Origin of the sequence: Actinomadura litoris (assembly GCF_009733595.1) — a bacterium.
GTDB lineage: Bacteria > Actinomycetota > Actinomycetes > Streptosporangiales > Streptosporangiaceae > Spirillospora > Spirillospora litoris.
Map to the genome: position 1 here is coordinate 228,439 of NZ_WOFH01000005.1, position 90,933 is coordinate 319,371.

The 90,933-nt window shown below is 72.0% G+C and carries 84 protein-coding genes (1 of these 84 only partly in view); 56 read left to right on the forward strand and 28 right to left on the reverse strand.

Features of this window, described 5'->3' with window-relative positions; translation table 11 throughout:
* From GNZ18_RS15815 to acs, 5 genes are all read right to left on the reverse strand, one after another.
* On the reverse strand, positions 1 to 267 hold the 5' portion of the coding sequence (locus GNZ18_RS15815) for a DUF309 domain-containing protein (protein WP_156217228.1). Its footprint begins 243 nt before the window's first position; the window shows 267 of its 510 coding nt (coding positions 1–267); its start codon is at positions 265 to 267; its stop codon lies beyond the left edge, outside the window.
* A 29-nt stretch (positions 268 to 296) separates the two neighbouring features.
* A complete protein-coding gene (locus GNZ18_RS15820) occupies positions 297 to 1,220 on the reverse strand; it encodes an alpha/beta fold hydrolase (protein WP_156217229.1) in 924 nt (307 codons plus the stop codon).
* An 8-nt stretch (positions 1,221 to 1,228) separates the two neighbouring features.
* Positions 1,229 to 1,663 (reverse strand): phage holin family protein, encoded by a 435-nt coding sequence (locus GNZ18_RS15825; protein WP_156217230.1) that lies wholly within the window; start codon positions 1,661 to 1,663, stop codon positions 1,229 to 1,231.
* Positions 1,664 to 1,753: 90 nt separating this feature from the next.
* Positions 1,754 to 2,899, reverse strand: a complete 1,146-nt coding sequence (gene nhaA / locus GNZ18_RS15830) for a Na+/H+ antiporter NhaA (RefSeq protein ID WP_246249884.1) — start codon at positions 2,897 to 2,899, stop codon at positions 1,754 to 1,756.
* Between the two features lie 449 nt (positions 2,900 to 3,348).
* Positions 3,349 to 5,313, reverse strand: a complete 1,965-nt coding sequence (acs, locus tag GNZ18_RS15835) for an acetate--CoA ligase (RefSeq protein ID WP_156217232.1) — start codon at positions 5,311 to 5,313, stop codon at positions 3,349 to 3,351.
* A gap of 330 nt (positions 5,314 to 5,643) precedes the next feature.
* Here acs and GNZ18_RS15840 point away from each other — a divergent pair, with 330 nt between their 5' ends.
* The 11 genes from GNZ18_RS15840 to GNZ18_RS15890 all read left to right on the forward strand — a co-directional run bounded on the left by GNZ18_RS15840 (position 5,644) and on the right by GNZ18_RS15890 (position 16,791).
* A complete protein-coding gene (locus GNZ18_RS15840) occupies positions 5,644 to 6,414 on the forward strand; it encodes a Fic family protein (RefSeq protein WP_312874586.1) in 771 nt (256 codons plus the stop codon).
* 48 nt (positions 6,415 to 6,462) lie between these two features.
* A complete protein-coding gene (locus GNZ18_RS15845) occupies positions 6,463 to 7,080 on the forward strand; it encodes a pentapeptide repeat-containing protein (protein WP_156217233.1) in 618 nt (205 codons plus the stop codon).
* A gap of 908 nt (positions 7,081 to 7,988) precedes the next feature.
* Complete coding sequence (gene ssd, locus GNZ18_RS15850) at positions 7,989 to 9,068, forward strand: septum site-determining protein Ssd (protein WP_156217234.1); 1,080 nt, start codon at positions 7,989 to 7,991, stop codon at positions 9,066 to 9,068.
* Between the two features lie 639 nt (positions 9,069 to 9,707).
* The gene (locus tag GNZ18_RS15855; protein WP_156217235.1) at positions 9,708 to 10,868 is read left to right on the forward strand and encodes a TadA family conjugal transfer-associated ATPase; all 1,161 of its coding nucleotides are present in this window, start codon (positions 9,708 to 9,710) and stop codon (positions 10,866 to 10,868) included.
* Positions 10,865 to 11,611 carry a type II secretion system F family protein gene (locus GNZ18_RS15860; RefSeq protein WP_156217236.1) on the forward strand — a complete coding sequence of 249 codons (747 nt, stop codon included), beginning with the start codon at positions 10,865 to 10,867 and terminating at the stop codon, positions 11,609 to 11,611. Before GNZ18_RS15855 ends, GNZ18_RS15860 begins: the two co-directional genes overlap by 4 nt.
* A gap of 185 nt (positions 11,612 to 11,796) precedes the next feature.
* Positions 11,797 to 12,531: a type II secretion system F family protein gene (locus tag GNZ18_RS15865; RefSeq protein ID WP_246249885.1), complete on the forward strand. Its 735-nt coding sequence runs from the start codon at positions 11,797 to 11,799 to the stop codon at positions 12,529 to 12,531.
* Between the two features lie 102 nt (positions 12,532 to 12,633).
* Positions 12,634 to 12,828 (forward strand): DUF4244 domain-containing protein, encoded by a 195-nt coding sequence (locus tag GNZ18_RS15870; protein ID WP_216651316.1) that lies wholly within the window; start codon positions 12,634 to 12,636, stop codon positions 12,826 to 12,828.
* A gap of 26 nt (positions 12,829 to 12,854) precedes the next feature.
* Positions 12,855 to 13,202 carry a TadE family type IV pilus minor pilin gene (locus tag GNZ18_RS15875; protein WP_156217237.1) on the forward strand — a complete coding sequence of 116 codons (348 nt, stop codon included), beginning with the start codon at positions 12,855 to 12,857 and terminating at the stop codon, positions 13,200 to 13,202.
* Between the two features lie 1,052 nt (positions 13,203 to 14,254).
* A complete protein-coding gene (locus GNZ18_RS15880; protein WP_156217238.1) occupies positions 14,255 to 14,620 on the forward strand; it encodes an Rv3654c family TadE-like protein in 366 nt (121 codons plus the stop codon).
* A 174-nt stretch (positions 14,621 to 14,794) separates the two neighbouring features.
* A complete protein-coding gene (locus tag GNZ18_RS15885; RefSeq protein ID WP_156217239.1) occupies positions 14,795 to 16,147 on the forward strand; it encodes a hypothetical protein in 1,353 nt (450 codons plus the stop codon).
* Between the two features lie 188 nt (positions 16,148 to 16,335).
* Positions 16,336 to 16,791 (forward strand): DUF6338 family protein, encoded by a 456-nt coding sequence (locus GNZ18_RS15890; RefSeq protein ID WP_312874551.1) that lies wholly within the window; start codon positions 16,336 to 16,338, stop codon positions 16,789 to 16,791.
* On the opposite strand, the gene GNZ18_RS15895 is transcribed toward GNZ18_RS15890, so the two are convergent.
* Positions 16,784 to 19,093, reverse strand: a complete 2,310-nt coding sequence (locus GNZ18_RS15895; protein ID WP_156217241.1) for a DNA 3'-5' helicase SftH — start codon at positions 19,091 to 19,093, stop codon at positions 16,784 to 16,786. The two genes, GNZ18_RS15890 and GNZ18_RS15895, sit on opposite strands and share 8 nt — an antisense overlap.
* Before the next feature lie 248 nt (positions 19,094 to 19,341).
* Between GNZ18_RS15895 and GNZ18_RS15900 the strand changes: the two genes are divergently transcribed.
* The 5 genes from GNZ18_RS15900 (at position 19,342) to GNZ18_RS15920 (ending at position 26,317) form a co-directional block, all read left to right on the forward strand.
* Positions 19,342 to 19,695 (forward strand): STAS domain-containing protein, encoded by a 354-nt coding sequence (locus GNZ18_RS15900; protein ID WP_214615564.1) that lies wholly within the window; start codon positions 19,342 to 19,344, stop codon positions 19,693 to 19,695.
* A 16-nt stretch (positions 19,696 to 19,711) separates the two neighbouring features.
* The gene (locus GNZ18_RS15905) at positions 19,712 to 20,152 is read left to right on the forward strand and encodes an ATP-binding protein (RefSeq protein ID WP_156217243.1); all 441 of its coding nucleotides are present in this window, start codon (positions 19,712 to 19,714) and stop codon (positions 20,150 to 20,152) included.
* A 1,603-nt stretch (positions 20,153 to 21,755) separates the two neighbouring features.
* Positions 21,756 to 24,182, forward strand: a complete 2,427-nt coding sequence (locus GNZ18_RS15910; RefSeq protein WP_156217244.1) for a sodium-translocating pyrophosphatase — start codon at positions 21,756 to 21,758, stop codon at positions 24,180 to 24,182.
* Positions 24,183 to 24,636: 454 nt separating this feature from the next.
* Complete coding sequence (locus tag GNZ18_RS15915; protein ID WP_156217245.1) at positions 24,637 to 25,779, forward strand: hypothetical protein; 1,143 nt, start codon at positions 24,637 to 24,639, stop codon at positions 25,777 to 25,779.
* A gap of 70 nt (positions 25,780 to 25,849) precedes the next feature.
* A complete protein-coding gene (locus tag GNZ18_RS15920; RefSeq protein WP_156217246.1) occupies positions 25,850 to 26,317 on the forward strand; it encodes a SixA phosphatase family protein in 468 nt (155 codons plus the stop codon).
* Here GNZ18_RS15920 and GNZ18_RS43675 read toward each other — a convergent pair.
* Both GNZ18_RS43675 and serB read right to left on the reverse strand, forming a co-directional pair.
* Positions 26,314 to 28,545 (reverse strand): FUSC family protein, encoded by a 2,232-nt coding sequence (locus GNZ18_RS43675; protein ID WP_156217247.1) that lies wholly within the window; start codon positions 28,543 to 28,545, stop codon positions 26,314 to 26,316. The two genes, GNZ18_RS15920 and GNZ18_RS43675, sit on opposite strands and share 4 nt — an antisense overlap.
* A 56-nt stretch (positions 28,546 to 28,601) precedes the next feature.
* On the reverse strand, positions 28,602 to 29,798 hold the full coding sequence (gene serB / locus GNZ18_RS15930) for a phosphoserine phosphatase SerB (RefSeq protein WP_156217248.1): 1,197 nt from the start codon (positions 29,796 to 29,798) through the stop codon (positions 28,602 to 28,604).
* A gap of 441 nt (positions 29,799 to 30,239) precedes the next feature.
* Between serB and GNZ18_RS15935 the strand changes: the two genes are divergently transcribed.
* The gene (locus GNZ18_RS15935) at positions 30,240 to 31,562 is read left to right on the forward strand and encodes a cytochrome P450 (RefSeq protein WP_156217249.1); all 1,323 of its coding nucleotides are present in this window, start codon (positions 30,240 to 30,242) and stop codon (positions 31,560 to 31,562) included.
* A gap of 30 nt (positions 31,563 to 31,592) precedes the next feature.
* Positions 31,593 to 32,699, forward strand: a complete 1,107-nt coding sequence (locus tag GNZ18_RS15940; protein WP_156217250.1) for a terpene synthase family protein — start codon at positions 31,593 to 31,595, stop codon at positions 32,697 to 32,699.
* Between the two features lie 68 nt (positions 32,700 to 32,767).
* Here the strand turns inward: GNZ18_RS15940 and GNZ18_RS43170 are convergent, their stop codons facing one another.
* Genes GNZ18_RS43170 through GNZ18_RS15960 form a run of 4 tightly spaced genes read right to left on the reverse strand, consistent with a single transcriptional unit; the run spans position 32,768 to position 35,955 of the window.
* Positions 32,768 to 32,863: a hypothetical protein gene (locus GNZ18_RS43170; protein ID WP_312874552.1), complete on the reverse strand. Its 96-nt coding sequence runs from the start codon at positions 32,861 to 32,863 to the stop codon at positions 32,768 to 32,770.
* Positions 32,864 to 32,903: 40 nt separating this feature from the next.
* Complete coding sequence (locus tag GNZ18_RS15950) at positions 32,904 to 33,932, reverse strand: S-adenosylmethionine:tRNA ribosyltransferase-isomerase (RefSeq protein WP_156217251.1); 1,029 nt, start codon at positions 33,930 to 33,932, stop codon at positions 32,904 to 32,906.
* Positions 33,929 to 35,290, reverse strand: coding sequence for an MFS transporter (locus GNZ18_RS15955; protein ID WP_156217252.1), 1,362 nt, complete (start codon positions 35,288 to 35,290; stop codon positions 33,929 to 33,931). The genes GNZ18_RS15950 and GNZ18_RS15955 overlap by 4 nt, the downstream gene beginning before the upstream one ends.
* Complete coding sequence (locus tag GNZ18_RS15960; RefSeq protein ID WP_156217253.1) at positions 35,287 to 35,955, reverse strand: SDR family NAD(P)-dependent oxidoreductase; 669 nt, start codon at positions 35,953 to 35,955, stop codon at positions 35,287 to 35,289. Before GNZ18_RS15960 ends, GNZ18_RS15955 begins: the two co-directional genes overlap by 4 nt.
* A gap of 238 nt (positions 35,956 to 36,193) precedes the next feature.
* Here GNZ18_RS15960 and GNZ18_RS15965 point away from each other — a divergent pair, with 238 nt between their 5' ends.
* From GNZ18_RS15965 to GNZ18_RS43680, 5 genes are all read left to right on the forward strand, one after another.
* Positions 36,194 to 37,348: a GAF domain-containing sensor histidine kinase gene (locus GNZ18_RS15965; RefSeq protein ID WP_156217254.1), complete on the forward strand. Its 1,155-nt coding sequence runs from the start codon at positions 36,194 to 36,196 to the stop codon at positions 37,346 to 37,348.
* A 23-nt stretch (positions 37,349 to 37,371) separates the two neighbouring features.
* Complete coding sequence (locus GNZ18_RS15970; protein ID WP_214616575.1) at positions 37,372 to 38,022, forward strand: response regulator; 651 nt, start codon at positions 37,372 to 37,374, stop codon at positions 38,020 to 38,022.
* A 36-nt stretch (positions 38,023 to 38,058) separates the two neighbouring features.
* Positions 38,059 to 38,844, forward strand: coding sequence for a PP2C family protein-serine/threonine phosphatase (locus GNZ18_RS15975; protein WP_156217255.1), 786 nt, complete (start codon positions 38,059 to 38,061; stop codon positions 38,842 to 38,844).
* A 1,034-nt stretch (positions 38,845 to 39,878) separates the two neighbouring features.
* A complete protein-coding gene (locus GNZ18_RS15980; protein ID WP_242883914.1) occupies positions 39,879 to 40,319 on the forward strand; it encodes a DUF2752 domain-containing protein in 441 nt (146 codons plus the stop codon).
* 88 nt (positions 40,320 to 40,407) lie between these two features.
* On the forward strand, positions 40,408 to 41,118 hold the full coding sequence (locus GNZ18_RS43680; protein ID WP_214615555.1) for an RDD family protein: 711 nt from the start codon (positions 40,408 to 40,410) through the stop codon (positions 41,116 to 41,118).
* A 67-nt stretch (positions 41,119 to 41,185) separates the two neighbouring features.
* On the opposite strand, the gene GNZ18_RS15990 is transcribed toward GNZ18_RS43680, so the two are convergent.
* Positions 41,186 to 41,956 (reverse strand): Rv1486c family protein, encoded by a 771-nt coding sequence (locus tag GNZ18_RS15990; RefSeq protein ID WP_156217256.1) that lies wholly within the window; start codon positions 41,954 to 41,956, stop codon positions 41,186 to 41,188.
* A 186-nt stretch (positions 41,957 to 42,142) separates the two neighbouring features.
* On the opposite strand from GNZ18_RS15990, the gene GNZ18_RS15995 reads away from it, so the two are divergent.
* The 3 genes from GNZ18_RS15995 to GNZ18_RS16005 all read left to right on the forward strand — a co-directional run bounded on the left by GNZ18_RS15995 (position 42,143) and on the right by GNZ18_RS16005 (position 44,178).
* The gene (locus GNZ18_RS15995) at positions 42,143 to 42,931 is read left to right on the forward strand and encodes an ABC transporter ATP-binding protein (protein WP_156217257.1); all 789 of its coding nucleotides are present in this window, start codon (positions 42,143 to 42,145) and stop codon (positions 42,929 to 42,931) included.
* Between the two features lie 134 nt (positions 42,932 to 43,065).
* Positions 43,066 to 43,836 (forward strand): sulfite exporter TauE/SafE family protein, encoded by a 771-nt coding sequence (locus GNZ18_RS16000; protein ID WP_156217258.1) that lies wholly within the window; start codon positions 43,066 to 43,068, stop codon positions 43,834 to 43,836.
* Positions 43,837 to 43,935: 99 nt separating this feature from the next.
* Entirely contained in the window at positions 43,936 to 44,178 is a 243-nt protein-coding gene (locus GNZ18_RS16005; protein ID WP_156217259.1) for a DUF8836 family protein, read from the forward strand.
* Between the two features lie 6 nt (positions 44,179 to 44,184).
* Here the strand turns inward: GNZ18_RS16005 and GNZ18_RS16010 are convergent, their stop codons facing one another.
* Positions 44,185 to 45,102 (reverse strand): Rieske (2Fe-2S) protein, encoded by a 918-nt coding sequence (locus tag GNZ18_RS16010; protein ID WP_156217260.1) that lies wholly within the window; start codon positions 45,100 to 45,102, stop codon positions 44,185 to 44,187.
* A gap of 359 nt (positions 45,103 to 45,461) precedes the next feature.
* On the opposite strand from GNZ18_RS16010, the gene GNZ18_RS16015 reads away from it, so the two are divergent.
* Together GNZ18_RS16015 and GNZ18_RS16020 are read left to right on the forward strand one after the other, a co-directional pair.
* The gene (locus GNZ18_RS16015; RefSeq protein WP_156217261.1) at positions 45,462 to 45,902 is read left to right on the forward strand and encodes an NfeD family protein; all 441 of its coding nucleotides are present in this window, start codon (positions 45,462 to 45,464) and stop codon (positions 45,900 to 45,902) included.
* Complete coding sequence (locus tag GNZ18_RS16020; RefSeq protein ID WP_156217262.1) at positions 45,899 to 46,933, forward strand: SPFH domain-containing protein; 1,035 nt, start codon at positions 45,899 to 45,901, stop codon at positions 46,931 to 46,933. The genes GNZ18_RS16015 and GNZ18_RS16020 overlap by 4 nt, the downstream gene beginning before the upstream one ends.
* Positions 46,934 to 47,171: 238 nt before the next feature.
* On the opposite strand, the gene GNZ18_RS16025 is transcribed toward GNZ18_RS16020, so the two are convergent.
* Positions 47,172 to 48,626, reverse strand: coding sequence for a catalase (locus tag GNZ18_RS16025; RefSeq protein ID WP_156217263.1), 1,455 nt, complete (start codon positions 48,624 to 48,626; stop codon positions 47,172 to 47,174).
* 202 nt (positions 48,627 to 48,828) lie between these two features.
* On the opposite strand from GNZ18_RS16025, the gene GNZ18_RS16030 reads away from it, so the two are divergent.
* From GNZ18_RS16030 to GNZ18_RS16055, 6 genes are all read left to right on the forward strand, one after another.
* Positions 48,829 to 49,914, forward strand: coding sequence for a CapA family protein (locus tag GNZ18_RS16030; protein ID WP_156217264.1), 1,086 nt, complete (start codon positions 48,829 to 48,831; stop codon positions 49,912 to 49,914).
* A 219-nt stretch (positions 49,915 to 50,133) separates the two neighbouring features.
* A complete protein-coding gene (locus tag GNZ18_RS16035; RefSeq protein WP_156217265.1) occupies positions 50,134 to 51,234 on the forward strand; it encodes a CapA family protein in 1,101 nt (366 codons plus the stop codon).
* Positions 51,235 to 51,272: 38 nt separating this feature from the next.
* Positions 51,273 to 52,028, forward strand: coding sequence for a MerR family transcriptional regulator (locus GNZ18_RS16040; RefSeq protein ID WP_214615549.1), 756 nt, complete (start codon positions 51,273 to 51,275; stop codon positions 52,026 to 52,028).
* Positions 52,028 to 52,564, forward strand: a complete 537-nt coding sequence (locus GNZ18_RS16045) for a GyrI-like domain-containing protein (protein ID WP_156217266.1) — start codon at positions 52,028 to 52,030, stop codon at positions 52,562 to 52,564. Before GNZ18_RS16040 ends, GNZ18_RS16045 begins: the two co-directional genes overlap by 1 nt.
* Before the next feature lie 64 nt (positions 52,565 to 52,628).
* Positions 52,629 to 54,401: an SDR family oxidoreductase gene (locus GNZ18_RS16050; protein WP_312874554.1), complete on the forward strand. Its 1,773-nt coding sequence runs from the start codon at positions 52,629 to 52,631 to the stop codon at positions 54,399 to 54,401.
* 144 nt (positions 54,402 to 54,545) lie between these two features.
* Positions 54,546 to 55,055 (forward strand): hypothetical protein, encoded by a 510-nt coding sequence (locus GNZ18_RS16055; RefSeq protein WP_156217267.1) that lies wholly within the window; start codon positions 54,546 to 54,548, stop codon positions 55,053 to 55,055.
* Between the two features lie 8 nt (positions 55,056 to 55,063).
* On the opposite strand, the gene GNZ18_RS16060 is transcribed toward GNZ18_RS16055, so the two are convergent.
* Positions 55,064 to 55,297, reverse strand: a complete 234-nt coding sequence (locus GNZ18_RS16060) for a hypothetical protein (protein WP_156217268.1) — start codon at positions 55,295 to 55,297, stop codon at positions 55,064 to 55,066.
* A 68-nt stretch (positions 55,298 to 55,365) separates the two neighbouring features.
* Positions 55,366 to 55,797, reverse strand: coding sequence for a MerR family transcriptional regulator (locus GNZ18_RS16065; RefSeq protein WP_156217269.1), 432 nt, complete (start codon positions 55,795 to 55,797; stop codon positions 55,366 to 55,368).
* A gap of 67 nt (positions 55,798 to 55,864) precedes the next feature.
* Between GNZ18_RS16065 and GNZ18_RS16070 the strand changes: the two genes are divergently transcribed.
* Positions 55,865 to 57,319 (forward strand): FAD-dependent monooxygenase, encoded by a 1,455-nt coding sequence (locus tag GNZ18_RS16070; RefSeq protein ID WP_156217270.1) that lies wholly within the window; start codon positions 55,865 to 55,867, stop codon positions 57,317 to 57,319.
* Here GNZ18_RS16070 and GNZ18_RS16075 read toward each other — a convergent pair.
* Together GNZ18_RS16075 and GNZ18_RS16080 are read right to left on the reverse strand one after the other, a co-directional pair.
* Positions 57,307 to 57,921, reverse strand: coding sequence for a DUF4231 domain-containing protein (locus GNZ18_RS16075; RefSeq protein WP_156217271.1), 615 nt, complete (start codon positions 57,919 to 57,921; stop codon positions 57,307 to 57,309). The two genes, GNZ18_RS16070 and GNZ18_RS16075, sit on opposite strands and share 13 nt — an antisense overlap.
* A 114-nt stretch (positions 57,922 to 58,035) precedes the next feature.
* Positions 58,036 to 58,440, reverse strand: coding sequence for an ATP-binding protein (locus GNZ18_RS16080; protein WP_156217272.1), 405 nt, complete (start codon positions 58,438 to 58,440; stop codon positions 58,036 to 58,038).
* A 137-nt stretch (positions 58,441 to 58,577) separates the two neighbouring features.
* Between GNZ18_RS16080 and GNZ18_RS16085 the strand changes: the two genes are divergently transcribed.
* Together GNZ18_RS16085 and GNZ18_RS16090 are read left to right on the forward strand one after the other, a co-directional pair.
* Entirely contained in the window at positions 58,578 to 59,396 is an 819-nt protein-coding gene (locus GNZ18_RS16085; protein WP_156217273.1) for a DUF5753 domain-containing protein, read from the forward strand.
* Positions 59,393 to 59,587 carry a DUF397 domain-containing protein gene (locus tag GNZ18_RS16090; protein ID WP_156217274.1) on the forward strand — a complete coding sequence of 65 codons (195 nt, stop codon included), beginning with the start codon at positions 59,393 to 59,395 and terminating at the stop codon, positions 59,585 to 59,587. Before GNZ18_RS16085 ends, GNZ18_RS16090 begins: the two co-directional genes overlap by 4 nt.
* A 15-nt stretch (positions 59,588 to 59,602) precedes the next feature.
* Here the strand turns inward: GNZ18_RS16090 and GNZ18_RS16095 are convergent, their stop codons facing one another.
* Together GNZ18_RS16095 and GNZ18_RS16100 are read right to left on the reverse strand one after the other, a co-directional pair.
* Complete coding sequence (locus GNZ18_RS16095; RefSeq protein ID WP_156217275.1) at positions 59,603 to 59,935, reverse strand: YnfA family protein; 333 nt, start codon at positions 59,933 to 59,935, stop codon at positions 59,603 to 59,605.
* A gap of 91 nt (positions 59,936 to 60,026) precedes the next feature.
* Positions 60,027 to 60,407, reverse strand: coding sequence for a winged helix-turn-helix transcriptional regulator (locus tag GNZ18_RS16100; RefSeq protein ID WP_312874555.1), 381 nt, complete (start codon positions 60,405 to 60,407; stop codon positions 60,027 to 60,029).
* A gap of 98 nt (positions 60,408 to 60,505) precedes the next feature.
* Between GNZ18_RS16100 and GNZ18_RS16105 the strand changes: the two genes are divergently transcribed.
* Positions 60,506 to 60,856, forward strand: coding sequence for a YybH family protein (locus GNZ18_RS16105; protein WP_312874556.1), 351 nt, complete (start codon positions 60,506 to 60,508; stop codon positions 60,854 to 60,856).
* A gap of 3 nt (positions 60,857 to 60,859) precedes the next feature.
* Here the strand turns inward: GNZ18_RS16105 and GNZ18_RS16110 are convergent, their stop codons facing one another.
* A complete protein-coding gene (locus GNZ18_RS16110; protein ID WP_156217277.1) occupies positions 60,860 to 61,468 on the reverse strand; it encodes a TetR/AcrR family transcriptional regulator in 609 nt (202 codons plus the stop codon).
* 81 nt (positions 61,469 to 61,549) lie between these two features.
* Between GNZ18_RS16110 and GNZ18_RS16115 the strand changes: the two genes are divergently transcribed.
* A complete protein-coding gene (locus tag GNZ18_RS16115; RefSeq protein ID WP_156217278.1) occupies positions 61,550 to 62,305 on the forward strand; it encodes an SDR family oxidoreductase in 756 nt (251 codons plus the stop codon).
* A 284-nt stretch (positions 62,306 to 62,589) separates the two neighbouring features.
* Entirely contained in the window at positions 62,590 to 63,252 is a 663-nt protein-coding gene (locus GNZ18_RS16120; protein ID WP_156217279.1) for a DUF4360 domain-containing protein, read from the forward strand.
* A 38-nt stretch (positions 63,253 to 63,290) separates the two neighbouring features.
* On the opposite strand, the gene GNZ18_RS16125 is transcribed toward GNZ18_RS16120, so the two are convergent.
* Complete coding sequence (locus tag GNZ18_RS16125) at positions 63,291 to 63,950, reverse strand: FMN-dependent NADH-azoreductase (protein ID WP_156217280.1); 660 nt, start codon at positions 63,948 to 63,950, stop codon at positions 63,291 to 63,293.
* Positions 63,951 to 64,082: 132 nt separating this feature from the next.
* Between GNZ18_RS16125 and GNZ18_RS16130 the strand changes: the two genes are divergently transcribed.
* Positions 64,083 to 64,934: a sigma-70 family RNA polymerase sigma factor gene (locus GNZ18_RS16130; RefSeq protein ID WP_156217281.1), complete on the forward strand. Its 852-nt coding sequence runs from the start codon at positions 64,083 to 64,085 to the stop codon at positions 64,932 to 64,934.
* 12 nt (positions 64,935 to 64,946) lie between these two features.
* Here GNZ18_RS16130 and GNZ18_RS16135 read toward each other — a convergent pair whose 3' ends face one another.
* On the reverse strand, positions 64,947 to 65,231 hold the full coding sequence (locus GNZ18_RS16135; RefSeq protein ID WP_156217282.1) for a chorismate mutase: 285 nt from the start codon (positions 65,229 to 65,231) through the stop codon (positions 64,947 to 64,949).
* A 200-nt stretch (positions 65,232 to 65,431) separates the two neighbouring features.
* Here GNZ18_RS16135 and GNZ18_RS16140 point away from each other — a divergent pair, with 200 nt between their 5' ends.
* The 5 genes from GNZ18_RS16140 to GNZ18_RS43175 all read left to right on the forward strand — a co-directional run bounded on the left by GNZ18_RS16140 (position 65,432) and on the right by GNZ18_RS43175 (position 70,123).
* Positions 65,432 to 66,055 (forward strand): TetR/AcrR family transcriptional regulator, encoded by a 624-nt coding sequence (locus tag GNZ18_RS16140; protein WP_214615532.1) that lies wholly within the window; start codon positions 65,432 to 65,434, stop codon positions 66,053 to 66,055.
* A 121-nt stretch (positions 66,056 to 66,176) separates the two neighbouring features.
* A complete protein-coding gene (locus tag GNZ18_RS16145) occupies positions 66,177 to 66,785 on the forward strand; it encodes an LURP-one-related family protein (RefSeq protein ID WP_308165807.1) in 609 nt (202 codons plus the stop codon).
* 185 nt (positions 66,786 to 66,970) lie between these two features.
* Positions 66,971 to 68,077: a ferritin-like domain-containing protein gene (locus GNZ18_RS16150; protein WP_312874557.1), complete on the forward strand. Its 1,107-nt coding sequence runs from the start codon at positions 66,971 to 66,973 to the stop codon at positions 68,075 to 68,077.
* A gap of 299 nt (positions 68,078 to 68,376) precedes the next feature.
* Positions 68,377 to 69,033, forward strand: coding sequence for a hypothetical protein (locus GNZ18_RS16155; protein ID WP_156217284.1), 657 nt, complete (start codon positions 68,377 to 68,379; stop codon positions 69,031 to 69,033).
* 490 nt (positions 69,034 to 69,523) lie between these two features.
* Positions 69,524 to 70,123 (forward strand): septal ring lytic transglycosylase RlpA family protein, encoded by a 600-nt coding sequence (locus GNZ18_RS43175; RefSeq protein WP_214615529.1) that lies wholly within the window; start codon positions 69,524 to 69,526, stop codon positions 70,121 to 70,123.
* 3 nt (positions 70,124 to 70,126) lie between these two features.
* Here GNZ18_RS43175 and GNZ18_RS16165 read toward each other — a convergent pair whose 3' ends face one another.
* Positions 70,127 to 71,101 carry an alpha/beta hydrolase family protein gene (locus GNZ18_RS16165; RefSeq protein ID WP_214615528.1) on the reverse strand — a complete coding sequence of 325 codons (975 nt, stop codon included), beginning with the start codon at positions 71,099 to 71,101 and terminating at the stop codon, positions 70,127 to 70,129.
* Between the two features lie 313 nt (positions 71,102 to 71,414).
* Here GNZ18_RS16165 and GNZ18_RS43685 point away from each other — a divergent pair, with 313 nt between their 5' ends.
* Entirely contained in the window at positions 71,415 to 71,777 is a 363-nt protein-coding gene (locus GNZ18_RS43685) for a YkvA family protein (protein ID WP_242883341.1), read from the forward strand.
* A gap of 312 nt (positions 71,778 to 72,089) precedes the next feature.
* Here GNZ18_RS43685 and GNZ18_RS16175 read toward each other — a convergent pair whose 3' ends face one another.
* Positions 72,090 to 72,833, reverse strand: coding sequence for an IclR family transcriptional regulator (locus GNZ18_RS16175; protein WP_312874558.1), 744 nt, complete (start codon positions 72,831 to 72,833; stop codon positions 72,090 to 72,092).
* A gap of 162 nt (positions 72,834 to 72,995) precedes the next feature.
* Here GNZ18_RS16175 and GNZ18_RS16180 point away from each other — a divergent pair, with 162 nt between their 5' ends.
* The 4 genes from GNZ18_RS16180 (at position 72,996) to GNZ18_RS16195 (ending at position 78,734) form a co-directional block, all read left to right on the forward strand.
* On the forward strand, positions 72,996 to 74,171 hold the full coding sequence (locus GNZ18_RS16180) for a hypothetical protein (RefSeq protein WP_156217286.1): 1,176 nt from the start codon (positions 72,996 to 72,998) through the stop codon (positions 74,169 to 74,171).
* A gap of 135 nt (positions 74,172 to 74,306) precedes the next feature.
* Positions 74,307 to 74,552: a TFIIB-type zinc ribbon-containing protein gene (locus tag GNZ18_RS16185; RefSeq protein ID WP_156217287.1), complete on the forward strand. Its 246-nt coding sequence runs from the start codon at positions 74,307 to 74,309 to the stop codon at positions 74,550 to 74,552.
* A 161-nt stretch (positions 74,553 to 74,713) separates the two neighbouring features.
* Positions 74,714 to 76,492: a fatty acyl-AMP ligase gene (locus GNZ18_RS16190; protein WP_156217288.1), complete on the forward strand. Its 1,779-nt coding sequence runs from the start codon at positions 74,714 to 74,716 to the stop codon at positions 76,490 to 76,492.
* Complete coding sequence (locus GNZ18_RS16195) at positions 76,485 to 78,734, forward strand: MMPL family transporter (protein ID WP_156217289.1); 2,250 nt, start codon at positions 76,485 to 76,487, stop codon at positions 78,732 to 78,734. Before GNZ18_RS16190 ends, GNZ18_RS16195 begins: the two co-directional genes overlap by 8 nt.
* Positions 78,735 to 78,794: 60 nt before the next feature.
* Here GNZ18_RS16195 and GNZ18_RS16200 read toward each other — a convergent pair whose 3' ends face one another.
* The gene (locus tag GNZ18_RS16200; protein WP_312874559.1) at positions 78,795 to 80,180 is read right to left on the reverse strand and encodes an MFS transporter; all 1,386 of its coding nucleotides are present in this window, start codon (positions 80,178 to 80,180) and stop codon (positions 78,795 to 78,797) included.
* A 292-nt stretch (positions 80,181 to 80,472) separates the two neighbouring features.
* Between GNZ18_RS16200 and GNZ18_RS16205 the strand changes: the two genes are divergently transcribed.
* From GNZ18_RS16205 to GNZ18_RS40835, 4 genes are all read left to right on the forward strand, one after another.
* Complete coding sequence (locus tag GNZ18_RS16205; protein WP_156217290.1) at positions 80,473 to 86,514, forward strand: type I polyketide synthase; 6,042 nt, start codon at positions 80,473 to 80,475, stop codon at positions 86,512 to 86,514.
* Between the two features lie 24 nt (positions 86,515 to 86,538).
* The gene (ccrA, locus tag GNZ18_RS16210; RefSeq protein ID WP_156217291.1) at positions 86,539 to 87,870 is read left to right on the forward strand and encodes a crotonyl-CoA carboxylase/reductase; all 1,332 of its coding nucleotides are present in this window, start codon (positions 86,539 to 86,541) and stop codon (positions 87,868 to 87,870) included.
* A 43-nt stretch (positions 87,871 to 87,913) separates the two neighbouring features.
* A complete protein-coding gene (locus tag GNZ18_RS16215) occupies positions 87,914 to 88,771 on the forward strand; it encodes a hypothetical protein (protein WP_156217292.1) in 858 nt (285 codons plus the stop codon).
* A gap of 75 nt (positions 88,772 to 88,846) precedes the next feature.
* The gene (locus GNZ18_RS40835; protein WP_173390783.1) at positions 88,847 to 89,146 is read left to right on the forward strand and encodes a hypothetical protein; all 300 of its coding nucleotides are present in this window, start codon (positions 88,847 to 88,849) and stop codon (positions 89,144 to 89,146) included.
* 11 nt (positions 89,147 to 89,157) lie between these two features.
* Here GNZ18_RS40835 and GNZ18_RS16225 read toward each other — a convergent pair whose 3' ends face one another.
* Positions 89,158 to 90,012 carry a hypothetical protein gene (locus GNZ18_RS16225; RefSeq protein ID WP_156217293.1) on the reverse strand — a complete coding sequence of 285 codons (855 nt, stop codon included), beginning with the start codon at positions 90,010 to 90,012 and terminating at the stop codon, positions 89,158 to 89,160.
* Positions 90,013 to 90,425: 413 nt separating this feature from the next.
* On the opposite strand from GNZ18_RS16225, the gene GNZ18_RS16230 reads away from it, so the two are divergent.
* The gene (locus tag GNZ18_RS16230; RefSeq protein ID WP_156217294.1) at positions 90,426 to 90,890 is read left to right on the forward strand and encodes a hypothetical protein; all 465 of its coding nucleotides are present in this window, start codon (positions 90,426 to 90,428) and stop codon (positions 90,888 to 90,890) included.
* Positions 90,891 to 90,933 lie beyond the last annotated feature (43 nt).

Consider the following 90,933-nt stretch of genomic DNA (forward strand, 5'->3'; position numbering starts at 1 on the left):
CGCGGCCTTCCAGACGGCTTCGAGGACCTCGTGCGCGTGGAACGGACGGTCGTCGTCCAGGAGGCGTTGTGCTTGCACGAGCGCCTCCGCGGGCTCCAGGTGGAGGTCGTCGGGCATCGTGGGGATCCCGCCGACGCCATGGGGCAGCGGACGCCCGTACGCGTCACGCGGCCGCGCGTTGCGCGGCCTCCCCGCCTCGTCCCGGTCCCGCGCCGCCCCGCGCGCCGCCTCGCCTTGCCCGTTCGCGCGTTCCGCCTCGTCCCGCATGCCTCCACGGTACGCACGGGACGCGGCGGTCAGCGGTCGGGCTCCGGGTCGGCCAGCCAGCCGAGGAGTTGGGAGTCGAACGCGCGAGGACGTTCCTCATGCGGGAAGTGCCCGGCGCCCTCGATGAGCTTCCATCTGTAGGGGGCCGTGACGTAGCGCCCGGAACCCTGGGCGCTGCCGGGGAGGGTGCACGTGTCCAGGGCCCCGTGCAGTTGGAGGGTGGGCACCTGGATGGGCGTGCGCATGCGGTGCGCGTACCGGATGCCGTCCGGACGCGGCTGGGAGCGGATCAGCCAGCGGTGGTATTCGAGCGCGCAGTGCGCCGTCCCCGGGATCTGCACGGCGCGCCGGACGAGCCGCTCGGTGCGCTCGTCCGGCCAGCCGGGCCCGGACCAGTCGTGCAGAAGGTGCCCCACCAGGGCCGCGTCGTCGCGCAGGAGGCGCCGCTCGGGCCACATGGGGACCTGGAAGCCGAACGTGTGCCGCGCCGCCCACCCCTGGCCGCGCGGGTCGCCCCGGACGGCCTGCCGCAGGCGCAGCGGATGCGGGGCGCCCACCACCGCCAGGCGCTGGACGACCTTCGGGTGGTAGACGGCCATCGTCCAGGCCAGCAGCCCGCCCCAGTCGTGCCCGACCACGATCGCGCCGGCCTCGCCCAGGGCGCGGACGAGCCCGGCCGCGTCCCCGGCCAGGGTGACGAGGTCGTAGCCGCGCGGCGGTTTGTCACTGCCCCCGTAGCCGCGCAGGTCCGCCGCGACCGCGCGGAAGCCCGCCGCGGCGAGCGAGACCAGCTGGTTGTGCCACGACCACCAGAACTCCGGGAAGCCGTGCAGCAGCAGCACGAGCGGCCCCTCGCCCATCTCGACGACGTGGAACCGCGTCCCGCCCGCGCTGACCGCCCGGTGGGCCCACGGTCCGTCCACCTCGACGAGCGACGCGTCGTGCCCGGCCATGGCGTGGCTCAGTCCTTGAGCGCGGGGGTGTCGCCGGGATCGCCGCGGTGCCGCAGCATGCTCAGGTCGTCCTTCAGCGTCCGGCGCGTCCGCTTCGCCCCGTCGATCTTGCGGATGCGCAGGTAGCCGATGCCGATCAGGACGGCGGCGAGCAGCAGGTACACGCCCGAGACGATCAGGAACGCCGCCCAGTGCCAGATGCCGAGCGCGACCAGGCCGTAGGCCGCCGCGATCGACAGCAGGATGACGATCAGCCCCCCGATCAGCGCGGCGATGCTGAACATCACGCTACCGAGCGCGGCCTTCTTGGCGTCGGCCTTCAACTCCAGCTTGGCCAGGTCCATCTCCGCCCTGACCAGGTTGGAGATGTTGCTGGACGCCAGTGCGACCAGCTCGCCGAGGGATTTGTCCTCGACGCGCTCGCCCGGCAGTGCCTCGGACATATCGCTGTTCTCCTCTCAGAGCCCCCCGGCTTCCCGGCTGGTCCAAGCCTGTCAGCCGGACGGCTCGTCCGGCCACCCGATGTCACCACGTCAGTCCAGGCGCGCGCGCTGCCGCACCCTCCTGCGGAAGACGACGGTGGCGGCCGCCGAGGCGAGGACGCTCGCGATCAGGACCGCAGTCGTCACTCTCTCGAATTGTGACGGGTCGGTGTAGGCCAAACCGCCGATCAGCAGGGAAACGGTGAAACCCACCCCGGCGAGCATCGCGACTCCCGCGATCTCACGCCAGTGCAGATCCCCTCCGAGCGTCGCCAGGCCGAGCCGCACGGCCGCCCAGGCTCCGCCGAGGACACCCACGAACTTACCGATCACCAGCCCCGCGATCACCCCGAGGGCCACCCGGTCGGTGAACACCGCGCCCAGGGAGGACGCGCTGAGCGTCACCCCGGCCGACAGGAACGCGAACAGGGGGACGCACACACCGGCGGAGAACGGCCGCAGGGCGTGGTCGGCGCGCTCGGCGTTCGTGGGCCGCTCGTCGGGCGTCTCCTTGGGGCTGGTCAACATCCCCAGGGCCACACCGGCCACCGTGGCGTGGACCCCGCTCCGCTGGACGCAGTACCAGGCGACCACGGCCAGCGGCACATAGACCCATGGCGAACGCACGCCCCTGGACTGCGAGACCCCGTAGGCGGCTATCAGCAGCACCGCGAGGGCCAGGGGGATCCACTCCAAGGAGTCGGTGTAGAAGAGCGCGATGATGGTGATGGCGATCAGGTCGTCCACCACGGCGAGCGTCAGCAGGAAAGCGCGCAGGGGCGCCGGGCAGGACGAGAACGTTACCGCGAGCACGGCGAGCGCGAACGCGATGTCGGTGGCGGTCGGCACCGCCCAGCCCTTCGCCGCCCCCGGTTCGCCCGCGCTCACGGCCAGGAAGATCACCGCCGGCACCACCACCCCGGCGGTCGCCGCGATCACCGGCAGCGCCGCGTCCCGGGCGTGCCGCAGCTCGCCGTGCGTCAGCTCCTCGCGCAGCTCAAGCCCGGCGATGAAGAAGAACACCGCCAGCAGCGCGCTGGACGCCCAGTGCTGCACGTCCATGTGCCCTATGTGCAGCCAGCCCGGACTGATCTCGTACTGCTGCAAGTCGGTGTAGGACTCCCCCCACGGGGTGTTCGCCCAGACGAGCGCCGCCACGGCCGCGAACAGCATGATGACGCCGCCGACCGTCTCCATCCGGAGCGCCTTCGCGACCTGCCTGCTGTAGCGGACGGTGGGGCGGAACGGCCAGCTGGCGGCGACACGGCTGGGCGTGGACCGGCGAGACGTGGAGTGTCGCGGCGCGGACTGGCGCGGCATGGGCAAACCCCCGAGAAGTCGACGAACGGCCTGATCGGGGCCGACCCCCGTCCATGACGGGCACGACCCCCTGCCGACCAGACTTCCCGGCGCTCCTCTGCGCACCTTACCCACAACATCCGAGCTCACGCCCCACACGCCCACGCGGCGACGCGGTCGAGCGGCTGCGGTTGCCGGTGTGCATGCGAAGGCCCGCGAGCAGGACGGGGCGTATGGGCCGTCCTGGACGCGGGCCATCGTGTGCAAGGGCGTTCGGCATGCACGGCATGCACGGCATGCCGAACGGCCGGCGGATGCGGGCCGGGCCGTCCGCGTGGGCGTGCGGGTCAGTCCTCCGACTTGGCGCTGGGGAGTTTCTCGGAGATGAGGTCCATCACGGTGCTGTCGGCCAGCGTGGAGACGTCCCCGATGCTGCGGTTCTCGGCGACGTCACGCAGCAGCCGGCGCATGATCTTGCCGGAGCGGGTCTTGGGCAGCTCCGGGACGATCATGATCTGGCGGGGCTTGGCGATCGGGCCGAGCGTCTTGGAGACGTGGTCGCGCAGCTCCTTGAGGAAGTCCTCGCCCTCGACGTCGCCCGCGCTGCCGCGCGGGATGACGAAGGCGACGATGGCCTGCCCGGTCACCGGGTCGGTCGCGCCGACGACGGCCGCCTCGGCGACCTTCGGGTGCGAGACCAGCGCCGACTCCACCTCCGTCGTGGAGATGTTGTGGCCGGACACCAGCATGACGTCGTCGACCCGGCCGAGCAGCCACAGGTCGCCGTCCTCGTCCTTCTTGGCGCCGTCACCGGCGAAGTACAGGCCCTCGAAGCGCGACCAGTACGTCTTGACGTAGCGCTCGTCGTCGCCCCAGATGGTGCGGAGCATGGACGGCCACGGCTCCTTGACCACCAGGAACCCGCCGCCGCCGTTCGGGACGGGCTCGCCCTGGTCGTCGACCACGTCCGCCGCGATGCCCGGCAGCGGACGCATCGCCGCGCCCGGCTTGCCCTCCGTGACGCCCGGCAGCGGGCTGATCATGATGCCGCCGGTCTCGGTCTGCCACCAGGTGTCCACGACCGGGGTCCTGCCCGCGCCGATGTGCTCCCGGTACCAGACGTAGGCCTCGGGGTTGATCGGCTCGCCGACGCTCCCGAGCACGCGCAGGGACGACAGGTCGAACTGCGCGGGGATGTCGTCGCCCCACTTCATGAACGTGCGGATCGCCGTGGGCGCCGTGTAGAAGATGGAGACCTTGTACTTCTGGATGATCTCCCACCAGCGGCCCTGGTGCGGCGTGTTGGGCGTGCCCTCGTACATGACGCTGGTGGCGCCGTTGGCGAGCGGCCCGTACACGATGTAGGAGTGCCCGGTCACCCAGCCGATGTCGGCCGAACACCAGTACACGTCGGTTTCCGGCTTCAGGTCGAACACCGCGTGGTGCGTGTAGGCGACCTGGGTCAGGTAGCCGCCGGTGGTGTGCAGGATCCCCTTGGGCTTACCCGTCGTTCCGGACGTGTAGAGGATGTACAGGGGGTGCTCGGAGTCCATGGGCTCGGCGGTGTGCTCGTCGCTCTGCCGGTCGACCACGTCGTCCCACCAGAGGTCGCGCTCGTTCTGCGCGACCTCCTGGCCGGTGCGGCGCACCACGATCACGTTCCCCACGGACGGGGTCTGCTCGACGGCCTCGTCCACGGTCGGCTTGAGCGCGGACGCCTGGCCGCGCCGGTACCCGCCGTCCGCCGTGATGACGAGCTTGGCCTGCGCGTCGTCGATGCGGGTGCGCAGCGCGTCCGCCGAGAAGCCGCCGAACACCACCGAGTGCGTGGCGCCGATGCGCGCGCACGCGAGCATCGAGATCGGCAGCTCCGGGATCATCGGCAGGTAGATCGCGACCCGGTCGCCCTTGGCGACGCCGAGCTCCAGCAGCGCGTTCGCGGCCTTGTTCACCTCGCGCTGCAACTCGGCGTAGGTGAGCGTGCGGCTGTCGCCCGGCTCGCCCTCCCAGTGGAAGGCCACCTTCGCGCCCTTCCCGGCCTCCACATGCCGGTCCACGCAGTTGTAGGCGACGTTCAGCTCGCCGCCCACGAACCACTTGGCGAACGGCGGGTTGCTCCAGTCCAGGACGTCGTCCCAGCGCTTGGACCATGTCAGCCGTTCCGCCTGCCGGGCCCAGAAGCCCAGGCGATCCTCGGCCGCCTCGTCATACGCCTCGGCCTTGACGTTCGCCGACTCGGCGAGCTCGGCCGGGGGTGCGAAGCGCCGCGTCTCCTGAAGGAGGTTCGACAGTGTCTCTTGGCTCTGGCTCAACGCATACTCCTCGCTAGCTGAAACGACGGTCGCCCGGTGTGCCCACTTCACCAGGGAAGGTCCCGCCCACACAAGGCCGCTTCCCACGTGTTGAGCACCAATTCCCACGTATTGAGCACGTAAGGCGCCTTGCGCGCCCGCCTCCGGACGGATGCCCTGTGATGCCCGACACAGCGGCCGTGCCCCCGCACGCGAAACGGGAACCGCGCTGTTCAGCGTACGACGGCGACCAACTAGGGTCGGGCCGTGACCGATGCCTCTGGACGCCGAGCGCCCGCCGTATCCGGACGCGACGCGTCCGGGGCGTCCGCGCGGGACGCCTTCGCGGACGTGGCGAACCTGCCCGGCGTGGCCGACGCCGTCGCCGAGGCGCGCACGGCGGTGGACCGCCTGCTCGGCCATCGCGTCCTGCGACGACGCAGCGCGGAGGTCTCCACCGAGTCCGCGCTGCGCGGGGCCAGGGCGTCGGCCGCCCTTGAAGGCGCTTCCGTCGGTTTGGACGAGCTCCGCACTGGAGAACACCCGTCCGACCCCGTCGTGCAGGGTGCCCTGCGGGTATCGGCGGAGCTCGGACCGCTGACTGAGACGTGGCGGCAGGCGCCACGGCAGGTTCTCGCGCGGCTGCACGTCCTCGCCGCAGCGGACGTCGTCGAGAACACCGATCTCGGACGCCCGCGCATGGACGGTCGTCCTGTGCGGGACGTCCTCGGCCTAGGCGAGCCTCCGCCCGCCTCCGAGGTGGCGGCACGGCTGGACGTGCTCAGCGGGCTGCTCACCCAGCCCACGAACGCCCCTGCGCTCGTGGTCGCGGCCATCGTGCACGGCGAGATCCTGACGCTGCGTCCGTTCGGCTGGGGGGACGGCGTCGTCGCCCGCGCCGCGCAGCGTCTCACCCTCGTCGCCCGGGGTCTCGACCCGAAATCGCTCACCGCGCCTGAGGTCGGGCATGCGGAACTCGCCGACGACTACGCCCAGGCCATCCGCGCATACGCGTCGGGCACGTCCGAGGGCGTCGTGGAGTGGATCGCCCACTGCGCGGCCGCCACGTCCGCCGCAGCGCGCGACTCCCAGGCGATATGCGAGGCGTACCAGCGGGGCTGATGTCCGCCTGAAGGGACGCTTGTCGGTGGGAGACGTCATGGTGGTCCCATGGCCGATCGCATGCACGGGCGTCCCGCGGCGCCCACCGACACGACCGTCTCGTCCGCGGACTGGGACTCCCGGGACCTGACGGGCGAACAGCACGAACGCGTCCTGTTCGTGGATGTGGACATGACCGAGGCCAGCGGCGTGGGGGCGGCCTTCACTGACTGCACGTTCCGGGGCGTCCGGTTCAACGCGTCCACCCACACCGACTCGGCGTTCGTGAACTGCACGTTCGTCCGGTGCCGCTTCTTCGACACGACGTTCACCGGCTGCAAGCTCGTGGGCAGCATGTTCGACGGCTGCACCTACGACCTGCTCAAGGTGCGGGGCGGCGACTGGTCGTTCACCGGCCTCCCGGGCGCCGATCTGCGACGCGCGTCGTTCACCGACGTCCGCATGCGGGAGGCCGACCTCACCGGCGCGCGCTGCGAGGGCGCCACGATCCGGGGCGTCGACCTGTCGGGCTCGTGGCTGCACAAGGCCCACCTGTCCCGCTGCGACCTGCGCGGAAGCGACCTGTCCGCCGTCGACCCGCGCACCGTCGAACTGAGGAACGCGGTGATCGACCCCTACCAGGCGGTCGTGATCGCGACGACGCTCGGCCTGGACGTGCGCGACTGAACCTCGGCCCACAGCGGCAGCACGTAGGCGGGCGGCACGTAGGCGCACAGCGAGCGGCGCCTCTCTACGAGACGCCGCCGCCAGTCACGTCACACCGGGTTACCAAGCGTGCACCTCATGTTCGTCGGAGCGGGTCAAGCCCGTCTCGACGCGCCTCCCGCGGCTGGTCGCGCGTGGGTGCCCGGCTGCCGTGCTCGGACACATGGTCCGTAGCCCTTGTCTACGCCTCGTTTGCCCAGATGACAACCCCCTATTCGCAAAGCGGGCGCGCCATTGGGAACGCCTCCCGCGACGACGTCATCGCAGCCTGCGCCAGGGAACGGGGATGTAACTAACTATTTCGGACTATCTGCGGCTTCAGGAATCGATCACACGCTGTGATCGATTCCTTTCGCGCGCCGATCAGCGAAAGATCTTTAGTTCTCCTGTACGCTCCCACTCCCGTCGCGTTGCGGAAGACGGGGCGGAGACGGCACAGGCGGGCGCCGCTTCCCCGCCCCCGACGGAGGTGGATCGCCCTAGCGGGACGAGAAAAACCGTTAGATCCGGCTCCAGTTTGTGACTCGACGGAACTCGCGGCGATCGGGCAGCATATGTTGTATCCACCTAGACTGGAGACGGCGAGTTTGCCTCTCCTATAGATCGAGCTTGCGCGGCACAACCCGATCTTCCTGAGACTTTCTTGGAAAGACGGGCCGGCTCTACCCCCCCCGGAGCCGGACCGTTACGGCGACCCCCGCTATCCCCCCCGGCGGGGGTCGCCAAGACATGGAGTGCGGCCGGGCGGCACCGCCGCCCGGCCGCCGCCTTGTGGGGGCGGGCGAGGTTATCCACAGTTGGCGCGACCTCTTCCGCGGGCCCCGGGGCGGACCGCAGGGTGGAGTCCTCCGGACGACGAGGAGGATCCGATGGACCCGGCCGCGCTGATCGTCACGAGCGACCCCATGATCGCCGACGCCCTGCTCAGGCTCGCCGCCGCAGCCGGCACACGGGCCGAGGTCGCCCACGGCGCCGACGAGGCCCGATTCGCCTGGGCCTGGCCGCCCCTGGTCCTGGTGGGCGCCGACTCGGCGGCGGAGCTCGCTTGCGCGGCACTCCCGCGCCGCCAGGGCATCGTGCTGGTCACGGGCGCGGACGCCACGTCCGAGACCTACCGCACGGCGGTCGAGGTCGGCGCCCAGGACGTCGTCCGGCTCCCCGACCACGAAGACTGGCTGATCAACGCCTTCGCCGCCGCCGCCGAGCCCGACGGCGCCCTCGGGTCCACCGTCTGCGTCGTCGGCTCCCGAGGCGGCGCCGGAGCCAGCGTCCTCGCCGCCGCCCTCGGCCTGACCGCCGCGAGCACCGGCCTGCGCACCCTCCTCGTCGACGCCGACCCGTTCGGCGGCGGCATCGACCTCCTGTTCGGCCTGGAGGAGCACGAGGGCGCCCGCTGGCACGACCTCGCCGACCGCCGGGGCCGCCTCAACACCGGCGTGCTCCGCGAGGCCCTGCCCAGCATCGGCGAGCTGTCCGTCCTCTCCTGGCGCCGCGGCGAACCCGTCCCGATCCACCGGGACGCGGCCCACGCGGTCCTCGACGCCGCCGCCCGCGGCTTCGACCTGATCATCGCGGACGTCCCCCGCCAGCCCGGCGACCTCGGCCGCATGGCCCTGCACACCGCCGACACCACCTACCTCCTCGTCCCCGCCGAGGTCCGCGCCACCGTCGCCGCCGACGGCCTCGCGACCGCCCTCCGCCGCGACACCACCGACGTCCGCCTCGTCGTCCAGGGCCCGGCCCCCGGCGGCCTGACCCCCGAGATGATCGCCAGAGCGCTCGACCTCCCACCCGCCGGCACCTTCGACCGCGACCGCCGCCTCCCCACCGCCCTGGACGAAGGCCACCTCCCCCGCGCCTGCCGCCGAGGCCCCCTGGCCGACTTCTGCACCCACCTCCTGACCGACCTCCCCCTACCCCGCCCCGAACACCAGGCAGAAGCCGCCTAACCCCCCGGCAACAAGGCCCAACAAGTCCAGGCAAACCCAGACGGACAGCCCGCCCCAGGCGTAAGGGCAAGCTCCGTGGAGAACCGCGAGGCGTCCGCGAGGCACGCGCGATCTGGCTCGGCGCGGGAGGTGGTGACCATGTACTGGAACGGCCTGAGGGACATGCGATGCGCACGCGCGCGAGCCCCCACGGCGAGCGGCTCCGAACGAAGTGGGGAACCGCGAGGCGCCTGCGAGGCACGCGCGACCTGGCTCGGCGCGGGAGGTGGTGACCATGTACTGGAACGGCTTGAGGGACATGCGGTGCGCACGGGGGGAGGCCCCACGGCGAGCGGCTCCGAACGAAGTGGGGAACCGCGAGTCCGTCCGCGAGGCACGCGCGACCTGGCTCGGCGCGGGAGGTGGTGACCATGTACTGGAACGGCCTGAGGGACATGCGATGCGCACGCGCGCGAGCCCCCACGGCGAGCGGCTCCGAGCGAAGAAGCGTACGGAAGGCGCGAGCACCCGCAGGCAGAACGGGTGGCGCGCGGGTGCGCCGGCTTGGACGAGGTGTGCTGCGCGATGGCACGAAGTGATGGAACGGAGAGCGGCCCGGATGAGGACGTCCAGGACGCCGCGAGCGTGGGGAGGGATGGCATGACCAGGTTGTCCGAGGCTGTGCGCGACCGGCTCGCCGACACCGGCGGTGAGGCCACGGCCGGACGGGTCGCGGCGGCGCTGCGGGCCGAGGAGCGGCTGCTGGGCGACCGTGAGGTGCTGACGCTGGCCGACGAGTTACGCGCCGACTTCGTGGGAGCCGGTCCCCTGGAGCCGCTGCTGCGTTCTCCGGAGATCACCGACGTCCTGGTGAACGGTCCCCGGGAGGTATGGATCGACGCGGGCGGCGGCCTGGTCCGCACCTCCCTGCGCTTCCAGGACGAGGCGACCCTCCGGCGTCTCGCCCAACGTCTCACCGCCGCGGCCGGACGGCGCCTGGACGACGCCTCCCCCTACGCCGACGCGCGGCTGCCAGGCGGAATCCGGCTGCACGCCGTCCTGCCGCCGATCGCGCCGAGCGGCACCTGCCTCTCGCTGCGCCTCCCGCGCCGCCAGGCCTTCACCCTGGACGAGCTGGTCGAGAGGAAGACGATCCCTCCGGAGGGCGCGGCGCTCCTGGCCGCACTGATCGAGTCCCGTGCCCGGTTCTTGGTCACAGGGGGAACGGGTTCGGGGAAGACGACCCTGCTCAGCAGCCTTCTCAGCTTGGCCGACCCCACCGAACGGCTCGTCCTGGTGGAGGATTCAGCAGAGCTGAGACCCGACCATCCCCACGTGGTCCGGCTCGAAGCCCGGCCCCCGAACGTCGAGGGCGCAGGAGAAGTGACGCTGAACGACCTGGTTCGCCAAGCGTTGCGCATGCGTCCAGACCGCCTCGTCGTAGGCGAGGCCAGAGGCCCCGAAATCGCAGCTTTCCTGCAAGCGCTGAACACCGGGCACGAAGGCGGTTGCGGCACCCTGCACGCGAACACGGCGGCGGATGTCCCAGCCCGTCTCGAAGCACTGGCCTGCGCCGCGGGCCTTACCCGCGAAGCCGTGCACAGCCAGCTCGCCGCCGCTCTGGACATCGTCGTCCACCTCGTCCGTGAACCAGGCGGTGGCCGACGCCGGGTGGCTGAGATCCACCTTCTGCGCAGGGGGACCGACGGCCTGGTCAGGGCCGTCCCGGCAGTGACGTTCTCCACCGACGGCGAAACGGTCGCGGACACCGGCGCCTCGGACCTCGACAGCCGCCTGCGCGCCCGACGGAGGGCCGCATGATCAGCGCGACAGGGCTGGCCGCGCTCTTCTCCTCGGCCACCGTCTGGACGCTGCTGACGCCGTCCCAGGCGACCCGGCGTCTTGACCGCCTGCTCACTCCCGCGCAGCCGCCCGCCGAGAACCTGCTCAGATCCAAGATCAAGGAGTACGGGGAGCGCAGGAGCCTCCCCCACCGATGGCGGACCGCGGTCATCGAACTCTGCGACGGCATGGCCGCCGAACTCGCCGCCGGACGCACCCCGCACGAGGCGTTCAGAGCCTCCGCGACCTCCCTGGACCCGCACGTTTCCAAGACCCTCCTCAACCCTCCGCGTCCACCTCCCTCCGGCCACGACGAAATGCCCGATCACCTGGAGCGTTCAGCGGACCAACCAGGAGCGGAGGGCCTGCGCCTCCTGGCGGCCTGCTGGCGCATCGGCGCCGAGCGCGGCGGCACGCTCGCCACCGTCCTGGACGGCCTGGCCGCCGCCCTCCGCGACGAGGAAGCCCAGCGCCAGGACGTGACCGTCCAGCTGGCGGGCCCGCGCGCCACTGCGCGCCTCCTGGCGGCCCTGCCCCTGCTCGGCGTCGCCATGGCCGCGGCCCTCGGCGCCCACCCGGTCTCCTTCCTCTGCGGCTCGCTCGCCGGCCTCGCATGTCTCACCACCGGCGTGGGCCTCAACGCGACGGGCCTGTGGTGGACGCGGCGCCTGGCCAGAGCTGCCGAATCTCCAGGTCGGCCCTCTCGCACCTCAAGGAGATAGGCGAATCGATGACAGTCCTCGTGATCGTGCTCTGCGCGGCCGGGGCCGGCTTCCTCTGGCCCAAGACCACAAGCGCCGCCACCCGAAGACTCGCGGGCCAACTGTCCCGGGCCTCACCCAGGCATGCGGCCCCGAGCAAGCGCGCTGACCGGCAACCAGGCGACAGAAGGTGCTGCGACCCCAGCATGCGACCAGACACGTGCCCTCTCGAAGCACAGCGAAGAGACGCCCAAGCCTCCAGCCGTCCACCCCCTGGCAACCGCTACACCGCACCCGCCCCCGGCAGAATCACCTGCCGCAAAGCAGAAGCTCAACGCCGCGACCTCTTCCTGCGGCGCGCCGCGTCCGCCGCCGCGGCCCTGCTCTGCGTCGTGGTGTTCGGCGGCCTCCCAGGCATGGTGCTGGGCGCCTTGACCGGTCTGGGGGTCTGGCACTCCTTCACCCGTCTCGGAAGCGCCGAGCGGAAGCGCAGACAGGCGCGACTCGTCGCGGACCTTCCCGTTGCGGTCGACCTCCTGGCGGCCTGCCTGCGAGGCGGGACGCCCTGGCATGACGCGGTCGAAGCAGTCGCGGACGCCGTCGGTGGGCCGCTCGGGGACGAACTGCGCGGCGTCGCCATCCAGATCCGCCTGGGCGCCGATCCCACAGACGCCTGGCAGGCCCTGGCGAAGGAACCGATGCTGGCGCCCCTGGCACGCAGTGCGGTCCGCGCGACCTCAAGCGGCGCCGCGCTGGCCCCGTCCCTCAGCCGCCTCGCGCGCGACCAGCGTCGCGTCGCCCGCACGGCCGCGGCCGAGCGGGCCCGAGCAGCGGGCATCCGCGCGCTCGCCCCGCTCGGCCTGTGCTTCCTCCCCGCGTTCGTCCTCCTCGGAGTCGTGCCGGCCATCGCCGGAATCGCCTCGACGATCCTCATCCCGTAGCGCGCCTATCCACAGAACGACGTTCACCTGTCACTCACCGTCGCGGCCCAGCAGGCTGAGAACGGACGCGATCGAGCGTCCACCAGCAAGGAAAGGAACCTGATGCGGGCGATCGACATGGTGGTGCGACGGTGGCGCAACACGGCCAGAGACGAAGGCATGTCGACCGCGGAGTACGCCGTCGGCACGATCGCGGCGGTGGCGTTCGCCGGTCTGCTCTTCAAGATCGTAACGAGTTCGGAGGTGAAGGACATGCTGACCGGAATCATCGAGAAGGCGCTCCAGTTCGCCGGCTGAGCGACCGGGCCGAGCGCGAGCGGGGCATGGCGACGGCGGAGATCGCCGTGGCGCTGCCGACCCTGGTCCTGATCACCGCGCTGGCGCTGTGGGGAGTGCTGGCCGCGTCCGTCCAGCTCACATGTGTGGACGCGGCCCGCGCCGGCGCCCGCGCGGCGGCACGAGGCGAACCTCTCGCCGCCGTCCGCGCCTTGATCGTCGAAGCCGTACCCGCCGGCGCCTCAGTGGAGGTCCGGCGAGACGCGGCGACGGTACAGGTCGACATCTCGGCCCCGGTCCAGGCCCCCGCAGCGTCCAGGCTGCCGCCGCTGGTCATCCACGCCCACGCCACCGCCGCCACCGAACCAGGCGCCCTAGAGGAGGCAACCACCTAACCCACACCCCACCAGAGCCCCCACCCCCGTGGGCCAAGTCCCACAGGACCGAGCCCTGCCGGGTCCCCGTCCCAACAGGGCCCACATCCGCCGACCCATGCCCTGCCAGCATGTTCTGGCGGGCCCACGCGGCGCCGGGCATGTTCCACCAAGCCACGTTCCGCCGGGTGTGCGGCCGGGCCAGGTTCTGCCGGGCCCCGTTCCGCTGGACCGGGTTCTGCCGGGCCAGGTTCCGCCGGGGTCGCACCCCAGCAGGACCCACGCTTGGCAGGGACATGTTCCACGAGGTCTACGTCCCGCCTGGGTAGCGCGCCCAGGAGGGCCCCGTGTCGGCGGGGGTCGCGTTTCGGGGGGCAGCGTCTCGGCGGGGGTCGCGTTTTGGCGGGGGTCGCGTCTCGGTAGGGCCGTGTCCCGACGGGTCCACGTTTCTGGGCGAGGTGGAGGCCTGTGTGCGGAAGGGCGTCCTAGCGAAAGGAAGACTCCTCTTCCGGGCTGGTTGAGCACTGCGGCTTCAGTGTTTGGCGCCGCTGAAGCCGCAGGGACCACGCTCCGCCTGGGCCCGCTCCGGTGGGGCTCCGTTCCGTCTGGCCCGCGCCCCAGCAGGGCCCATGCCTCGGTGGGGTGCACGTTCCGCGAGGGTCGCGGCCCAGCGGGCCTACGTCCGCGGTGAGGTGAATGCCTGCGGTGGAAGGCGTTCTTGCGAAGGAAGGCGTCGTCCGGCCTGCCCGGCCGCCGCTCCTTCTGGTGCTGTGGAAGGAGGTTCTTACGAAGGAAGGTGGTTCTGCTGGGCGGGCTGATGCTGCGGCTTCAGTGGTTGGGGCCGCTGAAGCCGCAGTGCTCAACCATCCCGAGCAGGAGCTAATCAGCGAGGGAGTGCGGCTCGGCGACGGAGAGCACTCTTCAGGAAGGAGCACTTCCCGAGCGGGGACTGCTGGCGACGCGCCTTCGGCGGCGGCCGACTGAGAGTAGGAGCTCGTCGCAGGCAGGGAGCGACCCGGGCGGGAGTGGTGAGGAAGTCGGGAGATCCGTTGTGCGGCTGAGGGAGGGGTGGCGTGCGCGTTCTGAAGGGCGGGGAGCGTGATCGGGGGGCCGCTACGTTGTGGGTTCTGACCTTCACGGCGATCATCTGGCTGGTCGGGGTGAGTGCCATGGCCGTGGGTGGGGTGCGGGCGGCCCGGCACCACGCGGACGCGGCGGCTGATCTCGCGGCGTTGGCGGCGGCCGCGCGAGTGCCGGAGGGGGCCGCGGCCGCGTGTGCGAGGGCGCGGGGCATCGCGGCCGAATCCGGGGCGCGCGTCGCGCGATGCGCGGTCAAGGACGGGACGGTCGACGTCTCCGTCACGCTGGCGCTGAGAGTGCCGCTGGGCGTCGGCGCGGTGCGTGTCGGGTCCCGGGCCAGGGCCGGTCCCGTCGAGTAGGAGCCCTCTCCCGAGCCGGGTGGGGGTGGGGTGGCGAATGGTGGGGAAACGGGTGCTTTGGAGGGAGAGGTACGAGGTCGGGCATGGTTCTTGCGCTGCTTTGTCATCGAGCTGTGACTTTTGCTACCGGCTGGTACGTTACGCTGCCTAAGCGCACAGTCATCACTCGACACGGTGGCCGCATCGGTCCCCCGCCCCCAGCTGTTTAACGGCTGGGCGAAGCGGGGAGAGCCCGGCGGCGGGTTGCTCGATGAAGGGATTGGGGCCGTGACAATCATCCGCAGGATCGGCGTGGTCGCCCTCGCGACGCCCCTTGCGATGAGCTTCCCGGTACTCACCGCGGTTCCCGCCCAAGCCGCCGAATCGAGCGTCACGGCACCGGCCAGCGGCACCGTCATCACGAGCGGTTCCCAGGTCACCGCCAGCGCCCACTTCGACTTCGCGGTCAGCATGCAGCTGCGGGTCATCGCGCCCGGGAGCGGCGACAGGCTGCTCAAGGAGCGTTTGCTGTCGGGCACCATGTCGGCCCCCGTACAGATCAGTAGGAACGGGAAGTACACGGTCCAGTTGAAGGGGGCGGTGACCCACCGCGTCTACGACTCCAGCGTCTTCACCGTTCGTATCCCGCCGGCCGTCCCCAGCGGGGCGACCGCGAAGGTGTCGGGCGGCAAGCTCGTGGTGAAGTGGAACCGCGGCTCCGAGGAGGACCTCAACGGCTACGCGTTGGCCGGGACGGGCGTGCAGTCCAAGTCGGGATCGGTGGGTTCGTTCTGCTCGGGCGCGCGCTGCTCCGCCAGCCTTCCGGTGACCCAGGCGAGCGGGCCCGTCTCGGTGGGCATCCGAGCGAAGCGCCCCGGCGGGGATCCCGGCCCTGTCTATTCGGGGGCGGCCTCCGTGAATGCCACGGTCAACGGGGGCGTGACCGGTTCATCGCCGGCCGGGTCCACGGGTCGGCTCCCATCGGGCGCCGCGGGCTCCGCACCTTCCAGCAGCGGGAACCCGCTGACCCCGTTCAACACCGATTCGCCGATCACCTTGCCGTCCGTCCAGCCCGACGGGGCGACGCCCGGCTTCGCCTACCCGACGCCGCAGCTCGCCGAAGCCCCGAAGGCCCAGAACGTCGCCGCGACCGACCGCCTGCAATGGGGCAGGAGCGTCGGCATCGCGCTCGTGCTGCTGGTCGTCGCGGCTCACCTCGGCACCTGGACGCGTCGCCTGCGCGTCGCCCAGGCCGGGACGAGCAGCCGCGGCATGGCCGCCCGGGTCGCGCGCGGCGGGACCGGGCGCAAACGGGTCAAGAACTCGCGCGAGAAGATCGCCCGTGCCGAGGCCATCGCCAAGACGACTCCCGTTACGGCTGGAGAGGCCGAACGTCCCGCCCCGTCGCGGGGGGCGAGGGGCGGACGTCGCCCCGCCTCCGGTGCCAAGGGAGCGGTCAGCGGCGTGAGCGTCCGTATCGCCGAGCCCTCTTCCGAGGAGGCGAGCGGCGATCGTCGCCGTCCTTCGCGCGGGCGCCGCCGGAAGTAGTGTCCGGCGGCCGGCTTCGTACTGCGGTGTGAGGGCGGCCGGTCATCGTCATCGCGACGGGTTGCGCGGAGTCCTGTTGCTCGGTGCTCCTGGTTGACCTCGCGGCGGCGTCCTGGCCCGCCTGGATTCGGCTGCGGGGAGCGTCCGCTATGGGGCGGGGGAGGCTTTTGCGGGGTGGATGAGTGGGGGTGGCGGGTGGATTGGGGGCGGGTCTAGGCTGCCTTGCCAGTCGGATCCCCCCGGATCGTCCGGCAGATGGAGAGGAGATCCTCCGCATGATCTTCCTGGGGCTGGTCATCGCGCTCGCCGCCGTGGTGGTGGGGACGGCGGTCGTGCTGGACGACACGGGCGAGGCGCAGTTGACCTTGTTCGGGGACGGCGTGCCAGGGGTCACCGAGCAGTGGCACGTGTTCATGGCGGGTGCCGTGGTGGCGATCGTGTTCGTGGCCGGGGCCGGGGTGGCGGCGCTCGGGTACAAGCGGGCGATCGGGATGCGGCGGGAGTTGCGGGATCTGCGGGACGAGCACGAGCAGTCCTTGCAGACGCTGGAGATGGAGCGCCGCAAACTTCAGCAGGCGCTCGCCCAGGCGCGGCGTGAGATGGACGAGGCGCCGGTCCCCGCTCAGCGGGTCGCGCCTAGTTAGGGGCCCCCGCCAGGAGCGCGGCGAGGAGGTCCAGGGCGCCGTGCTTGTCCAGGGGGTCGTTGCCGTTGCCGCACTTGGGTGACTGGATGCAGGACGGACAGCCCGAGTCGCATTCGCATGCGGCGATCGCGTCGCGGGTGGCGCGGAGCCATTCGGACGCGTCGCCGTAGCCGCGTTCGGCGAATCCGGCGCCGCCCTCGTGGCCGTCGTAGACGAAGACGGTGAGCAGGCCCGTGTCGGGGTGGACGGCGGTGGAGACGCCGCCGATGTCCCAGCGGTCGCAGGTCGCGAACAGGGGGAGCAGGCCGATCGAGGCGTGCTCGGCGGCGTGCGCGGATCCGGCGAGGTCGATGTCGCCCAGCGCGTCGACCTGGGACGGGGAGAGCGTCCACCAGACGGCGCGGGTGCGGAGCGTGCGGGGCGGCAGGTCGAGGGGCTTCTCGCCGAGCATCTCGCCCGTCTGGACGCGGCGCATCTGGTAGGCGACCACCTGGCGGGTGACGTCGACCGTCCCGAAGCAGAGGGTCGCCTCGCCCCAGGACGTGGAGCGGAGCCGCTCGGCGATCGTGATGTCGGTGACGTCGCGGGCGGTGGTCGTGTAGTCGGGGTCGGCGGGTTCGACGAGCGCGACGGAGTCGTCCAGGTCCAGGGTCTGGACGACGAACGAGTCACCCTGGTGGATGTAGATCGCGCCCTCGTGGACGGTCGTGTGGGCGGACGCCTCGTCCACCGTGCCGAGCAGCCGTCCGGTCATCGCCTCGACGACCTGGATGGGAGCGCCGCCCGCGCCGCGGATGTCGGCCAGGTCGGCGGCCCTGTCGCGGCGCGTCCAGTACCAGCCGGCGGGGCGGCGGCGCAGGAGGCCGCGGCGGACGAGGTCGGGCAGGAGGTCGGCGGTCGCGGGGCCGAAGAGGTCGCGGTCGTCCTCGCTGAGCGGCATCTCGGACGCGGCGGCGCAGAGGTGCGGTTCGAGGACGTAGGGGTTGTCCGGGTCGAGGACGGTGGCCTCGACCGGTGTCCCGAAGATCGCTTCCGGATGGTGGACGAGGAAGGTGTCGAGCGGGTCGTCGCGGGCGACGAGGACGGAGAGCGCGGCCTGTCCGGAGCGTCCGGCGCGTCCGGCCTGCTGCCAGAGGGACGCGCGGGTGCCGGGCCAGCCGCAGACCAGGACGGCGTCGAGCCCGGAGACGTCCACACCGAGTTCGAGCGCGTTCGTGCTGGCCAGGCCGACGAGGTCGCGGGAGCGCAGGGCGGCTTCGAGGGCGCGGCGCTCCTCGGGGAGGTAGCCCGCGCGGTAGGCGGCGACCTGGTCGGCGAGGTCCGGGGACACCTCGTGCAGTGCCCGCTTCGCCCCGAGCGCGACCGATTCGGCGCCCCGGCGAGAGCGAACGAAGGCCAGCGTCTGGACGCCTTCGACGACGAGGTCGGCGAGCAGGTCGCCCGCCTCGGCCGTCGCCGTCCGGCGGACCGGTGCGCCGCGCTCGCCGCGCAGCTCGGTGAGCGGCGGCTCCCACAGCGCGAACGTGGCGGGGCCCCGGGGGGACGCGTCGTCGTCGACGGCGACCACGTCCAGGCCGGTGAGCCGGGACGCGGCGCTCGCCGGCTCGGACGTGGTGGCCGAGGCGAGCACGAACGTCGGGTGCGCGTGGTAGCGGGCGCACAACCGGCGCAGGCGGCGCAGGACGTGCGCGACGTGCGAGCCGAAGACGCCGCGATAGCCGTGCGCCTCGTCGACGACCACGTACCGGAGGCGGCGCAGGAACGACGACCAGCGCGCGTGGGAGGGCAGGATCGAGCGGTGCAGCATGTCCGGGTTGGTCAGGATGTAGTTCGCGTGCTGCCTGACCCACGTCCGCTCGTCCCGAGGGGTGTCGCCGTCGTAGGTCGCCGCGCGCACCCGGGTGAGCCGGAGGGCGCGCAGGGCGCGGAGCTGGTCGGCGGCCAGGGCCTTGGTGGGCGACAGGTAGAGGGTCGTCCCCTCCTGATGGCGGTTCTCCTCGCCGTCGTAGATCGCGGCGACGGAAGGCAGCAGGTAGGCGAGCGATTTGCCGGACGCGGTGCCTGTGGCGATGATCACAGACCGGCCGGCGTGGGCGTGCTCGGCCGCGACCGCCTGATGTTGCCAGGGCGCGTCGATGCCCTGGACGGCGAGCCGCTCCAGCAGCAGCGGCGTGGACCACGCCGGCCATGCCGCGCGACGGCCCTCACGTGCGGGAACGCTCTCCACATGGGTGATGCGGTCGCGACGCGTGGGGTCGGCGAGGAGCCGGTCGAGGGGAGGTGAGGATCTTTGGGCGCCCATCAGGTTTTCAGTTTGCCAGCCGGGGCAATACTACGGGAACGCCCCGGTGCCGGAGGGCCCTTCCCCCCTGCCCTGACCATTAGATCAGCAGGTCAGACGGGATGGCGCGAACTTTCGCCCGAGTGGACGATAACGTGCGTGCACGTCGCCGGGGCGTGGTTGAATCACGGCTAAGTCTCGCCGACCGAACGCCGCTCCGGGGTCGGACAATGCGAGATCAGATTGTGCTGCACGGCGCTGGAGGATCTGTGGACCTGAAGGTGAACGACTACACCACCGACGATGGCCTCACCGTCATCAACGTGGAGGGCGAGATCGACGTCTACACGGCGCCCAAGCTTCGCGAGAAGCTCATCGACCTGGTCAACAAGGGCAAGTTCCATCTGCTCGTGGACATGGAGAAGGTGGAGTTCCTCGACTCGACCGGCCTTGGCGTCCTGGTCGGCGGGCTCAAGCGGGTGCGCGCCCACGACGGTTCCCTGGAGCTGGTGTGCACCCAGGAGCGCATCCTCAAGATCTTCCGGATCACGGGGCTGACCAAGGTCTTCGGCATTCACGACACGATCGCGGAGGCCGAGGAGAAGCGCAGGGGCGCCAGGTAGGCGGCCTGAATCTGAGATGGCGACCGTTGAACTGTCCTTCAGTGCGCTGCCCGTCCATGTCCGGACCGCTCGGCTGATCGTGACCGCCGTAGCCCGTCGCAGCGGCGTCGCCGAGACGCTGCTCGACGAGGTCAGGCTCGCGGTCGGCGAGGCGTGCTCGCGTGCCGTGGAGGCGCACCGCCGGCACTGCCCGGACGAGCCCGTGCGGCTCGAACTGGTCGGTACCGAGCACCGCTTCGAGGTCATCGTGAGCGACACCGTCCCCGGCGACGACGCGGCGGGCGGACTCCCCACGATCGACGACGCGGAGGAATTCGAGTACGGCCTTGGCGAGGGCACCGCGGAGCTTGGACTGGCCGTCATCGCCGGGCTCGCCGAGGACGTGGACATCGAGGCCACGCCCAAGGGCGTCCAGATCCGGATGAGCTGGCCCGCCGAGGCCGAGGCGACGATCTGAGGCGCACCCGTCCCGACCCAGGCCCGCAAGGGCCTCGCCCGGCGGCCGTGCCGGCCCCAGCCCGGCTCGGCACCGCATGCCCGGCGGCGGTGTCTCCGCGATCCCGACCCCTCGTGCACGCCCGGCGGCCCGCACGCCGGCCGTGATCGCACCGGCACCGCATCCTTTCGCGATCACCCCCGGGGTGAGGCACGCCTCCGGCCCCGCCTCACCCCGGGCCCGCCAAAGCACTCAGGCGGCGGCTGAAACCGCCCGAACCCCTCGCCTGACGGCTGCGTCAATGAGGTAGGCGCTCCGCTCGGCGACCGTGCCCACGAAGCCCGACCACGCTCCCACCCCCTGCGCCGCTCCGGCCCCTGTTCCCCGCGCCCCGCGACCCACTCCGCAGGCTTGCTCCCGCTCCCGGCTCCTGCTCGCCCCGCGCTCCGCGTCCGCACTCCGCGTCCCGTGCCCCGTGCTCCCGTGCTCCGCGTTCCGTGCTCCGCGTCCCGCGTTCCGTGCTCCGCGTCCCGCGTCCCGCGTCCCGCGTTCCGTGCTCCGCGTCCCGCGTCCCGCGTCCCGCGTTCCGTGCTCCGCGTCCCGCGTTCCGTGCTCCGCGTCCCGCGTTCCGTGCTCCGCGTCCCGCGTTCCGTGCTCCGTGCTCCGCGTCCCGCGTCCCGCGTCCCGCGTCCCGCGTCCCGCGTCCCGCGTCCCGCGTCCCGCGTCCCGCGTCCCGCGTCCCGCGTCCCGCATCCCGCACTCCGTGCTCCGCACTCCGTGCCCGTGCCCCGCGTCCCGCGCTCCGTGCTCCGCATCCCGCGTCCCGCGTCCCGCGCTCCCGCGTTCAGTTCTGGGGGCCTTGTGGCCCGCGCCTTCGCGTCCCGTTTCGCGGGCCCGCTCTCGCTCTCCGTGTTCTCGCGTTCCGTGCCTGGTGGGTTGGGCTGTTGTGGGTGAGGGCGGCATCGCTTCTTGATGGTCCGCCTCCGGTGGGCTGGTGCATGCGACCGCTCAGGTCACTGTGGAGGCGACTCAGGCGATCGCCCGTCCGTCCCGCGTGGGTCGCCCTCGGCCGCCTCCTGCGCGCCAGGCGCGGCCGCTCCTTGCCGGGCCGTCGCTCCTCCGCCTTGTGTGAGGCGTGGGGCGGGTGGGATTGCGGGCGGTTCTTGGGTCTTCCGGACGGACCGTGTTTCAGGTGGGGGCGGTTGCCGGGTGCCGGAGCGGCATGTGGGATCTTCTGTAGGTCGATCTTGATATACCCCGATTTTGGGTCTGGACATTTCCCATGATAATGCCTAGCTTAAATGGGGAACGCCGGTGACTCTGATGCGGAGGGGTGCGGCGTGGACGTGTCAAGCTATCCGCCGGGCAAGAACTTACTGACCGCTGCTGACCTGCGGCGATGATGAACCACGGCACTTAAAGGTCAATTTCCGGCGTAACGCTCATTGCTTTTCCGTGACATCTCTGTAAAGGAGGTCGCGGCCTTCTCATTCGCATGCCGCCTGCGTAGACTCCCGGAACCCGCGCTGCCGTGCGAGGCGTTCGAAATCATGACTCGCGGGGTACGCGGTAAAGATCGTCTTTTGGACGGTTGAGAGCGCAACGCCCCTGTCGAGGAGGACGGATGTCTGGGCTTTCCCTGTCAAGCCCGGCCAGCGCAGACGTGGATCTCGGCGGCGGCGACCTCACCCTGGTCGTCGTCGTCGCCGTGATCGCACTGCTGGCACTGGCCGTCGCCGCAGGTCTGGTACGCGACGTGCTGGCCGCGGGCCAGGGCACGGAGAAGATGCAGGAGATCGCGCGGGCGGTCCAGGTGGGCGCGAGCGCCTATCTGAAACGCCAGTTCCGCACGGTCGGCGTCTTCGTCGTGCTCATCCCGCTTGTTCTGTTGCTCCTACCCGCCGATTCGACGTCCGAACGGATAGGACGGTCGGTCTTCTTCGTCATCGGCGCGATCTTCTCGGCCGTCACCGGGTTCACCGGCATGTGGCTGGCGGTCCGGGGCAACGTCCGGGTCGCCGCGGCCGCGCGCGAGGAGGGCGGCGAGAAGACGGCGATGCGGATCGCGTTCCGCACCGGCGGCGTCGCCGGGATGTTCACGGTCGGGCTCGGCCTGTTCGGCGCGGCGGTCGTCGTCCTCGCCTACAAGGGCGACGCCCCCAAGGTGCTGGAGGGCTTCGGCTTCGGCGCCGCGCTGCTCGCCATGTTCATGCGGGTCGGCGGCGGCATCTTCACCAAGGCCGCGGACGTGGGCGCCGACCTGGTCGGCAAGGTCGAGCAGGGCATCCCCGAGGACGACCCGCGCAACGCGGCGACGATCGCCGACAACGTGGGCGACAACGTCGGGGACTGCGCCGGGATGGCGGCGGACCTGTTCGAGTCCTACGCGGTCATGCTGGTCGCGGCGCTGATCCTCGGCACCGCGGCGTTCGGCACCGAGGGCCTGGTGTTCCCGCTGATCGTGCCGATGATCGGCGTGATCACCGCGGTGATCGGAATCTTCGCCGTCGCGCCCCGTGACGGCGACCGTTCCGGGATGTCCGCGATCAACCGGGGATTCTTCATCTCGGCGATCATCTCGGCGGTGCTGGTGGCGATCGCGGCGTTCGCCTACCTGCCCTCCTCGTTCGCCGACCTGTCCGGCGTCACCGACCCCGACATCCGCGACCTGGACGCCGACCCGCGCTGGGTCGCGCTCGGCGCAGTGATCATCGGGATCGTGCTGGCGAGCGCGATCCAGCTGCTCACCGGCTACTTCACCGAGACGAACCGCAAGCCCGTCCAGGAGGTGACGGGCAGCGCCAGGACGGGCCCGGCGACCGTCATCCTGTCCGGCATCTCGCTGGGGCTGGAGTCGGCCGTCTACACCGCGCTGGTGATCGGCGCGGCGGTGTACGGGGCGTTCCTGCTCGGCTTCGGCAACACCACCGTGGCGCTGTTCGCGGTGGCGATGGCCGGGACCGGGCTGCTCACCACGGTCGGCGTGATCGTCTCGATGGACACCTTCGGGCCCGTCTCCGACAACGCGCAGGGCATCGCCGAGATGTCCGGCGACGTCAAGGGCGAGGGCGCGGCGGTGCTGGAGCGGCTGGACGCGGTCGGCAACACGACCAAGGCGATCACCAAGGGCATCGCGATCGCGACGGCGGTGCTGGCGGCGACCGCGCTGTTCGGCTCGTTCCGGACGACGGTCGTGGAGGCGCTCGGCGACGCCTCGGCCGACGCCAAGGACGCGCTCGGCGACTTCAAGGTGTTCAGCCTGTCGATCGACAACCCGAACGTGCTGATCGGGCTGATCATCGGCGCGGCCGTGGTGTTCCTGTTCTCCGGCCTGGCGATCATGGCGGTCGGACGGGCGGCGGGACGGGTCGTGGTGGAGGTGCGCGAGCAGTTCCGCACCAAGCCCGGGATCATGAACTACACCGAGAAGCCCGACTACGACCGGGTGGTGGACATCTGCACCCGGGACGCGCAGCGCGAACTCGCCACCCCCGGGCTGCTGGCGATCATGACGCCGATCGCGGTCGGCTTCGCGCTCGGGTACGCGCCGCTCGGCGCCTTCCTCGGCGGCGCCATCGCGGCCGGGGTGCTGATGGCGGTGTTCCTGTCCAACTCCGGAGGTGCCTGGGACAACGCCAAGAAGCTCGTCGAGGAGGGGCATCTCGGCGGCAAGGGCAGCGAGGCGCACGAGGCGACGGTGATCGGCGACACGGTCGGCGACCCGTTCAAGGACACGGCGGGCCCCGCGATCAACCCGCTGATCAAGGTGATGAACCTGGTCGCGCTGCTGGTCGCGGACGCCGTCGTCACGTACGCGGGCAACGTCCCGCTGCGCATCGGCGTGACGGTCGTGTCGGTGGGCATCGTCGTCGCCGCGATCGTGGTCTCCAAGCGGCGCGCCGACCCGATCGCCGAGGCCCCGACCGCGCCGCCCGCCGCCGAGGGCTCCGGGTCGTCCGGGTCCATCGGCGGCGCGACGGTCGTCGAGCCGCGCAACGGCGAGACCGAGGCCGAACGCGCGGGTGAGGGGTCGGCGGCGAACAAGGGCTGACCGTCCGGAAGAGGCGAGATCGAGGGCCGGTGGCGCGCGAGGCGCCGCCGGCCCTTCCGCATCGGTGGGTGGTGTCGCGGGCATGCGGGCCCGGCCATACGCTGTACACGGACGTGCCGGGAGGACGGCCGAACGGCGAAGCGTGGAGGTGGACGGTGGCGAGCGGAGGGAAGTCGGCGATGTCCGGGCCCAAGGGGTTCGCGCTCGTGCTCGGCGGGATGCTCGGCATCATGCTCCTGCTCTGGGGCCTCGCGGCGCTCGTCGCCCCCTGAGCACTCCTGGACAAAACCTCCATCCGGCGTGTCCGTTTTTGGTGGGCGACTGGGCTTCGCAGGTGAGGCCGGGTTTACCGGGGTTGCCGTTTCCGGTCGTGCCGGATGCGGACCTTGAGGGGCCGCCGGGGCGGTGGGCACCGTGGCGGGTGACGCTCCCCCGTCCGATGTCAGGAGCCCGGATGTCGTCCGACCATCTCAGCCGCCGGACCGTGCTCACGGCCGGTGCCGCCGTCGCCCTCACCCCCGTCCTGGGCCGGACGGCCGCCTCGGCGGACGTGCCGACCTGGCAGGACGTGCCGGTCTCCCTCGGGGCGGACGTCGCCTCCCTCGACGCGCTCGCCCTCGTGGACCGCCACTGGGGGTGGGCGGGAGGCGAGCTGGCGGGGACGGCCTACAACCTCGCCCTGGCCAGGTGGAACGGACGTGCCTGGAGCCGCTTCCCCATACCCGAGCCCTTCGGCGGCGGAGGCGTCGTCATGGCCGCGGCGGACCGCCGCCACCTGTGGCTGATGGGGTACGGCACCTACTACAGCGCCTTCTGGGACGGCTCCGCCTGGCATGAGGCGGAGATCCCGCGTGACCCCGGCTTCAGCTTCCCCGTGGAGGTCGGCCCGTATTCGATCTCGGCGGCGCGCGACGGGACGGCCTGGGCGGTCCTCGTGGACGTGGTGAACGACCGGTACGCCGCCGTGCGCTGGGAGGACGGCGCGTGGGCCAGGGTGCCCGTGCCGGTGCCCGACCGGGGCGTCGCGCAGCGCGTCGCCGTCCGGTCGTCCCGCGACGTGTGGATCAGCGGGTGGTACCGCGGCGGGAGCGGGAGCGGGAGCCGGATGCCGTTCAGCCTCCACTGGGACGGACGCTCTTGGACGGGTGTGGCCGTCTCGCCGCCCGACCAGCCCCGCGAGGGCCAGACCATCAAGCACCTGTTCCCCGTTTCCAGGTCGCTCGCCTGGGCCTACCGGAGCTGGGACGCGATGCCCACACGGCGGACCCTGCTCCGTTGGACGGGAGGCGATTCCTGGCAGGAGTTCCCGCTCCCCGACGACGTCCCCTACACCGGCGGGGCCCTGGCGGACGACGGCCGGGGCGGCGTGTGGATCGGGGGCGGAGACTACGGGTCCTCCGGCTACGGACACTTCCGGGACGGCGGCTGGACGGTCCTGAGAGGCCCCTCGCGCCAATCCGACGAGCGGGCCGACGTCATGGGCCTGGCCAGGGTGCCCGGCACGCGGACGGTCATGGCGGTGGGCCAGATCACCTGCCGCGGCACCGGAAACCCGTCCGGCTACGCGAAAAGGCCCTTCGCCGAGCGCCTCCACTGACCTCGGCCGCACACGCGTGCAGCCGACTGGCCGATGCCGCCCGGGACGGGACACCGCCTAGGGTGGCGCCATGCCGACGCTCATCGTGCTCCGCCACGCCAAGGCCGTCTCCGGCCTGGAGATTCCCGACATCGACCGCACCCTCGCCGACCGCGGCCGGCGCGACGCCGCCGCGGCCGGGGAGTGGCTGCGCGCGAACGACCTCGTCCCCGACCGGGTGCTGTGCTCGGTCGCGACGCGGACGCGCGAGACCCTCGACCAACTCAAGATCGACGCGGATACGGTCGTCGAGCCGAAGATCTACGACAACGACCCCGACGAGCTGCTCGCCCTGGTGGCCGAGACCCCCGCCGAGGCCGGCAGGCTCCTGCTGGTCGGGCACAACCCGTCGGTGCACCACCTCGTCCACGACCTGACCGGGCAGGCGCCCGACGCGTTCCCGACCTGCGCGCTCGCGGTGATCGGGCTGCCGGGCGCGTGGGCGGACGCGCGGCCCGGCACCGGAACGCTGGTCACCGTCCGGGCCCCGAAGGACTAGGACCACCCGGCGGCCAGCGATCCGTCGATGACGCGTCCGGTGTCGCGGCGCAGCGCCCTGATCGTGTAGCGGGTGCCCGACACCTGGAGGAGGGCGTGCCGCAGCGGCGTCAGCTCGTCCCGGTCGACGCCCGACTTGATCTCCGCGCGGCGGCGGCGCGTGAGCGTGGACAGGTAGTCGTCGAGCCCGGCCAGCTCGTCGTCCAGCTCCAGGACCGTGGACGGGGCCTCGCGGTCCTCGGGCGGTTCCTTCACCGCGGTCGCGGCCTCCTCCAGCGTGTCCGCGAGCCGGTCGAGGATCTCGGGGACGGGCCCGGTGTCGGGCGCCTTCTCGCGGGAGATCCGGGCGACCGCGATCAGGTGGTCGCGGATCCGGTGCGAGGCGCGCACGACGGTGTCGAGCCGGTTGATCAGCTTGGTGTCGGGGACCCGCTCGTGGCAGAGCCGGGTCCGTGTCTCGGCGACGGCCTCGGCCGCCTCCTCGGCGGCGACGATCTTCTCGTGCGGCAGCCGCACGCGTTCGCCGCCGGTCACGTCCGCCGCCGCCCGGACGAGGTCGGCGTGCAGCGCCAGCAGCCGCGAGAGCTGGACGGGCAGCCGCTCGCGGTGCCCGGTCGGCCACAGCAGCGAGATCGCGAGGAACGACAGCAGGGTCCCGGCGAAGGTGAGCCCGATCCGCTCGCCCGCCGTGCGCCAGTCGGCCGGGACCGTGAAGTCCAGCAGCAGCATCGCCTGCGGCGTCCCGAACAGCGCCCAGTAGGTGAAGTTCACCGGGCGCAGCGCGAACCCCGCCAGCGCGAAGCAGAAGACGATCAGCGCCGTGGTGGGGCGGCCGGGCGCGAGCGTGAGCAGCAGCGCCGCGATGACCGAGCCCGCCGCCGTGCCGCCCACGCGCTGGACGAGCTGGTCGACGGTCTCGCCGTAGCTCGCGCGCAGGCTCAGCATCGCGGTGATCGTCATCCAGTGACCGTGCGGCAGGTGCAGCGCCGCGGCCAGCGTCATCGACACCAGGGCGGTCACGAACACGCGCGAGACCTGCCGGAACCTCGGCGACCGCGTCCGGACGGCCTTGCGCAGCCGCTCCAGCGCCGAGACGGGGTGCGGCGCGTCCGGCATCCTGGGGTGGCCGAGCCCGATCCGCAGCCCGCCCGCGACGATCCGCCGCGCGGACGCGATCTCGCCGGCGATCCGGTCGATCGACCGCCGTACCTGGCCGATCAGCGAGACCGCGACGAGGTCCTCGTCCCCGGCGAGCCCGGCGCGCCTGATCGTCTCGGCGGCCCGCCCCATCCGGCGGACGGCCGCCGACTCCTCACCTCCCAGCGGCGCCTCGCCCCACGTCTCGATCGCGCCCGCCAGCAGCCGCAGCCGCGCCGCCAGCGCGGACACGGCGGTCTGCGCCTCCAGCTCCCACTCGCGGTCCGGCGGGTAGTTCCGCGCCGCCTCCAGCACGGCCTGCAACGTCACGGTCTCGTGCAGGACGCGCGACAGCGCCTCGATCAGCCGCTCGGGACGTGTGGGGTCGCCGCCGCCGCGCCCCGTCCGGTACAGGGCGTAGGTGGCGCGCGCCGAGGTGAGGGCCTCGGACGCGTCGCGCCTGCACCGCTCCCAGTCCGGCTTGCGGGTGACGGCGATCAGGTCGGGATGGACGTCGTCGAGGGGGCTCTCGTCGGACGCGCCGATGTCCTGCGCGACGGCGTCCAGCGTCATCGCGACCTTGTCGGCGGCCTCGAACAGCGCCTCCCGCAGCGGCCGCAGCCGCCGCGCGGGCCAGGGCGCGAGCAGCAGGGCGGTGGTGAGCAGCCCGCCGACCAGCTCCAGCGCCCCGGTGTGGACGACGTCGGCGGACGGCGGGCGGACCGCGCTGAGCAGCACCGCGAGCCCCGCCGTCGCCCCGATCCGCGGGACGGCCACGCCCAGCGCGATCAGCGGCGGCACCACGATCACGGTGGGCCAGGTGTGCCCGGACAGCGCCCCGCCGACCCCCGCGCCGACCGCGACCATGACGACGCCCGCGGCGAGATCGCGGGCGCGGGCCCCGTAGGGCCCCTCCGGCGCCCGCAGCGCGACCAGGTACGCGCCGAGCGCGATCACCGAGCCCTCCGCCGCGTGGCCCGTCAGCGACCCGGCGAGCAGCGGCACCGCCATGGCGAGCGCGGCGGCCAGCCCATAGAAGGGCGTGATCTGCCCTTCTACCTGGGCGTACGCGTCCCGCGCACGCTTGAGCACGCTGCCTCCGCTGTCCGGCGACCCGCTATCTGATCACCAATACCCACGAGGGGGGCTCAGTAGGCTCCGGCGTCCGCGGCCTCGACTTCCTCGCGGGAGATGCCGAGGAGGAAGAGGATCGTGTCGAGATAGGGCACGTTGACCGTGGTGTCGGCGGCCTCGCGCACGACGGGCTTGGCGTTGTAGGCGATGCCGAGCCCGGCCGCCTGAAGCATGTCGAGGTCGTTCGCGCCGTCGCCGATCGCGACCGTCTGGCTGATCGGCACCCCGGCCTGCCGCGCGAAGCGCTTGAGCGCGGCGGCCTTGCCCGCGCGGTCGATCACCGGTCCGGTGACGCCGCCGGTGAGCTTGCCGTCCTTGATCTCCAGGGTGTTGGCCATCGAGTAGTCGATGCCGAGATCGTCCACCAGGGCGTCGGTGACCTGCGTGAACCCGCCGCTGACGATCGCGAACGCGTAGCCGAGGCGCTTGAGCGTGCGGACCATCGTCCGCGCGCCCGCCGCGAGCTGCAACTCGCCCCGGACGAGGTCGATCGCGGCGGCGTCGAGCCCGGCCAGCAGGGCCACGCGCTCGCGCAGCGACCCCTCGAAGTCCAGTTCGCCGCGCATGGCGGCCTCGGTGACCTTGGCGACCTCGTCCAGGCACCCCGCGTGGGCGGCGAGCAGCTCGATGACCTCGCCCTGGATGAGGGTGGAGTCGACGTCCATGACGATCAGCCGCTTGGCCCGCCGGTGCAGGCCGCCGCGCTGGACCGCGATGTCGACCTGCTGCTCGGCGGCCTCGGCGGCCAGCCCGGCCCGCAGCTCCTCGGGGACGGCACCGGAGACGTCCAGCTCGATGCAGGTGACGGGGGTCGCGGCGAGCCGCTCGATCCGGTCGATGTTGGCGCCGTTGGCGGCGATCCGGCTGGCGATCCCGGCCATGGCGGCCGGTGCCAGCGGCGCGCCGAGCACGGTGACGTGCAGCCGCCCGCGCCGCTTCGGCATCCGCTTGTTGCGGCCGGTGGACAGCTCGACCTCCATGTCGAGGTCCGTCGCGACCTTCTCGGCGGCGTTCCAGACCCGTCCGATGTCGGCGCCCTCGGTGTAGGCGAGCAGCACGCCGAGGACGAGCCGGCCGCGGATCACGACCTGCTCCACGTCGGCGACCGTCAGCGGGAACTCCGCGAGGGTACGGAACAGCCGGGACGTGACGCCGGGGCGGTCACGGCCGGTGAGGGTGATGAGCAGCGTGCGCTGTGCTGGGCCGTCCATGCTGTTCACAACGGTACCGGGCGGGGCGTGTGGATGGCCTGTGAGGTCCACCATGCAAGACGTCGGGTGCGTGACAAGGTCTTTACGATCACGGAACCAGAAGGTTGACCGCGCCTCCGAACTCGGATGGATCCCCCTGTCAACCCCATGGCAGGACCCACCCCCTCAAGCCGGACGGGCACTCCGCACCGTACCCGGCCATATATCCCAACCTTAACCACATTTTGAGACACCCCCACAAGACCCCCGCCCGCAGCAGGCCAGGGGCAGCACCCGCGACCCGGTGACCGCGGCCATCGCGACGGGCCGGGTTCCTGCCGTCCCTGCCTCATGGACAGGTCGGGACCGGTCCCGACCTGCTGATGTGACACTCGGCATCGCTCGCGGTACCCGCCGTCTCCCTGGGCGGAGAACGGCCAAACGAGTTCGGACGGAGGAGTCATGAAGTCTCCGGACATCCCCAAGGCGCGCGGCGCACTGCCGCTGGTCGGGCACGCGCCGCGGCTGTTCCACCGGCCCCACGAATTCCTCACGGGGCTTCCCGCCTATGGAGATCTCGTCGAAATCCGCCTCGGCCCTGTCAGGGCGGTGGTGGTCTGCGATCCCGAACTGACCCGACAGGTACTGCGGGGAGATCGCGTCTTCGACAAGGGAGGTGTCATCTACAGGCGCCTGCGAGAGTTGGGCGGGGACGGTCTCGTCACCAGCACGCACGATCGGCATCGGAGGCAGCGGCGCCTGACCGGGCATGCGCTCCACAGCGCCAACCTCCCCGGTTACGCGCGGACCATGACCCGCCAGATCGACTCGCTCACCGAGCGCTGGGGAGACGGGCAGGTCCTCGATGTGCCGGCCGAGATGCTCGGGTTCACCATGCGGGTGCTGACGGAGACCATGTTCTCCAGCGCCCTACCGAGGCACGCCCTCGGCGAGACGGTCGAGGACCTCGTCGTGATCATGAGAGGGATCCTCCGGCGGTCGGTCGTGCCCGCACCGCTGAACCAGATCCCGACCCGGGGCAACCGGCGCTACCAACGCGCCCTCGTCCACCTGCGGACCACGCTCGACGCGGTCATCGCCGACCGCCGCGCCGCACCGCGCGAAGGTGAGGACCTGCTGTCCCGGCTGCTGTCGGCGCGCGACGTCGCCGGCGGCGGCCACGGCCTGACCGACCGGGAGGTCGCCGACAACGTCATCACGTTCTTCGTCGCCGGTTCCGAGACCACCGCGAACGCCCTGGCATGGGCCCTGCACCTGCTCGCCCGGCACCCTCGAATCGAGGACCGCCTCCACACCGAGGTGCGCCAGGTGCTCGGAGACGGCCCGGCCGGATACGACCACCTGCCGCGCCTCGGCCTGACCAAACGCGTCATCGCCGAGACCCTGCGCCTTTATCCGCCCGCGCTGATGTTCACCCGGATCACGACCACCGACACGGAACTCGGCCGACATCGGCTTCCGGCGGGCACCACAGTCGTCTTCTCGCCGTACGTCATCCACCATCGCGCCGACCTTCACGATGACCCCGAGAGCTTCGATCCGAGCCGGTGGGAATCCATGCCGCCCGCGCGCGGCGACTACGTGCCGTTCGGGTCCGGGCCCCGGAAGTGCGTGGGGGAGCAGTTCGGCATGACCGAGGCCACCCTCGCTCTCGCCACCATCACCGCCCGCTGGCACCTTGAATCCGTGCCGGGGCGCCGCGTCCGCACCGCCATGTCCCTGAACCCCCACGGTCTCCGGATGCGGGTCGTCGCGCGGACATGAGAAGCCGAGAGTGAGACCACGGAGCGATCAGTGACAAGCGCCAACGAAGCCCGGGACGCAGAGATACTCGCCGTGCGGCCGTTCTTCTGCCCCATAAAGCCCGCCTCCTCGCCCTGGGCGGCAGAACTCAACACCCTGGCCGAAGGCTGGCTTTCGGTCCAGGGTTTCGAACCGGACCGGAAGCAGCGGGAACGCCTCTCCCGAGCGAACCTCGGGGAACTCGCGGCCAGAACCATGCCGGACGGCCACAAGAACGCGCTGGCCAACGCCACCCGCCAGTACGTCGCGTTCTTCGCCCTGGACGACGCCTGCTTCGACGAACCGCCCATGCCGCTGGGCAGGCTGACAAGGAAACAGTCGATCATCCTCAGCGCCATCCAGCATCCGGAGACCCACTGGCCCGGCGAGGACGCCTACGTCACCGCCTCACGCGATATTGCGAACGGATGGAAAGAAATCGCGTCGCCCGTGCAGTTCCAGCGCTGGGTCGAAGGGATGCGTGCGTTCTTCTTCGGCGTCACCTGGGAGGCGGTCCATCGTCACGGGCGTGAACTGCCGAGGCTCAACGAGTATGTCGCGATGTGGATGCGCGCGATCGGCATGAGCCCGGTCCTCGCCCTCATCGACACGGTCGGCGGGTACGAAGTGCCCTCCTCCGAGCTGGCGCACCCCCAAACACAGGCTCTGGTGGAGATGGCCCACTTCCTGGTGGCATGGGACAACGACTTCATCTCACGGGCCAAGGAGATCCAACGCGCCCACGACCGCCTCAACATCGTCGACGTCATCGCCGCCGAGAGGGGAATCGAGCCTGCCCAGGCATTGGACGCGGCCACGGCGATGCGCGATCGAGTGATGTGCCTGTTCCTTCACACGCACGACTGGTTGACGTCACGCCCAGCCACCCACCAGAACCTGCGAAAATACGCGGATGGCCTGGCGAACTACATACGGGGCCACCTGGACTGGGCATTGTCGTGCGACAGATACGCCAACGTTCGTCCCCCAGAAAATGACGCTCCAGCCAATGAGAAAGCCCCGCCGGCCTCATGGAAGGACGCTCCGGACGACGATGACTTCATGAGCCCCCTGCCCATCCCGGCCATCGCCTGGTGGTGGACCCGGAACTCGCAGTGACCCCGCACCTTTCTCGACTACAAGTGGACGGGGTTGGCGGGGGAGTCCAGCCAGATGCTCCGCCCTTCCTAAGGCAGGCTCGACACGGCGGCCGTACAGACCACGCGGTCATAGGGCGCGTTCGCCGGGTAGCCGAGCTCGCCGTCCCCGGTGATGACTTCCACGTGGCAGTCGAGCTGCGGATTGAATACAATTCTTCCGCTATTAGGGAAGCAGTAGGTTGGTGTCGCCGAATTCGTGCCAGAGGTAGTTCTCTTTTAGGGCGGCTTCGTAGGTCGTTGTCAGGAGGTTTCGGCCTGCTATGGCGGTGAGCATCATCAGGTGGGACGAGCGGGGTTCGTGGAGGCCGGTCAGGAGGCCGTCCACGGCGCGGACGCCCTTCTCGGGGGTGATCACGTGCTCCGTCCAGCCCGAGGACGGGGTGACGCGGCCCTCACCGTCCACGGCCGTCTCCAGGGCGCGGACGACCGTGGTCCCTATGGCGATCACACGGCCCGACTGATTGCGGACGTGGTTCACCAGCGCGGCGGTCGGGGCGGGGACTTCGTAGCGTTCCGCGTAGGGCGGTTCGTGGGCCTCGGGGGACGCCACGCCGGTGTGGAGGGTGATCGGGGCCATGAGGACGCCCTGGGAGACCAGGCGGGTCACCAGTTCGGGTGTGAACGGGCGTGCGGCGGACGGCATCTCCGCGCTGCCGGTCGTCCTGTCATAGGCGAACGCGGTCTGGTAGGTGGCCGTGGGCCAGTCGCGGCGGACGTAGCCGTAGCGGATCGGCGTCCCGTGGCGGCGCAGGTAGGGGACGACGTCGGTGCTCAGCCGCGCCTCCCAGAGGCGGGCGGTCCGCCGCCGGACGAGGGTGAGGGTCGTGCCGCCGGGCATGGGGATCCACTCGCCGGTGCAGCCGCCGCCGTAGGGGAGGCTGGTCTTGCCGGTGCGGCGGCGCAGTTCGACGAGCCAGAGCCGGTCGCCGTCGCCGCCGGGGAGCGGGGTGGAGAAGTGCACGCTGATCCGGTCGAGCCGGACGGCGGCGGGCAGCGTCGCCGAGGTGTTGACGACCAGCAGGTCGCCCGGGTCGAGGAGGGCGGGCAGGTCGCCGAACCCGTGGTGGGAGACCTCGCCGGTGGCGCGGCGCCCGACCAGCAGCCGGACGCCGTCGCGGCCGCGGCCGCGGGCCTCGGGCGGCTCGCGGGCCTCCAGCGCGGCGGGCAGGACGAAGTCGAAGGTGTCGGTCATTTCACGGCCTCCAGCCGGAGAGCGGCGATGACGCCGAGGACGGCGATCGCGGCGAACAACGTCCCGGCGACGGCGAGCCCGGTGCCGAGCCGGTCCTCGCCGAAGCCGGTGACCAGCGCGCCCGCGACGCCGACCACGAGGGACGCGCCGAGGGTGTCGCTGATCTGGAGCGCGGAGGAGTTGTGGCCCTGCTCGCTCTCGGCGGAGCGGTCGAGCGTCAGGACGCTGAGGCTGCCGTTCGCGAAGCCCATTCCGGCGCCGCCGATCATCCAGGCGGGCACGGCGGCCCATCCGGAGACCTGGAGCGCGACCGTCACGCTGACGATGCCGGCGGTGACGAGCACGGCGCCGAGCAGGACGAAGAACTCGCGGGAGCGCTCGGACCTGCCCTGGATCTGGGACGCGGCCGACCAGCCGAGCCCGCCCACGGTCAGGACGACGCCCGCCATGGTGGGGGTGAAGTCGTGCAGCGAGGTCAGGGTCAGGGGGATGTACACGTCGGCGCCGAAGAAGGCGCCCGCCAGCAGGCCCCGGGCGAGGATCACGCTCGGCAGTCCGCGCCGCATCCGCAGCGCCCCGGCAGGCAGGAGCCTGGGCAGCCCGAAGCCGAGGCCCGCGATGCCCGCGGCGGCGAGCGGGACGATCGTCCAGCCCGCGCCGTCCAGCCCGTAGAGGAGGATCGCGGCGCCCGCCGTGATCGCGACCGCCGCCACCAGCCGCGACCGGAGCGGTGCCGTGACGTCCTCGGTGGGCGCGGGCAGCCCGCGCAGGACGGGGATGAGCATCAGCGTCGGCGGCACCACCAGCGGGACGAGGGCGAGGAACACCCACCGCCAGCCGACGTGGTCGGCGACGGCGCCGCCGATCGCCGGGCCGACCAGCGACGGCAGCACCCAGGCGGCCGACAGCGCGGCGAAGACCCGCGAGCGCAGTTCCTCGGGGTAGGCGCGGGCGATGAGCACGTACAGCGCGACCATGGGGATGCCGGTGCCGAGGCCCTGGACGGCGCGCCCGGCGACGAACACCCACATGGTCGGCGCGGTGCCCGCGATCGCCAGTCCGACGACGAACGCGGCGATCCCGACCAGGAACGGGCGCGCCGGGCCCGACCGGTCGACCCAGCCGCCCGCCACCACCGTGGACAGCAGGCTGGTGATCAGCGTGGCGCTGAACCCCCACGCGTACAGCGACAGGCCGTCGAGGCCGCGCGCGACGGCGGGCATGACGGTGCTCACCGCCATCGCCTCGAACGCGAGCAGCGTGACCAGCGTGACGATCCCGATGGTCACGGCCCGGTTCCCGCCGCCGAGCAGGCCCCGCGCGGGGGTCGGGGCGCCCGGCTCCAGGACGGTGGTCATCGCGCGGCGAGTTCGTCGGCCCGGTAGCGGCCGCTCGGACGGCGTTCGCTGATCAGCCGGTGCAGCGCGGCGGCGGCCTCGGCGGGCGGGGGCGCGGCGTCCGCGTCCTCACCGGCGGCGCGCAGCATGTCGGTGGCCATCTCGCCGGGGTCGGCCCACCACACCGCGAGGCGCGGCTCCTCGGCCGCCAGCACCCGCGACAGCTGCTCCAGCGCCGCCTTGCTCGACCCGTAGCCGCCCCACGTCTCATAGCCCTCGACCGCCGCGTCCGAGCTGATGTTGAGGATCGCCCCGCCGCGCGCCCGCAGGCTCGGCAGGACGGCCTGGATCAGCGCCAGCGGCGCGAGCACGTTGGTCGCGAACATGTCCGCCAGCTCCTGGACGGGCTGGTCGGCGAGCCGGGGCAGCGGCGTCGTCCCGAGCGTGCCCGCGTTGTTGACGAGCAGGTCGAGGCCGCCGGACACGGCCGAGGCGAGCGCGGCGCGGTGCGCGGCGTCGGTGACGTCGCCCGCGACGGCGGTCACCGGGCCGATGTCGCGTGCGGCCTCGTCCAGGGCGGCGGCGTCGCGCGCGTCGAGGACGAGGTTCCAGCCGTCCCGCGCCAGCTCGCGGGCGAGCGCCCGGCCGAGCCCTCGGGAGCCTCCGGTGATCAATGCGGTCTTCATATCAGCGACGCTAAGGATCGGCGCAGCTCACGGCATCGGCCGCCGGGGCCCGGGCGGATCCGCAAATGGTCGTAGGACCGGCGTCCCCCGCCTTCGCGGAGGACGCCCCGCCGCCCCCGGGAGTAGGCGCGCGGCCGGAACCTAAGTCCCAGGGCTGATTCGGGATGACCTGGCCAGAGAGTACGGTTTCCACATGTGGACGCCGGGCGGGCGTCCACCACGGACACGAGAGGCCGGAATGGGCACCGAGGCAGGCGCCGGCGGCGGGGGCGAGGGGGCGACCCTGCACGCCGTCAGCTCCGCCGTGCTCGCGGTCACCCGGCACCTGTCGGTCCACGAGGTGCTGCAGGTGATCGTCCGGGCGGCGGCGCAGCTGCTGGACGCCCGGTACGCCGCGCTCGGCGTGCCCGACGACGAGGGATCGTTCGGCGAGTTCGTCGTCGAGGGCGTCTCGGACGAGGAGTGGGACCGGATCGGCCCGCTGCCCCGCCAGCACGGCATGCTCGCCGCGATGCTGCACGGCGACACGCCCAAGCGGCTCAAGGACATCCGCCGCGAGCCGGAGTTCGAGGGCTGGCCGGTCGCGCATCCCGTCCTGAAGGACTTCCTCGGCGTTCGTATCCAGGACGGCGAGGACGTGCTGGGCATCATCTTCCTGGCGAACAAGCGCACCCCGGGCGGCTTCACCGAAGACGACGAGGAGCTGCTGTCGCTGTTCGCCGCGCACGCCGCGATCGCGATCATCAACGCCCGCCTCCACGAGCACAACCGCGAGCTGACCGTCGTCGCCGAGCGCAACCGGCTCGCGCGCGAGCTGCACGACGCGGTCGCGCAGAAGCTGTTCTCGCTGCGGCTGACGGCGCGCACCGCGTCCGCGCTCGCCGAGCGCGACCCGGCGCGCACCGTCCAGGAGCTGGAGCAGGTGGAGCGGCTCGCGGCCGAGGCGCTCGCCGAGCTGCGCGCCGTCATCTTCGAGCTGCGCCCCGCCGACCTCGCCGACGGGCTGGTCGCCTCGCTGCGCAAGCACGTCGAGGTGCTCGACCGGGCGCACGAGACGTCGGTGCGGTTCGCCGCCGAGGGCGCCGACGTGCTGCCGGAGGAGCATGAGACCGTCGCCTACCGCATCGCGCAGGAGGCCCTCTACAACGCGCTGCGACACGCCGACGCGCGGACCGTCGACGTCCGTCTCGCGGCGCGCGACGAGCACGTCGTCCTGGAGGTGGCCGACGACGGCTCCGGGTTCGAGGCGTCGGAGGCGGGGCGGTCGAACGGCGACGACCGCGGCCTCGGCCTCGCGTCCATGCGCGAGCGGGCCTGCTCGATCGGCGGCACGCTGACCATCGACGCCGCGCCCGGACGCGGCACGACCGTCCGGCTGGAGGTGCCGCTGTGACCGGCGCGCGCCGCGGTACCCCGATCAAGGTGCTGATCGCCGACGACCACCCCGTCGTCCGTCAGGGCCTGCGCACCTTCCTCGGCATCCAGGACGACATCGACGTCGTGGGCGAGGCCGACGACGGCACGGCGGCCGTGACGCTGGCCGAATCGCTGAAGCCCGATATCGTGCTGATGGACCTCAAGATGCCGGGCGTCGACGGCCTGACCGCGCTGACGGAGCTGCGGGCTCGTGGGGTGGCCGCGCGCGTCCTGATCCTGACCAGCGTCACGGAACGCGGACACGTGCTGCCGGCAGTACAGGCGGGAGCCGCCGGGTATCTGTACAAGGACGTCGACCCGCAGGCGCTCGTGCAGGCCATCCGGGCCGTCCACGACGGGCACGTCCTGTTCGCGCCCGACGCGGCCGAGGCGATGCTGCGGGCGGATCCGGCGACGGAGGAGAACCGCGGCCTGGCCGCGCTGACCGAACGGGAACGGGAGGTGCTCGTGCACATCGCGCGCGGCAGGTCCAACCGGGAGATCGCCCGCGCGCTCGTCGTCTCGGAGAAGACGGTCAAGACGCACGTGAGTAATCTGCTCATGAAACTGGGAGTGCAGGATCGGACGCAGGCGGCGCTGTATGCCGTCCGGCACGGTGTCGGAGCCGCCGGGGAGGCCGCCCGTGACTGACAGAACTCCTCTGACAGGATCGTCATCGAAATTGGTATGAACGTAGCAATCAGGTACGCAGCAGGCAGCGACATCGGGTGCAACCGAGAGAACAATGAGGACTCGGGCTACGCCGGTGCGCGGTTGATCGCGGTCGCGGACGGCATGGGCGGCTATGCCGGCGGCGAGGTCGCGAGTTCGACCGTCATCGGTTCCCTGCGCTCGCTGGACACCGCCGCCCACAGTGACGACCTTGTCGAGATCATGGGACGCGCCGTCGCGGAGGCCAACGAGAAGTTGCGCATCGTCCGCGAGGAACGCCCCGACCTCAGCCGGATGGGCACCACGCTCACCGCCATGCTGTGGTCGGGCGAGTCCGTGGCGCTCGCGCACATCGGCGACTCGCGCGGCTACCTGCTGCGCGACGGCGAGCTGTTCCAGATGACCCAGGACCACACGATGGACGAGCTGCTCAAGGCCGAGGCCGAGCAGGCGGGCCAGACCGCCGACCCGGCGGAGACGTCCCGGCTGTCCCACGTGCTGTACCGGGTGCTGGACGGGCGCGAGGACCGCGAACCCGACCTCCGGCTGCGCGAGGGCCGCCTCGGCGACCGCTACCTGCTGTGCTCGGACGGGCTCAGCGGCCCGGTCGACGCCCAGCGGATCTACGAGATCCTCTCGGCGGAGGCCGACCCGCAGCGCGCCGTGGACCGGCTCATCGAACTGGCCCGCGAGAACGGCGGCCCCGACAACATCACCGCCGTCGTCGCGGACGTCGTCGAGTCCGAGCACATCGGCGAGCCCGACGCGCCGCGCGTGGTGGGCGCCGCCGCGAACGCCTGACGCCGCACACCGACCCGGCGCGCGTCCCGGACGCGAACACCACTCCTCCGCGCGCCGCCGACCCCCGCCACACCCCGCGCCGTCCTCCGCACGACCGCGCCGTCTGTGCGACCGTGCCGTTCTTCTGTGCCGCGCCATCTGTGCGACCGCGCCGTCCTCTGTGTGACCGCGCCTTCTGGGTGACCGAGCCGTCCCCGGCGCCGCGCCGCGCCGTCCTCCGCGTGACCGCGCCACCTTCCGCACGACCGCGCCGTCGTTGTGACCGCGCCGTTCTTCTGTGCCGCGCCATCTATGTGACCGCGCCGTCCCCGGCGCCGCGGTGCGCCACACTCGGCGCCGCGCCGTCCTTCGCGCCGCGCCGTCCTCCGCGCCGTCTTCCGCGCTGCGCCGTCCTTCGCGCCGCGCCGTCCTCCGCGTTATCTTCCGCGGTGCGTCGTCTTCCGCGGTGCGTCGTCTTCCGCGGTGCGTCGTCTTCCGCGGTGCGCCGTCCTTCGCGCCGCGCCGTCCTTCGCGTCGTCTTCCGCGGTGCGCCGTCCTCCGCGGTGCGCCGTCCTTCGTGCGGTTTCGTCCTGTGTGCCGTGTCGTCCTTCGCGCGACCGCGCGTGCTCCAGTGCTTCGTGCCGCCTCCGCTTCGCGAGTCGCGGCCGCCCTTCCTGCTCGGGTTGCGCCGCGCGCGGCGTTCGCTTCGCGTTGTTCCTGTGCTTGCGGCCTTCTGCGGGTCGCGTCGTCTGGTTTGTGGTTCGTGTCCTCTGCTGTGACCTGCGTAGTTGTCTCCGGGTTCGCCGTCGGGTGGTGGCGGTGCGCGCGTCCTGGATGATCCAGCGGGGCGGTCCGGACGTTTTGCTCGTAGATGGGGCAGGAAAGGTGCCCATGTAGCTGGCACTTTGTCCTACTCTTGCCGTGAGGTGGTGTCCTCACGCTCTTGGTAACGGTCCCATCGCGGATGGTCGCGGAGACTTGACCCACCTCGGGGTGAACCCGGTATATGGGTCACTCGGACGAATGTCATCGAGGCGGAGGAATCCTTGGGGGGAGTGCCCGGGGCGGCGGCCGCGGGCGTACCGGACGGTGCGCTCGGCGGGATCGTCAGCCGGACCCTCACCGCGGCGCGGCACGGCCCCGTGGGGGTACTTCTGCGCGTCGCGGCGATGGCCATCGCGGCCGTCGGCGCGGCATGGATCCACCGTGTCAACGACCCCGGCGTGCTGTGCCCCCTCCGGGCGCTCACCGGCATCCCGTGTCCCGTCTGCGGCGGCACCACCGTGTTCATCGAGTTCGGGGCGGGCCGTCCGGCCGAGGCCGTGCTCGCGAACCCGGTGGCGCTCACCGCCGCGGCCGGCGTGGCCCTAGCGCCGCTGGGACTGGGTGGACGGTGGTGGGCACTCCAGCCAAGGACCCGTGCCTGGTTGCTCGGCTCCGCCCTCGTGGGGTCGGAGTTGTGGCAGCTCGTCCGGCTCGGTGTTCTTCGAGTTTGAGCCGATGTCCGTCGTCGGTCAGACTTGCGGAGCCCTCCGGGTCCGGCGGGCGTCACATATCCACAGGGTCAATCAATAAGGAGCAAGTGTGGGTAACCCCTACGACCCCTACGGTCAGCAGCCGGGCTACGGGCAACAGCAGCCCGGGTACGGCCAGCCGCCCGCCCAGCCCGGTTACGGTCAGCCCCCGGCGCAGCCGGGCTACGGTCAGCCTCCCGCCCAGCCTGGATACGGCCAGCCCCCGGCCCAGCCTGGTTACGGTCAGCCTCCGGCGCAGCCCGGGTACCCGCCCGCGGCGCAGCCCGGGTACGGCCAGCCTCCGGCGCAGCCCCCCGGGCAGCCCTACCAGGAGGTGCACCACCACCACTACGGCTCCACCGGCCAGCTCGCCGAGTGGGGGTCGCGCGCGGGCGGCTACATCATCGACTACCTGATCTTCGGTGGTCCGCTGTTCGTGCTGTACCTGCTCGGCGCGCTGCTCAGCAGCTCGGGCGGCGGCGCGGCGGTGCTCGGTCTGCTGCTCATCCTCGTCGGCGGGTTGATGTCGTTCGCCGGGGGCCTGTGGATCTGCTACCAGGAGGGCACGACCGGCCAGTCCATCGGCAAGCGGCAGATGGGCATCCGCCTCATCAGCGCGCAGACCGGGCAGCCGATCGGCTTCGGCATGGCGTTCGTGCGCAAGCTCGCGCACATCGCCGACAGCTTCCTGTGCTACCTCGGCTTCTTCTGGCCGCTGTGGGACGAGCGCAAGCAGACGTTCGCCGACAAGATCGTGAACACCATCGTCGTGCGCGCCTGACCGCCCGACGGTACGAGCGGGGCGTTCCCATCGGGGACGCCCCGCTTTCGTGCGTCCGGGACCGGTCCTAGGGCACCGGGTCGAAGGCGCTGTTGCACGCGGCGACCAGTGCCCGCCGGACGGCGCGGTCGAGCAGCCGCAGCGCCTCACCCCGACGGAACATCTGGTCGGCGGTGAGGCCATGGTCGTCCAGCCGCCGGGCCAGGTCCACGACGAGGGAGAGCCGTCCGGCGAGCGCGGCGAGTCGGTGCGCGCGGGGCGGGTAGCCGGGCGCGAGCGGGTGGTCGCCGCGGTGCGGGTCGCGCAGGTCGGCGAGCGCGTCGGTGATCTCGGGCGGGACGCCGGACACGCCGTCCACTGTGAGCAGCGCCTCGGTCGCGTCGCGCATCGCGAGCGTGAGCTGCCGGTCGGCGTCGGCGAGGGACGGGACGTCGGGCAGCCCCGGCGCCGCGCCCCAGGTCGTCCAGCGGACGCCGACGTAGGACGAGCCGCGCCGGTCCTCGGACGGCACGAGCCCCATCGCCCGCTCGCGCAGCTCCCGCTCGCCGAGCTGGACGACGACGGCCGCGCCCGCCTCGATCGCCGCGCGGTTGAGGTCGGGCGGGCCGGTCAGCCCGAGCGGGTCACCCGGCGCGGGCAGTGCCAGCCGGAACGCGCTCATGCCCGCGACGCGCAGGTCGCCGAGACCGCGCCGGAGCGTGACCTCGGCGGGCTCGCCGCCGAGGATCTGCGGCCCCGCCGCCTTCTCGACGGCGTCGACGGCCTCGTCCAGACCGACGTGCCCCGTCAGCCATGCGTTTCCCCACGCCACCAGCGCGGTCGCGACGTCGTTGCTCATCCATCCCCGAAAATCCCCAGTGGGCATGCGATCCACGATAAGCGCTCCCGTCGCCGGCGCCACCGCACGTGTGCGCAAGGCCCCACGGAGAGGGGAGCCCGCCGGGCCATGCGCGCCGCCGATCGCATAGGTTCTTTCCTGAGAAACAGGCCACCTGGATTGCGGGATCGAGGTCGAGGGCGCGCGATGACCGGCGAGGTACTGCAGCTCCACGGAGTCGGGGTGACGCGCGGCGGCGCCGACCTCCTGCGCGATGTCACGTGGACGGTGAACGAGAACGAGCGCTGGGTGATCGTCGGCCCGAACGGCGCGGGCAAGACGACCCTGCTCCAGATCGCGGCGGCGATGCTGCATCCGACGCGCGGGTCGGTCGAGATCCTGGAGGAGGAGATCGGCAAAACCGACGTCTTCGAGCTGCGCCCCCGGATCGGGCTGGCGAGTTCGGCGGTGGCCGAGCGGGTGCCGACGTCGGAGAAGGTCATCGACCTGGTGCTGACCGCCTCGTACGCGATCCTCGGCCGCTGGCAGGAGGAGTATGAGTCCACCGACCTGACCCGGGCGCTCGCGCTGCTGGACGCGCTCGGCTGCTCCGACCTGATCCGCCGCACGTTCAGCACGCTGTCGGAGGGCGAGCGCAAGCGGGTGCAGATCGCCCGCGCGCTGATGCCCGACCCGGAACTGCTCCTGCTGGACGAGCCCGCCGCCGGGCTGGACCTCGGCGGCCGCGAGGACCTCGTCTCCCGGCTGGCCGGCCTCGCCGACGATCCGGCGGCGCCCACGATGGTGATGGTCACCCACCACGTCGAGGAGGTCCCGGACGGGTTCACCCACGCGCTGCTGCTGCGCAAGGGCGAGGTCGTGGCGCAGGGCAAGGTCGACGAGGTGTTCACCGAGGAGCACCTGACGTCGTGCTTCGGGCTGCCGCTGACCATCGACCGGCAGAACGGCCGCTGGTACGCGCGCGCCGTCCGCTGACCCGGCGAACCGTCGCGCGACCCTCTGACCCGGGGTTCGCGCGCGGGAGTGACCCCCCGTTCACATCGCGTGGCGCGCGGTCTCTACCATCGGGAGCGCAGTTGAGGAACCGCTAGCGCTTGGATGGGACGCCCTTGAACGTGCTCGACGCGCTCGCGGTGTTCGCGGCCGGGGTCGCCGCCGGCGGCATCAACACGATCGTGGGGTCGGGCTCCCTGATCACGTTCCCGACCATGCTGGCGCTCGGCTACGTGCCGGTGGTCGCGAACGTCTCGAACAACATCGGGCTCGTCATGGGCAGCGTGACCGGCGCCTACGGGTACCGCGAGGAGTTGAAGGGGCAGCGGGAGCGGCTCGTCCGGCTCGGCAGCGCGTCGCTGGTCGGCGCGCTGGTCGGCGCGGTGCTGCTGCTCGGGCTGCCGGCGGGCGCGTTCCAGGTGATCGTCCCGGTGCTGATCGTGATCGCGCTCGTGCTGGTGGTGGTGCAGCCGAGGCTCCAGGCGTGGACGCTGAGCCGCCGCGACGGCGAGGGCCGGGCGCACGGCGGCCCCTGGCTGTGGACGGGCGTGCTGCTCGCGGGCGTCTACGGCGGCTACTTCGGCGCCGCGCAGGGCATCGTGCTGATCGCGCTGCTCGGCATCGCGCTCGACGACGACCTCCAGCGCGTCAACGCGGCCAAGAACGTGCTGTCGGCCGTGGTGAACGGCTCGGCGGCCATCGTGTTCATCGGAATGTGGCTCTTCGCCGACACCCGGATCGACTGGCTCGCGGTGCTGCTGATCGCCGCCGGGTCCATCCTCGGCGGCCTGGTCGGGGCCCGGGTCGGGCGCCGGATCCCGCCGCTCGTCCTGCGCGGCGTCATCGTCGCGGTGGGCCTGGTCGCGATCGCCAATCTTCTGCTCTGACCTGCGGCTTCGTGCCGCTCGGACGGCCCCGGGAAGGGTTGCCGGAGCCGGTTCGCGGGTATAAGTCGAATATATGTTCGACTACCGGAGGAGTCGCCGATGAAGGGTGACAGGGTCGAGATCATGATCGACGCCGGCGGTGAGGGAACGCGGACCTACGAGGTCCTCGCCACCCGGGCCGGGCGCCGGGTGGAGGTCGCGACCAGGCGCGGCGTCGTGGAGGTCAGCGAGGTCACCCGCACGGGCACCGCCGTCCGCACGGCGCGGTTCATGGCGAGCCGCGTCCTGGCCCTGGTCGAGTACCCGAGCGCGGACGCCGCCCAGCCCGACGAGACGGACTGACCCCGCTCAGCCGATGGGGCGCACCTGCACGAGGCCGTCCTCGGTGACGCGGCTCTCGAAGGAGGGCTGGCGGCCGGTGGCGGGGCCGTGCACGACCGAGCCGTCCACGACGCGGAACGTGCTGCCGTGCCAGGGGCAGACGACGCAGACGACCGCGTCGTCGTCGGTGACGATGCGCCCCTGGTGCAGCGGGCCCGCGAGATGGCTGCACCGGTCGGCGAGGACGTGGATCTCGTCCCCGGTCCGCAGCACGAACAGGCTGATGTAGCCGAGGCGCCGGTGCACCGGCCAGCCGTCGGGGAGGTCGTCGGCCGGGCACAGGTCGTGCCAGCCGAGCGCGACCAGGTGCGCGACCTGGTCGGCGTGGTTGGCGCCCGCCGCCAGCCGGAACGCCAGGTGCCCGCCGAGGTAGCCGCCCGCCAGCAGCGCGGCCAGGCCCGCGAACCCGAGGGCCCGCCCGGTGCCCTCCCGGCCCCGGGATCGTGCCACCAGCGACGCCGAGTACAGCGTGCTCGCCGTCAGCATCCCGGAGGCGTGCACGAGCCCGACGCGCTGCTGCTCGCGGTGCAGGGCCGACCAGTCGGAGAGCCCGGCGAGCGCGGTCGGGACCGCGCCCGCCAGGCCCGCCGCGACGAGGATCCGCGCGGCGCGGCCGGTGCCCGGCAGCAGGTCGAGGACGCCGGCGGAGATCCAGCAGCCGACCGGCACGTCGGTCAGCGGGGGGTGGGCGGGATGCCCGAACGGGACGCCGTGCAGCGTGTCCTTGACCGGCCCGGGACGCAGCGTCCGGCGGACGGCCGAGGAGATCAGCCGGATCGTGTGGTCGAGCCCCCGCGCGTGCTCCAGCCCCTCGGCCGCGTCCACCAGCCGCTGGGACGCCTGCGGCCCCGGCCTCCGGAAGATGTTGCTCGCCCGTCGGTTCATGTCCCTCCTCGGGTGCGTGCATATTCACGAAGTCACGGCGGTGTCATCGGCCCCCGGCCCGCGCCTTGCGGGCCCGGGTCGTGACCGTCCCCCGGCGAGCGCGGCGACGCTTCGCGATCCTCCCCGCGGGACCCGCCTCCGGCGTCGCCCCACCGAGAAGGTAACGCGCTCGCGCGACGGCTCAGGCCATTTCACGACACACCCTAGCCTCCGCGTTCCCCGGCGGCCGTTCTGGTGAGCTTACCTGCAGGTAGAGGGCCTAAACCGGTCGAAATGCGCAGTGGCCGCGGGGCCTGTCGCGCCGTCCGTTCCGGGGTTACCGTGAGAGGTGAGGACATCGGCCGCCTCAGGGAGCCGCTATGGAGGCGTGGATCGCCTGGCTGCTGCTGGCGGCGCTGCTCGGGCTCGCCGAACTGCTGACGCTGACCCTGGCGCTCGGGCTGCTGGCCGCCGCCGCGCTGGCCGCCGGGCTGGCGGGAGCGCTGGGCCTGCCGCTCGGCGCGCAGGCCGCGGTGTTCGCGGCCGGGTCGGTCGCGGGCCTGGCCGTGGTGCGGCCGCTCGCGCGGCGGCACGTCCGGCAGGCGCCCGCGCTGCGCAGCGGCACCGCCGCGCTGGTCGGGCGGGAGGCGCTCACGCTCACCGAGGTCAGCCGCTCGGGCGGCCGGGCCAGGATCGGCGGCGAGGAGTGGACGGCCCGCCCCTACGACCCCGACCTGGTCATCCCCGCGGGCACGCCCGCCGACGTCCTCGCCATCGAAGGGGCCACGGCCCTGCTGTACCCGCTCGGGGAGCCGTCATGACCGACATCGCGATAGCCGTCCTCGTCGTCCTGGCCGCCGGGGTGGTCGTGCTGGCCACCGCCGTGATGCGGGCGGTGTGGATCATCCCGCAGGCGCGGGCCCGCAACGTGGAGCGGCTCGGCCGCTACCACCGCACGCTCGAACCGGGGATCACCTTCGTCGTCCCGTTCGTCGACCGCGTGAAACCGCTCATCGACCTGCGCGAGCAGGTGGTCTCGTTCAAGGCGCAGCCGGTCATCACCGAGGACAACGTCGTCGTGCACATCGACACGGTCCTGTTCTTCCAGGTCACCGACCCGCGCGCGGCCGACTACGAGATCGTGAACTACATCAAGGCGATCGAGCAGCTCACCGCGACGACGCTGCGCAACGTGATCGGGACGCTGGACCTGGAGGCGACGCTGACCTCCCGCGACCGGATCAACACGGCGCTGCGCGGCGTGCTGGACGACGCGTCCGGCAAGTGGGGCATCCGGGTGACCCGGGTCGAGATCAAGGCGATCGAGCCGCCGCCCTCGATCAAGGACGCGATGGAGAAGCAGATGCGCGCCGAGCGGGAGAAGCGCGCCGCGATCCTGACCGCCGAGGGCGCCCGCCAGTCCAAGATCCTCACCGCCGAGGGCGACAAGCAGTCGGCGATCCTGAAGGCCGAGGGCGGCAAGCGCGCGGCGATCCTGGAGGCCGAGGGGCAGTCGGCGGCGATCGCGCAGGTCTTCGAGGCCGTCCACGCCGCCGACCCGGACCCGAAGCTGCTCGCCTACCAGTACCTCCAGACGCTGCCGAAGCTCGCCGAGGGCCAGGGCAGCACGTTCTGGGTCATCCCCAGCGAGGTCACGGCGGCGCTCCAGTCCGTCTCGAAGGCGTTCGAGGGCTCCCTGGACGAGGTCACGTCGTCGATCACCCGCGCGGCGCGTCCCTCGCCCGACGTCCCGGCGCAGGCAGAGCGGCGGAAGCTGTCCGGCGACGATGTGGCGCCCTACGAGCTGGCGCCGGGCGAACCCCACGGCGTCGCGGACCGGAAGGCGCGCTAGACGCCTGAGGGGGCACAGGGACCCGAGTTTCCCTGTGCCCCCGGAGGGCGCGAATGCCGTGGACCGCCGTCGGCGGTCGGGCGGGCTCGCCACGACGTGATAGTGCCGTCGGCGGTCGAGCCCACAGTGGCACGGTAGCCGCCGGCGTCCACGATCGCCAGGAGGCCGCCGCCGACGTTTCCGGTTCGGGCGGCGAAAAGGGGCGGCCCCGCACGGGGCCGCCCCTTCGCGCCGCTGGTCAGGTGCCGTTGATCCCGAGGCCGGTGGCGACGCGGTCGCCGAGGTCCTTGTGCACGTTGCGCCAGTACTCGACGACGCGCCTCCTCATGTCGGCGGTCACCTCCGGGGCCGAGGCGTGGCCCACGATGTTGGAGACCATGTGGTCGCGGTCGGTGCCGGACAGCACCTTCTCCCACAGCGTGCGGGGCTGGCCGTGGTCGTCGTCCTCCGCGTGGAGCGTGTAGGCGCTGCGGATGATCTCGCCCGCCACCCCGTAGCCCTCGCCCTCCCAGAGCGCCGGGTCGGCGGCCGGCCCGCCCGCGCTGTTCGGCGCGTAGACCGGGTCGCCGGAGTTGGCGTAGGCCATCGCGCCGTCCTTGTTGTAGGAGTGCACGGGGCTCTTCGGGCGGTTGACCGGGAGCTGGAGGTAGTTCGCGCCGACGCGGTAGCGGTGGGCGTCGGGGTAGGAGAACAGCCGCCCCTGGAGCATCTTGTCCGGGGAGGCGCCGATCCCGGGGACGAAGTTCGACGGCTCGAACGCCGCCTGCTCGATTTCGGCGAAGTGGTTCTCGGGGTTCCGGACGAGCGTCCACCGGCCGATCGTGATCGGCGGGTAGTCGCCGTGCGGCCAGACCTTGGTGAGGTCGAACGGGTTGAACCGGTAGTCCGCCGCGTCCTCGAACGGCATGACCTGCACCTGGACCGTCCAGGACGGGTGGTCGCCCTTCCTGATCGCCTCGTGGAGGTCGCGGAGGTGCGCGTCGGGGTCGACGGCCTGGAGCGCGGCGGCCTCGTCGGCTGTGTAGTTCTTGATCCCCTGGTCGGTCTTGAAGTGGTACTTGACCCAGAACCTCTCCCCGGCGGCGTTGTACCAGAGGAACGTGTGCGAGCCGTGCCCGTTCATGTGGCGCCAGGAGTACGGCGTGCCCCGGTCGGTCATGAGCAGCGACACCTGGTGCGCGCTCTCGGGCGAGAGCGTCCAGAAGTCCCACTGCATGTTGTGGTCGTGCAGGTTGGTGTCGGCGCGCCGCTTCTGGGAGTGGATGAAGTCGGAGAACTTCTGCGGGTCGCGGATGAAGAAGACCGGCGTGTTGTTGCCGACGAGGTCGTAGTTGCCGTCCTCGGTGTAGAACTTGATCGCGAAGCCGCGCGGGTCGCGCGCGGTGTCGGCGCTGCCGAGTTCGCCCGCGACCGTGCTGAAGCGCACGATCGACTCGGTCCGCGCGCCCTTCTGGAACAGCTTGGCCTTGGTGAACTGGCCGACGTCCTCGGTGATCTCCAGGACCCCGTACGCGCCGCCGCCCTTGGCGTGGACGACCCGCTCGGGCACGCGCTCGCGGTTGAAGTGCGCCATCTTCTGGATGAGGTAGTGGTCCTGCATCAGCAGCGGGCCGTTCGGGCCCACGGACTGCGAATGCTCGTCGCTCGGGGCGGGGTTCCCGGAGTCGTTCGTGGTGGTGGGCCTGTCGGACATGGCGCGGTTCTCCTCGCTCCGTGGGCGCTCTGGATCGTCTGGGTCATCGGTGTCTGAGTGATCCCAACCTATCCGCTTAACTTGAATGGCTCAAGTTTAGGAACTTTGCGCCTTTGGTCGCCTCGGGTCCGGTAGCGGGTGGATCCGCGAACCTTCGCTTGATCACCCGAGTCCAAGCAGGCACGACGAGCGGGAGGCGGACATGGGGACCGGACGTGGGACGAGACGGGCGTTCGCCCTGCCGAAGTCGCCTCTGCTCGCGGCGGTGGCGGCGGCGACGCTGGCGACGGCCGGGTGCGGGGCGCTCGCCGACGCCTCCGGGTCGGCGGACGGTAAGCGGCCCGCGGGCAAGCCGTTCACCGTCGCCTTCGGCGGTGACGTGCACTTCGAGGGCGAGCTGCGGGCCCGGCTCGACTCCTCCCCCGACACCGCGCTCGGCCCGGTCGCGGGCGGCCTGAAGCGCGCCGACCTCGCCATGGTCAACCTGGAGACGGCGGTCACCGAGGGCGCGACCCCGGCGCCGAAGCAGTTCACGTTCCGGGCGCCGCCGTCGGCGTTCCGCGCGCTCCGGTCCGCCGGGGTGGACGTGGCGACGATGGCCAACAACCACGGCATGGACTACGGGGTCACCGGCCTCCAGGACTCCCTCGCCGCCGGGAAGCAGGCCGGGTTCCCGGTCGTCGGCATCGGGCGCACGGCCGACGAGGCGTTCCGCCCCTACCGGACGGCGGTCAACGGCGCGAAGGTCGCGGTGATCGGCGCGACCCAGGTGCTGGACGACAACCTCGTGCAGGCGTGGACGGCGACCGGCGCGGGGCCGGGCCTCGCCTCGGCCAAGGACGCGCCGCGCCTCGTCGCGGCCGTGCGGAAGGCCCGCGAGGACGCCGACGTCGTGATCGTCGACCTGCACTGGGGGCAGGAGCTGAACCCGTGCGCGACCCCCGTCCAGCGGCAGCTCGCGGCGCAGCTCGCCGACGCCGGGGCGGACGCGATCGTCGGCAGCCACGCGCACGTCCTGCTCGCGGGGGGATTCCTGAAGGGCAAGTACGTCCACTACGGGCTCGGCAACTTCGTGTTCTACAACTCCTCCGGGCGGACGGCGCAGAGCGGCGTGCTGACGTTGACGTTCGACCCGTCCGCGAAGACGCGGCGCGTGACCCGGGCCGACTGGGCCCCGGCCGAGATCTCAGGCGGCGTTCCGCGGCCGCTGTCGGGCCCCGCGGCGCAGGAGGCCCGCGCGCAGTGGGAGGGCCTGCGCCGCTGCGCCGACGTCACGGCGACCCCCTGACCCCGCTCGCCGGGCCGACCTTCCGGCGAACCCCCTGATTTCGCCCACCGTGCGGGCGTCAAGGCGCGCCCATGATCATTCCTGCCGGCGGGCGGGTGCGGCGTCCTCCCGCTAAGCGGGGGTTTCATGTGAATCATCGGACGGTTGTTACATCCGGGGCCCTCTGGGTGCTACGGGCGGTTTCTGTCATGCTGGGCCCCAGCCGAACAGGGAGGTCCGATGCGCGGGAGAACGCTCGCGGTCACCGCCGTCGCCGGGGTGACGGTGCTGGTCGCGGCCGCGTGCGGGGGCTCCGGCGGGTCCTCAGGGGAGACGGACGCGCGGGGCGCGACGCCGCCCGCCGCGTCCCGTCCGGCCGAGGGGCCCGCGAGCCCGAAGGCGGCGGCGGCCAAGAAGCCGATCGTCATCGCGTTCGGCGGCGACACCCACTTCGAGGGGCAGCTCCGCTCGCGCCTCGGCAGCCCGAGGACGGCGCTCGGCCCGGTCGCGGCGCAGCTCCGGCGCGCCGACCTGGCCATGGTCAACCTGGAGACGGCGATCACCACGGGCGGGACGCCCGCGCCCGGCAAGGAGTTCGCCTTCCGCGCCCCGCCGTCGGCGTTCACGGCGCTCCGGGGAGCGGGCGTGGACGTGACGTCCATGGCCAACAACCACGGCATGGACTACATGGAGGGCGGCCTCCGCGACACGCTCGCCGCGATCAAGCGCACCGGGTTCCCGGTCGTCGGCATCGGAAAGAACGCCGACGAGGCGTACCGGCCCTACCGGACGACGGTGAAGGGCAACCGGATCGCGATCGTCGGCGCCACCCAGGTGCTCGACGACAACCTGATCGAGGCGTGGACGGCGACCGACACCAAGGGCGGCCTCGCCTCCGCGAAGAACGTGCCCCGGATGGTGCAGGCGGTGAAGGAGGCCCGCAAGGGGTCCGACGTCGTGATCGTCCACCTGCACTGGGGTCAGGAGCTGAAGTCGTGCCCGCTGCCCCGCCAGCAGGAACTCGCGCGGCAGCTCGTCGCGGCGGGCGCGGACATCGTCGTCGGCGGCCACGCGCACGTCCCGCTGGGCGGCGGCTACATGAACGGCAAGTACGTCCACTACGGCATGGGCAACTTCGTGTTCTCGTCCGCGTCGGGGCAGACGGCCAACTCCGGTGTGCTGCTGCTGCGCGTCCAGAACGGCAAGATCACCGCCGACAGGTGGAAGCCCGCCCGCATCTCCGGCGGCCTTCCGATCCCGCTGACGGGCGCGGCCGCGGCGGCCGAGGCCAAACGCTGGAACGGCCTGCGCGGTTGCACCGGCCTACAGGCGCGTCCCTGACTGGACTCTCCCCTTAGGGGAGGGGCGAGGCTGAGGGTGTGAGCGAAGATCTCCTGCCCATCGGGCGGTTCGCGCGGTTGTGCAGGCTGAGCGTCAAGCAGCTGCGCAACTACGACGACCTGGGGCTGCTCGCCCCGGCCTGGATCGACCCATCGTCCGGTTACCGCTACTACCGCCGCGACCAGGCCCGCGACGCGCTGTCGATCGGGCTGCTCCGGACGCTGGAGGTGCCGCTGCCCGCGGTGGCGCGCGCCCTGTCCGGGGACGCGGCGGACGCCCTGCGCGAGGCCCGCGACCGGATCGAGGACGACCTGCTGCGCCGCCGCCGGGCGCTGCACCTCCTCGACCGGGTGCTGGCCGGGGGACTGCCGGAGGCGCGGGTGAGGACCGTCCGCGAGCCCGCCCGGCGGGTTCGGGTCGCGGCGGAGGCGGCGACGCCGACCACGATCGCGAGGGCCACCTCGGCGTGCGTGGCGCGGCTCCTCTCCGGCGGGACGCTGGAAGGGGCGCTGGTCGGGCTGTTCCCCCTGGACATGACCGACGGGTTCGACGTCCGCGTGGCCATGGAGGCGGCGGACGGCGCCGACCTGCTGCCCGGCGGCCTGTTCGCCGCCGCGACGCACGTCGGCCCCTACGAGGAGATCCAGCTCACGGTCTACGGGGTGCTGGCGTGGATCGGCGACCACGGGCACGCGCCCGGCGGTCCCGTGCGGGAGGTCTATCTGGACGACCCCGCGGCCACCGAGCCCGAACGCCTGCGCACCCAGGTGCTGATCCGACTGGAGGACGCGTGATGAACCTGTACGAAGCGGCCGGGGAGCCGGAGATCGCGGAGTTCGGCCCGGCCTCGGCCCTGTCCGTCTCCGGGCAGGGCGAGCCGGGCGGCGCCGCCTACTCCGCGAGCGTCGCCGCGCTGTACGCGGTGATGGGCGCGCTCGACGCCCCCATGGTGCCGCTGGAGGGACGCTGGTGGGTCGAGGACGAGCGGTCGCCGTTCGACGTCCCGCGTGAGGAGTGGCGGTGGCACCTGTTCCTGCGTCTCACCGGCGACGTCGCGCCGGGCGCGGTGGAACGGGCGCGGGAGCAGGTGCGGGCCGGGGTGCCGGCCGCCGCGCGCGTCCAGCGGGTGTCGTTCACCGACGGGCGCTGCGTGCAGATGCTGCACAGCGGACCGTACTCGGAGGAGCCCGCGAGCCTCACCCGCATGCACGCGCTGATGGAGGCCGAGGGGCTCGTTCCGAACGGGCTGCATCACGAGGTCTACCTGACCGATCCGCGCGAGGAGGACCCTGAGAAGATCCGCGTGATCCTCCGGCAGCCCGTCCGGTGAACACCGATCGGACCCCGCGGGCGTAGGTTTCTCCTGGGCGGCACCTTCTGAACGGGAGAGGGCTGTGCGGGATTTCCGGGTCAAGTCGGGGGAGATCGAGCTGGCGGTGCGGGAACGCGGGGAGGGGAACCGTCCGACGGTGGTCCTCGTCCACGGGTATCCCGATACGGGCGCGGTGTGGGACGAGGTCGCGGACCGGCTCGCGCCCCGGTTCCGCGTGGTCACCTACGACGTGCGCGGCGCGGGCGCCTCGTCCGCGCCCCGGGACCCGCTCGACTACGGGCTGGACGCGCTCGTCGGCGACCTCGGCGCCGTCCTGGACGGGGTCGGCGCGGACGAGCCCGTCCACCTGGTCGGCCACGACTGGGGCTCGGTCCTCGGCTGGGAGGCCGTGATCGGCGACCGGCTGCGCGGCCGCATCGCGTCCTACACCTCGATCTCGGGCCCCGACCGGCGGCACATGGCCCGGTGGGTGCACCGGTCGCTGCGGTCGGGGCCGCGCGGTGTCGCGGAGGTCGCCGGGCAGGCGCGGCGCAGCGTCTACATGCCGGTCCTGCGGGCGCCGCGCGTCGGCGAGTTGATGGCGCGCGGCCTCGCGGCGGCGTTCGCGCGCGGGATGCGGGCGCGCGAGGGCGCCGAGCCGCGCCCCGGCCACCCCGCCGACACGCTGCCGCGGGACGCCGTGAACGGCCTCGGCCTGTACCGCGTGAACCTGGGCCGCGGCTCCAAGGCGGGCGCGGACGGCGACGGGAGTACGGACGTCCCCGTCCAGCTGATCGTCCCGATCAAGGACCGGTACGGCTCGCCGTCGCTCCTGCTGTCGGCGCGCGGCCCGGTCGCCCGCCTCTACGTGCGGCGCGCCCCCGCCGGGCACTGGGTGGCGCGCAGCCATCCCGACCTGGTCGCCCGCTGGGTCGCCGAGTTCGCCGACCACATCGGCGGCGGCCCGGAGACGCCCGCGCTCGCCGCCGCCCGCGCCGCCGGGGAGCCCGATCTGGACTTCGGCGGCGACCTCGTCGTCGTGACCGGCGCGGGCCACGGCATCGGCCGCGCGACCGCCCGCGCGTTCGCCGCCGAGGGCGCCCGCGTCGTCGTCGCCGACATCGACGAGGTCGCCGCGCGGCGCACGGCGGACGAGATCGGCGACCGGGCCCACCCGTACGGGGTGGACGTGGCCGACGCCTCCGCCATGGAGGACTTCGCCGCGCACGTCCGCGACGCCCACGGCGTGCCCGACGTGGTCGTGAACAACGCGGGCATCGCGATGGCGGGCTCGCTGCTGGAGACGTCCGAGGACGACTGGGCCCGCGTCCGCTCCGTCAACCTGGACGGCGTCTACCGGGGCTGCCGCCTGTTCGGACGGCAGATGGTCGAGCGCGGCGAGGGCGGCCACCTGGTCAACGTCGCGTCCATGTCGGCGTTCGGCCCGAGCGCGGACACCCCCGCCTACAGCGCCACGAAGGCCGCCGTCCTGCACCTCGGCGGGTGCCTGCGCTCCGACCTGGAGCGGCACGGCATCGGCGTGTCCACGGTCTGCCCCGGCGTGATCGACACCGGCCTGATCAGCCGGACCGACTTCGTCGGCCTCGCGCCCGGCGCCGCCGCCGCGGTCCGCGAGCGCATGGCCGGGGCGTTCGAGCGCCGGGGCCACCCGCCGGAGAAGGTCGCGGCCGCGATCCTGCGCGCCGTCCGGCGGGACGCGCCGGTCGTGCCCGTCGGCGTCGAGGCGCACGCGGCCGGTGTCCTCGCCCGCGTGTCCCCGTCGGCGACGCGCGCCCTGGCCCGCGCGGGCCGCCGCGCCGGCGACCGCCTCCGCGCCGAACTCCAGCCCCGCTAGCGCACATCACGGGCACGAGGGCCGGGTGCGAGGGCCGGGCGCGAGGGGTGCGCCTGGCCTTCGTGCACGTGGCGGGACGGGTCCCGGGCCGTCCATGTGAGGCTGCTCCCATCCGACGCCGGGCACCGGCAGGAAGGGACCCAGATGGACACCTGCCCGCGCTGCCGGTCGGCCGACCCCGTCGAGCGGGCCCACGCGATCGTGGGACGCGGGACGCGGCCGCTCTCCGGCCTCCTGTGCCTGCCCGCCCCTCCGCCCATGCCGGGCCGGATCAAGGCGTACCGGGCCTGCATCACCGTCGGGCTCCTCCTGTTCCTCGCGGGGCTCGGCTCCACGTCCGACTCCGAGAACCAGCGGGACGCGGTGGCGGTCCAGGTCGGGGCGGCGATGTCGACGATCGGGCTGCTCGTGCTCATTGTCGGGCTGATCCTGCTGGCGTCCTCGGGAGAGGTGCGCAGGCAGTGGCGGACGGCCGGATGGGTGTACCAGACCGTCCGGCGGTTATGGCCGCTGCTCGACTACTGCCATTACTGCAACCTCGTCTTCATGGCGGGCGGGACGTTCGGCGTCGATCCCGTCCATACGGTCCGCTTTCTGTGGGATGCCGCCGACCACACGCTCAAGGTCGGGGCCCCGAGACCTCCGGGGATGTGACCCGGCCATCAGGTGTCGGGGAAACGGCGCTTTTTCGCGGAGTCGATCCACCACAGCAGCAGAAATCCGACGACGATGACGGACGACGACACCAGCCACCACGCGGGGCTCGGCAGGCGCGTCGGAAGCGACAGCGTCGGCTTGCCGTCCCACAGTTTCGCGACGAACGGCATCACGCCCTCGTGGAGCCCGACGATGAAGACCACCGCCGACAACCCGTCATAGGACTTCGGACTGTTCATACCCGCCAACGTAGGGACGCCGTCCGGCCCCCGATAGCGACCAAGGTCGATGCGCGGCGTCCAGTGGTTCACACGTCGAGGGCGCCGAGCCCGTCCTCCACGGCCTGGTCGAGTTCGACGCGCAGCTCGGTGCAGTCGCGCACCGGGTCTGCCCTGGGGCAGGTCAGCATGTGCTCCAGGAGGTGCTGGGCGGCCCGCAGGTCCTCGATCCTGCCCTTGATCGTCTCGATCGAGGCGCCCAGCACGTCGCGTCCCGTCGGCCGGTCGTCCGCCGGAGCCTCGCAGATCAGCGCGGCGGTGTCGGCCAGGCTGACCAGCCCGCGGTGGTGCAGCCGCTGGATGAGCGCGAGCCGCCGCAGTTCGGCGGGGCCGTACAGGCGCACGTTCCCCTTGCGCCCGGCGGACGGGAGCAGGCCCAACTCGTCGTAGTACCGCAGCGTCGAGATCGGCACGCCGAAGCAGCGCGAGACCTGGCTGATCGAGTAGCGCTCGTCCGTCATGGCCCCATCTTGCACTCAAGTGGACTTGAGCGTGCAGGGTGGACGCCGATCGCGAAGGAGCAGGCGGATGCGTATTGACGATGTACCGGTGCTGGTGGTGGGCGGCGGACCGGTCGGCTTGTCGACGGGACTGTTCCTCGCGCACTGGGGGATCCGGCCGCTGGTCATCGAGAAGCGGGACGGGATATCGACGGTGCCTCGGGCGAGCACCTCCCTCCGCACGCTGGAGGTGTTCCGCTCCATCGGCCTCGGCCCGGCGCTGGACGAACTCGGTTTCGAAGGCGGCCCCCCGATGCGGACGGTCTTCAAGACGAGCGGTCTCGGCGCCACCCTCCAGCGGTCGGGCCCGCCGGCGCGCTACGCCGCGATGCTGGAGAGTTGCAGCCCGGTGAACTCCCGGCTGATCCTGACGCACGACCAGATCCAAGGTCTGGCCCTGCGGGAACTGCGCCGCCGTGACGTGCGATTCGGCGTCCGCCTGACCGGCCTCGTCCCCGATACCGACCACGTGCGCGCCCAGGTCGTCGACGTCGCCACGGGCGAGGAATGGCAGATCAGGGCCGAGTACGTGGTCGGCGCGGACGGGGCGAGCAGCGACGTCCGCGAGTACCTCGGCATCACCGTCCCCGACCGGGAGGTCATCGCCCGTCTCGACACCGCGTTCTTCCGCGCCGACCTCGGGCCCGTCCTGACCGAATGGGGCACGCACATGTGCTTCGTGCGCAACGACGCCGTCTACGCGACGCTGATGTCGAAGAACGGCCGCGACCAGTGGTCGTCCCACATCATGGACCACCCCGGCAAGGACCGGGCGTCGCGCCTGTCGGAGCCCGAGACGCTCGCTCTGCTCCGGGCCGCGATCGGCGACGACACGGTCCCGATCGAGTTGCACACCGTCAACGCCTGGGAGGCGGCCATCGGAACGGCGTCGTCCTTCCGGAACGGCCGGGTCTTCCTCGCGGGCGACGCCGCGCACGTCCAGAGCTCGGCGGGCGGTCTCGGCATGAACACCGGGATCCAGGACGGCCACAACCTCGCCTGGAAGATCGCCGCCGTTCTGAACGGGCAGGCCGCGCCCGGCCTCCTGGACGGCTACGAGCCGGAACGCCGGGCCGCCGCCAAGGCGTCCCTCGCCCTCTCGCGCACACTCCACCAGGGCTACCAGTCACTGGAAGGCGACCCGGACGTCCTGTACGAGAAGATCGCCATCGCCTACCTGCGCGGCATGATGTGCTACGCCTACCCTCCGCACGACACGGAATCAGATGTCCTGGACGACGCCATCCGCCCAGGCCGCCGATTCCCGCACCGCTGGGTCGGGTCCGACTCCACCCTCGACCTGATCGGCTCCCGCTGGACCCTGTTCGCCGCGCGGGACCTGGACCGCTGGCGGACGGCGGCCGCCCGCCTCGACCCCCAGGTCCACGCCCTCGACATCGACGGCGCCGTACTCGTGCGGCCCGACGGCTTCGTGGCCTGGCAGGGCACCACGGAGGACTCCCTCCGGGCTCACTGGGGCTGATTGGGCGCGGGCGGCAGGACCGGCGGCGTGGCGGCCACCTGCGCCCGCCGCGCCGACCACCGCTGCCCCTCGCCCTCGGCGATCTCCAGCACCGTCGCGCACAGCAGCCCGCGCGAATCCCCGGCTTCCCCGTAGGGGCCGTGCTTCATTCCGTAGAGCGCGATCTCCTTCTCGATCTGGTGCCGCGCCTGCGCGAAACTCATCCAGTTCTCATGCCACCCGACGACCTGACGGATTCCGGTGACCAGAACCAGTACCGCGCCGAGGATCGCCGCGGCCGTCGCGCTCTTCCACACGACGGCCGACACGGGAATCGCCGCCGCGACCAGGAGGCTGGACAGTTCGAGCCCGTAATAGCTGAACCGCGCCCGCGTGGCAGAGCGCGCGTACCAGCGCCACGTCTGCGACACCACCTCGGGGAACTCCTGGTCGGCCTCGACGATCCGCTCGACCCAATGCCCGTCCGTCCCGGCCACAGACACGTCCCTTCCGTCGTCGAGCACGCACGGCCGCCACACGCTGCGGCACACGGTGCCCCCGCCCTGCGGGGACTCTATCCGTCCCGACCACGGCCCCCCACCGACGAGCCGCAGCCAACTCATGCACCCCTCCTCTCCGCAGAAGAACCTCCGCTTGTCGAACCCGGCCCATAAACCCACGGTCTCCCTTTCTATGAACAGCAGTGATCACGGCCCCGAAGGGCTGACCTTCTGCCTCTAGAACGTGTAACGCGCCCAGACCCATTTGCCGGACGGAGGCGTCCTGCGCACCCCGCACTCCGACGACAGCGCGACCACGATCGGCAGGCCCCACCCGCCGTCGCGCCCCCGCTCCAGCGCCCGCGCGTCCGGGACGATGTCGTCCAGGCCCAGTTCCTTGACGGGCCGGGCAATGGGCATGCACTCGGAGGAGTCCCACACCCGCAGCACGACCGAGTGCGGCTCCCGGCTGACCCACACCCGGATCTCCTTGGACGGCGCGGCCGCCACGGCATTCGCGACCAGTTCGCCCGCGATCAGAACCACATCGCCGGCGATTCCGCTCAGGCCCCACTCGTCGAGCCTGAACCCGATCAACGTCCGCACCAGCCCGGGGCCGGTAGGCGCCGCCAGGCAGGTCATGTCCAATTCATCCGAGCTAATGGCATTAATCCCCACCTGGCGGCCCCTTTCTTTTGCCGTTCCCAAGACAAGGGTGACCGCCCCGGATTAATTTGTCGTGTGTCGAATAAAGACCCGACACAGCGGAGGTAGATCCGGTGGCTCCGATCGACTACCTGAACCCCGACGCGTCCTTCAAGCACTGGATCGCCTCTGACCTGCGCTTCTTCCGCGAGCGAGAGGAGTTGTCGCTCTCCCAGATGGGCCTGGTCATGAAGTGCAGCAGGCACACTGTGTCGAACATCGAGCACGCCCGCGACGGCTGGAACATGAACGAGGAGCAGGCCGCCCGCCTCGACGTCCACCTACGACTCAACGGCCATTTCGCACGCCTCGTCCGCTACGCCCGCACCGCCCACGACCCGGACTGGTTCGCCGAATACGCCAAGTACGAGGCAAAGGCCCTGGTCGCGCGCACCTACCGGCTCTCACTGATGCCCGGCCTGCTCCAGACCCCGGAGTACGCCCGCGCTCTGCTCACCTCGGCTCGCCTGGTGGATGATGTCGAGGCGGCGGTTGAGGCCCGGATGAAGCGGCAGGAGATCCTCGACAGGCCCAGGCCGCCGCTCGTCTGGGTTCTGATGGACGAGAACGTCCTGTATCGCCCCGTAGGCGGAGCCGAGGTCATGTATGCGCAGCTCGCACGTCTGCGGGAAGCCTGCGAACTGCCCCACGTGACGATTCGAGTCCTTCTGCAGTCCGCGGGATTTCACCTCGGCCTGGACGGCTCATTCAACAGCCTGAGCATGGAGGACAGCGAGCTTGCGTTCGTTGAGGCACCTGGGGGCGGAAGGCTGATACAAGGCAGTTCTGAGGTTCGCGAGTTTGGGGTACGTTGGGATCGAATTGGAGCATGTGCCCTGCCTTGGCAATCCTCACAAGTCCTCATCGAGCAAGCGATGGAGCGGTTTGCATGATCACTTGGCGTAAGTCCAGCTACAGCGGTGGTGGCGGCTCGGGTGGCCAGGAGTGCGTGGAGGTCGCCGAGGTTCGCAGCGGCATCGGCCTGCGGGATAGCAAGGCGCCCGAGGCAGGCCACCTGTCCATCAACCGCGAGACGTTCGCCGTCCTTGTGGCCCGCTTGAAGCAGGACGAGCCGGACCGCTGATCCTCGGCGTTCCGGCTAGGTGCGTGGGGCGTACATGATGACGAGGACGCCGACCAGGCAGACGGCGGCGCCGATGAGGTCCCAGCGGTCGGGGCGGAAGCCGTCCATCACCATGCCCCAGGCCAGTGAACCGGCGACGAAGACGCCGCCGTAGGCGGCCAGGATCCGGCCGAAGTCGGCGTCGGGCTGCAACGTGGCCGCGAACCCGTACAGGCCCAGCGCGATGACCCCGGCGCCGATCCACCAGACGCCCCGGTGCTCGCGCACCCCCTGCCAGACCAGCCAGGCCCCGCCGATCTCCGCGACCGCCGCCAGCGCGAACAGGACCAGGGATCGGACGACCGTCATGATCAGAACCGTACCCGCCGCTGGTCAGGCGCACGTCCAGCACTGGCGCGGCCCCCGCGTCGCCTTGGAGGAGACCCCCGAGCCTTGTTTCCTACAGGTCAGCGGTGGCGTGGTCGGTGCCCCAGTTCCAGAGGGTTTGGAGGACGGGGCCCAGGCGGTGGCCGCTCGGGGTCAGGCGGTAGCGGGTTCGGGACGGCCAGGCGGGTTCGCGGTGGCGGGTGACCACGCCGGTCTCGGCGAGGTGGGACAGACGGTCGGAGAGCACCTTGTCGGAGAGCGCGGGCAGGGCGTCGCGGAGTTCGGTGAAGGTGTGCTCGCCGCGCAGGAGTTCGCGGATCACCAGCGTCGTCCAGCGGCCTTTAAGGGCGGCGAGGGCGATCTCCACCGGGCAGGACGGGGACGGTTCGGTGGTGTGCCCGTGCGGGTCGTCGGGCAGGCCCGGACGGGGGCGGCCAACCGTTTGGTGAGTCACGAGAGGGGCTCCTAGCGTTTGCCGTGTCCCTATGATTTCTACCTGGTGAGAGGGCGTGTGCGCTGATGGCACGGAGTCTTGCGGTTCGGCCCGAGGATGTGCCCGCGGTGTTCGCCGAGCGGTTCAACAGCGGTGACACCGACGCGGTGGCGGAGGTCTACGAGGAAGGGGCGGTGTTCGTCCCCGGGCCGGGGGCGCCGGTGACCGGGCAGCTGGCACACGACGCCAATGCCCAGTTCGTCAAGATGGGAGTGCCGATCAAGGTGCGGCCCCGGCACGTCTACACGGCGGGCGATGTCGCGTTGCTGATCGTGGACTGGGTCATCGAGGGCACCGCGACGGACGGGAGTCCCGTGAACATCGAGGGGACCGCGACCGATGTCGCCCGGCGCGGGGCCGATGGGTACTGGCGGTACGTCGTCGACAACCCGTTCGGTGTCGCCGGCTGAGTCTCAGGTGGGCCAGGCCGCCAGGGCGAACTCGGCGGTCTGGGCCAGTTCGGCGGCGTCTGCCCCGTCGCGGGCGCGTTGGGAGATGCCGAGGATGACGGTCGCGTAGAAGCGGGCCAGGGCGCGGGGGTCGGCGTCCTGGGGGATCTCGCCGTCCTCCTGGGCCGCGCGGAAGCGGTTCTCGAACCGCTGGAGCTGGAGGGCGCGGAGACCCTGGAGGAACGTGGCGACCTCCGCGTCCTGGGGGCTGATGTTGGTGGCCGCGCTGATCGTCAGGCAGCCCGCCGGGTGGGACGGGTCGGTGTACAGCTCGGCGGCCTCGCGCAGGATGCGCTCGAACGCCTTGTAGGCGGTGGGCTCCTCGGCGAGCGCGGTCCTCATGAACGCTCCGCTGGGGCAGTCGCCGTAGGCGAGGACGACCTCCTTGAACAGCGACTTCTTGTCGCCGAACGCCGCGTAGAGGCTGCCCGGCCTGATCCCCATCGCCGCGGTGAGCTCGCCCACGGACGTGGCCTCGTAGCCGCGCTCCCAGAACAGCCGGGTGGCCTGGGCGAGCGCGGCGTCGCGGTCGAAGCCGCGGGGGCGGCCCCGGGCGGTGCCTGTTCTGCTCATGACCTCATTGTAGAGCGTTCACTCAAAAAAGTGTGCTACGGTCTTTCTTGAGTGATTGTTCAAGAAACAGGGAGGCCCGTGATGGGAGCACTGGACGGCAAGGTCGCGCTGGTCACCGGGGGTAGCCGGGGCATCGGCCGGGGCATCGCCGAGCGGCTCGGACGCGACGGCGCGCTGGTCGCGCTCACCTACGCCCAGGCGAGCAAGGAGGCCGACGAGGTCGTCGAGCGGATCCGCGCGAACGGCGGCGAGGCGTTCGCGATCCAGGCCGAGTTCGGGCAGCGCGGCGACGCGGCCCGGCTCTGGGAGGCGTTCGACGCGCGGACGCCGCGGCCGGGTGTGGACATCGTCGTCAACAACGCGGCCAGGGGAAGCAACCAGGACCTCGCCTCGGTCACCGAGGAGGAGTTCGACAAGGTCTTCGCGGTGAACGTCCGGACGCCGTTCTTCATCATCCAGGAGGCGGTCGAGCGGATGCGGGACGGCGGCCGCATCATCAACATCTCCAGCGGGGCGACCCGGCTCGCGATGCCGAACATCATCGCCTACGCGCCCACCAAGAGCGCGGTGGACAACCTCACGCTCCACCTGGCCAAACTGCTCGGCCCGCGCGGGATCACCGCGAACTCGGTGGCCCCCGGCTTCGTCGACACCGACATGAACGCGGACTGGCTGCGCAACGACGAGGAGGCCTGGGCGCGGTCCGCCGCGATCTCGGCGCTCGGACGCGTCGGGGAGCCGCGCGACATCGCCGACATCGTCGCCTTCCTCGCCTCCGACGACGCGCGCTGGATCACCGGTCAGGTGATCGACGCGACCGGCGGTTCGCTGATCTGACCGGCGGCCGGTCGCGGTCTCGGGTCCTCGCTCGGGGGCGAGGGCCCGAGCGGACGCGGCGGACGTTGATGCTCAACGGCCCGGTGTGATGCCCGGATCTTGAGGTGACGCCGTTCTGCGCGGGGGAGCCGAGTGCCGTCGGCGGATTCGCCTACCAGGCGGCGAGGCCCGCGCGATCGGCCTTTATGATCAGAGCGAATGGCGCGTACCCAACCCTCGAAATTATTCGGAGGGTTGAGTTGAAAACTGACGATTGACAGTGATTGGCGCGAAAGTTACCCTTCGTGAAATTTCTGGATCGGAGGGAACGCGTGCATAAGGGAATGCTCGTTCTCGGCGCGGTCGTCGCGGGGCTGACCGCGGCCGCGACCCCGGCCGGCGCCGGTTCGCGCCCCGCTCATGGCCCGGTCGGCGTCACCATCGTCATCGCGGCCGCCAACGGCTCCGGGTGCCCGCCCGGCACCGTCCGGACTCAGCTCGACCCCGACAGGGACGGCTTCAAGGTCGTCTATTCCCAACACAGGGCCCAGGTCGGAGGCTCGTCGAGCCCCGCGGATTCGCGTAAGAACTGTCAAATTCTTCTGAAGGTACGTGTACCTGACGGTTACAGCTACGCGATCTCGCAGGTGCGGAGCCACGGCTACGCCCAATTGCAGGATGGCGCGAACGCTCTGCACAAGGGTGCCTTCTACTTCCAGGGCGTCCTTGACGGAACGAGGATCACGCATGAGTTGAAGGGTGCCTTCAGGGGCAATTGGCGGTTCACTGACACCCTGCCCGTCCTCGACTGGACGCGATGCGGGGAAGAGCCCGATCTGATCCTGTATACGGAGTTGCGGGTCGACAAGGGGACATCGGATCCGGCGAAGGTCAGTTTCATCAGCATGGATTCCACGGATCAAGACGCTGGAACCACCTACCGGCTTGCCTGGAGGACATGTCCCTAGCCTGCGAACCGCCGTCCCGCGGCCCGAGGGCGGCGCGCTCACAGGACCGCGCCGAGGGCCTTCACCTTCTCCTGGGCCGCCGCCAGGGAATCGGCCGTCATCTGCTTGAAGCGGGCCAGGTGCGGGACGAGGCCGGTCAGTGTCATCTCCGCGTTGGCGAAGTGCACGTCGTCCTCGCTGAGCCCGAGCCTTCCGAAATAGGCCCGCAGGTAGGGCTCCTGGAAGTCGAGGGCCTCATTGGGCGTGCCGGGGCCGTAGGCTCCGCCGCGCGCGGTGACGACGACGGCGCGGGTCCCGCGCAGCACGTCCTCCATGTAGGCGCCCGGGAAGGTGATCCGGTCGATCCACGCCTTCAGGGACGCGGGCACCGAGTAGTTGTACATCGGGACGCCCAGCAGAATGGTGTCGGCGGCGTGCACCTCCTCTATCAGCGGCAGGGTCAGTGCCCACTCGCGCTCCTCGGCCGGGTCCTCGACCAGCGCGGCGACCTTCTCCGGCGGGACGAGCCCGTGGCTTTCCACGCGCCGTCCGAGCGCGCAGTAGGCGGCGGTCAGTGGCGGCGCCGGGTCGGTGGCGAGGTTCCGGTAGCGGTATCCGGCGCGGCCGTTCGCCGCCGTCCAGGTGTCGGCGAAGAGCCCGGTCAGCCTCCGGGTGATCGAGTCGCCGGAATGGCTTGAATCAAGGTGCAGCAGGGTCATCTCGTCCTCGCGCAATGGTGCCCGGCCGACCCGCGTGCCCGGCGGGCGCCGCTAGCATGGGCGGGTCGGCTTCCTCGTCCGTTCGTCGTTCTCCTCACTGATATGACGGCGGGTGGCGAGGGAAGGTGACCGATGGACGAGCGAGCCGAACTGGCCGAGCAGTTCGACCGTGCGCGAGGGCATCTGCGGGCGGTGGCGTTCCGCATGCTCGGTTCGGCGGACGAGGCCGACGACGCGCTCCAGGAGGCGTGGCTGCGCGCCGACCGGGCCGGGGCCGACGGCGTCGCGAACCTCACCGGCTGGCTGACCACGATCGTCGGCCGGGTCTGCCTCGACGTGCTGCGCGCGCGCAAGCGCCGTCCCGAAGACCCCTCCGACCTGGCCGAACTCGTCACGGTCCCGGACGCGGCCGACCCGGAGGGCGAGGCGGTGCTGGCCGACTCGGTCGGGCTGGCGCTGCTGGTCGTCCTGGACAGGCTCGGGCCCGCCGAGCGCGTCGCGTTCGTCCTGCACGACCTGTTCGCCGTGCCGTTCGCGGAGATCGGCGAGATCGTCGGGCGGTCACCGGCCGCCGCGAAGAAGCTGGCGAGCCGGGCCCGCGCCCGTGTCCAGGGCGCCGCGGCGGTCCCGGTCGACGATCTCGGCCGGCAGCGGGAGGTCGTGGAGGCGTTCCTCGCCGCGTCGCGCGCCGGTGACCTCGACGGCCTCCTCGCGGTGCTGGCACCCGACGTGGTCAGGCGCGACGGCGCGACCGTGATGCGCGGCGCCGGACGCGTCGCGCGCGAGACGCTCACCAACGGCGGGCTGGCGCGGGTGGCTTGTCCGGCGCTCGTGGACGGGGCGGTCGGGCTCGTCGTCGCGCCGCGCGGGCGGCTGCTGCTCGTCCTGCGCGTCGAGGTCAGGGACGGACGGGTCGCCGCGTTCACCGCGGTCAAGGACCCGGACGCGCTCAGCCGCGTCGACCTGGCCGTCCTCGATGCCTGAGGGCGCGGACCTTTAGCGCTCGGTCCGCGCCGCGTGCTCGCCCAGTTCGAGCTCGATGAAGGCGCCGATCATCGCCCGCCACACCGCCTCGGCGACGTCCGGCGCCAGCCCGCCCGCCTCGGCGCGCTCGCGTGCCAGCGCGACGACGGCCTCCACCCGGCCGGGTGCGCGCACGGCCTGCTCGTCCCGCTTGAACGCGGCGGCCGCGCGCACCAGTTCCTGCCGCTCGGCGAGCAGCCGCACCAGCTCGCCGTCGAGCGCGTCGATCCGCGCGCGGACCTCGTCCAATGTCTCCATGCCGCCATCCTCGCACCGCCACGCCCTCGCCCGACGCCCGCATCCCCCGTCTCAGGGGTATCCGCAATCCCCACTAAATACGAATATCGTTCGGATCTTTGGGCTTGTGGTGTTCTGAGCGGAAGAGTCCGGTGTCCGCGAGGAGGGGATCGTGGTCCGTGGCCTGCCGCGGCGTGTCCGGCTCGGGTGACAATGGTCCGGTGACCGAGATCCGGACCCCGCTCCGCCGCCTCCCCGCCCAGCGCCGCAGTGCCGAACGCGTCCAACGGATGCTCGACGCGTGCGCGGACATCCTCGACGAGGACGGCTACGACGGCCTCACCACCACGCGCATCGCGCAGCGCGCCGAGGTCGCGATCGGCTCGGTCTACCAGTTCTTCCCCGACAAGCGCGCGGTCGCCCAGGCGCTCGCGCTGCGCAACCTGGAGGTCTTCGGCGACCGGATCTCCCGGACGCTCACCGAGGGCGCCTTCGCGGACTGGTCCGACACGGTCGGCGCGATCATCGACATCTTCGTGGAGATGCACCGGACCGTTCCCGGCTTCCGCGTCCTGCGGTTCGGCGACGTCGCCGACGTCAACCTGCTCGACTCCGACGCCGACAACAACGCCGTCGTCGCCGGGCGGCTCCGCACGATGATCGTGGAGACGTTCGGCGTCAAGGACACCCCGGGCCTCGCGACCGCGCTCGCGATCGCGGTGGAGGCCGGCGACGCCGTCCTGAAGATGGCCTTCCGCCGCGACCCGGACGGCGATCCGGAGATCGTCGCCGAGGCCGAGCGGCTGATCCACGGGTACCTGGCCTCCCACATCCGCGAGTCCTGACCCCGCGCCGCGTTGGCGGCGCGGCGGAGCACCCCTGTCCTGCGTGGGCCGAATTGTCACCTTAAACGGATGATTTGTGGCAGACTCCGCCTTTGATTCGTCAAAATCACGATCAGGATGGGTGAGTTCGCTGGACGACGAGCGGCTCCAGACGCAGCACCGGCTGCTCGTGCGGCAGCGGCTGCGGTTCATGGTGAACCAGTACGAGGTGCACGCCGAGAACCCGGACGGGTCGGAGGGCGAACTGCTCGCGTTCGCGCAGCAGAAGCGGATGGCGTTCAAGGAGCAGGTCACCCTGTACGCCGACGACAGCAAGACGCGCCCGCTCCTCGGGTTCAAGGCGCGCAAGCGCATCGACCTCGCCTCCGCCTACGACGTCACCGACGCCGCCGGGCAGCCGATCGGCGTCTTCCGCAAGGACTTCAAGAAGTCGCTGCTCGCCTCCACCTGGCACCTGGAGCAGCCCGGCCTCGGCGTGACGACCGGCAGCGAGCGCAACAAGTTCGTCGCGGTCCTGCGGCGGGTCTGGGACCTGATCCCGTACGTGGACGTGCTGCCGTTCGCCTGGCCGTACCACTTCGACTTCTACGCGGGCGACCAGGCCGTGTTCTCGGTGGAGAAGAAGTTCGGGTTCCGCGACCGCTACCTCGTCGAGATCCGGGACCCGCGCCTCGACCGGCGCCTGGTGATCGCCCAGGCCATCGCGCTGGACGCCCTCCAGTCGCGCTGAGCGGGCGGGCCGCCCCGGTGGAGCGGGGACGGCGCGGGAGGCGAAACGGCCGCGCGCGGGTATGGCCTCACCCGGCTTTACATGTTACGAAAGCATGTAAAGCATCTAGGGTGGAACACAGCCCGCAACCCCGCGTCCCCCGGCGTCGCGACCGAGCGGCGTCACGCCCGGAGGAGGCTTCCCCCGTGAGTTCCCATGACCTGTACACCACGCCGGTGCCGACCGACACGTGGAACGTCCAGATGGCGGGCCAGGCCCGCTTCTCCTGGGAGTACGACGACGGCCGCGATCGGCTGCTCGGCCTGTACCAGAAGGGCAAGGACAAGCAGTGGGACGCGCAGAAGCGCATCGACTGGGACATCGAGGTCGACCCGCTGAACGTCGCCGGGCTCCCCGACGAGTTCAACCCGCTGCTCGGCTCCGACATCTGGGACAAGATGTCGCAGAAGGAACGTGACGAGTTCGGCCGCCACCAGGGCTCGTGGCTGTTCAGCCAGTTCCTGCACGGCGAGCAGGGCGCGCTGAACGTGTCGGCGCGCATCGTCCAGTCCGTCCCCGACCTCGACTCCAAGTTCTACGCCGCCACCCAGGTCATGGACGAGGCGCGGCACGTGGAGCTGTACGGGCGGTTCGTCCAGGAGAAGATCGGGATGTACTACCCGATCAACCAGGATCTCGCGAAGCTGCTCGCGGAGTCGCTGGAGGACAGCCGCTGGGACCTGCCCTACCTCGGCATGCAGGTCCTGATCGAGGGCCTCGCGCTCGCCGCGTTCGGCGTCTACCGCGACCTGTCGACGAACCCGCTGGTCAAGCAGCTTCTCGCGTACGTCATGCAGGACGAGGCGCGGCATGTCGCGTTCGGCCGGCTCGCGCTCAAGGACTACTACGCCGAGCTGACCGAGAAGGAGCGCGCGGAACGCGAGGAGTTCGTCGTCGAGGGCTGCTACCTGATGCGCGACCGGTTCCAGGGCCGCGAGATCTTCGAGCAGCTCGACATGCCGGTCGACCGGTGCCTGGAATATGTGGACAACGCGCCGATGTACCAGCTCTACCAGTCGTTGCTGTTCACCCGGATCGTGCCCTGCGTCCGCGATATCGGGCTGTGGGGCGACAAGGTGCAGGCGGCCTACACCGACATGGGCGTGCTCGACCACGCCAAGGCGAGCCTGGACGAGTTGATGCACCAGGACGAGGAGATCGCCGACAAGATCGACGAGGAGCGTTACGCGGCCGAGGTGGCCGCCCGCAAGGACGAGATCGACGAGGCCATCGCGGTCGGCGGCGCGAGCTAGCGCGCCGCGCGGGCCCGAGCGGGGCGTCCCCGGAGCGTGCTCCGGAGGCGCCCCGACGCATGTCCGGCGCCGTCCGCTTTTCCTCCGGTAAGAGCCGCCGAATTGCCGGTCTTATCGCCATGTAACGCCCGGCGGAATGCCACCGGTTCGTTCACCTGGATTCTTATTTCTCCCCCAACGGATTCGTGTAACGCCGGTGCGCGGGGCCTTCGTGTACTAACGTCCCCCGACGACGGTGCGCCGGAGAGTCGCGGGCGCACGCACACCGCGCAGGGTCCATCCGACAACCGGGGGAAACAATGAAGCGATCCGCCATAAGCATGCTCAGCGTCTCCGTCCTCGCCGGCGCGCTCACCCTTTCGACCGTGCCCGCGCACGCCGCGCCGCCCGCCCCCGGCGGCGGTCCGGTCGGCTGCGCGCTGGACGGCGCCGCCGACCTCCCGCTCGGAGCGCTGGGCGACCGGCCGGGCGACTGCCTGCGCGCCGACCGGCACGCGGGCCGGCAGGCGGGCAAGCCGGCGCCCTCCCCGCTCGACACCGCCGGGAAGCTCGTCAGGACGACACAGAAGGTCACCCACACGGCGAGCAAGGTCACCAACCGGCTGGGCGTGGCCGGGGCCGCCCCGGTCGGAAGGTACGCGAACGCCAGGAAGGCGCAGGTCGGCGGCGCCCCCGCGCTGCCGGGCGGGCGGTTCGCGAACGGGAGCCTCGGCCAGGGCGGCGGCATCCTCGGCGTGCCGGACGTCCCGGGCGTGGTCCGCTCCGCCGACGCCGCCGGGCTCCCGGTCGGCTCCTCGATGCTGTTCCCGCCCGCCGGACGGCGCGCGCTGCGCGACCCGGCGCCGGGCGGCGACCTGCTGGGGCAGGTCGGCCAGACCGCGAACTCCGCGACCGGCGGTGTCGGCGGCGTCCAGCAGTCGGTCGGGCAGGTGGTCACCGTGCTCAAGGCGAGCTAGCGAACCCGCGTCCCGCCCGGCCTTTCACGGGCTCCGGGCGGGCCGGAGGGCCTGCGAGAACCGCCGAACGGGGCGTTCCACGTTGCGTGGAACGCCCCGTTTCGCTTCTCCCGGAGTGCGCGTTATTCCCCCGTGATCATGCCTTCCATGGCGGGTAAAGTCGATCTTCAAAAACGATGACCCAATGGAGTTGATCAGCTTCGGAGGGCAAAGAAGAGGGTGATAAACCCCACAAAGTGGGGCCGAGTGTCGTGATCTAGGCCGGACACGCCGTACGGTCTGGGACTTGTGCGGCGTCGCAGTTGACCAGAAATGAAAAAGCGTTCCCGCCGCACCTGCCGGACGCCGGATCCGCGATGACGCGGACACGCCTGATGAGCAGGCGAGCGGTAAGGGGAAACGGGGACGAGAGGTCGCCCGTGCCCGCCGCGACACGGTGGTGACCAACGCCGGGCGTCCGGGGCCCTGTCCCCGATCAAAGGACTCCTTCGTGGGTAGCCCTCGATTTCGCTTTCGCACGATCCTGATCGCCTCCGGCGTCGCCGTGGCCGTTCTCGCGGCCGGCGCGTTCGCCCTGTTCAACGGCGGCGGTTCCGCCGACTCGGCCGTTGCCGCGCAGACGTCACCGCAGGTGAGCGCGCCGGTCGCCGACCCACCGCGCAGCACGCCGACCCGGGCGAGCCGGGGCGGGGCGCGCTCTCCCGAGCCGTCCGCCAAGCCCGCTCCGAAGAAGAGCGCCAAGCCCCGGCACACGGTGAAGAAGAAGGCGAAGAAGCCGGCGAAGAAGACCTACAAGGTCCTCAAGTCGGGCGCGTGCACGGCCTCCTACTACTGGGAGGGGCAGATGACCGCGAGCGGTGAGCCCTTCAACCCGAACGAGTTGACGGCGGCGCACAAGACGCTGCCGATGGGCTCGAAGGTCCGCGTGACCAACACCGGCAACGGCCGGTCGGTCATCGTCCGCATCAACGACCGCGGGCCCTACGCGGGCGGCCGCTGCCTGGACCTGTCCAAGGCCGCGATGCAGAAGGTCGGCGGCACGGGCGCGGGCGTGATCCCCGTCCGCTACCAGGTGCTCGCGCGCGACTGACGGTCAGTTCGGGTGGACGGCCGTCGCCCGCGGTTTCGGCTCGTCATCGGGGACCGGCGCGGAAGCCGGGGTCTCCGGGAGGCGCAGCCTGATCGGCGGGACGTCGGCGGGCGGCCGCGGCCGGGGCTCGGCCAGCCGGTCGCGGAACCAGTCGGTGAGGACGCCGTCCACCCGCACGGCCTCGGTGATCGGCGGCAGCGCCTCGGTGCCGGGCTCGGGCGCCAGCGCGTGCCCCATCCGCAGCGTGACCGACTCGGCGGCGGGCGCGCCCGCCTCGCGCAGCCGGTCGCACAGCGCGGTCACCTCACCCGGCGGGACGACCCGGTCCTTGCCGCCCGCGACGAGCAGCAGCGCGGTCTCGCGCGCGGCGATGTCGGGGGCGAGGGCGCCGAGGTCGAGCCGGTCGGCGAGGGCGCGGGACCGCTCGCTCCACGTCCGCTCGCGGGCGGCGCGCTTCTCCACCGCGCGCGCGGCGCGCGAGGGGGCGATGACGGGCGCGACGAGCGCGGCGGTCGTCACCGGGACGACGTCGCGGGCCAGCGCGAGCAGCGCGACGGCGGCGCCCGCGCTGAACCCGGCGAGCCCGAGCGGGCCGCCCGGCCCACCGGCCTCGCCGGGCAGGCCGAGGACGTCGCGGAGTTCGGCGACGACGGCGGGCAGCGTCTCGACGGCACGTTCCACAGCCGCGCCGTAGCCCTCGATCGCCTCGTTCTCCAGGATCGCGCCGGAGCCCAGGCCGCCGGGCGGGCCGCCGGGCAGGTCGAGGAAGACGCGCCACGCGGGCACGCCGGTCATCGGCACCGCCGCCGCCAGCGCGCGGGCCGTGCGCGGCGGGTCGAACCCCGGCCACGCGACGATCAGGCGGGTCGGCCCCGAGGCGACCACGTCGACGGCGGTCGGCGGCAGCGCCACATAGCTGACACCCGCCGCGCTGCCGTACAGGGGCAGGGACAGGTCGTGCGGATGGTCGCCGCTCATGTCGGTCAGCTCCCACGATGCTGGACGGCCGGGCCAGGGAGGCGGCGCTCCTCCCGCGAATCCCGCGAACCGAGCGAGGTTCCCGCGTCCATCCTCGCAGCGGACCGCGCGAACCGTGGCCGGATCGTCACCAGAGTGACGTAGAACTCACTTCGGGTAACTGAAAAGCGCTGCGAAACGCCGGGCTGACCTGAACGCGAGCGGGCTGTGGCCGACCTCATGGGCCCTTTATTGGAACAATTCGGGCGCCTGTCGCGTCGTAAAGAGTCGTGGGCGCCGCGGGGGCGCGCCCCCCCTAGCCCGAGGAGTACCTGTGGACAGGAAGCGCAGCGCGGCCGCCGCCGGGCAGGCTTGGCAGATCTACAGCGAGACCCTTCGCCCCGACGCGCCGGGCCTGTGGGAGCGGACGCGCGCCGTCCCCCGGATGCTGAAGGCCGTCCTGCGCGGACGCTACAAGGGCATGTCGTTCGGGACGCTCGGCCTGCTCGTGCTCGGCCTCATCTACATCGTGTCCCCGATCGACGCCATCCCGGACGTCTTCCCCGTCGTCGGCATCGTCGACGACACGGGCATGGCCCTGTGGCTCGCCGCCGCCCTCGTCAAGGCCGCCGGCGACTTCGTCATCTGGGAACGCGCCGGCCGCCCCACCGTCCTGGTCGGCGAGCCCGTCGACTAGACGGTGTCTATTTAAGTCCCGGCCCAAGCCACTCGCCTGGCGGCTGTGTTCATGAAGTCCCGGCCCAAGGCACTCGCCTGGCGGCTGTTTCTATGAAGCCCCGGCCCAAGGCACTCGCCTGGCGGCTCGTGCCTTGACCGCGCCTTGGCGGGCGCGGCATCGCTTCGCGATCTTCCCGGTGGGGGCTCGCCTCCGGCGTCGCCCCCACCGGTCAGCTAACGCGCCCGCGCGATGGCTGAGGCCAACTCGCAACACTGCGTCCTGCTCCCACGCCCCCGTGCCGTAACCGCTTAGGACGCTCGGAGGCGCGCTCTAGGCGGGGCGGAGTTCGTTGGCGAAGCGTTCGGCGGCGGCGAGCATGATGGGGGCGACGTCGGCGACGGTCTCGCGGGTCATCCGCGCGGACGGGCCCGACACGGAGAGCGCCGTCAGCGCGGGGCCGCCGCTCAGCGCGACCGCTATGCAGCGCACGCCGATCTCCTGCTCCTCGTCGTCCAGCGCATAGCCCTGTTCGCGGATGCGCTCCAGTTCCGCCACGAGGACGTCGGGGTCCGTGTAGGTGTGGGGGGTGTGGGAGTCCATGCCCGTGCGGGTGAGGATCTCCCTGACCCTCCGCTCCGGCAACTGCGACAGCAGCGCTTTGCCTACGCCGGTGCAGTGCGGCTGGACGCGGCGCCCGACCTCGGTGAACATCCGCATGGAGTGCCTGGAGGGCACCTGGGCGACGTAGACGACCTCGTCGCCGTCCAGCACGGCCATGTTCGCGGTCTCGCCGGTCGCCTCCACCAGCCTCGCCAGGACGGGCCGCGCCCACGTCCCGAGCAGCCGGTTCGCCCCCTCGCCCAGCCTGATCAGCCGGGGGCCGAGGGCGTAGCGCTTGGACGGCTCCTGCCGGACGTATCCGTGGTTGACCAGCGTCCGCATCAGCCGGTAGATCGTCGGCATCGGCAGGCCCGAGGCCTCCGTCAGCTCCGAGAGCGCCATCTCGCCGCCCGCGTCCGCCAGATGCTCCAGCAGGTCGAACGCGCGCTCCAGCGACCGTACGGCCTCCGCCACCTGCGCCCCCTTCTTTCGGTCACCCGATTCTACGGAGAACTGATTTCGTTATACGAAACGCGGGTGCCGCGTTACTCATGGTCATGATCGGGCAGGACTGTCTACGCCCGGCGCCCGGAGCCGCCGCCCCCCTGGCAACGTACGACCGCGAGGGGGGAACGGGTGCGCAGGGGGGCACGGAAGAGACGCTGGGGCGCGATCGCCGCGGGCGGGGTGCTCGCCGTCGTACCGATCGCGGCCCCGGCGGCGGGGGCCCGCACGGGAGCGGGCGTCCGCCTGGTCGCGGACTTCACCGCCGTCCCCGCCCCTGGCAAGGGCCCGGACTACGCGATGACCTACATCGCCCTCGTCCGCGCGACCGGCGGGACCGCGCACGGCACCGCCGTCCGCCTCACCGCCGACCGGCCCATGTCATGGACGAGGCACTCGGAGGGCTGCGCGCTGTCGGGCCAGGATGTCGACTGCCGCTTGGGCGATGTCGGCAAGTCGGCCGTGAAGCGCGTCGCGGTCGTGCGGGTGCCCGCGTCGGCGCTCACGTCCAAGGCGCTGAACGTGTCCCTTGTCGCGTCCGCGAACAACGCCTCCACGCGGACCGTGCGCACGGTCATCAACCTCTCGGCCGCGAAGCCCAAGGCGAAGCCGAGGGCGAAGCCCGGCGGCACTCGACCCGGCACGCATGGCAAGGCGACTCATGACGACCATTCCTGCGCCGCGGAGAAGCCCGCGCAGTCCGAAGGGGTCGCGCCGCCCGCCGAGCCGGACCCCGGTGGGAAGCCGCCGGTGTCCAGCGAGCCGTCGGCATCCGGTGAAACGCCGACCTCGCATGGGGGACCGGCCACGTCGCATCACAAACCGTCCGCTGGTGGGACGCCCAGGGGGAACGGCATACCGGCGGTGGGCGGGAAGCCCGAATCGTCCGTCGGCGGTAAGCCGAAGGTGAGTTCCGGTACGGCGTCCAGCGGCAAGCCGTCCTTCAAGAAGCCCTCGTCCAAGGGGGAGCCTCTGGAAACAGGGCCTTTGGAGGAGGACGCCGCGCCGTCCACGCATGCGGCGCCGGGGGTCGCGCCGCAGATGTCGGTGGCGCCCCGTCCGCCGGAGGCGGTGGTGCTGCCGCCGGTGACCGCGCAGCAGCAGCAGGCTCCCCGGCCGAACGGGGAGCAGATGACGCTGGTCTCACCGGCCGCGACCGACGACGAGGGCGACGGCACGGACTGGGCCCTCGTGCTCGGCATCGTCCTCATCGCCGAGATCGGGCTGCTGTGGGGGGCCGCGTGCGTCGGGCTGTGGAGACGGCGCCTGCTGTTCAGGCGGACGCCCGACCAGAGCGCCGACGCGTAGCGCGCGGGCGGGGTACGCCGGTTCCGGACACGCGATTCGGCGGGGGAATGTCCTGCTGGAATGCCGTTTGGACGATGGTGTCACTAAGCTGACCGACTGACGGTGAACGCAGTCGTTACCGACAGGGGGTCCGGTATGTCTGAGGCGACGCTGCTGTGTCCGAAGTGCGGGGCGGGGCTCGACACCCATGAGCGGCACGGGGTCGTGATCGAGGAGTGTCCGGGCTGCAAGGGCGTCTTCCTCGACCGGGGCGAGTTGGAGCAGCTCATCGACGCCGAGAGCGAGTACCTCGCCACGCTGCCGGACGGGGAGAACCCGGACACGACCTATCAGGGACGGCACCGCAGGGGCATCATGGAGCGGATCTTCGCGTCGGACTGACCGCCTGGGACATGGGGAAATGTCCGGCTATCTGCGGGATTTTCGGCAGCAATGAGGGGACCAAAGGGCCGCCGCGCCCGGTGATCGCGGGCTACTATCGCGCCGTGTCCACCCCCTGGGCGGCTCACGATCATGGCGGCCCGTCCCCCCGGAGCTGACTGATGGCCTTAGGCTCGCTGCTTCCCGAACTCCTCCCCGGCGGTGCCGAGCGGACGCCGCTGATCGAGCGGCTGGCGCGATGGGCGCGGGACCGGCCGGACGCCCCGGCCTTCACCTTCGTCGACTACGCGCTCGACCCGTCCGGCGCGGCGCGCACGCTGAGCTGGGCGGAGGCCGAGCGGCGGGCGCGGGCGACGGCGGCGGGGCTGCGGCGGGCGGCGGGCCCGGGGGAGCGCGCGGCGTTGCTGCTGCCGCAGTCCCTGGAGTACGTGACGGCGATGCTCGGCGCCCTGTACGCGCACGTCATCGCGGTTCCGCTGTTCTCGCCCGACCTGCCGGGGCACGCCGACCGGCTGCTCGGCGCGTACACGGACGCCGAGCCGGCGATCGCCGTCACGACGCGGAGCGCGCTCCCGCACGTGGAGAGGTTCCTGGCCGACCACGACGTCCCGCGTCCCGGGCACATCCTGCTGGCCGACGAGACCGGGCCGGGGAGCTGGCAGGACGAGCCCACGGGGTTCGACGATCTGGCCTACCTCCAGTACACGTCGGGGTCGACGCGCCGCCCGGCCGGGGTGGAGATCACGCACGGGAACATGACCGCGAACGCGGCGCAGCTGTGGGCGCGGTGGGCGCCCCGCGGACCGGATCCGGAGCTGGTGAGCTGGCTGCCGCTGTTCCACGACATGGGGTTGGTCGCGACGCTGGCGCTGCCGCTGGTGCGGGGCGCCCACGCGGTCTACACCGATCCGCTGTCGTTCCTGAAGAATCCGCTGCGGTGGCTGGAGCTGGTCGCGGGGCGTCCCGGGAGGAACGTCTATACGGCCGGGCCCAACTTCGCATACGAGTACGTCGCGTCCACGGCGTCGCCGGAGGGGGTCGCGAAGCTCGACCTGTCGGGGTTGACGACGTGCCTGAACGGCGCGGAGCCGGTCCGGCCGTCCACGCTGGCGAGGTTCGCGGACGTGTTCGCCGCCGCCGGGCTGCGTCCGGGCGCGCAGGCCCCGGGGTACGGGCTGGCGGAGGCGACGGTGTTCGTGACGGCCGCCGCCGAGGACCGTCCGCCCCGGGTGGTCGCCGTCGACCGGGACGCGCTGACCCGCGACGAACTGCGCCCGGGAGGCACGGGCGAGCTGGTGTCGTGCGGACGCCCGTCCGGGCAGCTCGTCGCGATCGTCGATCCCGAGACGCGCGTGGAGCGTCCGGACGGCCGGCTCGGCGAGATCTGGGTGCACGGCCCGAACACCGCGCGCGGGTACTGGCGGAACGAGGAGCGGAGCCGGAGCACGTTCGGCGCCGAGCTGGCCGACCCCGGCGGGCTGCCGCCGGGGCCGTGGCTGCGGACGGAGGACATCGGTGTCGTCCACGACGGTGAGCTCTACGTCACCGGACGGATCAAGGACCTGATCATCGTGGACGGCCGCAACCACTTCCCGCAGGACATCGAGATGACCGCGCAGGAGGCGCACCCGGCCGTGCGCCCGGGGCATGTCGCCGCGTTCGCCCTGCCCGGACCGGACACCGAGCGGCTGGTGGTCGTGGCCGAGCGCAACCGGCGCGTCCCGCTCGGACGGCTCGACCCGCGCGAGGTGGCGGCGGCGGTGCGCGGGGACGTCAGCGCCGGGCACGAGATGAGCGTCCACGACTTCGTGCTGGTCGAGCCGGGCGGGGTGTCCCGCACGTCCAGCGGGAAGGTCGCGCGGGACGCCACCCGGCGGCGCTACCTCGCCGGCGCGCTGCCGACGACGCGGGCGCGCCTCGCGGCCCGTCCGGATGCTTGAGGGGCTCGGGCGGCTCGTCCACCGGCGGCGGTGGGCCTTCCTGCTCCTGGTCATCGTGCTGACGGGCGCGGCCGGCGCGTTCGGGCCCGGTCTGTTCGGGCCCGGCGTGTTCGCCAGGTTCAAGTCCGGCGGCTTCGAGGACCCGCGCGCCTCGTCGGCGCTGGCCGACAGGCTCGGCCGGGCCTACTTCGGCGGCACGGACCCCGACGTCCTCGTCCTGTATCGCAGCGACACCATGAAGGCGGACGATCCGCGCTTCAAGCGCGCCATCACCATGACGACCGCGCGGCTGCCCAGGGACCGTGTCGAACAGGCGGTCACCTACTGGGCCCCCGAAGGCGTGAGGGCGGGCTCGCTGGTGTCCCGCGACCGGCACGCGACGCTCGTCGCGCTGGAACTGCGCGGCGCGGACGAGCCCGCGAAACTGAAGAACTACGAGGCCGTGCGGGCCCGGCTGCGCGCGCCGGGGCTGACCGCGCGGTTCGGCGGCGCCGTCCCGCTGGCGAAGGAGTTCGGCGAGCAGGCCGCCGCCGACATCGTGCACGCCGAGACGATCACCGCGCTGCCGCTGCTCCTGCTGCTGACGATGCTGTTCGGCGCGTTCGCGGCGGCGGTGCCGCCGCTGCTCGTGGCGATGTTCGCGATCCTCGGCGGGCTCGCCGTCCTGCACGCGGTGACCTACGCGGCGGACGTGACCTCGTTCGCGCCGGAGGTCGTCACGATGATGGGCGCCGGGCTCGCGATCGACTACTCGCTGCTGGTCGTCGGCCGGTTCCGCGAGGAACTCGCCCGCCGGCCCGGCGCGCCGCGCGAGGACGCCCTCGGCGCGACCATGGCCACCGCCGGACGCACGGTCGTGGCCTCCGGCGTCACCGTGTCCGCCGCGCTGGGCGGGCTCCTCCTCTTCCCCCAGATGTTCCTCCGGACGATCGGCCTGGCCGGGATCGCCACGGTCGCCGTCGCGGTCTTCGGCGCGACCGTCCTGCTGCCGACCTGCCTGGCGCTCCTGGGCCCGCGCGTCGAATGGGGGCGGATGCCCTGGCGCGGCCCCGGGCGAGCGCGGCGCGACCCGGACGGCGGCTTCTGGTACCGGCTGGCGCGGAGCGTGATGAGGCGTCCGCTGCCGTACTTCGCGGCGGTGCTCGTCGTGCTGGGGGTGATGGCGGTCCCGTTCCTGGGCGTCCGGTTCGTGGGGATCGACGCTCGGGTGCTGCCCGAGGGCAGCGGCGCGCGAACCGTCGCGGAGACGGTCGAGCGCGACTTCCCGGGCGGGGCCGCCGAGCCGATCGACGTGGTCGTGTCCGGCGACCTGGTCCCGCGCGGGTGGAAGCCCGGCCGCCGCGCGACCGTCCCTCCCTACCTGGAGGACTTCCGCAGGCGGCTGGGGGCGCTGCCGGGCGTGACGGACGCGCGGTTCACCGGCTACTCCGGCGAGTACGGGGGCGCGCGGATCTCCATCACGCACCGCTATGACCCGCTTGACGCGCGGGCGCGGGACCTCGTGCGGACGGTCCGCCGGATGAGCCTGTCCAAAGACGGCTACCCGATGCACGTCGACGTCGGCGGCGGCACGGCCACGCGGATGGACCTGATGGCCGGCCTCGCACGGACACTGCCGAAGATGGCGATCGTCGTCGGGCTCGCGACGTTCGTCCTGCTGTTCATGTTCTTCCGGTCGATCGTGCTGCCGCTGAAGGCGATCGCGATGAACGTCCTGTCGATCGGCGCGTCCTTCGGCGCGATCGTGTGGGGGTTCCAGGAGGGGCACCTCGCGGGCGTCCTGGACTTCACCCCGACCGGCGGCGTCGAGGCCACCAGCATGATCCTGGTCCTGGCGGTCGTGTTCGGCCTGTCCATGGACTACGAGGTGTTCCTGCTGAGCCGGATCCGCGAGGAGTGGGACCGCACCCGCGACGACCGCGCCGCCGTCGCGTCCGGCATGCAGCGCGCCGGCGGCGTCGTCACCGGCGCCGCGCTGCTGTTCCTCGTCGTCGTCGGCGGGTTCGCGACGGCGGGCCTCACGGTCGTCAAGCTGATCGGCGCCGGCATGTTCGTCGCCGTGGCGGTGGACGCGGCGCTCGTGCGCTCGCTCCTCGTCCCGGCGACGATGCGGTTCCTGGGCGCCGCGAACTGGTGGCTGCCGCGCCCGCTCGCCGCCCTGCACGCCCATATGGATCTACGCGAACGCGATTCCACCGGCCCCCTTGACCTCCATTGGGAAAAGCCTCCCGGGTTGGAATGAAGAACGCGGTGCCGTTCTCCGGAATCGGGATTTCGTGCGGCGTCCGAACGGCGGAATTACTCAGAATTCGGAGGCGCGCCGCCGGGGTAGGGTGAGGCCGCTGATCAGCCCGCCGACCAGGACGAGAACGGCCGCGAGCAGCAGACCCGACGCCGTTCCGTCACGGAACCTCTCCAATTCGGCGGCGCTCGCGCCCGGCGCGGGGACGTGCTGGACGAGCAGCCCGAGTATCGCGATCCCGAACGCGCCGGACGCCTCGCGGACGAGGTTGACGACACCGCTCGCGACGCCCGCCCGCTCCTCCGGGACGGCCTTCAGCACATAGACCATCAGCGGCATCCCCATGGCCGCGCCGACGCCGACGACCAGGACGCCGGGCATGAGGTCGGTGTAGCCGTCGCCCTGCCGGATCGTGGAGAACCAGACCATGCCGCACGCCATGACCGCGAGCCCGCCGCCGATCGCCGGACGCGGGCCGAACCGGTCGGCCAGCCGGAACGCGACCGGCGTCAGCAGCATGACCGCGATGGCCGGGGGCAGCAGCACGAGGCCCGCCCGGGGCGGCGAGAACCCGAGGTAGCGCTGGAGGAACACCGCCGAGTAGAAGATCATCCCGTTGAAGCCGGCGCCGTAGAGCAGTTGCGAGGCCAGCCCGCCCGCGAAGACCCGGTCGCGCAGGTGGCGCGGGTCGATCATCGGGTCGGCGGCCCGGTGCTCGACCCAGGCGAAGCACGCCGTCCCGGCGGCGGCGGCCACGAGCGCGCCGAGCGCCGCCCGGTCGCCGAAGCCGTGCCGCCCGCCGTGCTCAAGCGCGAACGTCAACGAGAACAACGTCACCGCGGAGACGAGGAGGCCGGGCAGGTCGACGCGCGCGCCACTCTTCCCCTCCCTCCCGGTGAGCACGATCAGCCCGAGCAGTATGACGAGCACCCCGGGGACGAGGTTGATGAGGAAGATCCATCCCCAGTCCCAGTGCTGGACGATCAGGCCGCCCACCGTCGGCCCCGCCGCGGTCGCCACCGACGCGGCGCCGACCCACACGATGGTGCCGACCGTCCGCCGCCGGTCGTCGCGCCCGACGGTGATCATGACCTGGGTGGCGGGCAGCGCGAGCGCGGCCCCGGCGCCCTGCACGACGCGCGCGAGGATCAGCGGACCGGCCCCGGTGGCGAATCCGCAGGCAGCGGACGCGGCGGTGAACACCGCCATGCCCGCGACGAAGGTGGCGCGGCAGCCGAGGACGTCGGCGAGCCGCCCGCCCGCGACCAGCAGGCAGGCGAACGCCAGGATGTAGCCGGTCGCGACCCAGTCCCGCGCGGCGTCGGACAGGCGCAGCTCGCGCATGATCGTGGGCAGCGCGCCGGTGACGACCGTGTTGTCCATCGTGATCATGAAGGCGCCGACGGCGACCACCGCGAGCGTCCACCGGTACCCGCCGCGCGTCACCCGGCCCACCCGTCCCCGTGTTCCCGGGAAATTCGCCGCTTCCCCCTAAAACCACCATTCGCTATTGTCACTACAGGTTTGTAACCGGTCACGCGCTTCCAAGCGACCTGCTGAGTGGGTGAACTATCCCATCGGTCCGAAATGGTCACTTCGGAGTCCTGTGATCACCGTGTTCGGCGCGAAGGGGGAAAGGTGGTTCGGGTCCGGATCATAAGACGGGCAACTTAGGACAAGTCGCCTCTCCCTCTGCCTTGATGAAAGATCCCGGTTTTCACAAGGGGAACCCCGCCGCATGCAGAGCAATGATCTTTCCGGAGCCGCCAGGACCCGCGCGGACGCGATCCGCCGGCACCTGGTCGAGCAGGTCGCACGCCGCGCCGGGATCCCCGGCGGCGAGGTCGACACCGACCGCCCGCTGGAGGAGTTCGGCCTCGCGTCCCGGGACGCGGTCGCGATCGCGGGCGAGCTGGAGCGGATGCTCGGCCGGGCCCTGCCCGCGACGCTCGTCTGGGAGCACCCGACGATCACCGGCCTCGCCGAGGCCCTGGCGGACGACCCGCCCACCGCCTCCCCAGGGCCGGAACGCGGCCGCGCGCCCGGCGGAGACGAGCCGATCGCGGTGGTCGGGATCGGCTGCCGCTTCCCCGGCGGCGACCGCGACCTCACCGGCCCGCGCGACTACTGGCGTTTCCTCACCGGAGGCGGCGACGCGATCCGCGAGGTCCCGGACGGCCGCTGGGACGCCTTCGACGACGGCTCCCCCGAGACCCGCGACCTGCTCGCGCGGACGACGCGGCACGGCGGGTTCCTGTCCGACATCGCCGGTTTCGACGCGGCGTTCTTCGGGATCGCCCCGCGCGAGGCGGCGGCGATGGACCCGCAGCAGCGCCTCGTCCTGGAGGTGGCGTGGGAGGCGTTCGAGCACGCGGGCATCGCCCCGGCGTCGCTGCGCGGGAGCCGCACCGGCGTGTTCGTCGGGGTGTCGGCGCCGGAGTACGCGGCGCTCACCGCGTCCGACCCGGGCTCGCTCGAACCGTTCACGGCGACCGGCGCGGCGCCGAGCGTCGTCGCGAACCGCCTGTCCTACCTGCTCGACCTGCGCGGACCCAGCCTGGTCGTCGACACGGCGTGCTCGTCGTCGCTGGTCGCGGTGCACCTCGCGGCGCGGGCGCTACGCGGCGGCGAGGCGGACGTGGCGCTCGCGGGCGGCGTGAACGTGCTGCTGTCGCCCATGGTCACCAGGACCTTCGACCTCGCCGGAGGGACGGCGGCGGACGGGCGCTGCAAGCCGTTCGACGCGTCCGCCGACGGGATGGTCCGCGCGGAGGGCTGCGGCGCGGTCGTCCTGAAGCGCCTCCGCGACGCGGCGCGCGACGGCGACCGGGTGCTCGCCGTCGTCCGGGGCTCCGGCGTGAACTCCGACGGCCGCTCCAACGGGCTCGTCGCGCCGAACGCCGGCGCGCAACGCGCGCTGCTGCGCGAGGTGTACGCGGCGGCGGGCGTCGGCGTCCACGACGTCGACTACATCGAGGCGCACGGGACGGGCACGCTCCTGGGCGACCCGATCGAGGCGGGGGCGGTCGGCGCGGTGCTCGGCGCGGGCCGTCCGCCCGGCGAGCCGCTCCTGCTCGGCTCCGCGAAGTCGAACCTCGGGCACCTGGAATCCGCGGCGGGCGTCGCGGGGCTCATCAAGGCGGTCCTCGCGCTACACCACCGGATGATCCCGCCGACCGTCCACTACCGCGAACCGAACCCGCACATCCCGTTCGGCGAGCTGCGGCTGGCGGTCGCCGCCGCCGGGACACCGTGGCCGGAGCGCGGCCGACCGGCGCGGGCCGGGGTCTCCGGATTCGGGTTCGGCGGGACGAACGCGCACGTCATTTTGGAGGAGGCGCCTGCCGCCGAGCCGCCCACCGAACGTGCGGCGGTGCGGACCTTCCCGCTGTCGGACGTCGACGACGCCCGTGTCCGCGAGCACGCCGCCGTCCTCGCCGGATGGCTCGGTACCGGCGATGGCGCCGCCCTCGCCGACGTCGCCCACACCATGGGGAGGCGCACCGGACGCGGCCGTTCCCGCGCCGCCGTGACCGCCCGCGACCGGGCCGGGCTCGTCGCGGGCCTGACCGCGCTCGCGGACGGCCGCCCGCACCCCGACGTCGTCGCGGGCACCGCGGCCGAGTCTCCTGGCCGTCCGGTATGGGTGTTCTCGGGGTACGGCGCGCAGTGGCCGGGCATGGCGCGGCGGCTGCTGGACGAGGAGCCCGCGTTCGCCGAGGCCATCGACGACCTCGACACCCTGTTCGCCGACGAGAACGGCCCCAACCTGTGGACGCTGCTGGAACAGGGCCGCATACAGGACGGGCCGTCCGTCGCGATGCCGGTCCTGTTCGCTGTGCAGATCGGGCTGGCCCGCATGTGGGCGTCCTACGGCGTGACGCCCGGCGCGGTCATCGGACACTCGATGGGCGAGGTCGCGGCGGCGGTCGTCGCGGGCGCGCTCACCCTCCAGGACGGCGTGAAGGTGATCTGCCGGAGGTCCCGGCTGCTGGCGCGGCTGTCCGGCGGCGGCGCGATGGCGGTGATCGGCGCGTCCGCGCGGGAGACCGGCCTGCTCGCCGCCGGGCTCCCCGAGGTCCACACGGCGGTCCACGCCGCACCGGGCCAGACCGTCGTCACCGGCGACGCCGCGCAGGTCGCCGAGGTCGTCGCCCGCGCCGAGGCGGAGGGACGGCTCGCCCGGCCCGTCCAGGCCGAGGGCGCGGGCCACTCGCCGCAGGTCGACCCGCTGCTGCCCGACCTGCGCGAACTCCTCGCGGGCGTCGGCGCCGACCCCGGCACACCCCTCGCCGACGGGATCGTCCGCTACACCACCGCGCTGGACGACCCGCGCTCCGCGCCCGTGCCCGACGCCGAGTACTGGGCCGCGAACCTGCGCGCACCCGTCCGGCTGCTGGAGGCGGTGGCGGCGGCCGCAGGCGACGGTCACCGGACGTTCATCGAGGTCAACGCGCATCCGATCCTCGCGCACGCGATGACGGAGACACTGGAGGGCACCGGCGCGCTCGTCACGCACACGCTGAAACGGGCCCGGGACGACACCCTGACCTTCCACACCCGGCTGGCCCTCCTCGCCGCGCACGGCCACCCGACCGCCGCCCCCGGCGGACGGGTCACGGACGTGCCGCTCCCACCGTGGCGACACACCCGACACTGGGCTGACCTGCGCCGCCGCGTGTCCGCGCCCGACGAACACCCGCTGCTCGGCGCCCATGTCGAACTGCCCGGCGAGGACCGGCACGCCTGGCGCGCCGACGTCGGCCTCGCCGTCCACCCCTGGCTGCGGGACGCGGCCGTCCACGGTCTGCACGCGCTGCCGGTCGCGGCGTTCGCGGAGATGGCGCTGGCGGCGGGGGCCGAGGCGCTCGGCACCGGCGACGTCCGCGTCAACGGCCTGTGGATGGAGCGTACGCTCGCGCTCGCCGACCACACGACCGTGACCACGACGTTCGCCGAGGCGGAGCAGCGGGTGGAGATCCACGCGCAGACCCCGGCGGGCACCTGGGTGCGGCTGGCCAGCGCCGACGTCGGCGAGGACCACCGCGCCCCCTTCGTCTCCGCCCTCCCCGCCCGCGCGGGCGGCGTCGAGGTCGCGGGAGCGGAGCGCGGCCGCTACCGCCTGCATCCCGAGGTGTTCGGACGCTGCCTCGCGGTGCTGTCCGCGGAGGCGGGCGCCGTCGAGCCCGGAGTGTGGCTGGCCGAGACCATCGACGTGCTGCGCGTCCACGGGCCGACCCATCGGGGCGGCCGGGTCCGCGCGGAGGTCGTCCAGGACGACGACGGCATGTCCGGTTCCCTGCGGCTCCTCGACCCGGAGGGACGCATCCTCGCCGAGGCGACCGGCATCGTCCTGCGGCGCGTCGAGCGCCACGACGTGCCCGTGCCGGTCGCGGACAAACTGGTCGAACACACCTGGGTCAGGGCGCCGCTCGCGGCACCGCCCCGGCCCGGCGGCACCTGGCTCATCCTCTCCGACGAGGACGACGCGCTCGCCGCGGCCACCACCGCCGGCCTGGAGGCGGCGGGCCGCCACGTCACCCGCGAACGGTCGACCGCCGGCCTGCCGGACGGCGTGGTGCTGATCCCGTCCGCCGATCTGGTGGACGAGCGGCTCGTCCTCGCCATCGCGGACATCAGCCGCTCCCTCCCCGACGGGCCGCGCCTATATATAGCGACCCGCAATGCGCTTCCTGTTCTGGAGGGCGAGGCGGGCGAACCCGGCCACGGTTGCGTCGGCGCGCTGGCCCGCGTACTGGCGTCCGAGCGGCCCGCCCAGCGGACGACGCTCGTGGACGCCGACCGCCCCGCCGACCTGGTGACCGAACTGCTCGCGGGCGACGCGGCGCGCGAGGTCGCCTGGCGGTCGGGCACCCGGTACGCGGCGCGGCTGGCCCGCGCCGCCCTGCCGCCGCCGGACGGCAGGCGCGGACGCATGGTCCGGCGCGGCGGCGCCTACGTGATCACCGGCGGATACGGACGGCTCGGCCTGCTCACCGCGCGACTGCTGGCCGAGCGCGGCGCCGGGCGGATCGTCCTGTCCGGACGCTCGGGCCCCGGCGCCGACGCCGAGAAGGTGATCGCCCACCTCCGCGAGGACGGCGTGGACGTCGGCGTCGTCCTCGGCGACATCGCCCGCCCCGGCACCGCCGAACGCCTCATCCGCGTCGCGGGCGAGGGCGGCGCGCGGCTGCGCGGGGTGGTCCACGCCGCGGGCGACGACGCTCCCGGCCCGGGTGTTCTCCACAGGGTGTGGACGGCGAAGGCCGAGGGCGCCCGCCGGATCAGCGAGGCCACCTGGGACCTCGACCTCGACTGGCTCGTCGCGTACTCCTCCGCGGCGGCGCTGCTCGCCGCACCCGGCCGGGCCGCCCACGCGGCGTCCGGCGCGGCGGTCGACGCGCTCATGGCCTACCGCCGCGCGAACGGCCGTCCCGGAACCACCATCAGCTGGGGCACATGGTCACCCCACGGGACCGCCGTCCCCATGCTCGAACCGATGAGCCCGGAGGAGGGCACGGAGGCACTGGAGGCGCTGATCGTCCACGGGATGCCCGCGACGGGCGTCCTGCGCCTCGACGCCGAGGCGGCCGTCGAGCTGTTCCCCGGGATCAGGTCCATTCCGTACTTCGCGTCGGTGCCCTCCCCGAGCGAGTGGCCGGGCGCGGCCGCACTCCGGCGCCTCGACCCCGCCACCGCCCGCACGATGATCGCCGCTCGACTCAGGGACCGGATCGCCGCCATCCTCGGCTACGCCCCGGCCCACCTGGACCCGGCCGTCCCACTGACCGACCTCGGCCTGGACTCGCTGCTCGCCGTCCGGATCAAAAGCGCCGTCGAACACGACCTGGGGCTGACGGTTCCCCCGTCCGTCCTGCTCCAGGGCGCGAGCGTGAACACGTTCGCGGACTGGACCACCGCCCGACTGGCCCTGACCACCCCCGAAAAGGCGGGCGGTTCGAGTTCGCGGGAGGGCATCGCGCCGGGGCGGGCAGCGAGTGAGGGCGGGGCCCTCTTCGTCGCGCATCCGGCGGGCGGGACGACCGCCTGCTACCGCGGGCTCGCCGGTCTTCTTGGGCCAGGCCAGAGCATCCACGGTCTGGAGCGGTTCGAGGACGCGCCGCCGGTCGAGGAGCGCGCGGCCCGGTACGTCCGGCACCTGCGGGACGTCCGGCCCGACGGAGCGCTCCGGCTCGGGGGCTGGTCGTTCGGCGGCGTCCTCGCCTACGAGACGGCACGGCAGCTCACGGCGGCCGGACGCGAGGTCGAGCTGGTCGCGCTGTTCGACGCGGGCCTGCCGCTCCCCGTCGCCGACGAGTCCGACGCCCTCGCCCGCCGCTTCGCCCTGTTCGTCCGCCACATCAACGCCACCTACGGCCTGGATGTGGCCCTCTCCTACGACGAACTCGCCGGGCTGGACGAGCGGGCGCAACTCGCCCTGGTCATGGAGCGCGCCGCGCCGCTGGCGGACCGCCTTCCCCCGGAGGCCCTCGTCCACCAGCTCGCGTCCCACCAGGACACGAGATCCCTGGAAACGTACGAACCGAAGCCCTACTCCGGACGCGTGATCCTCTATCGCGCACCGGAGGAGACCCCCTGGACGGTGAAGGACGCGCGGTACGTCCTCGACGGGACCAACGGCTTCGGCGCGTACTGCCCGGACCTTGAGGTCGTCCCGATCCCCGGGGCGCACCATCTGAACCTGCTCGACCCGCCGGCCGTGGAGACCCTCGCCGCGCACCTGAAGCAGGAACTCGCGCGGCCCGCCCCCACCCGCTGAGGAAACCCCCACGGAGGAACCCCCATGGTCCACCTTTGCTCCTCGCACGACCTGCTCGACGCCGTCCGGTCCGGAGCGAGCGGACCCGAACTACGGGAGATCGAACTCCCCACGCGGTTCCGCGCCGCGTTCACCCGCAAGGACGAGGTCGGCATCTTCGACGGCCGTGCCGACAAGGACGTCCGGCGCTCCCTGCACGTCGGCGAGGTCGACATGCCCGAACTCGCCCCGGACGAGTGCGTCGTCGCCGTCATGTCCGCCGCGATCAACTTCAACACGGTCTGGTCGGCGATCTTCGAGCCCGTCCCGACGTTCGCGTTCCTGGAGAGGTTCGGGCGCCAGGGCCGGCACGGCGCCCGCCACGACCTGCCCTACCACGTCCTCGGCTCGGACGGCGCGGGCGTCGTCGTCCGCACCGGCCCCGGCGTGCGGCGCTGGAAGGCGGGCGACAAGGTCGTGCTCTCCCCCTCCTACGTGGACGAGCAGGACCACGGCTCCTACGACGACGGCATGATGAGCGAATCCCAGCTCGCCTGGGGATTCGAGACGAACTTCGGCTCACTGGGCGAGTTCTGCGTGGTCAAGGCGAACCAGCTCATCCGCAAACCCGCGCACCTCACCTGGGAGGAGGCGGGCGCGAGCACCCTGTGCGCCGCCACCGCCTACCGGATGCTCGTCGGCCGCCACGGCGCCCGGATGAAACAGGGCGACATCGTCCTCGTCTGGGGCGCCACCGGCGGCCTCGGCTCGTACGCCACGCAACTGGTGCGCAACGGCGGCGGGATCCCCGTGGCGGTCGTCTCGTCCGAGGAGAAGGCGGAACTCGTCCGCTCCCAGGGGTGCGAGCACGTCATCAACCGCACCGACCTGGACCTCGGCGAGCAGGGCCTGCGCCACCCCAAGGCGGGCCGGATCCTCGGCGAGACCATTCGCCGCCTCGTCGGCGAGGACCCCGGCATCGTGTTCGAGTACCTCGGCCACGAGACGTTCGGCGCGTCCGTCTACGTCGCCGGGCGCGGCGGCAAGATCGTCACCTGCGGCTCCTCGACCGGCTACCGGCACGAGTACGACAACCGCTTCCTCTGGATGCGGCTCAAGAGCATCATCGGCTCGCACGGCTTCAACTACCACGAGGCCGTCGAGACCAACCGCCTGATCGCCCTCGGCATGCTCCACCCGACCGTTTCCACGGTGTTCCCGCTGGACGAGGCGCCGCAGGCGACCCGCGCCGTCCAGACGAACCAGCACGTCGGCAAGGTGGCGGTCCTGTGCGCCGCCACCGCCGAAGGCCAGGGCGTCGACGATCCCGCCCTCCGCGACCGCCTGGCCGGACACCTCAACCGTTACCGCCGGTGACGCAAACTTTGCGTAGTCATTTGATTACTGCTAGTTTGCGGCCGTGCCTACAAAGCTGCACGAGCTCCCGCTGGAGATGGTCCGCAACCGGCCGGAACTCGTCCCCGAACTCTTACGGACCGTCTTCCACATCGACGTCCCCGCCCAGAGCCCGGCCACGCTGACGTCGGAGTCCTACGCCGACACCAACCCGGCCGAACTCCGCTGCGACGCCACCGTCCTGCTCGGCGAGCCGGACGCCCCGACCCTCGGCGTCGTGGTGGAGTCGCAGCTACGGGTCAAGGAGGCCAAGTCCTACAGCTGGCCCGCCTACCTGGCCTCGCTGCGCCTGCGCCGCAAGTGCCCGGTCCTCCTCCTGGTGATCTGCCCCGACCAGGCCACCGCGCGCGGCTGCGCCGTCCCGATCGACATGGGCCATCCGGGCTGGGTGCTGAAGCCCCTGACCCTGTCCCCCGAAGGAGTCCCCCCGGTCGCCGACGAGGCCACGGCCCGGCGCCTCCCCGAACTCGCCGTGCTCAGCGCCGTCGCCCACCAGGACGGCCCCTGCGCCGAAACCGTCCTGAACAGCCTGGCCATAGCGCTGGGGGCCCTGCCCGAGGACACCCGCCAGCTATACCATGAACACGTCGCGCCACAACTCTCCGAAGTCGCTCGCAAGCTCTTGGAGGAGTCCATGAGGAAGACCGGCCTCCCAACGCTGGAGGACTACGCGAACAAGTACAAGGCCGAAGGCGAAGCCACAGGCGAGGCCAAGGCGCTGCTGCTCATGTTGAGGGCGCGAAGGGTCTCGGTGTCCGACGGGGTTCGTGAGCGGATCAGCGCGTGTAAGGACCTGGATCAGCTTGAGCGCTGGATCCTGCGCGCCGCTTCCGTCGAAGCCGCCGAAGATCTGTTCATCTGACCGAAGCGTGGCTCGATGTAGGTCCGCCTGCGCAGGCGGCAGGCGGACCTTGCCCGCGGGTGCTTGGAAAGGTCCATGAGGAAGACCGGCCTCCCAACGCTGGAGGACTACGCGAACAAGTACAAGGCCGAAGGCGAAGCCGTGGGCCTGGCCAAGGGCGAGGCTACGGGGGAGGCCAAGGGGGAGGCCAAGGGGGAGGCCAAGGGGGAGGCCAAGGGGGAGGCCAAGGCGTTGCTGCTCATGTTGGGGGCGCGGGGGGTTCCGGTGTCTGACGGGGTTCGTGAGCGGATCAGCGCGTGTAAGGACCTGGATCAGCTTGAGCGCTGGATCCTGCGCGCCGCTTCCGTTGAGTCCGCCGAGGAACTTTTCGACTGAGGCCGAAGCGATCAGTCGTTTTTGCAGTGGGTCGGGGAGGGGCGGAATGGGCCCAGCGTTCCTCGTTGCATCCAGTAGTGGGACTGGTGCGGTTTCCAGATGGCCACCATGACCCAGCCCTGTGGGGTGTCCGTCCAGCGGACGACCTCAATGACCTCGCCGCGTGCTTTCTCTTGGATGACCTCGCTGCCCGTGTCCGAGTATTCGTAGACGGCGGCGGTCTCGGCGGTCACGCTGGTGCACTGCCATTTCTCGGGCGTCGAGGTGGGTGGCACCGGGGGCTTGCGGGCTTTGGGACGCGCGGGACGCACATGGCGGGGGACGGGGCGCGCCGGCAAAGGCGCGGGCTCGGGGCGCTGGGTGGAGCGTTTCGGCTCTGGCTTCGGCTCGGGTGACGTGGTGTCCGGGGCGTCGGGCGTGGCGGCGACGACCTGGGGCGCGGAGGGCGGCGGGGCGGGGGCCGACTGGTCGACCCAGCGGGCCTGCGAGGAGCCCGAGACGACGGTGGCCGTGGATAAGACGACGCCGAGGCCGAACGCGGCGCCGGCCCAGATCGCGGTGCGTGCGACGCGGAAGCCGCCGTCGGCCTGGGCCCGCGCGTGCGCCTCGACCCGCAGGACGATCGGGACGCCGGTCACCGGCGGCGGGTCGTCGGTGGGCGGGTCCTCGGCGGGGGGCCTGGGGGAGTAGAAGGCGCCGTTCTTGTGTTCGAGGGCGTCCTGGTAGAGCCGCGGCAGCAGTTCCAGGTCGTCGTCCTGGAGGGCGTGGGGAGTGGACTCGAAGTAGCGCAGCATCGTGGCGAACTGCACGGCGTCGGGCAGCGCCCTGCGCTGCGTGAGCCAACCCCGGACGGTTCCTTTCGGCAATCGGACCGGTACCTCAAGCTGCTCCCCGTATGTTTCCAACTTGCTGTACGTGCCGCGCCCGCACCTACCGAAAACTGCGGCGAGTCGGCCGTAGAAGGCGTTGATCGGATCGCTGCTCACGTTGATCACTCCCCCTGTTACTGCTCCCGTGCCAGAAGTGTGCCCCGCCGTTGGACTGGTCGCAAACACTATGCGCGCAAACACGGGACCGGACCCTTCTGGACTGTGCCAAAACGCGGGAACGCGCGAGTTCGCGCGAGCTCGCGCGTTCTCGTCCACCAGTTCGGCGGGGCTGCGGTGAACCCCTTTCGAATGGCTTCCCGATCGGTCACGGTGATGCGTGAGCCGCTCGGTCCGGAGCGGTGATCCATGCGGACGCGGCCGACCATGTCGCGTCGTCACAGGAGGCTTACATGACCATGCCGATGCTCCCCGGCCGCCGGGTCGTCGTGACCGGAGTGGGCGCGGTCCTCGCCGCGGGAATGCTCGTGGCCGGGCCCAGCGCGAACGCCGAGAGCGCCGACGCCGCCGACGCCGCCCAGAACGGGGCGGTGGCGAACACCCGGTACACGGCCAAGTGGAACATCCGACTCACGGTGAACCGCAGGACCCACCGCATCCGCGCACGGGGCGAGATCACGGACACGACCAGGAACAAGAGGGTCCGGGTGGCGGTCCAGTCCCGCGTCCAGCGCAAGGACGGGCGCCGTTGGGTCACGGTCTACACGGGCCCCCGCGTCGAGAGGTGGGAGCACGCCGTCAGCGACACCGGCCTGCGCGGCTGCGCCCGCGGCAAGACCTACCGGGGGGTCTACAACTTCAACTACAACAGGGGCATGAAGCGGTTCACGAAGGTGACGCGCGCCGTCACCTGCTGACCTGGACAGCGGTCGGAGCCGTGGGGGGGGAGCCCCGCCCGGC

Excerpts from the sequence above, each read along its gene's own strand:
- GNZ18_RS15820 (WP_156217229.1), bottom strand. The coding sequence starts at position 1,220 with ATGGCCGGGCACGACGCGTCGCTCGTCGAGGTGGACGGACCGTGGGCC.
- GNZ18_RS15825 (WP_156217230.1), bottom strand. The coding sequence starts at position 1,663 with ATGTCCGAGGCACTGCCGGGCGAGCGCGTCGAGGACAAATCCCTCGGC.
- nhaA (WP_246249884.1), bottom strand. The coding sequence starts at position 2,899 with ATGGAGACGGTCGGCGGCGTCATCATGCTGTTCGCGGCCGTGGCGGCG.
- GNZ18_RS15845 (WP_156217233.1), top strand. The coding sequence starts at position 6,463 with ATGGCCGATCGCATGCACGGGCGTCCCGCGGCGCCCACCGACACGACC.
- ssd (WP_156217234.1), top strand. The coding sequence starts at position 7,989 with ATGGACCCGGCCGCGCTGATCGTCACGAGCGACCCCATGATCGCCGAC.
- GNZ18_RS15855 (WP_156217235.1), top strand. The coding sequence starts at position 9,708 with ATGACCAGGTTGTCCGAGGCTGTGCGCGACCGGCTCGCCGACACCGGC.
- GNZ18_RS15860 (WP_156217236.1), top strand. The coding sequence starts at position 10,865 with ATGATCAGCGCGACAGGGCTGGCCGCGCTCTTCTCCTCGGCCACCGTC.
- GNZ18_RS15865 (WP_246249885.1), top strand. The coding sequence starts at position 11,797 with ATGCGACCAGACACGTGCCCTCTCGAAGCACAGCGAAGAGACGCCCAA.
- GNZ18_RS15870 (WP_216651316.1), top strand. The coding sequence starts at position 12,634 with ATGCGGGCGATCGACATGGTGGTGCGACGGTGGCGCAACACGGCCAGA.
- GNZ18_RS15875 (WP_156217237.1), top strand. The coding sequence starts at position 12,855 with ATGGCGACGGCGGAGATCGCCGTGGCGCTGCCGACCCTGGTCCTGATC.
- GNZ18_RS15895 (WP_156217241.1), bottom strand. The coding sequence starts at position 19,093 with ATGGGCGCCCAAAGATCCTCACCTCCCCTCGACCGGCTCCTCGCCGAC.
- GNZ18_RS15905 (WP_156217243.1), top strand. The coding sequence starts at position 19,712 with ATGGCGACCGTTGAACTGTCCTTCAGTGCGCTGCCCGTCCATGTCCGG.
- GNZ18_RS15910 (WP_156217244.1), top strand. The coding sequence starts at position 21,756 with ATGTCTGGGCTTTCCCTGTCAAGCCCGGCCAGCGCAGACGTGGATCTC.
- GNZ18_RS15915 (WP_156217245.1), top strand. The coding sequence starts at position 24,637 with ATGTCGTCCGACCATCTCAGCCGCCGGACCGTGCTCACGGCCGGTGCC.
- GNZ18_RS15920 (WP_156217246.1), top strand. The coding sequence starts at position 25,850 with ATGCCGACGCTCATCGTGCTCCGCCACGCCAAGGCCGTCTCCGGCCTG.
- serB (WP_156217248.1), bottom strand. The coding sequence starts at position 29,798 with ATGGACGGCCCAGCACAGCGCACGCTGCTCATCACCCTCACCGGCCGT.
- GNZ18_RS15935 (WP_156217249.1), top strand. The coding sequence starts at position 30,240 with ATGAAGTCTCCGGACATCCCCAAGGCGCGCGGCGCACTGCCGCTGGTC.
- GNZ18_RS15950 (WP_156217251.1), bottom strand. The coding sequence starts at position 33,932 with ATGACCGACACCTTCGACTTCGTCCTGCCCGCCGCGCTGGAGGCCCGC.
- GNZ18_RS15955 (WP_156217252.1), bottom strand. The coding sequence starts at position 35,290 with ATGACCACCGTCCTGGAGCCGGGCGCCCCGACCCCCGCGCGGGGCCTG.
- GNZ18_RS15960 (WP_156217253.1), bottom strand. The coding sequence starts at position 35,955 with ATGAAGACCGCATTGATCACCGGAGGCTCCCGAGGGCTCGGCCGGGCG.
- GNZ18_RS15965 (WP_156217254.1), top strand. The coding sequence starts at position 36,194 with ATGGGCACCGAGGCAGGCGCCGGCGGCGGGGGCGAGGGGGCGACCCTG.
- GNZ18_RS15975 (WP_156217255.1), top strand. The coding sequence starts at position 38,059 with ATGAACGTAGCAATCAGGTACGCAGCAGGCAGCGACATCGGGTGCAAC.
- GNZ18_RS15990 (WP_156217256.1), bottom strand. The coding sequence starts at position 41,956 with ATGAGCAACGACGTCGCGACCGCGCTGGTGGCGTGGGGAAACGCATGG.
- GNZ18_RS15995 (WP_156217257.1), top strand. The coding sequence starts at position 42,143 with ATGACCGGCGAGGTACTGCAGCTCCACGGAGTCGGGGTGACGCGCGGC.
- GNZ18_RS16005 (WP_156217259.1), top strand. The coding sequence starts at position 43,936 with ATGAAGGGTGACAGGGTCGAGATCATGATCGACGCCGGCGGTGAGGGA.
- GNZ18_RS16010 (WP_156217260.1), bottom strand. The coding sequence starts at position 45,102 with ATGAACCGACGGGCGAGCAACATCTTCCGGAGGCCGGGGCCGCAGGCG.
- GNZ18_RS16015 (WP_156217261.1), top strand. The coding sequence starts at position 45,462 with ATGGAGGCGTGGATCGCCTGGCTGCTGCTGGCGGCGCTGCTCGGGCTC.
- GNZ18_RS16020 (WP_156217262.1), top strand. The coding sequence starts at position 45,899 with ATGACCGACATCGCGATAGCCGTCCTCGTCGTCCTGGCCGCCGGGGTG.
- GNZ18_RS16025 (WP_156217263.1), bottom strand. The coding sequence starts at position 48,626 with ATGTCCGACAGGCCCACCACCACGAACGACTCCGGGAACCCCGCCCCG.
- GNZ18_RS16030 (WP_156217264.1), top strand. The coding sequence starts at position 48,829 with ATGGGGACCGGACGTGGGACGAGACGGGCGTTCGCCCTGCCGAAGTCG.
- GNZ18_RS16035 (WP_156217265.1), top strand. The coding sequence starts at position 50,134 with ATGCGCGGGAGAACGCTCGCGGTCACCGCCGTCGCCGGGGTGACGGTG.
- GNZ18_RS16045 (WP_156217266.1), top strand. The coding sequence starts at position 52,028 with ATGAACCTGTACGAAGCGGCCGGGGAGCCGGAGATCGCGGAGTTCGGC.
- GNZ18_RS16055 (WP_156217267.1), top strand. The coding sequence starts at position 54,546 with ATGGACACCTGCCCGCGCTGCCGGTCGGCCGACCCCGTCGAGCGGGCC.
- GNZ18_RS16060 (WP_156217268.1), bottom strand. The coding sequence starts at position 55,297 with ATGAACAGTCCGAAGTCCTATGACGGGTTGTCGGCGGTGGTCTTCATC.
- GNZ18_RS16065 (WP_156217269.1), bottom strand. The coding sequence starts at position 55,797 with ATGACGGACGAGCGCTACTCGATCAGCCAGGTCTCGCGCTGCTTCGGC.
- GNZ18_RS16070 (WP_156217270.1), top strand. The coding sequence starts at position 55,865 with ATGCGTATTGACGATGTACCGGTGCTGGTGGTGGGCGGCGGACCGGTC.
- GNZ18_RS16075 (WP_156217271.1), bottom strand. The coding sequence starts at position 57,921 with ATGAGTTGGCTGCGGCTCGTCGGTGGGGGGCCGTGGTCGGGACGGATA.
- GNZ18_RS16080 (WP_156217272.1), bottom strand. The coding sequence starts at position 58,440 with ATGACCTGCCTGGCGGCGCCTACCGGCCCCGGGCTGGTGCGGACGTTG.
- GNZ18_RS16090 (WP_156217274.1), top strand. The coding sequence starts at position 59,393 with ATGATCACTTGGCGTAAGTCCAGCTACAGCGGTGGTGGCGGCTCGGGT.
- GNZ18_RS16095 (WP_156217275.1), bottom strand. The coding sequence starts at position 59,935 with ATGACGGTCGTCCGATCCCTGGTCCTGTTCGCGCTGGCGGCGGTCGCG.
- GNZ18_RS16110 (WP_156217277.1), bottom strand. The coding sequence starts at position 61,468 with ATGAGCAGAACAGGCACCGCCCGGGGCCGCCCCCGCGGCTTCGACCGC.
- GNZ18_RS16115 (WP_156217278.1), top strand. The coding sequence starts at position 61,550 with ATGGGAGCACTGGACGGCAAGGTCGCGCTGGTCACCGGGGGTAGCCGG.
- GNZ18_RS16125 (WP_156217280.1), bottom strand. The coding sequence starts at position 63,950 with ATGACCCTGCTGCACCTTGATTCAAGCCATTCCGGCGACTCGATCACC.
- GNZ18_RS16130 (WP_156217281.1), top strand. The coding sequence starts at position 64,083 with ATGGACGAGCGAGCCGAACTGGCCGAGCAGTTCGACCGTGCGCGAGGG.
- GNZ18_RS16135 (WP_156217282.1), bottom strand. The coding sequence starts at position 65,231 with ATGGAGACATTGGACGAGGTCCGCGCGCGGATCGACGCGCTCGACGGC.
- GNZ18_RS16155 (WP_156217284.1), top strand. The coding sequence starts at position 68,377 with ATGAAGCGATCCGCCATAAGCATGCTCAGCGTCTCCGTCCTCGCCGGC.
- GNZ18_RS16165 (WP_214615528.1), bottom strand. The coding sequence starts at position 71,101 with ATGAGCGGCGACCATCCGCACGACCTGTCCCTGCCCCTGTACGGCAGC.
- GNZ18_RS16185 (WP_156217287.1), top strand. The coding sequence starts at position 74,307 with ATGTCTGAGGCGACGCTGCTGTGTCCGAAGTGCGGGGCGGGGCTCGAC.
- GNZ18_RS16190 (WP_156217288.1), top strand. The coding sequence starts at position 74,714 with ATGGCCTTAGGCTCGCTGCTTCCCGAACTCCTCCCCGGCGGTGCCGAG.
- GNZ18_RS16195 (WP_156217289.1), top strand. The coding sequence starts at position 76,485 with ATGCTTGAGGGGCTCGGGCGGCTCGTCCACCGGCGGCGGTGGGCCTTC.
- GNZ18_RS16205 (WP_156217290.1), top strand. The coding sequence starts at position 80,473 with ATGCAGAGCAATGATCTTTCCGGAGCCGCCAGGACCCGCGCGGACGCG.
- ccrA (WP_156217291.1), top strand. The coding sequence starts at position 86,539 with ATGGTCCACCTTTGCTCCTCGCACGACCTGCTCGACGCCGTCCGGTCC.
- GNZ18_RS40835 (WP_173390783.1), top strand. The coding sequence starts at position 88,847 with ATGAGGAAGACCGGCCTCCCAACGCTGGAGGACTACGCGAACAAGTAC.
- GNZ18_RS16230 (WP_156217294.1), top strand. The coding sequence starts at position 90,426 with ATGACCATGCCGATGCTCCCCGGCCGCCGGGTCGTCGTGACCGGAGTG.